This is a genomic window from Pseudomonas sp. TH39(2020), from assembly GCF_016650715.1.
Taxonomy (GTDB): Bacteria; Pseudomonadota; Gammaproteobacteria; order Pseudomonadales; family Pseudomonadaceae; genus Aquipseudomonas; species Aquipseudomonas mandelii_C.
Window position 1 is genome coordinate 745,980 of sequence record NZ_JAEKFF010000008.1, and the last position, 115,343, is coordinate 861,322.

Here is a 115,343-nt window from a genome sequence, read left to right on the forward strand (position 1 = left end):
GGGCTTCGGCCTGTTAGAATCGCGTCCTTTTTAAAGACACTCATTGAATCCCTATGCGTGATCCAGCCCCTTCTGACACACAAAAGAAGCGCGTCATTGTCGGCATGTCCGGCGGCGTGGACTCTTCCGTTTCCGCTCTCCTGCTGATCGAGCAGGGTTATGAGGTGGAAGGCCTGTTCATGAAGAACTGGGAAGAAGACGATGGAACGGAATACTGCACCGCCATGGATGACCTGGCGGACGCTCAGGCCGTGTGCGACAAAATTGGCATCAAGCTGCACACCGCCAACTTCGCCGCCGAGTACTGGGACAACGTGTTCGAGCACTTCCTGGCCGAATACAAAGCCGGTCGCACGCCGAACCCGGACATCCTGTGTAACCGCGAGATCAAGTTCAAGGCGTTCCTCGACTACGCCATGATGCTCGGCGCCGACCTGATCGCCACCGGCCACTACGTGCGCCGTCGCGACATCGAGGGCCGCACCGAGCTGCTCAAGGGCCTGGACCCGAACAAGGACCAGAGTTACTTCCTGCACGCCGTCGGCGGTGAACAGATCGCCAAGACTCTGTTCCCGGTCGGCGAGCTGGAAAAACCCGAAGTGCGCGCGATTGCCGAGAAACACGAACTCGCCACCGCGAAGAAAAAGGATTCCACCGGAATCTGCTTTATCGGCGAACGCCGCTTCAGCGACTTCCTCAAACAATACCTGCCAGCCCAGCCCGGCGAGATCAAGACCACCGAAGGTGAAGTCATCGGCCGTCACCACGGCTTGATGTATCACACCATCGGCCAGCGTCAGGGCCTGGGCATTGGCGGCTTGAAAGACGCCAGCGACGAGCCGTGGTACGTGCTGATCAAAGACCTGGAGCACAACGAATTGATCGTTGGCCAGGGCAATGACCACCCGTACCTGTTCTCCCGCGCCCTGCTCGCCTCGGACATCTATTGGGTCAACCCGATCGACTTGACCGAGCCGCGCAAACTGACGGCCAAAGTCCGTTATCGCCAGAGCGATCAACCCTGCACGCTGGAAAAGACCGCCAACGGCTACCGCGCGACCTTCGATGACCCGCAACGCGCGGTCACCCCAGGCCAGTCCGTGGTGTTCTATGACGGCGAAATCTGCCTCGGTGGCGGCGTGATCGAAGTCGCGGAGCCGTGGACCAGCAAAGGCACTCCTCAAGGCGAGCAACAATGAGCCCGACTCAGGAGCAACTGACGGCACTGGGCGGCGTGTTTCTCGCCGCCGTGCTGGTCGACAAGATCGCCAAGACCGGCCAGACCGCCGAAGCCGGCCTGACGTGCATGCTCGGTAGCCTGCTGATTCGCGACCCCAAGGACACCCTGGAAGTCTACGGCGGCGACGACATCAATCTGCGTGAAGGTTACCGCGCATTGATCGGCGCCCTGGAACGCGACCCGAGCACCCTTCAGCGCGAACCACTGCGCTATGCGCTGGCAATGCTCGGCCTGGAGCGTCAGCTGGCCAAGCGCAACGACATGCTGGACGTGATCGGCAAGCGTTTGCCGCAGATTCAATCCCAGGTCGAGCACTTCGGCCCGGCTCACGAAAACGTCATTGCTGCCTGCGGTGCGCTGTACCAGGACACCCTGAGCACCTTGCGCCAACGGATTCAGGTCCATGGCGACATGCGCAACCTGCAGCAACCGAGCAACGCTTCGAAAATCCGCGCCCTGTTGCTGGCCGGGATTCGATCGGCGCGCCTGTGGCGGCAGTTGGGCGGTCATCGGTGGCAGCTGGTGATCAGCCGCCGCAAGTTGCTCAAAGAGCTTTACCCGCTGATGCGCAGCAGCTGAACCGCGCGCGCAAGACCTTTTGTAATTTGTAACGCGTAAGACGCTGGTCAGTTGGCAACGGACCGGCGGATTTTTTCATGTATGATACGCGCCCCATTTCGTTGCCCGACTGTCCGAGAACACCCCATGCAGCTTTCTTCGCTCACTGCGGTTTCCCCTGTTGACGGCCGCTACGCCGGCAAAACCCAGGCCCTGCGCCCAATTTTCAGCGAATACGGCCTGATCCGTGCTCGCGTTCTGGTTGAAGTGCGCTGGCTCCAGCGCCTGGCCGCTCACCCTGGCATCAGCGAAGTGCCGGCGTTCTCCGCCGAAGCCAACGCTGTGCTGAACACCCTGGCGGAAAATTTCGCTCTGGAGCACGCCGAGCGTGTCAAAGAGATCGAGCGCACCACCAACCACGACGTCAAAGCCATTGAGTACCTGCTCAAAGAGCAAGCGGCCAAGCTGCCGGAACTGGCTGCTGTCAGCGAATTCATCCACTTTGCCTGCACCAGCGAGGACATCAACAACCTGTCCCACGCCCTGATGCTGCGTGAAGGCCGTGATGACGTGATGCTGCCGCTGATGCGCCAGACTGCCGAAGCCATCCGCGAACTGGCCATCCGTTTCGCTGACGTGCCGATGCTGTCGCGCACCCACGGTCAACCGGCCTCGCCGACCACCCTGGGCAAAGAGCTGGCGAACGTGGTTTACCGTCTGGAGCGTCAAATCGCTCAAGTCGCTGCCGTTCCGCTGCTGGGCAAGATCAACGGCGCCGTTGGCAACTACAACGCTCACCTGTCAGCCTACCCTGAGATCGATTGGGAAGAGAACGCCCGCGCCTTCATCGAAGACGAGCTGGGCCTGGGCTTCAACCCGTACACCACGCAGATTGAACCGCACGACTACATCGCCGAGCTGTTCGACGCGATCGCGCGCTTCAACACCATCCTGATCGACTTCGACCGCGACATCTGGGGCTACATTTCCCTGGGTTATTTCAAACAGCGCACCATCGCGGGCGAAATCGGTTCGTCGACCATGCCGCACAAGGTCAACCCGATCGACTTCGAGAACTCCGAAGGCAACCTGGGCATCGCCAACGCACTGTTCCAGCACCTGGCGAGCAAGCTGCCGATCTCCCGCTGGCAGCGTGACCTGACCGACTCCACCGTTCTGCGCAACCTCGGTGTCGGCTTCGCCCACAGCGTGATCGCGTACGAAGCCAGCCTCAAAGGCATCAGCAAACTGGAGCTCAACGCACAGAAGATTGCTGCTGACCTGGACGCGTGCTGGGAAATATTGGCCGAGCCAATCCAAACCGTGATGCGTCGCTACAACATCGAAAACCCGTACGAAAAACTGAAAGAGTTGACCCGTGGCAAGGGCATCAGCCCTGAAGCACTGCAAACTTTCATCGACGGTCTGGACATGCCAGCCTCGGCCAAGGCCGAGCTGAAACTGCTCACCCCGGCGAACTACATTGGTAACGCTGTAGAGCAAGCCAAACGCATCTGATCGACCGCTTGACCCTTTTGAGACGCCCGGCAGCGCCGGGCGTTTTTATTCCCGTCTGAAAAGTGCATTTTTTCAATAGGTTACACATGAATCCTGATATTCCTCTTCAACTTCTGGGCGGCATCACGGCGCGCGAATTCCTGCGCGACTACTGGCAGAAAAAACCGCTGCTGATCCGCCAGGCGATCCCTGATTTCGAAAGCCCGATCGACCCAGACGAACTGGCCGGCCTGGCGCTGGAAGAAGAAGTTGAATCGCGCCTGGTAATCGAACACGGCGAGCGTCCTTGGGAAATGCGTCGCGGCCCGTTCGCCGAAGACGAATTCAGCAAGCTGCCGGAAACCGAGTGGACCCTGCTGGTGCAAGCGGTCGACCAGTTCGTGCCGGAAGTCGGCGAGTTGCTGGAGCAATTCCGCTTCCTGCCGAGCTGGCGCGTCGACGACGTGATGATCAGCTTCGCCGCCCCGGGTGGCAGCGTCGGTCCGCACTTCGATAACTACGATGTGTTCCTGCTGCAAGGTCACGGCAAGCGCAACTGGAAGATCGGCCAGATGTGCGACTCCGAGAGCAAGCTGCTGCCACACGCGGACCTGCGCATCCTCGCTGACTTCGAAGCCACCGATGAGTGGGTTCTGGAACCAGGCGACATGCTCTACCTGCCGCCGCGCCTGGCCCATTGCGGCGTTGCGGTTGATGACTGCATGACCTACTCGGTCGGCTTCCGCGCCCCAAGCGCCTCTGAAGTGCTGACTCACTTCACCGACTTCCTTAGCCAGTTCCTGACCGACGAAGAGCGCTACACCGATGCCGACGCCCTGCCGGCGGTCGATCCGCACCAGATTCAGCACGACGCCCTTGATCGCCTGAAGGCTTTGCTGGCCGAGCACATGAGCGACGAGCGCCTGCTGCTGACCTGGTTCGGCCAGTACATGACCGAGCCGCGCTACCCGGAACTGGTCGTCGGCCCCGAAGAAGTCGAAGAAGAAGACTTCCTCGCGAGCCTGGAACAGGGCGCCGTGCTGATTCGCAACCCGAGCGCGCGCATGGCCTGGTCCGAAGTCGATGACGACCTGCTGTTGTTCGCCAGCGGCCAGAGCCGTTACCTGCCGGGCAAACTGCGCGAGCTGCTGAAATTGATCTGCGCTGCCGACGCCCTGCACACCGATAACCTCGGTGACTGGCTGAACGACGAAGACGGCCTCGGCCTGCTGTGCGAGCTGGTCAAGCAAGGCAGCCTGGGGTTTGCTGATGAATAAAATCCACGTTCGTGTCGCAGACTGGCAGAAGGACATCGCCGAGATCCGGCGCATTCGTGAGACGGTGTTCATCGCCGAGCAATCCGTTCCGCCTGAGCTGGAATGGGATGCTGATGACGCAACGGCGGTGCATTTTCTGGCCTTCGAAGGCGACTTTCCGATTGGCACCGCTCGCTTGCTGCCCGACGGCCACGTCGGCCGGGTGTCGGTGCTGAAAGACTGGCGCGGTTTGAAAGTCGGCGATGCGCTGATGCAAGCGGTGATCGGTGAAGCCGAAAAGCGCGGACTGAAGCAGCAGATGCTGAGCGCACAGGTACAGGCCACGGCGTTCTATGAGCGCCTGGGCTTCAGCCTGGTCAGTGAAGAATTCCTGGAAGCAGGCATTCCGCATGTGGACATGGTGCGTCATTCGGCTTAATACCGAGTCGCACCCTTCGCGAGCAGGCTCGCTCCCACAAGGATTACGCTGAACCTGCTCGCGAAGAGGCCCCGAAGAACACCACAAAACGCCCCGCCATCCTCGGATGCCGGGGCGTTTTGCTGTCTACGATTCAACTTGCCCCACGCCGGGCCGACAAACTGGCAATATCAACACTTCAAGATGTCGGAGATAACGGATATGTCCCTACGCACCCTGCTCACCACGCTGCTGTTGACCTGCAGTTTTTCGGTCATGGCCGCCACCGAGATCGTGCCCTTGAACTACCACACCAGTGCCGACATGCTGCCGATGGCCCAGGATTTTATCGGCAAGGACGGCCAGGTCAGCGCCTACGGCAACCAGCTAATTGTCAATGCCGATCAGCGCAAGATCGACGAACTTAAAGCCCTTATCGTCCAACTCGACACCCAACCCAAGCGCCTGCTGATTACTGTCGACACCAACGAAAACAACTTCCAGGGCGATCAGGGTTACTCGGTAAATGGCGCCAAACCGAGCCAGACTCGCATCATCAATCGCAGCACCGACAGCCGTGACGGCGGGATTCAGCAGATCCAGGCCAGCGAAGGCGCACCGGCACTGATCCAGGTCGGCCAGAGCGTTCCGCTCACCAGCACTCAGACCGATTCCTACGGCGATCTGCGCAGCCAGACCGAATACCGCAACGTCACCCAGGGTTTCTACGTCACCGCCAGCGTCACCGGCGACATCGTTCACCTGGCGATCAGCACCAATCGTGACCGCATGAGCCAGGAACGTCCCGATGTAGTGAATGTGCAAAGTACCGACACAACTGTCACGGGACGACTGGGTGAATGGATCACCCTGGCCGGCGTGAACCGCCAGACTCAGGCCGACAAACAGGGCCAGACCCGCAGCTACTCGACTCAGGGCCGAGATGACATGACCCTGCGGGTGAAAGTCGATACTTTGGACTAAACCACCGAAAACTGACTGATTAGTCGTATTAGACCAAAGATGTAGTGCCATAAAAAAAGCACTACAAAACGTTTGACGATACAAAAAAGCAAAGGCATGATGGCCTCGCTCCCGCTAATCAGGGGCCCTGGCAAGGGCCTTCGAGGCGACGCTCGCAACTACCCCGCGAGCCGCTTCGTGTCTGTACCGCCCACAAGGTGTGTTTGACGAGGTTGCCGACTGGAACGAAGTTGTCCCGAGGGACGGAAGCGTAATTAGGTAACCCGGCTCCACACTGAAGTTCGCACCAAGGCCCACGACGCCCGAATGCGCTCGCCAGTTCGCCCTTACCTGCTCACTTCCCCTCGAGCCCATCGTTCATCCCGTCGCCATCCCCGCCGAATCCGACTTGACCACCTAAGCTTCTGGTCAGCGAGCAGCCTTTTACGCCCCCCTTTGAAAGGCGTACCTGGCACGCAGGAATTGTCCACCCAGAACCACTTTCGATTAAAGACGCGACGAGGTTTATCCCCATGGCACTGACACGCGAACAGCAAATTGCAGCCCTCGAAAAAGATTGGGCTGAAAACCCACGCTGGAAAGGCGTGACACGCGCTTACTCCGCTGCTGACGTCGTCCGCCTGCGTGGCTCGGTTCAACCTGAGCACACCTTTGCAAAATTGGGCGCCGAGAAGCTTTGGAACCTGGTGACCCAGGGCGCCAAGCCGTCCTTCCGTCCTGAGAAAGATTTCGTCAACTGCATGGGCGCCCTGACCGGCGGCCAGGCTGTACAACAAGTTAAAGCCGGTATCCAGGCGATCTACCTGTCGGGCTGGCAAGTCGCTGCGGACAACAACTCCGCCGAATCGATGTACCCGGACCAGTCGCTGTACCCGGTGGATTCGGTTCCAACCGTGGTCAAGCGCATCAACAACTCGTTCCGTCGTGCTGACCAGATCCAGTGGAAAGCCGGTAAAGGCCCGGGCGACGAAGGCTACATCGACTACTTCGCTCCAATCGTAGCGGACGCTGAAGCCGGTTTCGGCGGCGTACTGAACGCTTACGAGCTGATGAAGAGCATGATCGAAGCAGGCGCCGCCGGCGTTCACTTCGAAGACCAACTGGCTTCCGTGAAAAAATGCGGCCACATGGGCGGCAAGGTACTGGTTCCTACCCAGGAAGCTGTACAGAAGCTGACCGCTGCTCGTCTGGCGGCTGACGTTGCCGGTACTCCAACCATCATCCTGGCTCGTACCGACGCTAACGCGGCTGACCTGCTGACCTCCGACTGCGACCCGTACGACCAGCCGTTCGTGACTGGCGAACGTACCCAGGAAGGTTTCTACAAAGTGCGCGCCGGTCTCGACCAGGCCATCGCTCGCGGCCTGGCTTACGCTCCGTACGCCGACCTGATCTGGTGCGAAACCGCCAAGCCGGATCTGGACGAGGCTCGTCGCTTCGCCGAAGCGATCAAAAAGGAATACCCGGACCAACTGCTGTCGTACAACTGCTCGCCTTCCTTCAACTGGAAGAAAAACCTGGACGACGCGACCATCGCCAAGTTCCAGCGCGAACTGTCTGCCATGGGTTACAAGCACCAGTTCATCACCCTGGCCGGCATTCACAACATGTGGCACAGCATGTTCAACCTGGCGCACGACTACGCCCGCAACGACATGACTGCCTACGTGAAGCTGCAAGAGCAAGAGTTCGCTGACGCCGCCAAGGGTTACACCTTCGTGGCTCACCAGCAGGAAGTGGGCACCGGCTACTTCGATGACATGACCACTGTGATTCAAGGTGGCTCGTCTTCGGTAACCGCGCTGACCGGTTCGACTGAAGAAGAACAGTTCCACTGATCCGATTCGCCTGAGCAAACGGCCGTTGCGGACCGAATAGAAAGCTAACCGCAACGCCGCACATCTGATGCCCCGACTGGTTCGGGGCGTTTTTTTGCCCGCGATTCCTTGAGCGCCACACACCCTGTAGCAGCTGCCGAAGGCTGCGTTCGAGGACGAAGTCCTCGCTAATCCCGCGAACACAATCCACCTGAAAGACATCACCGCATGATTCACGACTGCTGCGTCCGAACGCGGCCCGAACCGAACGCAGCCTCCGGCAGCTGCTACAGGGATCGCGCGCATGCCAGGTTTTGCGCGGAAAATCATTGATCCAGAGCAGTTTCTTGATCAGGAAAAAAGGGTAAAACGACCCCGCTCGCTACTTGTTGTTACGCACATATAAGACAACTTCCCGACTCTCACGCCGCTAAACAGTTTAAAAACCACCACAAACAATATTGATTATCATTTAGCCACAACTATGTTCGTTACATTCTCTACAAAACATAATTGATGAAATACCGGCTAATGCCCGAACCGCATGGGCTGCGGGGCTTTGGAGGTGCGCTATGTCCTTATTCCTGTAAATAATTTCGCTATAGGAATTTTACTTGCACGGTGTTGTGCCATAAAATCAGCGGGATTGATTGCTGCGACATATCGTCACTGCTTTGTTTCTTTTCAAGCTCAGAGACCTTTGCTCTCTGTTAAGGATTACCAGCATGCCCGAAGCGACAGGACTCATGGCCCACAACTGGGGCTTTGCCATTTTCCTTCTGGGCGTCGTCGGCCTTTGTGCCTTCATGCTCGGCGTCTCCAGCCTCCTCGGGTCAAAAGCCTGGGGCCGCAGCAAAAACGAACCGTTCGAGTCCGGCATGCTACCTACAGGTGGCGCCCGCTTACGGCTCTCAGCCAAATTCTATCTGGTCGCGATGCTCTTCGTGATCTTCGATATCGAAGCCCTCTTTCTCTTTGCCTGGTCTGTGTCCGTCCGCGAAAGCGGCTGGACCGGATTCGTCGAAGCTCTCGTTTTCATAGCAATTCTGTTGGCAGGTCTTGTCTACCTGTTCCGAGTGGGCGCCCTTGACTGGGCTCCGGAAGCTCGTCGCAAGCGGCAGGCGAAGCTGAAACAATGAGGCTTTGGCAATGCAATACAATCTCACCAGGATCGACCCCGATGCTCCTAACGAGCAGTATCCGATTGGCGAGCGGGAAACCGTTTCCGATCCGTTAGAAGATCAAGTCCACAAAAACATCTTCATGGGCAAGCTCGAAGACGTGCTTAACGGCACGATCAACTGGGGGCGCAAGAACTCCCTGTGGCCGTATAACTTCGGTCTTTCGTGCTGCTACGTGGAAATGACCACCGCCTTCACGGCGCCCCACGACATCGCGCGCTTTGGCGCCGAGGTTATCCGGGCATCGCCGCGCCAGGCGGATTTCATGGTTATCGCTGGTACCTGCTTCATCAAGATGGCGCCGATCATTCAGCGTCTATATGAGCAAATGCTCGAACCTAAATGGGTTATCTCCATGGGTTCGTGCGCCAACTCCGGTGGCATGTACGACATCTACTCCGTCGTTCAAGGGGTGGACAAGTTCCTGCCCGTGGACGTCTACGTGCCTGGCTGCCCGCCCCGTCCTGAAGCTTTTCTGCAAGGCTTGATGCTCTTGCAGGAGTCGATTGGACAGGAGCGTCGTCCGCTTTCCTGGGTCGTCGGCGATCAAGGCGTGTACCGCGCCGAGATGCCTTCGCAAAAGGAACAGCGCCGCGAACAGCGAATCGCAGTCACCAACCTGCGCAGCCCCGACGAAGTCTGATCCAGACCTGCTTCTTTTATAGAACGAGAAACTGGCTTCATTCTTTACGTTGACCGAAAGCGATAAATAACCATGACTACAGGCAGTGCTCTGTACATCCCGCCTTATAAGGCAGACGACCAGGATGTGGTCGTCGAACTGAACAACCGTTTTGGCCCCGAGGCGTTCACCGCCCAGCCTACCCGCACCGGCATGCCGGTGCTTTGGGTTGCCCGTGCCAAACTCGTCGAAGTCCTGACCTTCCTGCGTAACCTGCCCAAGCCGTACGTCATGCTCTATGACCTGCACGGCGTGGACGAGCGTCTGCGCACCAAGCGTCAAGGGCTGCCAAGCGGCGCCGACTTCACCGTGTTCTATCACTTGATGTCGATCGAACGTAATAGTGACGTAATGATCAAGGTCGCCTTGTCCGAGAGCGACCTCAGCGTGCCGACCGTGACCGGCATCTGGCCGAACGCCAACTGGTACGAGCGTGAAGTGTGGGACATGTACGGCATCAACTTTGCCGGTCACCCGCACCTGACCCGCATCATGATGCCGCCGACCTGGGAAGGTCACCCGCTGCGCAAGGACTTCCCGGCCCGTGCCACCGAGTTCGATCCGTTCAGCCTGACCCTGGCCAAGCAACAGCTTGAGGAAGAGGCCGCGCGCTTCAAGCCTGAAGACTGGGGCATGAAGCGTTCCGGGGCGAACGAGGACTACATGTTCCTCAACCTCGGTCCTAACCACCCTTCCGCGCACGGTGCGTTCCGCATCATTCTGCAGCTGGACGGTGAAGAGATCGTCGACTGCGTACCGGACGTCGGTTACCACCACCGTGGTGCCGAGAAGATGGCCGAGCGTCAGTCCTGGCACAGTTTCATTCCGTACACCGACCGTATCGACTACCTCGGCGGCGTGATGAACAACCTGCCGTACGTGCTCTCGGTCGAGAAGCTGGCCGGCATCAAAGTCCCTGAGAAGGTTGACGTCATCCGCATCATGATGGCCGAGTTCTTCCGGATCACCAGCCACCTGCTGTTCCTGGGGACTTACATCCAGGACGTCGGCGCCATGACCCCGGTGTTCTTTACGTTCACCGACCGTCAGAAGGCGTACACGGTGATCGAAGCCATTACCGGCTTCCGTCTGCACCCGGCCTGGTACCGCATCGGTGGCGTCGCTCACGACCTGCCGCGCGGCTGGGAAAAACTGGTGAAAGACTTCATCGAGTGGATGCCAAAGCGTCTGGACGAATACCAGAAAGCCGCACTGGACAACAGCATCCTGCGTGGCCGGACCATCGGCGTCGCCGCCTACAACACCAAAGAAGCCCTGGAATGGGGCGTCACTGGTTCCGGCCTGCGTTCGACCGGTTGCGATTTCGACCTGCGTAAAGCTCGCCCGTACTCCGGTTACGAGAACTTCGAATTCGAAGTGCCGCTGGCGGCCAATGGCGATGCCTACGACCGTTGCATCGTGCGTGTCGAAGAAATGCGCCAGAGCCTGAAGATCATCGAGCAGTGCATGCGCAACATGCCGGAAGGCCCGTACAAGGCGGATCACCCGCTGACCACGCCGCCGCCGAAAGAGCGCACCCTGCAGCACATCGAGACCCTGATCACGCACTTCCTGCAAGTTTCGTGGGGCCCGGTCATGCCGGCCAACGAATCCTTCCAGATGATCGAAGCGACCAAGGGCATCAACAGTTATTACCTGACGAGCGATGGCGGCACCATGAGCTACCGCACCCGGATTCGCACCCCAAGCTTCCCGCATCTGCAGCAGATCCCTTCGGTGATCAAAGGCAGCATGGTCGCGGACTTGATCGCGTACCTGGGTAGTATCGATTTCGTTATGGCCGACGTGGACCGCTAAGCATGAACAGCACGCTTATCCAGACAGACCGTTTCGCCCTGAGCGAAACCGAGCGCTCGGCCATCGAGCACGAGCTGCATCACTACGAAGACCCGCGCGCGGCGTCGATCGAAGCCCTGAAGATCGTCCAGAAGGAACGTGGCTGGGTACCTGATGGCGCGCTCTACGCCATCGGCGAAATTCTCGGCATCCCGGCCAGCGACGTTGAAGGCGTGGCGACGTTCTATAGCCAGATCTTCCGTCAGCCAGTAGGCCGTCACATCATTCGCGTCTGCGACAGCATGGTCTGCTACATCGGCGGCCATGAATCCGTGGTCAGCGAAATCCAGAGCAATCTGGGCATCGGCCTGGGTCAGACCACCGCCGACGGTCGTTTCACCCTGCTGCCGGTCTGCTGCCTCGGCAACTGCGACAAGGCGCCGGCGTTGATGATCGACGACGACACATTCGGTGATGTGCAGCCTGCCGGCGTTGCCAAATTGCTCGAGGGCTACGTATGACCCTGACTTCCTTCGGTCCAGCCAACCGCATCAAGCGGTCGGCCGAGACTCATCCGCTGACCTGGCGCCTGCGTGACGACGGCGAGGCTGTGTGGCTCGACGAGTACCAGGCCAAGAACGGTTACGCTGCCGCGCGCAAGGCCTTCGCCGACATGGCTCAGGACGACATCGTCCAGACCGTGAAAGACTCCGGCCTTAAAGGTCGCGGCGGTGCAGGCTTCCCCACAGGTGTTAAGTGGGGCCTGATGCCCAAAGACGAATCCATCAACATCCGCTACCTGCTGTGCAACGCGGACGAGATGGAGCCGAACACCTGGAAAGACCGCATGCTGATGGAGCAACTGCCCCATCTGCTGATCGAAGGCATGCTGATCAGTGCTCGCGCGCTGAAAACCTACCGTGGCTACATCTTCCTGCGTGGCGAATACACCACCGCCGCCAAGCACCTGAACCGTGCCGTGGAAGAAGCCAAGGCAGCGGGTCTTTTGGGTAAAAACATCCTGGGCAGCGGCTTCGATTTCGAGCTGTTCGTCCACACCGGCGCCGGGCGTTACATCTGCGGTGAAGAAACCGCACTGATCAACTCCCTCGAAGGCCGCCGCGCCAACCCGCGCTCCAAGCCACCCTTCCCTGCCGCCGTTGGCGTGTGGGGCAAGCCGACTTGCGTGAACAACGTTGAAACCCTGTGCAACGTGCCGGCGATCATTGCCGACGGCGTGGACTGGTACAAATCGTTGGCCCGTGAAGGCAGTGAAGACATGGGCACCAAGCTCATGGGCTTCTCCGGCAAGGTCAAGAACCCGGGCCTGTGGGAATTGCCATTCGGTGTCACCGGTCGTGAGCTGTTCGAAGACTACGCCGGCGGCATGCGCGACGGCTTCAAGCTCAAGTGCTGGCAGCCAGGCGGCGCCGGTACCGGTTTCCTGTTGCCGGAACACCTGGACGCACAAATGTACGCCGGCGGCATCGCCAAAGTGGGCACCCGTATGGGTACCGGCCTGGCCATGGCGGTGGATGACAGCGTCAACATGGTGTCCCTGCTGCGCAACATGGAAGAGTTCTTCTCCCGCGAGTCGTGCGGTTTCTGCACCCCTTGCCGTGACGGTTTGCCGTGGAGCGTCAAGCTCCTGCGCGCCATCGAGGACGGTGAAGGGCAAGCCGGCGATATCGAGACCCTGCTGGGTCTGGTCGGCTTCCTCGGCCCGGGCAAGACCTTCTGTGCTCACGCACCGGGCGCCGTGGAGCCGTTGGGCAGCGCAATCAAATACTTCCGCCATGAGTTCGAAGCCGGCATCGCGCCTACCAGCGCCGTCGTCCCGCCTCTGGCAAGGCCGATCGTAGTCGGCGCGTAAACGCTTAAAAAAGCGAAGGGTCCGTGCCCTTCGCTTTGTCGTGTGATGACGCCGTAAACGGCTGTGTTGATTCACGCGAATAACAAGATTCCATTAGCCACGCCCGCTGACACCGGGCCAACGAAGAACTTTGAACCATGGCCACTATCCACGTAGACGGCAAAGAGCTCGAAGTCGATGGGGCAGACAACCTGTTACAGGCATGTCTGTCGCTAGGCCTCGATATCCCTTATTTCTGCTGGCACCCAGCCCTAGGCAGCGTTGGCGCTTGCCGCCAGTGTGCGGTCAAGCAGTACACCGACGAAAACGACAAGCGTGGTCGGATCGTCATGTCCTGCATGACCCCCGCCACCGACGGCAGCTGGATCTCCATCGACGACGAAGAAGCGAAAGTGTTTCGCGCCAGCGTCGTCGAATGGCTGATGACCAACCACCCTCACGACTGTCCGGTCTGTGAAGAAGGCGGTCACTGCCACCTGCAAGACATGACGGTGATGACCGGCCACAACGAGCGCCGTTATCGCTTCACCAAGCGTACCCACCAGAACCAGGATCTCGGCCCGTTCATCGGTCACGAAATGAACCGCTGCATCGCCTGCTACCGCTGCGTGCGCTTCTATAAGGACTACGCCGGCGGCACCGATCTCGGTGTGTTCGGCGCCCACGACAACGTGTACTTCGGTCGCGTTGAAGACGGCACCCTGGAAAGCGAGTTCTCCGGCAACCTCACCGAGGTTTGCCCGACCGGTGTGTTCACCGACAAGACTCACTCCGAGCGCTACAACCGCAAGTGGGACATGCAGTTCTCTCCGAGCATCTGCCATGGCTGCTCCAGCGGTTGCAACATCTCCCCGGGCGAGCGCTACGGTGAACTGCGTCGTATCGAAAACCGTTTCAACGGTTCGGTAAACCAGTACTTCCTGTGCGACCGTGGCCGTTTCGGCTATGGCTACGTCAACCGCGAAGACCGCCCGCGTCAGCCGAAGCTGGCCAACGGCGCCAAGCTGACCCTCGACGAAGCACTGGATAAAGCCGCTGACCTGCTGCGCGGTCGCAACATCGTCGGTATCGGTTCGCCGCGTGCCAGCCTCGAAAGCAACTACGCGTTGCGCGAACTGGTCGGCGCCGAGCACTTCTACTCCGGTATCGAAGCCGCTGAGCTGGAACGCATTCGTCTGGTCATGCAGGTACTCAAAGACAGCCCGCTGCCGATCCCGAACATGCGCGACATCGAAGACCACGACGCGATCTTCGTCCTCGGCGAAGACCTGACCCAGACTGCTGCGCGTATGGCCCTGTCCCTGCGTCAATCGGTCAAGGGCAAAGCCGAAGACATGGCCGACGCCATGCGCGTTCAGCCTTGGCTCGACGCTGCGGTGAAGAACATCGGTCAGCACGAAATGAACCCGCTGTTCATCGCCAGCCTGGCTGAAACCAAGCTCGATGACATCGCTGAAGAATGCGTTCACGCTGCGCCAGACGACCTGGCCCGCATCGGTTTCGCCGTGGCTCACGCCCTCGACGCCAGCGCACCTGCCGTTGAAGGCCTGGACGCGGAAGCTCTTGAGCTGGCCAAGCGTATTGCCGACGCCCTGCTCGCCGCCAAGCGTCCGCTGATCATTGCCGGCACCTCGCTGGGTTCCAAGGCGCTGATCGAAGCCGCGGCAAACATCGCCAAAGCCCTGAAGCTGCGCGAGAAGAACGGTTCCATCAGCCTGATCGTGCCAGAGGCCAACAGCCTCGGCCTGGCCATGCTCGGTGGCGACTCGGTCGATGCCGCGCTGCAAGCCGTGATCGATGGCAAGGCCGACGCCATTGTCGTGCTGGAAAACGATCTGTACACCCGCACCGACAAAGCCAAGGTCGATGCTGCCCTGAACGCCGCGAAAGTGGTGATCGTGGCGGACCATCAGAAAACCGCCACCAGCGATCGCGCGCACCTGGTTCTGCCAGCCGCCAGCTTCGCGGAAGGCGACGGTACGCTGGTCAGCCAGGAAGGTCGCGCCCAGCGCTTCTTCCAGGTCTTCGACCCGACTTATCTGGATGCGAGCATCATGGTTCACGAAGGCTGGCGCTGGCTGCATGCTCTGCGTTCGACCCTGCTGAACCAGCCGATCGACTGGACCCAACTGGACCACGTCACCGCTGCCTGTGCCGCAAGCACTCCGCAACTGGCCGGCATCGTCAGCGCTGCACCGTCCGCCGCATTCCGCATCAAAGGCCTGAAACTGGCTCGCGAACCGCTGCGTTACTCCGGTCGTACCGCCATGCGCGCCGACATCAGCGTGCACGAACCGCGTACTTCCCAGGACAACGACACCGCGTTCTCGTTCTCCATGGAAGGTTACTCGGGCTCGGTCGAACCGCGTCAGCAAGTGCCATTCGCCTGGTCTCCGGGCTGGAACTCGCCGCAAGCCTGGAACAAGTTCCAGGACGAAGTCGGTGGTCACATCCGTGCTGGCGACCCGGGCACCCGCCTGATCGAAAGCACCGGTGATTCGCTGAACTGGTTCGCTGCTGTTCCACGTGCGTTCAACCCGGCTCCGGGCACCTGGCAGGTTGTGCCGTTCTTCCACCTGTTCGGCAGCGAAGAGAACTCTTCCAAAGCCGCACCGGTTCAGGAGCGCATCCCGGCCGCTTACGTGTCGCTGGCCAAATCCGAAGCCGACCGTCTGGGGGTCAATGACGGTGCCCTGCTGAGCTTGAGCGTGGCCGGCCAGACCCTGCGTCTGCCGCTGCGCATCAACGAAGAGCTGGGTGCCGGTCTGGTCGCATTGCCGGCCGGTATCGCCGGCATTCCGCCAGCGATCTTTGGCAAATCAGTTGACGGTCTGCAGGAGGCAGCTCAATGACCTGGTTCACGCCTGAAGTGATTGACGTGATCATCGCGGTCCTCAAGGCCATCGTGATTCTGCTCGCCGTTGTGGTGTGCGGCGCGCTGCTGAGCTGGGTCGAGCGTCGTCTGCTCGCCCTCTGGCAGGACCGTTACGGTCCGAACCGCGTCGGTCCGTTCGGCGCGTTCCAGATTGCGGCCGACATGATCAAGATGTTCTTCAAGGAAGACTGGACCCCGCCGTTCGCCGACAAGGTGATCTTCACCTTGGCGCCGGTCGTGGCCATGAGCGCCTTGCTGATTGCCTTCGCGATCATCCCGATCACCCCGACCTGGGGTGTGGCGGACATCAACATCGGCATCCTGTTCTTCTTCGCCATGGCCGGTCTGTCGGTCTACGCGGTGCTGTTCGCCGGCTGGTCGAGTAACAACAAGTTCGCCCTGTTGGGCAGCTTGCGGGCCTCGGCACAAACCGTGTCGTACGAAGTGTTCATGGGCCTGTCGCTGATGGGCATCGTGATCCAGGTTGGCTCGTTCAACATGCGCGACATCGTTGAATACCAGGCGCAGAACCTGTGGTTCGTCATTCCGCAGATCTTCGGTTTCCTGACCTTCTTCATTGCTGGCGTCGCCGTGACTCACCGTCACCCGTTCGACCAGCCGGAAGCGGAGCAGGAACTGGCCGACGGTTACCACATTGAATACGCCGGCATGAAATGGGGCATGTTCTTCGTCGGCGAGTACATCGGCATCGTGTTGATTTCGGCGCTGCTTGTGACCTTGTTCTTCGGAGGCTGGCACGGTCCGTTCGGGATTCTGCCGCAGATCCCGTTCATCTGGTTCGCACTGAAAACCGCGTTCTTCATCATGTTCTTCATCCTGCTGCGCGCTTCGATTCCGCGCCCACGGTATGACCAAGTGATGGATTTCAGCTGGAAGTTCTGCCTGCCGCTGACCCTCGTCAACATGCTGGTGACCGCTGCGATCGTGTTGCTCAACACGCCCGCCGTCGCGGCTCAGTGAGGATAGAGAATCATGAAGTACATATTTGACATCGTGCATGGCTTCTTCACCCAGCTTCGCAGCCTGGTGATGATCTTCGGCCACGCCTTCCGCAAGCGCGACACGCTGCAATACCCGGAAGAGGCGGTGTACCTGCCGCCGCGCTTCCGTGGCCGTATCGTGCTGACCCGCGACCCCGACGGCGAAGAGCGTTGTGTAGCCTGCAACCTGTGCGCCGTGGCGTGCCCGGTCGGTTGCATCTCGCTGCAGAAAGCTGAAACCGATGACGGTCGCTGGTACCCGGAGTTTTTCCGTATCAACTTCTCGCGCTGCATTTTCTGCGGCCTCTGCGAGGAAGCCTGCCCGACCACCGCAATCCAGCTGACACCGGATTTCGAGATGGCCGAGTTCAAACGTCAGGACCTGGTGTACGAGAAAGAAGATCTGCTGATCTCCGGCCCCGGCAAAAACCCTGATTACAACTTCTATCGTGTTGCAGGTATGGCGATTGCCGGTAAGCCCAAAGGCGCCGCGCAGAATGAAGCCGAACCGATCAACGTGAAGAGCTTGCTGCCTTAAGGAAGAAAGATGGAATTCGCTTTCTATTTCGCATCGGGTATCGCGGTTGTGTCCACGCTTCGCGTGATCACCAACACCAACCCTGTGCACGCCCTGCTCTACCTGATCATTTCGCTGATTGCCGTGGCGATGACGTTCTTCGCCCTCGGCGCACCGTTCGCCGGTGTGCTGGAAGTGATCGCCTACGCTGGCGCCATCATGGTGCTGTTCGTGTTCGTGGTGATGATGCTGAACCTGGGCCCGGCCTCGGTTCAGCAAGAGCGCGTCTGGCTCAAGCCCGGCATCTGGCTCGGCCCGGTCGCGCTCGGCACCCTGCTGCTGGTTGAACTGCTGTACGTACTGTTCAGCCATGACAGCGGTCAGGCCATCGGCCACACCACCGTAGACGCCAAGGCCGTGGGCATCAGCCTGTTCGGTCCTTACCTGCTGGTGGTCGAACTCGCCTCGATGTTGCTGCTCGCCGCAGCTGTCACGGCGTTCCACTTGGGCCGCAACGAAGCCAAGGAGCAATGACGATGCCTGCTATCCCTATGGAGCATGGTCTGGCGGTCGCCGGCATCCTGTTCTGCCTCGGTCTGGTCGGCCTGATGGTCCGCCGCAACATTCTCTTCGTGCTGATGAGCCTGGAGGTCATGATGAATGCCTCCGCACTGGCCTTCATCGTTGCCGGTAGCCGCTGGGCGCAGCCGGATGGACAGATCATGTTCATCCTGGTGATCAGCCTGGCAGCCGCCGAGGCCAGTATTGGCCTGGCGATTCTGTTGCAGCTGTATCGCCGCTTCCACACTCTCGATATCGACGCTGCCAGCGAGATGCGCGGATGAATCTTCTCTATCTGACTTTCGTATTCCCTCTCATAGGTTTCCTGCTGCTGGCGTTCTCACGCGGCCGTTTTTCGGAAAACCTGTCGGCGCTGATTGGCGTCGGTTCCATTGGCCTGTCGGCCATCGTCACGGCTTATGTGATCTGGCAGTTCAAGGTTGCGCCACCTGAAGGCGGTCACTACACCATGGTGTTGTGGCAGTGGATGGCGGTGGAAGGCTTTACGCCTAACTTCGCGCTGTACCTGGATGGTCTGTCCGTGACCATGCTCGGTGTGGTGGTCGGCGTCGGCTTCCTGATCCACCTGTTCGCGTCCTGGTACATGCGCGGTGAAGCCGGTTACTCGCGCTTCTTCGCCTACACCAACCTGTTTATCGCCAGCATGCTGTTCCTGGTCCTGGGCGATAACCTGTTGTTCCTGTACTTCGGTTGGGAAGGCGTGGGCCTGTGCTCGTACCTGTTGATCGGTTTCTACTACAGCAACCGCAACAACGGTAACGCGGCACTCAAAGCCTTCATCGTCACCCGGATCGGCGACGTGTTCATGGCCATCGGCCTGTTCATCCTGTTCGCGCAACTGGGCACGCTGAACATCCAGGAACTGCTGGTGTTGGCACCGCAGAAATTCCAGGCCGGCGACTTCTGGATGGTCATGGCGACCCTGATGCTGCTGGGCGGCGCTGTCGGTAAATCCGCGCAACTGCCGCTGCAAACCTGGCTGGCGGACGCGATGGCCGGTCCTACTCCGGTTTCGGCACTGATCCACGCCGCAACCATGGTGACCGCCGGTGTCTACCTGATTGCCCGTACTCACGGCCTGTTTACCCTGGCGCCGGATATCCTGCACCTGGTTGGCGTTGTTGGCGGTGTGACCCTGGTACTCGCCGGTTTTGCCGCACTGGTTCAGACCGACATCAAACGTATCCTCGCCTACTCGACCATGAGCCAGATCGGCTACATGTTCCTGGCCCTGGGCGTTGGCGCATGGGATGGCGCGATCTTCCACCTGATGACCCACGCCTTCTTCAAAGCGCTGCTGTTCCTTGCGTCCGGTGCGGTGATCGTTGCCTGCCACCACGAGCAGAACATCTTCAAGATGGGCGGCCTGTGGAAGAAACTGCCACTGGCCTACGCCAGCTTCATCGTCGGCGGCGCGGCGCTGTCTGCCCTGCCACTGGTCACCGCAGGCTTCTACTCCAAGGACGAAATCCTCTGGGAAGCGTTCGCCAGCGGCAACCACGGTCTGCTTTACGCAGGTCTGGTCGGTGCGTTCATGACGTCGCTGTACACCTTCCGCCTGATCTTCATCACGTTCCACGGTGAAGCGAAGACCGAAGCGCACGCCGCTCACGGCATCGCTCACTGGCTGCCACTGTCGGTGCTGATCGTATTGTCTACCGCCATTGGCGCGATGATCGTTCCGCCACTGCACGGCGTGCTGCCAGAAAGCGTCGGCCATGCCGGCGGCGAAGCCAAGCACAGTCTGGAAATCGCCTCGGGTGCCATCGCCCTGGCCGGTATCCTGCTGGCCGCGCTGCTGTTCCTCGGCAAGCGTCGTTTCGTCACTGCAATCGCCAACAGCGGCATTGGCCGCTTCCTTTCGGCCTGGTGGTTCGCTGCCTGGGGCTTCGACTGGATCTACGACAAACTGTTCGTCAAGCCATACCTTGCGATCAGCCACGCACTGCGCAGAGACCCGCTCGACCAGACCATCGGTCTGATCCCGCGTATGGCCAAAGGCGGTCACACCGCCCTGAGCCGTACCGAAACCGGTCAACTGCGTTGGTACGCGGCCTCGATGGCAGCCGGCTCCGTGCTGGTCATCGGCGCCATCGTGCTGGTAGCGGTCTGATATGAACCTTGCGAACTTGCGAAAGGAATTGAGCCCGTCATGATTCTGCCTTGGCTAATCCTGATCCCCTTCATCGGCGGCCTGCTGTGCTGGATGGGTGAGCGCTTCGGCGCTACCCTCCCCCGCTGGATTGCGCTGTTGACCATGACCCTGGAACTCGCGCTCGGCCTCTGGCTGTGGGCCCACGGTAATTATTCATTTGCCCCGGCACCTGGCGCCGATCCGACCTGGGTGCTTGAGTTCAAGCACATCTGGATCGAGCGCTTCGGCATCAGCGTGCACCTGGCCCTCGACGGCCTGTCGCTGCTGATGATCCTGCTGACCGGTCTGCTGGGTATCCTCTCGGTACTTTGCTCGTGGAAAGAGATCCAGCGTCACGTTGGTTTCTTCCACTTGAACCTGATGTGGATCCTGGGCGGTGTCGTCGGCGTGTTCCTCGCCCTCGACCTGTTCATGTTCTTCTTCTTCTGGGAAATGATGCTGGTGCCGATGTACTTCCTCATCGCGCTCTGGGGTCACAGTTCTTCGGACGGCAAGAAAACCCGGATCTACGCGGCGACCAAGTTCTTCATCTTCACTCAGGCTTCCGGCCTGATCATGTTGGTGGCGATCCTGGGTCTGGTACTGGTCAACTTCAACGACACTGGCGTGATTACCTTCAACTACGCCGATCTGTTGAAAACCAAGATGTCGCTGACCACCGAGTACATTTTGATGCTCGGTTTCTTCATCGCCTTCGCGGTGAAGCTGCCAGTGGTGCCATTCCACTCCTGGCTGCCTGATGCTCACGCCCAGGCGCCGACAGCAGGCTCGGTCGACCTGGCCGGTATCTTGTTGAAGACGGCGGCTTACGGTCTGCTGCGTTTCGCCCTGCCGCTGTTCCCGAATGCCTCGGCCGAGTTCGCGCCGATCGCCATGACCCTGGGTCTGATCGGGATCTTCTACGGTGCGTTCCTGGCCTTCGCCCAAACCGACATCAAGCGTCTGATCGCCTACTCCTCCGTTTCCCACATGGGCTTCGTGTTGATCGGCATCTACTCCGGCAGCCAACTGGCACTGCAAGGCGCGGTCATGCAGATGCTGGCACACGGTCTGTCGGCCGCGGCACTCTTTATCCTCAGTGGCCAACTGTATGAACGCACTCACACCCGTGATATGCGTGAGATGGGAGGCTTGTGGTCGAAGATCGCTTACCTGCCGGCCATCAGCCTGTTCTTTGCAGCCGCGTCGCTGGGCTTGCCGGCTACCGGTAACTTTGTGGGTGAGTTCCTGATCCTGATCGGCACGTTCCCGAGCGCTCCATTGATCACTATCCTCGCGACGTCCGGCCTGGTGTTCGGTTCGGTCTACTCGCTGATCATGATCCACCGTGCCTACTTCGGCCCGTCCAAATCGGACGCGGTGCTGCATGGCATGGATGGTCGCGAACTGATCATGGTGGTCGGGCTTGCGGCGCTGCTGATTTTCATCGGCGTGTACCCGCAACCGTTCCTCGATACCTCTGCTGCGACGATGCATGGCGTGCAGCAATGGCTCGGCACCGCCTTCACTCAACTCGCTTCGGCCCGGTAAGAGCGCTATGGAATTCACGACTCAACACTTTATTGCGCTTGCGCCGTTGTTGATCACCAGCGCCACGATCATCGTGGTGATGCTGGCGATCGCCTGGCGCCGCAACCACTCGCAGACCTTCCTGATTTCCGTGGCGGGTCTGAACCTGGCGTTGCTGTCGATCCTGCCAGCCCTGAAAGTCGCGCCTCTGGCCGTGACTCCACTGCTGCAAATCGACACCTTCGCCTGCTTGTACATGGCGCTGATCCTGGTCGCCACCCTCGCTTGTGTCACCCTCGCCCACGCCTACCTCGGCGATGGCGGTTCGGGTTACCCGGGCAACCGTGAAGAACTTTACCTGCTGATCCTGATGGCCGCCGCTGGTGGCCTGGTGCTGGTCAGCGCGCAGCACCTGGCCGGGTTGTTCATCGGTCTGGAACTGCTCTCGGTACCGGTCTACGGTCTGGTGGCGTATGCCTTCTTCAACAAGCGTTCGCTGGAAGCCGGTATCAAGTACATGGTGCTGTCGGCCGCCGGTTCCGCGTTCCTGTTGTTCGGCATGGCCCTGCTCTACGCCGACTCCGGCAGCCTGAGCTTCGTTGGCATCGGCCAGGCCCTCGCGGCCACCGGCCTGCCAAGCTCGCTGGCGCAACTGGGCCTGGGCATGATGCTGATCGGTCTGGCGTTCAAGCTGTCGCTGGTACCGTTCCACCTCTGGACTCCGGACGTTTACGAAGGTGCTCCGGCTCCGGTGGCGGCGTTCCTGGCCACCGCTTCGAAAGTCGCTGTGTTCGCAGTGATGGTGCGTCTGTTCCAGATCTCGCCAGCGGCGAGCAGCGGTGTACTGAGCGACGTGCTGACCATCATCGCCATCGCGTCGATCCTGTTCGGTAACCTGCTGGCACTGACCCAAAGCAACCTCAAGCGTCTGCTGGGTTACTCGTCCATCGCTCACTTCGGTTACCTGCTGATCGCCCTGGTGGCGAGCAAGGGTCTGGCCGTGGAAGCCATCGGCGTGTACCTGGTCACCTACGTGATCACCAGCCTCGGCGCGTTCGGCGTGATCACGCTGATGTCCTCGCCGTACAACGGCCGTGACGCGGATGCCCTGTACGAATACCGCGGCCTGTTCTGGCGCCGTCCGTACCTGACCGCCGTACTGACCGTGATGATGCTGTCCCTCGCCGGTATCCCGCTGACCGCGGGCTTCATCGGCAAGTTCTACATCATCGCCACCGGTGTCGAGTCGCACCAATGGTGGCTGGTCGGTTCCCTGGTACTGGGCAGCGCCATCGGCGTCTTCTACTACCTGCGCGTCATGGTCACCCTGTACCTGATCGAACCGAACCTGCGTCGTCACGATGCGCAACTGCACTGGGAACAACGTGCAGGCGGCGTGATGCTGCTGGCGATCGCTGCACTGGCGTTCTTCCTCGGGCTGTACCCGCAGCCGTTGCTGGTGCTGGTTCAGCAGGCGGGATTGGCGGGTTGATCGCTTAAGCGACACTCGGTAGTAAACAAAAACGGCACCTTCGGGTGCCGTTTTTGTTTTGGGGGGATTGAAGATCTCCTATCAGATCCAAGAACCATGAAGCGGATCGGCGCCATGAAGGGCAAACTCGTATTTCCCAATGACATCGATACCTCTCTGTCAGACAGCCAGCTAGATACCTACGAAAGGTAGAAGCCACATCTGCGCACATGGATCTATCAGACCCACCCTGACCAATGTGGGAGCGAGCCTGCTCGCGATGGCGTCGGCATGTTCAACATCGTCATTGCCTGACATTCCGCTATCGCGAGCAGGCTCACTCCTACAGGTTGTGTGCCGTTCGCTAATTCTGTGGCCACCCCGGATCACTGTGGGAGCGTGGCTTGCCCGCGAAGGCGTCAGGTCAGTCGACATCATCATTGCCTGACACTCCGTATTCGCGAGCAAGCTCGTTCCCACAGATTTCAGAGGTGCACCCGCATGGCTTGGCGTTCCACCCGCATAACGAAATTGTAATTCCCGCATCACCTTGGCGTTATCCGCAGCTTGCAACGATGTCACCCGGCGACCATGCCGGCGGGCCTTCTCCGCCGAATAATAAAACCCACGCCGAAGCACGTTCCCGTTCTGCCGAACCCAAGGAGTGTTTGATGGTTAACAATACAAAAATGTCGATGGCCGCTTTAGCGGTGGTGGTCGGCTCCGGGCCGTCCATGGTGATGGCGGATGATAAAGCCGAAGGGTTTATCGAGGGCAGCAGCCTGACGGTGCTCAATCGTAACTTCTACTTCAACCGTGATCACCGCAACGGCCAGTCCAGCCCCACCGGCAATGGTTATTCCGAAGCCTGGGCCCATGCGGTGATCAGCAAGTTCGAATCCGGGTTTACCCAAGGCACTGTCGGCGTCGGTGTCGATGCGTTTGCGATGATCGGTTTGAAGCTCGACACCGGTGACGGGCGCAACGGTGGCCGTAGTTCGTTTGATGTGCTGCCAGTCAACAGTGATGGCGAGGCGCGGGATGAGTACACCAAGGTGGGTGGCGCCGCCAAAGTGCGAGCTTTCGATACGGTGGTCAAGGTCGGTGACGTGTTCCCGGCCAACCCGGTGGTGGCGGCAGGTGACTCGCGATTGCTGCCGGAGAGCTTTCGCGGTGTGACGGCGGTCAACACCAGCATCGAGGGGCTGTCGGTTCAGGGCGGTCGGTTGCATGCGATGAGCCAACCCGTGTCCAGCGACATGCGCGAGAACTTCGCCACGTTTTATGCCGGCCCGGTCAATTCGCCATGGATCGCTTACGGCGGCGGCGACTATGCGCTGAACAAGAACCTCAGTTTCAGCCTGTACTCCAGCCGCCTCAAGGATGCCTGGAATCAGTACTACGCCGGCACTGCCTGGACCTACCCGCTATCGGATGACCTGTCGCTGTTTGGCGGCCTGAACTATTACAAGGCTGTCGACGAAGGCAAACAACTGCTCAGCAAGTTCGACAACAACATCTGGAGCGCCCGGGTCGGGGTGAAACTCGGCGCGCACTCCGTTGCTCTTTCACACCAGCGCAACAACGGCAATGACGACTTTGATTACCTGCGTCAATCCGACTCGATCTTCCTCGACAACTCCATCCAGTACAGCGACTTCAACTCGCCCAAGGAACGTTCATGGATGGTGCGCTACGACCTCGACATGACCACTTACGGCGTGCCAGGGCTATCGTTCATGACTCGTTACGCCCGAGGCACCGACGCCGATTACTCCAACGCCAACGCCGTGTACATGCGCCGCGATGCTGACGGCAATCCGCTGACCGACCAGAAGCGCTGGGAGCGTGATGTCGAAGTCAAATACGTGGTGCAGAGCGGTTCGATGAAAGACCTGTCGCTGCGTTTGCGCCAGGCCACGACTCGCGCCACGGCGTTTGAATCGGATCTGGATGAAGTGCGAGTGATTGTCGAGTACCCGCTGGCGATTCTCTGATTGAGCGGTTGATACACATTCACCTTTAGAAGCTCCTTGCTCCTTTGGTAAGAGGTGAATCTTTGGCGTCCTTCGGGGCGCCTTTTTTATGTGCGCCTGAATAAAACCTGCAGGTGCTGCCGAAGGTTCGGCAGCACCTGCAGGGAATCCGGTCCTGGCCATCCGGGCGGTGTCAGCCGCCGCGATTGCGGCAATCCCCCGCCACGGTGTATTTGATGGTGTTGAGTTGGCCCTTGGAGTCTTCGTAGGTCATGGCGGTGGGGACTACGGCGCAGGCAGCTGGCGGGCGCACAACGCTCACCACTTTCACCACGTCCAGCTTCATTCCGTATTCGTAGTCCTGGACCAACGGCGCCGATTTGCCCTGGCGGGCCGCGTACTGCTCCATGGCTTTGGTATTGGCACTCAGCGCCCGCTCGAACGTCCGGTCACCACCGCCCTCGGCAAACACATTCAGGGACATCGTCAGCACGCTGGCGAACGTCATTAACTTAAGCACTTTCATATCCATTTCCTTCCAATCCTGGCTCATAAAAAAACCCGGCATCGAGACTCGATGACGGGCTTGTTCAAGTGCGATGCGCTTACAAGTCTTTGGTGTTGCCGTCTTTCTTTTCATTGACGACGACTGGGTCGCGAGCTTGTTCCTTGGCGACGAACAGTTCTACGGAGCGGTCATTGGCGGTCATCATTTTTTCGAAGGTCCGATCGCCGCCGCCTTCGGCCAAGGCCAGAGAAGACATCGCCAACGCTGCTGTAAAGGCACTGATTTGTACGAATTTCATGTTTGATTCCTCGTTTAAGTAGCTGACGGGATCAAGGTAACAATCCGAACCTTTCGTAACGGTGGCGCACAAATTACATATCCGTTATGTGCCAAATAAACTGTGGGAGCGAGCCTGCTCGCGAAAGCGGTGGGTCAGTCAACATCAGTGTCGGCTGACAGATTTGCTATCGCTAACAGGCTAGCTCCCACAGGAAGATCACCTATTCTGCTGGGGCTGTGTCTTCGTCTCGGCGATGGGCGAGCTGATACAGCGCCGGCAAGATCAGCAGCGTCAGGATGGTCGAGGACAGGATCCCGCCAATCACCACCGTCGCCAACGGTCGCTGCACTTCCGCGCCAGTACCGGTCGCCAGCGCCATCGGAATGAAGCCCAGGGACGCCACCAGCGCCGTCATCAACACCGGGCGCAGACGTGTCAGCGCGCCTACGTTGATCGCCTCAGACAGCGAACGCCCCTCCTCCCGCAGGTTGCGGATGAACGCGATCATCACCAGCCCGTTGAGCACCGCGACCCCCGACAACGCGATGAAGCCCACGCCTGCCGAGATCGACAGCGGAATGTCCCGCAACCACAGCGCCATGACCCCGCCGGTCAACGCAAACGGGATCCCGGTGAATACCAGCAAGCCGTCCTTGAGATTGTTGAACATCATGAACAGCAACCCGAACACCAACAGCAACGCCACCGGCACCACGATCTGCAGGCGCTTGGCCGCCGATTGCAGTTGCTCGAACTGCCCGCCCCAACTAGTCCAATAACCCGCAGGCACCTGCACCTCTCGCTCGATCACCTCGCCCGCCTCTTCGACGAACGAACCGAGATCGCGCCCGCGCACGTTGGCGCTGACGATCACCAGGCGCTTGCCGTTTTCGCGGCTGACCTGATTCGGCCCCAGCACCAGATCAAGGCTGGCGACTTCTTTCAAGGCAATAAAACCAATCTGATCAGCCGCGCCATTGAGCGGTGCCGGCACCGGAATCAACAGCGCCGACAGACCTTCGATGTCCTTGCGCATGGCATCGGACAACCGCACCACCATGTCGAAACGCCGGTCGCCTTCATACAATGTGCCGGCCTTACGCCCACCCACCGCGACGGCAATGGTGTCCTGCACATCGCCGACGTTGAGCCCGTAACGCGCCGCCTTGTCGCGATCGATGTTGATGGTCAGCACCGGCAGGCCGGTGGTTTGTTCGACTTTGACCTCAGAGGCGCCTTTGACCTTCTGCATGGCGGCGGCAATCTTCGCCGCGGTGGCGTTGAGCACGGCCATGTCATCGCCGAACACCTTGACCGCGACGTCGCTGCGCACGCCGGAGATCAGTTCGTTGAAGCGCAACTGAATCGGCTGCGACAGTTCATAGTTGCTGCCCGGCAACGTCGCCGCGGCCTGTTGCAGTTCCGCCATCAGGGTTTCGCGGGACTTGCCCGGGTCCGGCCATTGCTCTTTTGGCTTGAGCATCACGTAGCTGTCGGAGATGTTCGGCGGCATCGGGTCAGAGGCGATTTCGGCGGTGCCGGTGCGGGCGAACACGCGCTCGACTTCCGGCACTTTGCCGAGGATCAGGGTTTCCAGACGCTGCTGCATGTCCACCGATTGCGTGAGGCTGGTGCCCGGCACGCGCAAGGCTTGCAGGGCAAAATCGCCCTCGCTGAGGCTAGGCACGAACTCGCTGCCCATGCGGCCGGTCAGCACGCCGCTGAGCACAATCACGCCCAACGCCGCGCCCACCGCCACTGCCCGATGGCTCATCACCCACGCCAGCGCCGGCGCATACACCCGGCGCGCACCGCGCATCACCAGGCCCTCTTCTTCCTTGACCTTGCCGGTGACAAACAGCGCAATCGCGGCCGGAACAAAGGTCACCGACAGCAGCATCGCGCCGAGCAACGCGATAACCACAGTGAACGCCATCGGGTGGAACATTTTCCCTTCTACACCGCTCAAGGCGAAGATCGGCAGGTACACGACCATGATGATCAACTGGCCGAAAATCAGCGGCCGCCGAGCTTCTTTGGCCGCCGCAAACACTTCATGGAAACGCTCGGAGCGGTTCAGCAAACGCCCATGATGCTGCTGCGCGTGGGCCAGCCGTCGCAGGGTGTTTTCGACGATCACCACCGCGCCGTCGACGATGATGCCGAAGTCGAGTGCGCCCAGGCTCATCAGGTTGGCGCTGACCTTGTTGCTGTACATGCCGGTGAAGGTGAACAGCATCGACAGCGGAATCACCATCGCGGTAATCAAGGCCGCGCGGATGTTGCCGAGGAACAGGAACAGAATCGCGATCACCAGAATCGCGCCTTCGACCAGATTCTTTTTCACCGTGGCAATGGCTTTGTCCACCAGGTGCGTGCGGTCGTACACCGGCACCGCGATCACGCCTTCGGGCAGCGAACGGTTGATCTGTTCCAGCTTGCTGGCGACGGCCTGGGACACGGTGCGGCTGTTTTCGCCGATCAGCATGAACACGGTGCCGAGCACCACTTCACGGCCGTTTTCCGTGGCGGCGCCGCTGCGCATTTCGCGGCCGATGTCCACGGTGGCGACGTTCTTCACCCGGATCGGCGTGCCATCGACGTTGGCCATGACGATGTTGGCGATGTCCTCGGTGCTCGCCACTTGCCCCGGCGCACGAATCAGCAACTGCTCGCCGCTGCGCTCGATGTACCCCGCACCGACGTTGGCGTTGTTGCGCTCCAGCGCTGTGATCAGGTCAGTGAGGGTCAACTTGTAGGCTGCCAGCCGTTTCGGATCGGGGGCGATCTGGTATTCCTTGGCAAAGCCGCCGATGGTGTTGATCTCGGCCACACCAGGGACGTTGCGCAGTTGCGGCTTGATGATCCAGTCCTGAATCACCCGCAAATCCGTCGGCGTGTAGGCGCTACCGTCGTCCTTGAGCGCGCCGTCCCTGGCTTCCACGGTCCACAGGAAAATCTCGCCGAGGCCGGTGGAAATCGGCCCCATCACCGCTTCGGTGCCCTCGGGCAATTGCTCCTTGGCGATCTGTAACCGCTCGTTGACCAATTGCCGGGCGAAGAACAGGTCGGTGCCGTCCTTGAAAATCACCGTGACCTGCGACAGCCCCGAACGCGACAGCGAACGAGTCTGCTCCAGCGCCGGCAGACCGGCCATGGCGGTTTCAATCGGAAAGGTAATGCGCTGTTCGGTTTCCAGCGGCGAGAACCCGGCGGCGCCGGTGTTGATTTGCACCTGGACGTTGGTGATGTCGGGCACGGCGTCGATCGGCAGTTTTTGATAACTGGCGATCCCGAGGCCGGCCATGAGCAGAACGGCGAGCAGCACGATGATGCGCTGCTCGATGGCAAACTGGATCAGGCGTTCGAACATGAGAACCTTCTCGTCGAGGGTGCGAATCGATGGGCATTTTTAGTGGGAATCTTCAACGAGCTTCTTCAATGAGAGTGCTCGGCCGAGGCCTTGCCCAGTTCCGATTTGAGAACGAAGCTGCCGGCCGCAGCGACTTGCGCACCGGCCTCCAGCCCCTGCGTGACTTCCACCTGCCCCGCTGCACGACTGCCCAGTTCCACGGCCCGCGCCTCGAAGCCGTCGTCAGTGCGCACGAACACCGTGGGTTTGTCCTCGACGGTCTGGATCGCAGCTTCCGGCACCGCCACGTTGGCCTGACGGCTGTCGGTGGCGACCAGTGCGGTGACGAACAACCCAGGACGCCACGAACCTTGAGGGTTTTCCAAGGTGACGCGAACGGTGGCGGTGCGGGTCTGTTCGCCGAGCAAACTGCCGACGTAAGCCACCGTGCCGGCGACTTCCGCATTGAGTTCCGGGGCGCTGACGGTGACCGCTTTGCCCACTTGCACCTTGTTCAGATCCTTGGGCGAAACGCCGAAGGTCACCCACACTCGCGACAAGTCCGAGAGCGTGAACGCCGCCGTGGTTCCGTCGACCACCTCCCCTGGCGTCAGGTGCTTTTCCACCACCATGCCGTCGAACGGCGCTCGCAGTTCATAGCGATTGCCGCCGGTGGCAACCACGCTGCCACTGAGCACGCTGATCTTTTGCCGGGCGTTGTTCACGGCGATTTCGGCTTCTTCCAGCGCTTGGCGCGCCTGCAACACATCCTGCTCGGCGGAAATCTTGTCCTGCCACAACTGCTTCTCGCGCTCGTAGGTGGTGCGCGCCAAGGCCAAGCGCCGTTGCGCCGCAGCCTGTTCGCTGCGCTGATCGGAGATCTGCTGACTGGCGATCACCGCCAGCAGCTGGCCCTTCTTTACCCTCTGCCCGAGATTGACCGACACCGACTCGACCACCCCTGGCACCCGCGGTACGACGTGGGCGGTGCGGTCTTCGTCGAAGCGCACTTCGCCGGGGAACGACAAACCGAGGCTGATGCTTTGCGCCCGCGCTTCGGCCAGTTGAATGCCCGCCGCCGCGATCTGCTCGGCACTCAACGTCAGATGCCCCTCTTCGCCTTCGGCATGTTCGCCGTCGGCTGCTGCGCCTTCTTCGGCGTGGTCCGCATGCTCCGCCGCTTCATCGGCGTGGGCATCGATGGAGCCGTTGCCCGCCCACATCGAGCCAATACCAATGCCCAGCGCCAACGTCGCCACCGCGACAACGATCAGTTTTTTATCCATGGAAACTCCTCTGCGCCCTGTCATCGCGCAGTGATCTGAAAGGTGAAATTCAAGGGCTGACGGCGAATGCGCCGAGGTCGCCGAAAATGCGTTCGATGCGCACCCGCGCGTCCGTCGCCTCGGCAACAGCCTGGATGTATTGGGTGCGGGCGCTGATCAGGGTGCGCTGGGCGTCGAGCACGTCGAGGAAACCGAACTTGCCCATTTCGAAGCCGCGCGTGGCGCTGTCCACCGCACGTTGTGCGGCGGGCAGGATGGTCTGGTTGAACGCCTGGACTTCACCGTTGGCGGTCTGCCATTGCTTAAGGGTGGTCTGGATTTCGGTGCGCAAGCGCAGCTCGGTGGCGTTGCGCAGATCCCGCGCCTGATCGGTACGGCGCGCTGCCGCCAGCACGTTGCCCTGATTGCGGTTGAACAGCGGAATCGGCATCGACAGCCCGACCACGTTGACCCGCTCGCGCTCCAGTTCGCTGTACTGACTGCCGATGCTTACGGTCAGGTCGGGAATCCGTTGCGCCTTCTCCAGCCCCAACGACGCCTCGCGCTGATCGATCTGTAACGTGGCCAGCCGCAGCTCGGCGGTCTCGTTCAGGCGCTCCAGCAAGCGGGTCGGCGGCGGCATGGCGGGCATGCTTTGCGTGGCCGTCTGCACAGTGGTCGAAGTCGGTAACGGCGCGCCCATGACCTGCGCCAGTTGCTGATAGGCGTTGGCCCGATCGCGCTCCGCGCGGCTCAGTTCCAGTCGCACTTCGGAGCGTTGCACTTGCGCCCGTGTGCCTTCGACCGGCGACGACTTGCCCGCTTCGATCCGCCCCAGCGCCACGCGCAAACCGTGCTCGGCCAGTTGCAGCGACTGGCGAGACAACTGCAAGCGTTGCTGCGCAGTCTGGGCGCTGGTGAACGCCTGAATCACATCGGCGCGCAAGGCATTGCGCTTGCGCTCCAGTTCGATCCCGGCGGCGTCCTGGGCGCGGCTGGCGACATCGATCCGCGCACCGCGCTTGCCGCCCAGTTCAATCGGCTGGCTGAGCATCACTGTGGTGGTGCGCGAATCGCGGCGGGTGTCCTCGGCTTCCCAAGACACTTCGGGGTTGGGGATCAGACCGGCCTGCTGGCGGTCACCTTCGGCGATGCCGATTTCCCATTGCGCCGCTGCCAGATCCGGGTTGCCGGCGAATGCGGTTTGCAGGGCCTGATCGAGGGTCAGGGTCGATGCATTCGCAAGAGGCACGCCGGCCAGCAACAAACCGCCGCTGACCATGACCACCCACGCAGTTTTTTTCAGGCGTGACCGCGCCGTCAGTTCTCTTAAACCGGGCAATGGAGTACTTCCTTTAATCAAGAATCTTCGATGCCGCCACGGTAGGGTTTTGAACTTATCTACAAGGTGACTGAAACATTACAAATCCGTTATCCACGGTTACGCCAAGTTGTTTTGCTCTAACATGCAAAGTGCAAACAGCTAACTAGCAACACATAGAAACAAATGATGTGCCGTCATCCGCCGAACAGTACTTGCTTCAATTCAGCTCTCATGAGGCAGATGGATTTTTGTTCCCGCCCGCTGCGACAGGCTGTCGCAGACTGCGGTTTTAAAGCCTCAACACCGAGTTCTCGGTTGACTCTGTAGTCACTACAGCCTTTACCTTGCACGCCTGCAAACGGAGAAAACGCTGTAGGGAAATAGTGAGTCGTTATTCAAACCCGTCCGGAAGCCCTTACAAAAACAACAACTTTCCCGGCCACCTTAATTAAATATCCATTCAATGAAAGTGGTGATTGATCATGCGAATCCTTGTCGTCGAGGACGAGCTTAAAGCTGCCGAATACTTACATCAGGGACTGACGGAAAGTGGTTATATCGTCGACCACGCCGCCAATGGCGCCGATGGATTGCATCTGGCGCAAGAACAGGTTTATGACCTGATCATTCTGGATGTGAATCTGCCGGAACTGGACGGCTGGGGCGTGCTGGAACAACTGCGGCGCACCCACTCCACGCGGGTGATGATGCTCACCGCGCGCGGTCGCCTGGCCGACAAGATTCGTGGCCTCGATCTGGGCGCCGACGATTATCTGCTCAAGCCGTTCGAGTTTCCGGAATTGCTGGCACGGGTGCGCACTTTGATGCGTCGCAGCGAGAACATCCCGGTGCCGCAGGTACTGAAAGTCGCCGACCTGGAACTCGACCCTGGCCGTCATCGTGCGTTTCGTGGCGAACAGCGCATCGACCTGACCACCAAGGAGTTCGCCCTGCTGCATCTGTTGATGCGCCAGTCCGGCGAAGTGCTGACCCGTACCCAGATCATTTCGCTGGTGTGGGACATGAACTTCGACTGCGACACCAACGTGGTCGAAGTGTCGATCAGGCGTTTGCGGGCGAAGATCGATGACCCGTTCGACAACAAGTTGATCCACACCCTGCGCGGTGTCGGCTACGTGCTGGAGTCGCGGGAATGAAGCCGGCCAGCCTGTCGATGCGGCTGGGGCTGACGGTCAGTATTCTCGGCGCGCTGCTGGTGGTGTTCCTGGCGATCCTGGCGTATTTCGCCCTGACCCACGAGCTGAACGCGTTATCCAGGGACAGTCTGGAAAAGAAGATGGAGCAGGTTGAACACAGCCTGTCGCTGTACACCGACACCGGCGAAATCAGGACGAAACCGCACATCCTGCTTGATCAGGTCATGGGCCATGACAACCTCACGCTAACGATTTACGACCGCAGCAACCTGCGCACGCAACTGCTCAAATCCGGCACCGGCATGGCCGATCCGCGACTTGAATTGAAGGCGGTGCGGGCCGTCAGCGACGAGTTGGCCTACACCACCAGCACTGACGCCAAGGGGGCGAAATTCCTCACGGTGTCCAGGCTGATCCGCCTCAAGGACGGCACCCGCGTCCCGGTGCTGTTGTCGATGGACAACGCCCACGATGAAGCCTTGCTCAGCGCCTACCTGCGCTCGACCCTGATTGCCTTGCCGTTGCTGCTGATCTTTATCGGACTGAGTGCCTGGGGCGCGGTCCAGCGCGGTCTGGCGCCGATGCGCGAATTTCGCAAAGTGGCGGCGATGGTCTCGACCCAGGATCTGGATCATCGGCTGTCGGTGGTAAACATGCCCCAGGAGTTGAGCGAGCTGGCGCAAGGCATCAACTTCATGCTGCATCGGCTGGATGCCGGGGTGCAGCAGCTGTCGCAGTTCTCTGATGATTTGGCGCACGAGCTGCGTACGCCGATCAACAATTTGATGGGCAAGGCACAGGTGACGTTGTCCCGCGAACGCAGCGTGGATGAGTACAAGGATGTGCTGGTTTGCTGCACTGAAGAGCTGGAGCGCGTGGCACGGATTGTCTCGGACATGCTGTTTCTGGCACAGGTCAGTCACCCGTCGGCGCTCGCGCCGTTCGAGTCGGTTGCCCTGGAAGAAGAAGCCTGGAAAATCGCCGAGATGTTTTCCCTGTCGGCGCAGGACAAGCAGATCCATCTGAACGTGGTCGGCAGTGCGCGGGTAATAGGTGACCGGTTGATGATTCAACGGGCGATCTCGAATTTACTGTCCAACGCGCTGCGCCACTGCCCGGTCGGGAAAACCGTGACGCTGCTGATTGAGCGCGGCGCGACCCAGGTTTCGTTGCTGGTCAGCAACCCTGGCGCGGGGATTGAGGCACAGCATCTGCCGCACCTGTTTGATCGGTTCTACCGGGTCGACAGCAGCCGCTCGCGTTCACAGGGCAGCACCGGGCTGGGGTTGGCGATTGTGCGGTCGATCATGAGCCTGCATCAGGGGGTGGCCGAGGTGAAGAGCTTGCCGGGTGCGATGACGGTGTTTCGGTTGGGATTTCCCGCGGTTGAAGGGGTGGCGCGCTGAGGTTTCAGTCTCAAGACCTCCAATGTCCGGTCGGCCCCTTCGCGGGCAAGCCCGGCTCCCACAGTGATCGGGGGTGGCCACAGAATGTGTAGACACCACTGGAACCTGTGGGAGCGGGCTTGCTCGCGAAGGCGCCAGGTCAGTCGATACCTTGTTGCCTGACACACTGCAATCGCGAGCAGGCTCACTCTCACAGGAGTTGTGCCAGTCACCCATGCTGCGAACTCCGCCGATCATTGTGGGAGTGAGCCTGCTCGCGATGGCCATGGATCAGGCGCCAAAGAAAACGGCACCTCTCGGTGCCGTTCGCCTTCCGCGGTTCAGCCTTTACTTACGCGCATCCGCCCAGGACTTCAGCAGTTCGTTGTAGCTCACGGTCTCGCCCTTCGGCTTCTCGTTCGCCAGTTTCGGCTTCGGTGCACCCGGCTGATCGAACCAGTACTGCGCATCGCGCTCGGGGTTCATTTTCGGTGCGCAAGTGGCCTGGGCCTTCGAGCGTTCCAGACGGGTCATGATCGCGTCCTGATCTTTGGCCAGGCCATCAAGCGCCTGTTGCGGGGTTTTATCGCCACTGGCGGCTTCGGCGATGTGGCTCCACCACAGTTGTGCCAGACGCGGATAGTCCGGCACGTTGGTCCCGGTCGGGGTCCATTGCACGCGGGCCGGGCTGCGGTAGAACTCCACCAGACCACCGAGTTTCGGTGCCAGGTCGGTCATGGCTTGCGAGTTGATGTCCGACTCGCGGATCGGTGTCAGACCGACGATGGTTTTCTTCAGCGATACCGTTTTCGAAGTCACGAACTGCGCATAGAGCCAGGCCGCCAGTTTTTGTTTCTCAGGCGTGGACTTCATGAACGTCCAGGAACCCACGTCCTGATACCCAAGCTTCATGCCCTCTTCCCAATATGGCCCTCGCGGCGAAGGCGCCATGCGCCATTTCGGCGTGCCATCGGCATTCACCACTGGCAGACCCGGCTTGGTCATGTCGGCGGTGAACGCGGTGTACCAGAAGATCTGCTGGGCGATGTTGCCCTGGGACGGTACCGGACCGGATTCGGAGAAGGTCATGCCTGCCGCTTCCGGTGGCGCGTACTTCTTCAGCCAGTCGACGTATTTGGTGGTGGCAAACACCGCTGCCGGGCCGTTGGTATCGCCGCCGCGAGTCACGCTGGAACCGACCGGGTGGCAGTCTTCGACACGAATGCCCCACTCGTCCACCGGCAAACCGTTGGGCAAGCCCTTGTCGCCGCCACCGGCCATTGAGAACCAGGCATCGGTGAAGCGCCAGCCCAGGGACGGATCTTTCTTGCCATAGTCCATGTGCCCGAAGACCCGCTTGCCGTCGATTTCCTTGACGTCTTCGCTGAAGAATTTGGCGATGTCTTCATAGGCCGACCAGTTCACTGGCACGCCCAATTCGTAGCCGTATTTTTCCTTGAACTTGGCTTTCAGGTCCGCGCGTTCGAACCAGTCGGCACGGAACCAGTACAGGTTGGCGAACTGCTGGTCAGGCAGCTGATAGATCTTGCCGTCCGGAGCCGTGGTGAAGGAAATGCCGATGAAGTCCTTGATGTCCAGGGTTGGAGAGGTATACGCCTTGCCTTCGTTGGCCATCAGGTCGGTGATCGATTCGGTCTTGCCGTAGCGAAAGTGCGTACCAATCAGGTCCGAGTCGTTGACCCAGCCGTCATAGATGCTCTTGTCCGACTGCATCACGGTCTGCAGCTTTTCCACCACGTCGCCTTCTTGCAGCAGGTCATGGGTCACCTTGATCCCGGTGATCTCGGTAAAGGCCTTGGCCAGCACCTTGGACTCGTATTCGTGAGTGGTCAGGGTTTCGGAGACGACTTTGATGTCCATCCCGCGAAACGGCTCGGCCGCCTTGATGAACCACTTCAATTCCGCGAGCTGCTGGTCGGCCGTCAGGGTGGACGGTTTGAACTCGGCGCCAATCCATTTCTTCGCAGCGTCTTCATAGGCATCGGCCCAGGCTGCAGCGCTCAGCCCGCTGAGTGCCAGCATGGCTGCCAATGAAACGCTATGTCGCAGCTTATTGTTTTTGTCGAACATAGAGACCTCCTTTTAGGGTTTCGGAGCAACTTTGCCGAGCGATTCGACTAGCCCCAACGCATCACAGCCAACAGCCACACCAGGGACAACGCGAACGCCACCCAGATGCTCCAGTCGGTGACGCCGATTACCAGCAAATGCAGGTAGGCGCTGCCGAGAAGACCGATAAACAACCGATCGCCACGGGTGGTGGCAATCGGCAACAAACCACGCCGAAGAATGCTCGGCGAACGCAGTTCCCAGGTCGTCATGCCCACCAGGATCAAGGCAATGACGCTGAAGAATGCCGCCGTAGGGCCGGTCCAACTCATCCATTCCATCATCAGCTCCTCAGACCCGGCCCAAGGCAAAGCCCTTGGCCACGTGGTTGCGAACAAACCAGATCACCAGCATGCCCGGCAGGATAGTCAACACCCCCGCCGCCGCCAGCACGCCCCAGTCGATACCGGACGCGGAGACCGTGCGCGTCATCACCGCCGCAATCGGTTTGGCGTTGACCGACGTCAGCGTTCGCGCCAGCAGCAGCTCGACCCAGGAAAACATAAAGCAGAAAAATGCCGTCACACCGATCCCGGAGCCAATCAGCGGAACGAAAATCTTCACGAAGAACTTGGGAAAACTGTAGCCGTCGATGTAGGCGGTTTCGTCGATCTCCTTCGGCACGCCGGACATGAAGCCCTCAAGAATCCACACCGCCAGCGGCACGTTAAACAGACAGTGGGCCAGGGCCACCGCGATGTGGGTGTCGAACAAACCGATCGAGGAATACAACTGAAAGAACGGCAGCAGAAACACCGCCGGCGGTGCCATGCGGTTGGTCAGGAGCCAGAAGAACAAGTGCTTGTCACCGAGGAACCGATAACGCGAGAACGCATACGCGGCCGGCAATGCCACGCTCAGCGAAATCACCGTGTTCAGGCTCACGTAGTACAGCGAGTTCAGATAACCGGTGTACCAACTCGGGTCGGTGAAAATCACCTTGTAGTTGGCGAAGGTGAAATCCTGCGGAAACAGCGTCAGGCCGCTGAGGATTTCGGTATTGCTCTTGAAGGACATGTTCAGCAGCCAGTAGATCGGCACCAGCAGGAACAGGATGTAGATCAGCAGTGGAATCAGCTTTCTCTTGCTCATGGCGGGCCTCAGCGGTTGGCGTCAGAGTGAGTCATGGCGGTGTAGAACAGCCAGGACACCAACAGAATGATCAGGAAGTACACCAGCGAGAAAGCCGCCGCCGGGCCGAGGTCGAATTGCCCTACGGCCATCTGGGTCAGGGTCTGACTCAAGAAAGTCGTGGCATTCCCCGGACCGCCACCGGTCAGCACAAACGGCTCGGTGTAGATCATGAAACTGTCCATGAACCGCAGCATCACCGCGATCAGCAATACGCTCTTGAGCTTGGGCAGCTGGATGTGTCGGAAAACCGCCCAGGCCGATGCCCGATCAATCCGCGCCGCCTGGTAATACACGTCCGGAATCGCCCGCAGCCCCGAGAAACACAACAGCGCCACCAACGACGTCCAGTGCCAGACGTCCATCACCAGCACCGTGACCCAGGCGTCCATGGTGTTGGCCGCATAGTTGTAGTTCAGACCCATGGCCTTGAGGCTGGCGCCGAGCAGACCAATGTCCGCCCGACCGAAGATCTGCCAGATCGTCCCCACCACGTTCCACGGAATCAGCAACGGAATCGCCAGGATGATCAGCACCAGCGACGACCAGCGACCCTTGGTCGGCATGGTCAGGGCGATGGCGATGCCCAGCGGGATTTCGATCAGCAGCACACAGCCGGAGTAAATGAACTGGCGCAGCAATGAGTCATGCAGGCGCGGATCGAGCAGCACTTGCCTGTACCAGTCGGCGCCGACAAAGTAGCGGCTGGACTGGTCGAAAATGTCCTGCACCGAGTAGTTGACCACGGTCATCATCGGGACCACCGCACTGAACGCCACCAGCAAAAACACCGGCAACACCAGCCACCAGGCCTTGTTGTTCTGCACCTTGTTCATGGCTACGTCTCCAAGAGATATTCGTCGGCATACACCATCAACCATTGAGCCGGGAAGCTGATGTAGGCGGTTCCCTCAGGCACTGGCTTGTCTTCGGCCAGGCGCACTTTCAAAGGGGCGCCGTCGAGGTTCAGGGTCATGATCTTGTAGGTGCCGAGGTCTTCGACATGTACGACCTGTGCCTGCATCGCCTCATCAAACGGCTCGTCCCACACATGCACGAACTCCGGACGGATGCCGACCTTCAAGGTTTTCCACTCGGACTCGGCGATGCGTTTCTGCTGAGCATCGGAAAGCGGCAAATGAGTCGAGGCGAAACCGACACCGCCGGGCTGCGGCTGTACCTCGATCAGATTCATCCCCGGACTGCCGATGAAATAGCCGACAAAGGTGTGGCTCGGTCGCTCGAACAGTTCTCGCGGCGTGCCGAATTGCACAATCTGCCCGCCATACATCACCGCGATCTTGTCGGCGAAGGTCGAGGCTTCGAGCTGATCGTGGGTGACGTAGACCATGGTGATGTTGAACTGCTCGTGGATCTGCTTGAGCTTGCGCCTCAGCTTCCACTTCAGGTGCGGGTCGATCACGGTCAGCGGTTCATCGAACAGGATCGCCGACACGTCATCGCGCACCAGCCCACGGCCCATGGAAACTTTCTGCTTTTCATCGGCGGTGAGGTTGCGCGCCTTCTTGCTCAGCAGCGCCTGGAGGTCGAGGACTTCGGCGATTTCCTGCACCTTGCTGTGAATTTTCGCCTCGGCCATGCCCTGATTGCGCAGCGGGAAGGCCAGGTTGTCGAACACCGTCATGGTGTCGTAGACCACCGGAAACTGGAAAACCTGGGCGATATTGCGCTTCTCGGGGGTCAGGTCGTTGACCACTTTGCTGTCGAACAGCACCTGACCCTGAGACGGACTGAGCAATCCGGAAATGATGTTGAGCAAGGTCGACTTGCCGCAGCCCGAAGGCCCGAGCAGCGCGTAAGCACCGCCCTGCTCCCAGACGTGGTCCATCTCGCGAATCGCATAATCCTCGGGGCCGGTCGGCGTGCGGGTGTAACTGTGGGCAAGGTGCTGCAAACGGATTTCGGCCATCAGGCAACCCTCGCGATACGGCGACCGGGCGCCTGGACCAGCCGTCCGTGCATATCGAACACAAACAGTTTATGGGTCGGGATATAGATGCGAATCGGCGCATCGACGTCGTATTCGTGAACGCCGGGCAAGTGCAGCACCAACAGGAAATGTTCGTTGCGCACGTGCAGGAAGGTTTCCGACCCGCTGATCTCAGCCACCTCGACGGTGACTGCCAGTTCCAGGTCATCATCGTTGCTCGGCACCAGCGAAATATGGCTGGGCCGTACGCCAAAGCGGAATTCGCCCTCGCCCACCGGCCGCAGATCGACGTTCAGCGGGAAGTGCACGAAATTGGCGAAGCTGACTTCGTTGCCGGCGATACGCCCCGGCATCAGGTTGATCGGCGGCTCGGAGAACAGCTCTGCCGCCAGCACGGTTTGCGGCTGGTGATAAACCTCGGAAGACTTGCCGCTCTGGATCACCCGGCCTTCGTGAAGAATGGTGGTGGTGCCGCCCAGCGCCAGGGCTTCGTTGGGCTCGGTGGTGGCGTAGATGGCGATGGTGTGGCGAGCCTTGAACAGTTCGCGCATTTCCTGACGCAGTTCTTCGCGCAGTTTGTAGTCGAGATTCACCAGCGGCTCGTCGAACAGAATCAGCTCGGCATCCTTGACCAGCGCCCGGGCCATCGCCGTGCGCTGTTGCTGACCGCCGGAGAGTTCGAGGGGGTGGCGCTGGAGGAATTTCTCGATGCGCAACATCTTCGCGGTTTCCAGCACTTTGCTCTGGATCAGCTCATTGGACACACCGCCCTGGCGCAAGGGCGAGGCGATGTTCTCGAACACCGTCATGGTCGGGTAGTTGATGAACTGCTGATAGACCATCGACACATTGCGCAAACGCACCGGGCGCTGGGTGACGTCGACGCCGTTCATCAGGATCCGACCGCTGTCGGGCTTGTCCAGACCGGCCATGAGGCGCATGAGACTGGTTTTGCCGGACAGCGTACGCCCGAGCAAAACGTTGAAAGATCCGGGTTCGAAATTAAGGCACGCATCGTCGATCCAGGTCTGGCCCTCGACGGTACGGCTGACGTGCTCCAGGGTTAATGACATGGCTCGGCCTTTTTATTATTGGAGTCAAGCGACCGGAGCTACAGAGCGACATTCGTGCCAGAAACTGCAAACCGTTGATCCGGCTTGAGAATCCTGCAAATGGAAGAAAAACCGCGTTCGTTGCTGAACAGAAATGAACAACCGTGGCTGAACAATTGAACAATTCGGCGGTTGACAATGAACAATAGTGAACAACACTCTACGGATGCTTTTGCTGCGGAAAATTCTGAATTGCGCACGCCCTTGTAGCTGCTGCCGAAGGCTGCGTTCGGCGACGCAGTCGTCGTGAAATCAGGCGTCGCGGTGTATCAGGATTACCGCGTCTACAGGTTTTACGACGACTGCGTCGCCGAACGCAGGCTTCGCCAGCTGCTACAGGTTCGCGTTACTCATAACAAAAATAATAATGCTCAGAGATCGACTGCCATGGCCGCACCCGCCTTGCCGCTCTCCCACGACGCCATCATCCAGGACTCCTGGTCCCGTTGCCGCGCGTTCGGCCTTAATCATCAGAGCGCACCGGCGTTCGATCAGTTGCCGGCCGAGGGCATTGCGCAATTGCTGGAGAGCCAGCACTCACTGGTGCAAACCACTCACCAGGAAGTCTTGCCGTATTACGAGAACATCCTCAGCAACTCCAACTGCCTGATCATGCTCGCCGACAATCAGGGCCAGGTGCTGACGTCCTGGGGCACCCAGCGTTTTATCGAGCCGAACCTGACCCGCGGTTTCAACGCCGGTGCCAGCTGGATGGAACGCTGCAGCGGCACCAATGCGATCGGCACCGCCCTGGCCTGCGAACAGGCGGTGCACATCGAGCACGATGAACATTTCCTCAAGGCCAACCGCTTCATGACCGGTTCCGCCGCACCGATTTTCGATGCCGAACGCAAGGTCATCGCGGTGCTGGATGTGTCCAGCGACAGCTACCTGCCGCCGTCCCACACCCTCGGCATGGTCAAGATGATGAGTCAGACCGTGGAAAACCGGCTGATCCTCAACCTGTTCCATGGACAGCATTTCCAGCTGACCTTCAATACCGGGCTGAACAACCTCGACAGTCAATGGGCCGGGCTGCTGATTTTCGACGAGACCGGGCAGGTGCTGTCCGCCAATCGCCGGGCCGACAACCTGCTGGGCATCAGTCTGTCGCGGGTCAGCGTGGAAAGTTTGTTCAAGGTTTCATTGCTGGAGTTGCTAAATCAACCCGATGGTTTGCCGTTTGCCCTGCAAGCCTCCGGGCGCAACCGTTTCCAGTGCCTGTTGAAGCGGCCGAAACAGGCGTCGATTCGTGCGCGACTGTTTTCTGAAACCAAGGGTGCTGAGCCGAGTGCTGCGACAACGCCAGCCGCAATCAGCCTGAACACCCTGCACTTCGGCGACAGCCGCGTGGAAAAAGCCGTGCGTCAGGCCGAGCGGTTGCTGGAAAAAGACATTCCGTTGTTGATCCACGGCGAAACCGGGGTCGGCAAGGAAGTCTTCGTCAAAGCCCTGCACCAGGCCAGCTCCCGGAGCAAACAACCGTTCATCGCCGTCAACTGCGCGGCGATCCCCGCCGAACTGGTGGAATCCGAGCTGTTTGGCTACGAGAAAGGCGCGTTTACCGGCGCCAACCAGAAAGGCAGCATCGGGCTGATCCGCAAGGCCGACAAAGGCACCCTGTTCCTTGATGAAATCGGCGACATGCCGCTGCCAACCCAGGCCCGTTTGTTGCGGGTGTTGCAGGAACGCTGCGTGCAACCGGTGGGCAGCAGCGAGTTGTTCCCGGTGGACATCCGCATTATTTCGGCGACCAACCGCTCGTTGCGCGAACAGGTTCAGCTGGGGCGGTTTCGTGAGGATTTGTATTACCGGATTGGTGGTTTGACCCTGGAACTGCCGCCGTTAAGAGAACGCAGTGATAAAGAGGCCTTGTTCAAACGTCTGTGGGAACAGCACCGGGAGCCCTCGCAATGGGCCGGGCTGAGCCGTGAGGTGATGGAGTTGTTCGGACGTCATCCGTGGCCGGGGAATTTAAGACAGGTCAGCAGCGTGATGCAGGTGGCGCTGGCCATGGCCGAGGAACAACCGGTGCGGCCGGAGCATTTGCCGGATGACTTTTTTGTTGATTTGGAGATGGAGCCGGTGGATTTGCCAGTGCCGTTGGCGGTGGATTTGAATGATGCCGAGGATTTGAATCGGCAGTTGCAGGCGGCGGGAGGCAATATCTCGCATCTGGCTCGGCGGTTGGGAGTTAGCAGGAATACCCTTTATAAACGGTTGCGACAACTTGGAGATTAAGTCAGCCGGGCTACCCTCACCCCAGCCCTCTCCCAGGGGGAGAGGGAGCCGATCGAGGTGTCTGGCGTCATACATCGACCTGAAAAACCGAGGCGACTATGGATTCGCTGCAAGACTTTCAGGTCGCAAGATATGCCGAACATCCCCCGATCAGTCCCCTCTCCTGGGGGAGAGGGTTAGGGTGAGGGGGAATCTCAGGATGCCGCTGCACTCGCGGACAAACCATAAACAAAAACCCGCACAAGGCGGGTTTTGTTTGTAGCGAACGCAGCAATCAGTCAGCCAAACGCCAGGTCGTTCCACCCTTCCCGTCTTCCAGCACCACGCCCATGGCGGTGAGCTGGTCGCGGATGCGGTCGGATTCGGCCCAGTCTTTATTAGCACGAGCCGTCAAACGAGCCTGGATCAGTGCATCGACTTCAGCCGCATCAACCCGCCCTTCGGCGCCGGCCTGCAGGAAGTCATCCGCCTCAAGCTGCAACACACCCAGCACGCTGGCCAATTCTTTCAAACGAGCCGCCAGGCCCGCCGCCGCATCAAGATCGCTCTCACGCAGACGGTTGATCTCGCGAACCATCTCGAACAGCACCGCGCAGGCTTCCGGCGTGCCGAAGTCGTCGTTCATCACCTGGGTGAAGCGCTCGACGAAGGCTTCGCCGCCAGCAGGCGCCACGTTCGGCAGGCCTTTCAACGCATGGTAGAAACGCTCGAGTGCGCCCTTGGCGTCCTTGAGGTTGTCTTCCGAGTAGTTGATCGCGCTGCGGTAGTGGCTCGACACCAGCAGGTAACGCACGACTTCCGGGTGGTACTTTTCCAGCACGTCGCGAATGGTGAAGAAGTTGTTCAAGGACTTGGACATCTTCTCGCCATTGATGCGAATCATGCCGCAATGCATCCACGCGTTGGCGTAGGTCTTGCCGGTGGCCGCTTCACTCTGGGCGATTTCGTTTTCGTGGTGCGGGAACTCGAGGTCGCTGCCGCCGCCATGAATGTCGAAGGTCTCGCCCAGGCAGCAGGTCGACATCACCGAGCACTCGATGTGCCAGCCCGGACGACCGTCGCCCCAAGGCGAAGGCCAGCTCGGCTCGCCTGGCTTGGCGCCTTTCCACAGCACGAAGTCCAGCGGGTCCTGCTTGGACTCATCGACTTCGATCCGCGCACCGATGCGCAGGTCTTCGATTTTCTTGCGCGACAGCTTGCCGTAGCCCATGAACTTGGCGACGCGGTAATACACGTCGCCATTGCCCGGGGCGTAGGCGTAACCCTTGTCGATCAGGGTCTGGATCATGGTCTGCATGCCAGCGATATGATCGGTGGCCCGTGGTTCCATGTCCGGCTTGAGGATATTGAGGCGCGCCTCATCCTCATGCATCGCGGTGATCATGCGCTCGGTCAACACGTCGAACGGCTCGCCGTTCTCCTTGGCCCGATTGATGATCTTGTCTTCAATATCAGTGATGTTGCGCACATACGTCAGGTTATAACCGCTGAAGCGCAACCAGCGGGTCACCAGGTCGAACGCGACCATGCTGCGGCCGTGGCCAATGTGGCAGTAGTCGTACACGGTCATCCCGCAGACGTACATGCGCACATTGTTGCCATCCAGCGGCTTGAAGGCTTCTTTGCTCTTGGTGAGCGTGTTGTAGATCGTAAGCACTTTAGGTTCCTTGAATCACTGGCCCCACGAATCACGCAAGGTCACGGTACGGTTGAATACCGGAGCACCTGGTTTCGAGTCCTTGATATCCGCGACGAAGTAACCTTCGCGCTCGAACTGGAAACGGTCTTCCGGCTGTGCATTGCCAAGCGAAGGCTCAGCACGACAACCGGTGAGGACTTGCAGCGAGTCAGGGTTGATGTTGTCCAGGAAACTGGCGCTGTCTTCGGCCTTCTCAGGGTTGGCCGAGCGGAACAGGCGATCGTACAGGCGCACTTCGCACTCGACGCTGGCGGCGGCCGGCACCCAGTGAACCACGCCTTTGACCTTGCGGCCTTCAGGGTTCTTGCCCAGGGTTTCCGGGTCGTAGGAGCAACGCAGTTCGACGATGTTGCCATCGGCGTCCTTGATCGCTTCGTCGGCACGAATCACGTAGCTGCCGCGCAGACGCACTTCGCCGGCCGGTTCCAGGCGTTTGTAGCCTTTTGGCGGCTCTTCCATGAAGTCTTCACGGTCGATGTAGATCTCACGGGCGAACGGCAAAACGCGCACGCCCATGTCTTCTTTCGGGTGGCACGCCAGTTCGAGGTTCTCGACCTGGCCTTCCGGGTAGTTGGTGATCACGACTTTCAGCGGACGCAGCACGCACATGGCACGCGGGGCGCTGTGGTCGAGGTCGTCACGGATGCTGAATTCGAGCATGCCGAAGTCGACCACGCCGTCGGAACGGTTGGTGCCGATCATTTCGCAGAAGTTGCGGATCGATTTCGGCGTGTAGCCACGGCGGCGGAAGCCGGACAGCGTGGACATGCGCGGATCGTCCCAGCCATGAACGTGCTTTTCATCGACCAGTTGCTTGAGCTTGCGCTTGCTGGTGATCGTGTAGTTCAGGTTCAGACGGCTGAATTCGTACTGACGCGGTTGCGCCGGCACGGGCAGGTTCTCGAGGAACCACTCGTACAGCGGACGATGGCTTTCGAACTCCAGGGTGCAGATCGAGTGGGTGATGCCTTCGATGGCGTCCGACTGACCGTGGGTGAAGTCATAGTTCGGGTAGATGCACCACTTGTCGCCAGTCTGGTGGTGATGCGCGTGGCGGATGCGATACATGATCGGGTCGCGCAGGTTCATGTTCGGCGAGGCCATGTCGATCTTGGCCCGCAGCACGCGTGCGCCGTCCTTGAATTCACCGGCCTTCATGCGGGCGAACCAGTCCAGGTTCTCTTCCACGGAGCGATCGCGGAACGGGCTGTTCTTGCCCGGCTCGGTCAGGCTGCCGCGGTATTCCTTGGCCTGTTCAGGGCTCAGGTCATCAACGTAGGCCTTGCCGGCCTTGATCAGCTCAACGGCCCAATCGTGCAACTGGTCGAAATACTGCGAGGCGTAGCGCACTTCACCGGACCATTCGAAGCCCAGCCATTTGACGTCGCTTTCGATCGCGTCGATGTATTCCTGGTCTTCCTTGGCCGGGTTGGTGTCGTCGAAACGCAGGTGCGTGACGCCGCCAAATTCCTGGGCCAGGCCGAAGTTCACACAAATCGACTTGGCGTGACCGATGTGCAGGTAGCCGTTGGGCTCAGGCGGGAAACGGGTGACGATCTGCGTGTGCTTACCCGAGTCCAGGTCCGCCTGGATGATCGGGCGCAGGAAATTGACCGGCACGGCAGGGCCGGTCTTGGAATTCGAGGTAGGGTCGACAGTGGGCTTGCTCATAGGATCCTTGAACGTACAAGTGCGCGGCCAGTTGGCCAAATCAAAGCGGCTGTTAAAACAAAGGGGCTTATCATAGCCGATGCCGTCAAGTCGCTGACAGCGCAGGGCAAAAAACGGCTGCATTTAATCGGATGCAAATGAAAAACAGCCTCGAAATTCGCGCTTGGCACGCTAAACTGCGCATCTTGGCCAAAATTGGCCGGACCGGTTGAGGGCTTCAACGCCCCGAAACCCACGAATTATTAGAAAGAGTACCGATCATGACCCAAGTCAAACTGACCACCAACCATGGCGACATCGTCCTGGAACTGAACGCAGAGAAAGCCCCGATCACCGTGGCCAACTTCATCGAGTACGTCAAAGCCGGTCACTACGAAAACACTGTTTTCCACCGCGTCATCGGTAACTTCATGATCCAGGGCGGCGGTTTCGAGCCAGGCATGAAAGAAAAGAAAGACAAGCGTCCAAGCATCCAGAACGAAGCCGACAACGGTCTGCCGAACGAGAAGTACACCGTTGCCATGGCCCGCACCATGGAGCCGCATTCGGCTTCCGCCCAGTTCTTCATCAACGTGGCTGACAACAGCTTCCTGAACCACAGCGCCAAGACCACTCAAGGCTGGGGCTACGCGGTATTCGCCAAAGTCGTTGCAGGCACCGACGTGGTCGACAAGATCAAAGGTGTTTCCACCACCATGAAGTCCGGCCACCAGGACGTACCAGCAGAAGACGTGATCATCGAGAAAGCCGAGATCATCGAAGCGTGATATTGCTGATTTCAGACTTGCATCTGGAAGAGGAGCGCCCGGACATTACCCGGGCGTTTCTGGATTTGCTTGCCGGACGCGCCCGCTCGGCGAGTGCGTTGTACATCCTGGGCGACTTTTTCGAGGCGTGGATTGGCGACGATGCCATGACGCCGTTCCAGCGTTCCATCTGCCAGGCCCTGCGCGAACTCAGCGACAGCGGCACGGCCATTTTTCTGATGCACGGCAATCGCGACTTCATGCTCGGCCAGGCCTTCTGCAAACAGGCCGGCTGCACGTTGTTGAAAGACCCGAGCGTCGTGCCGTTTTACGGCGAGCCGGTGCTATTGATGCACGGCGACAGCCTCTGCACCCGCGACGAGGCTTATATGAAGCTGCGTCGCTATCTGCGTAATCCGATCACCCTGTTCATCCTGCGGCACCTGCCTTTGCGGACTCGCCATAAACTGGCGCGCAAGCTGCGCAGTGAAAGCCGTGCGCAGACGCGGATGAAGGCCAACGACATTGTGGATGTCACGCCGGAAGAAGTGCCGCGGATCATGCAGGCCTATGGCGTGAAGACCTTGATCCATGGGCATACCCATCGCCCGGCCATTCACAAATTGCAGATTGGCGAGCAGGCGGCCAAACGGATTGTGCTGGGGGATTGGGATCGTCAGGGGTGGGCGTTGCAGGTGGATGAGCAAGGGTTTGCGTTGGCGCCGTTTGATTTCGCCCCGCCGCCACAACTGGCAGCACCCGCGAACTGACTACCGAACACAAGATCCATTGTGGGAGCGAGCCTGCTCGCGAAAGCGGCTTAACATTCGACGAAGATGTTGAATGTCAGATTGCTATCGCGAGCAGGCTCGCTCCCACATTGACCGCGTTTTGCCTCAATGACCTGACGCCGCCGGCCCCGCCTTCGCCGCAAACGGCGGTTTCGCCAGCCACACCAGCACAATCAAGCCCATGAACGCCCACCCCAGCAACGTGAAGTAATCCACGGTGGAGAGCATGTACGCCTGACTGGTCAGCACATGATCCAGCTGCGCATACGCCGGATTCCCCGCCCCGCCCAGACTGTTCAACGCATCCCGGGTCGCCGGTTCATAGGTCGTAATGCTTTCACTCAAATACGCATGATGCTGATCCGCCCGGCGAATCCAGATCCACGTCGTCAACGACGCCGCGAAACTGCCGCCCAACGTCCGCAGGAACGTCGCCAGGCCCGCGCCGTCGGCGATCTGGCTCGGTGGCAGGTCCGACATCAGAATGCTCAAGGTCGGCATGAAGAACAGCGCCACACCAATCCCCATGAACAGCTGCACCAGGGCGATGTGCTGGAAGTCCACTTCGTTGGTAAACCCGGCCCGCATGAAGCAGCTCAGGCCAATCGCCAGGAACGCCAGGCCGGCCAGCAGCCGCAGGTCGAATTTGTGCGCGTACTTGCCGACAAACGGCGACATCAGTACGGGCAGAATCCCGATCGGCGCCACCGCCAGCCCCGCCCAGGTCGCCGTGTAACCCATCTGGGTTTGCAGCCATTGCGGCAGAATCAGGTTGATCCCGAAGAACCCGGCGTAACCCAACACCAGCACGATGGTGCCGATCCGGAAGTTGCGATACGCGAACAGCCGCAGATTGACCACCGGGTGCTTGTCGGTCATTTCCCAAATCACGAACACCGCCAGCGCAATCACCGAAATGGCCGCGCCGATGAGGATGAAGTTCGACTCGAACCAGTCCAGGTCGTTGCCCTTGTCGAGGATCACCTGCAACGCGCCGACGCCAATGATCAGGGTGATCAAACCGACGTAATCCATCGGCTGATAGCTGGTTTCCACCGGCCGTGCCTTAAGCTGCGAGCGCACCACCATCACCGCGAAAACACCGATCGGCACGTTGATAAAGAAGATCCACGGCCAGCTATAGCTGTCGGTAATCCAGCCGCCGAGGATGGGACCTGCAATCGGCGCCACCACCGTGACCATCGCCAGCAATGCCAGGGCCATGCCGCGCCTGGCCGGCGGATAGACGGCAATCAGCAGCGTTTGAGTCATCGGGTACAGGGGACCTGCCACCAGACCTTGAAGCACCCGAAAGCCAATCAGCTCCGGCATCGAGGTCGAGATACCGCACAGAAATGAAGCCAGCACGAACAGGACAGTCGCCCAGAGAAACAGCTTCACCTCGCCGAAACGCCGGCTGAGCCAACCGGTCAGCGGCAGCGCGATGGCGTTGCTCACGGCGAACGAGGTAATCACCCAAGTGCCCTGCTCCGAACTCACGCCGAGGTTGCCGGAAATCGTCGGCAGCGCCACGTTGGCGATGGTGGTGTCGAGTACCTGCATGAAGGTTGCCAGCGACAGACCAATGGTGCTGAGCACCAGGCTGGGCGGCGTGAAAGACGCGTTATTGCTCATCGCGAATCCTTTGAAACATGGCTGGCGCGGCGCCTGTTACAGACGCAGCTGACCTTGTGGGAGCGAGCCTGCTCGCGAAAGCGCTGGTTCAGTCAACAGAGATGTTGAATAGAAAACCGCATTCGCGAGCAGGCTCGCTCCCACAGGGTCGGTGTGATGACCAATCAGCGTTGAACGGTTTTGCTGACCGCAGCGCTGTTGTCGTGGATCAATTGAGCGATCATCGTGTCGGCCTCGGCCAACTGACGGTCATAGACGTTGGTGCTGAACGAGGCCTTTTGCGGTGGCTGTTGCGCCAGCACCGGGCCGCTCTGGTCGCGCAGGTTCACATCGACCTGAGTCGACAGGCCTACCCGCAACGGGTGCTTGGCCAGTTCTTCGGCGTTGATGTGAATCCGCACCGGCACCCGCTGGACGATCTTGATCCAGTTACCGGTGGCGTTCTGCGCCGGCAGCAGGGCAAACGCACTGCCGGTGCCGGCACCGAGGCTGTCGATGGTGCCGCTGTACTTCACGCTGCTGCCGTAGAGATCGGCTTCGATGTCGACCGGCTGACCGATGCGCATGTCACGCAGCTGGGTTTCCTTGAAGTTGGCGTCGATCCACAGCTGATCCAACGGAATGACCGCCATCAATGCGGTGCCCGGCTGGACCCGTTGGCCCAGTTGTACCGAGCGTTTGGCGACGTAACCGGTCACCGGCGCGATCAAGGTGCTGCGGGAGTTGTTCAAGTAAGCCTGACGCAATTGCGCGGCAGCGGACATCACGTCCGGGTGCGACGACACCACGGTGTCATCCACCAAAGCACTGGTGGTTTTCAGTTGCTGTTTGGCGTTGGCCAAGGCGTTTTGCGCCGAGGTCAGGTCCTCGCGAGCGTGGGACAGTTCTTCCTGGGAAATCGCGCCGCCAGCGGCGAGGTTTTTCCGGCGATTGAAGTTGTCCTGAGCCTTTTGCACTTCAGCCTGTTGGGCGTTGACCTGGGCTTTCATGCCGTCGACGTTGCTGTACAAACCGCGAACCTGACGCACGGTGCGGGCCAGATTGGCCTGGGCACTTTGCAGACCGACTTCGGCGTCGTTCGGGTCGAAGTTGATCAACACCTGGCCTTCGTGAACCAGGTCGCCATCGTCGGCGCCAATGCTGACCACGGTACCGGTGACCAACGGAGTGATTTCCACCACGTTGCCGTTCACATAGGCATCGTCGGTGCTTTCATTCCAGCGCCCGTAGAATTCGTGATAACCCCAGACGCCGATACCGGCGAGGATCACCACGATCGCGAGCACCACCAGCATGACTTTGCGTTTACGCGGGTTGCTGGTGTCTTGTGCGTTGTCAGGGGTTGGTGTTGTTTCGGCAGTAGCCATGACAAGTACCTTGAATTAGTTGTGCTGCGTGTCTGGGGTTGCGTTGGCTGCGGTCAGGGTCTCGCCCTGGAAGCCGCCGCCCAGCGCCTGCATCAATTGGATCGACAGGTCGATCTGCTCGGCATTCAGGCTGGCCAGCTGACGCTGGGCCTGGAGCAACTGCTGCTCGATGCTGAGCACGTCCAGGTAATTGCCGATGCCGGAACCGTAACGCTGGACCACGGTGTTGTAAGAATCCCGGGCAATGTCGGTGGCGTGCTGCTGAGCGCCGATCTGCCGACCGATATCTCGCAACTGGTTGATGGTGTCGCTGACATCCCCCAGGGCTTTCACCAGGCTTTTGTTGTACTGCGCCACCGCGAGGTCGTAATCGGCGTCACGGGAATCGAGGTTGGCACGCAGTCGGCCGCCGTCGAAAATCGGCACAGAGATCGTCGGCGCAATGTTGAAGAAGCGACTGGCGGAACCGAACATTGCGTCACCCAATAACGATTCGGCACCGGCCGCGGCGCTAAGGTTCAGATTGGGATAGAACTGGGTTTTGCCGGCGGCGATGTTCTTGCTCGCCGCTTCGACCCGCCAGCGGGCGGCCACCAGGTCTGGACGACGACCCAGTAACTCGGCCGGCAACACCGATGGCAGAGCCACTGCGCTGGCCTGAAGGATTTTCGGCCGGGCGATTTCATTGCCGCGATCCGGGCCTTTGCCGAGCAGCACAGCCAAAGCGATTTTCGCGCTTTGCAGGCGTTTTTCGGCGTCGATCAGGCTGGCTTCGGAGGTGGCTTCCAGGCTTTCGGTTTGCTGGAACTGGTACTGGCTGTCGATCCCCGAACTCAGGCGACGCTGGCTCAGGTCGAGCATTTGTTTGGTGCGCTTGAGGTCTTCACTGGCCAGGTCGTAGACGATATGCGCCTGTCCCAGATCGCTGTAGGCGCGAGCCACGTCGGCGGACAACGTCAGCTGAGCGGCTTGTTGATCGACTTCGGCAGCGCGAGCCTGACCCAGTGCAGCTTCCCAGGCGTCACGCTGACCGCCCCAAAGGTCGAAGTTGTAATTGAAACTGGCGCTGATGTTGCGCACGGTGGAGTAGGTTCCACCCTGCCCGCTCGGGTCCTGATCCCGGGCCAGACGCGAACGGCTGACGCCGGCACTGGCATCGAGGGTGGGCATGCGGGCGGCATCCGCTGCATAAGCGGCGGCGCTGGCCTGGTGGGCGCGGGCGTCGGCGATTTGCATGTCGGGGCTGTCGTGCAGGGCTTCGCGGATCAAGCCGTCGAGCTGTGGGTCGCCGAGGCTTTTCCACCAGTCGCTTTTCGGCCAGGCCGCAGGAGACAGGGTCACACCGCTGAGGGATTGCCCGGCCTTGAGGGTTTTCGCATCGAGGCTTTTTCCCTCGGTGTTCAAGCCACTGTAGCTGGCGCAACCCGCGAGGGTCATGGCTGCCAGCACCAGGCTCAGGCCGGCACGCAGGGTTTTACTGCTCATTTGTCACCTACCCGCAGCAGGGTGATCGAGTCACCGGCTGCCACCAAAATTTTCTTCAGGATCTGTTCCAGGGTTATCAATTCCTCTGGGGTGATCGCGCCAGCCAGTTCATTCATGGCGTCGGCGCCGATCTCCGGCAGGCGATCAGTCAGCTGCTGGCCTTGTGCGGTCAGCACCAGCTGAACCTGACGGCGATCCGCTTCGGAGCGTTGGCGAGCGAGGAAGCCTTTCTGTTCCAGACGATCGAGCATGCGGGTCATCGATCCACTATCCAGCGACAGGTGACGGCACAGCTCCGCCGGGGTATCGACGCCGAACTGGGCCATGATGATCAGCACTTTGAACTGCGCGGCAGTGATGCCGTGGGGTTCCATGTGCGTGTCGATGATCCGGTCCTTGAGCAGCGCCGCGCGCCCGAGCAGGAGGCCGAGATGGCAAGTGTGGAATGCGTCTGGGGTGAAATGTTTCATCTGACCACCAATTAGCTGCCTAGGCAGAGAATGTATGTCGAGATATTACTGCCTAGGCAGCGAATGTCAACGTAATAGTTAGGATGCTTTCTATTTAGTTGATAAATGGCGCGGGAAAGTTGCTTCGGATCGATGACCGAGTCGCGGCCTTCGCGAGCAGGCTCGCTCCCACAGGTTCGGTGTGATCTCTGTGGGAGCGAGCCTGCTCGCGAAGGGAGCGACTCGGTTTTAGAGGGGGGCGGGAGTTTAGAAATCCCGCTTGTAGAAGATGTCCAGCGAACTGGCCACGCCGCCAGCGGCTTCGAGGTAGACCTTTTTGCTCAGTTTGTAACGCAAGGCGATGGTGTTGGCCGGCTCGAACACGCCAACGCCATAACGCAGGCTGAGCTTCTCGGAGAGATTGCCGCTGGCCACTACGCTGGTTGCGTTGCCGCTGCCTTGGGTGTCGAGCTGGAAGTCCTGAATGCCCAGGTCCTTGGCCAAGCCACTGGTCACACCGGAACTACCCATCAAGCCCAACCCGAGGGCGGCTTGGGCAAGCATGTTGTTGTCCTCACCATTGCTGCTCAGCGGACGCCCCAGCACCAGGTAGGACAAGGCCTGCTCCTGACTCATCGCCGGCTCGGAGAAGATCTGTGTGGTCGGCTGCTCGGCGCTGCCGCTCAGGCGAATACCGGCGATCACGTCGTCGGTCTGGCGAATCGCTTCGATGTCCAGATACGGCTGGTCGATCGGGCCGGCAAACAGCAAACGTGCCCGGCGCACCGTCAATCGCTGACCGTAGGCACGGTATCGCCCATCGTTGAGCCAGAGCTCGCCTCGGGTGTCCATGTTGTCGCCGATGTGCACATGACCTTGCAAATTGGCTGTCAGGCCAAACCCGGCGAAGCTGAGTTTGTCCTGACCGACCACCACATCGATGTCCATCGCCATGGCCATCGGTGGTTTGCCCTCTTCGGTCTGCTGGCCGACGATCACCGTGTCATCAGACACCTTGACCGTCGACGGCGGCAAATCACGTACGGTGATCTCGCCTTTTGGCACCAGCACCTTGCCGACGATCGCCAGTTTGTCGTCCTTCACCGAAATCTTCAGGTCCGGCGCCACTTCCAGCTTGGCGTAGGGCTCGACGGTGACGGGTAATTGCGTACCTTTGAGCGCCAGATCCACCACCAATACCTGACCCCAGGCGATGTTGCCGCTCAAGGTGCCCTGCCCGGTCTTGCCACTTTTCCAGCCGCCGTTCAATTGCACGGTTTCGTCAGCAATCACGGCTTGAAGTTGCAGCGCTTCGAGGTCCATCGGCAGTTCAGGCCCGGAAATCTCGCCGTCGCTGAGCAACAGATTACCGTTGACCTGCGGCGCCAGCAGCGTACCTGCGAGCGTGCCGCTGCCATTCAAGCGTCCGGTCAGTTTCTCGACCATCGGCACAAACGGCCGCGCTACCGACAGGTCCAGCCCATTCAAACGGAATGAGCCAGTCAGTGGCTTGTCCTTTGGTAAAGGATTGATCTGCGCCTGGAGCATAAGCTCACCGAGCTTGCCGCCGACGAAATTGAGGTCAGTGTCGATGCGCTTGGGCGTGAGTTTGCTGTTCAGTTTCAGGGTCTGGTACGGGAAGTCCAGCCACTGGTCCTTTTCCTTTATGCGCAACGTGCCGCCGCTGGCATCGACGCTGATCTGGCCGTTCGGGCCGCTGGCCGGCAGGTCCAGTTGCAGGTCAGCATTGAGTCGTCCCTTCCAGGCGAAATCCTTGGGCAACCACTGCGCCAGGCTGTCGATCGGGAACTGTTTGAGGTGATAACGCAGCTTCGGCTCAGGCATCAGGCGCTGATCCTCACCGCACAGGCTGGCCGGGCCGGACGTCCAGCAATGGGCGCCGAAGTTGATTTTGCCGTCCGCCAGCCGCTCCAGCTTCGCCGGACCTTGCAGCTTCCAGTCTTGACCGCCGGCCTGGATATCGCCGCTGGCCAGGCGCCCACGCCAATTACCTTTGTCCAGATTGCCGTCGAGGCCGAGCGCGAGTTTCAGCTTCGGCCCTTGCAGGTCGAGGGTGAGTTTCTGGTTTTTGATATCGCCCTGGCCGCTGGCAGTCAGTGTCCCCAGTGACGTCTCACCGGCTTGAATGCCACTGCCCTTGAGGTCGATTTTCGCGCGCTGCGCGCTGTCGAGGGTCGCGTCCAGGTTCAGGCTTTGCAGGCGATTGTCTTCGAAGGCCAGTTGCGTGCCTTGCAGCCCGAGTTTGCCTTGCGGGGCCTTGAGTGTCCCGGCGACATCGACGCGACCATTGAGCTGACCGCGCAGTTGCGGCCACAGCTGAGCCAGGCGCGGCAGCTTGATATCAATCTGGCCGGCAAGTTTCTGTTGCAGGCTGCCTTTGCCGTTGATGCTGTTGTCGCCGAGGCGAATTTGCAACGCGCTGAGATTCCATTGCTCGCCACCGCCATCGGCTTTGGCCTGGATCACTGCCGGTTGGCCGCGCAGTTTGCCTTTCAAGTCGAGATCAGCGGTCAGGCTGAGTTTTTCATTCTTCATCTCGCCCTTGCTGCGCAACGGTCCGGCCAGGGTTCCCGGCAACTCCGCGACCCAGTACGCCGGATTGATCGCCGACAGGTCCAGCGCGGTGTCCCAGGCAATGCCGTCGGCGAATTGCAGGTTCAGGTGCCCTTCGGCCTTGCCCTGTCCGGCTTCGAGTTGAATTTGTTGCAGGTAGATTTTCGTCAGGTCGCCGCTGAACGGGCTGGTCAGGCTGAACGCCCCGGCCGGGCCGTCGAGTGCGGCTTTGAAGCTGCCGAGGTACTTGCCGTCGGTGTAAGAGACTTCACCGTTGAAGCTGCGCAATGCCACTTCTGGCTCGTCGATCAGCGGATAGAGGCGATGCCACGGGAAATCCAGCCAGTCGATTTTTGCGTCGGCGTTCAGGCCTTTGCTCCAATCGAGATTGCCGGTGAGTTTTAGGCTTTGCTTGTCGTTGGCCGTGAGGTCCAACCCGGCGATCTGAGCGCCGTTGGCGTCGACCTTGCCTTGCAGCAGCAATGCGACCGGGCCAAGTTCTGCGGGCAACGTGGCTTTGCCGAGCAACTGGTAACCGTTTTTCAGGTCGCCGTCGCCGGTGAGTTCCAGTTGGTTGAGTTGCAGGGTGTCCGGCAGGTCGGCGCCAGGCTTGAAGCCGTCGGCGGTGATCCGCACCTTGGCCGGCAGGTTTTCCACCAGCGGTTGCAATTCGCCGGTCAACTGCCCGTTGAGGTAACCGCTGCTGTCGGCTTTCAGGTTCAGGGTTTTGAGAAGATCGCCGTCGACCTTCAAGGCCAGCGCCCAAGGCTCGGTGCCCGGCGCGGGCAAGGTCAGTTTGCCTTCGGCTTTCAGCGGCCAATTGCCGGTGGGTTGCAATAGGCCGGACAGGTTCAGGCTGAGCTCATCACGTTGCAATTGCACCGAGTCGATCTGCAAACCTTTGGCCGTCCAATGCGCCGCCAGTTGCAGGCCCTTGAGCTCTTCGCTGCCGTTGAACAGCAGGCTGCCGACCTGGACATCGCCCAGCTCGATGGCCAAGGGCAACTTCAGATCCGGGAGACTGATCGGCCCGCTGCTTTCTTCTTGCGTACCTGGCGGAAATTGCAGGCGGACCTGATCGGCTTTCAATTGCTCGATGCACAGAGTCAGGCGCGTCAGGCACAACGGCGACCAGGCGAAAATCACCTTGTTCAGCTCAACCCGGCGGCTGTCCTGCTGCCACAGCACATGGTTGGCACTCCACTGTCCGCCCAAACGGCCCTGGAAGTTCTCGACGGTCAAACCGGGCACAAACCCCAGCGCCCAGCGACTGCCGGTTGCCGTGCCCAACACTGTGGCCACGGTCAGGACGACCAGCATCAGCAGCGCCAGCATCACCGCCAGCGTTATTTTCAAACCACGCTTCACAGCTCAGGCCCCATGGAAAAGTGCAGTCGAATGCCGCCGTCGTCGTCCATCGCATGGGCCAGGTCGAGGCGTATCGGCCCTACCGGAGAAACCCAGCGCACACCGATGCCGACGCCGGTCTTGAGGTTTGGCAGTTCGAGTGTATTAAAGGAGTTGCCTTGGTCGATGAAGGTCGCGACCCGCCATTTTTCGGCGATGGAGTATTGATACTCGACGCTGCCGGCAACCATGTAGCGGCCACCGATGCGGTCGCCCTCGGAGTTTTCCGGGGACAGGCTTTGATAGTCGTAACCGCGCACGCTCTGATCGCCTCCGGCGAAGAAGCGCAACGACGGCGGTACCGATTTGTAGCCGTTGGTGGCGCTGCCGCCGACCTGCACCCGACCGAGGAAGCGGTGTTTGTCGAAGACCGTGGTCAAGCCTTTCACCAGCGCGGTGCCATAAACCAGATTGGTGTCGGAGCCCAAGCCTTCCTTGGCCACTTTGGTCTCGAATTCCAGGCGATAGCCGTTGTGCGGGTCGATGCGGTTATCACTTTTAAGGTAGGAATAGCTGACGCCAGGCATCAGCAACGTGCTGAGCCCCGAGTCGTCGCCGAGCCTGTATTCCTCGCGCTGCCATTTGAGCGACACCACCCGCTGCCAACCGCTGGGCAGCTTGCTGTGCCACTCGGGGCCGAGGGTCAGCAGTTTGCTCAGGGAGTCCTTGTCGGCGATTTCTTCATTCTGATAGCCACCGGCGAACCGCAGTTTGTCGGTCAGCGGTGGGTCCAAGGGAATGTCGTAGAACACACCGACGTTCTGCCGGGGCGCCGAAACTTCGGTCTCCCAGCCATAGCTATGCCCCTGAGGGTTGACCCAGTGCCGGGTCCAGTTGGCCTTGACCCGTGGGCCGACGTCGGTGGAAAAACCCAGCCCCAGACCCATGGTCCGTGGTTTGCGGGTTTCGAGTTTGACGTCCACCGGGATCACGTCGTTCTTGGACGCCGTCGGCGCCGCATCCACCCGCACGCTTTCGAAATAGCCGCTCGATTGCATGGCCTGATTGAGTTCGGCGATCAGCTCGGAGTCGTAAGGCGCACCTTCCTTGAAGGGCACCATGCGCCGTAGCAGGTCTTCGTCGAATGGCGTATCACCTTCGAAACTGACCTTGCCCAGCGAATAACGCGGGCCGCTGTTGTAGATGAGCTCGATGTCGGCAACGCCAGCTCGCGGGTCGACCAACAATTTCTGGCTGCTGAAGTAACCGCTGAAAAAACCGTAGCGCGAGGCCTGATTCTGAATCAGGCGCTTGGCGTCTTCGTAACGGCCATGGTTGAGCACTGCGCCGGTTTTCAGCCCAGCGCCTTTGGGTACACGAAAGGATTTGAGGTCGGCAGCCGGGCCGTCAATGCGAATCGTGACATTGCGCAAATGCACCGGCTCGCCGGGATCGATGTTCATTACCAGGCGCGGTGTCTTGCCGCCCTTCACATCCGTGTCGATCTGCGGCTGGTAATAACCCAAGGCCTGGGCGGCCTTGCGTGCCTGCTCTTCGGCGCCACGACTGAAGCGCAGCAAGGCTTCTTCGTCACGATCGCCGAGGCTGCCGATATAGCCCTCTATATTGGCTTTCAGTTCATCGTTGGACGGTTTGATCCGCACATCCAATTCACTTTGCGCCAGCGCCGCGCAGCTGGTAATCAGCATCAGCACGCCACTGGTAATTCTTCCTGGAAACTTCATAGGCGCGGATGCTATCACGAGCTTGGGAGCGTGATAGAGCCTGGCGTGCGGTGAAAGTTCTACCTTTATGCCGTTGCTGTTTGTAACACCTGCGGATTGGCGTGGAAAAACACGTGCTCGCGAATCGGTCCTACGGCGACCTCACCGATTTCCTCATAGCCCTGGCGCTTATAGAACTCCAGATAACGAGGATTCCCGGTATCGAGGATCACGCCCTCGGAGTGCTCATCTACCGCACACCAGTTGTGCACCGCTTGCAGCAATTGTTCGCCGAAGTGTTTGCCTTGGAATTGCGGATGAACCCCCAGTAATGGGAGCAGGTGAACCGAGTCGGACGGCACGCAAGCCATCACCGCATCGTGATACTCGAGATAGCGTCGGGTGCAGCGAAACCCGGTGCTGAGCACCATGCGCAAACGCCAGGCCCAACTCTCTGTGATGCCCAGGCGACGTTGCGGCGGCGCGATCAACGCGATGCCGATCAACCGGTCGTTGACCAGCAGGCCGATGGCCGGCAAGTCCTGAAGAAAGTGTTGTTTGACCAGCTCGCGCACGGTGGCGCGGACCCGCTGTTCATAACCGGGACGCTCCGCTTCGAACAGGTAGCCGAACGTCGGCTCATGCCGGTAAGCCTGGTACAGCAATGAACGTGCTTCGCGGGAATAGCCGCTGTCGAGCATGTGAATATCGGCGATGGCGGTCGAGGTTTCGGGCATAACGATATTTCTCCCCGGGGCGCTGTTCAAATGACGGCGCTCTTCTGGTTACGAGCCTATAGCGCTGGCACAGTTCCTTTCTGATCCGAATCAGTGTTGCTGCATAAGCCGTCATCGCGAGCAGGCTCGCTCCCACAAGGTATAGACCAGACTCGTCCCCTGTGGGAGCGAGCCTGCTCGCGATGAGGCCATTACTACCAATACAAAGCTGATGGACAATCGAGAATCCCCTCACCCCACGCTGGCCCCGATCCTACATGTCAGCTAGCATCGCCCTTTTGCCAGGACTGCCGACCATGAAGATCGTCTCCTTCAACATCAACGGGCTGCGCGCTCGCCCCCATCAGCTGGCGGCGCTGATCGAAAAGCATCAGCCAGATGTGATCGGACTGCAGGAAACCAAGGTTCACGACGACCAATTCCCGCTGGCCGAGGTTCAGGCACTGGGCTATCACGTGTATTTCCATGGTCAAAAAGGTCATTACGGCGTGGCCCTGCTCTCGCGTCAGGAACCTATCGCGCTGCACAAAGGTTTCGCCACCGATGAAGAAGACGCTCAGCGCCGCTTCATCTGGGGCACGTTCGCCGACGCCAATGGCGTGCCGGTGACCATCATGAACGGCTATTTCCCACAGGGCGAAAGCCGCGATCACCCGACCAAGTTCCCGGCCAAGGAACGCTTTTACAGCGATCTGCAGCAATTGCTGGAAAGCCAGTTCAGCAACGATCAGCCGGTGGTGGTGATGGGCGACGTGAACATTTCCCCCGAAGACTGCGACATCGGTATCGGCCCGGACAACATGAAACGCTGGCTGAAAACCGGCAAATGCAGCTTCTTGCCGGAAGAACGCGAGTGGATGGCCCGCTTGAAGAACTGGGGCCTGGTGGACAGCTTCCGTCACTTGAACCCGGAGGTGGCCGACCGTTTCAGCTGGTTCGACTACCGTAGCCGTGGTTTTGAGGATGAGCCCAAGCGTGGGCTGCGGATTGACTTGATCATGGCGTCCCACGGGTTGTTGCCACGGGTGAAGGATGCCGGAGTGGATTACGACCTGCGCGGAATGGAAAAACCGTCGGATCACGCGCCGATCTGGCTTGAACTGAGCTGATCCCTACCTGTCGACCTGAATCGATTGTGGGAGCGAGCCTGCTCGCGAAAGCGGTTTGACATTCAACATCTGCGTTGAATGTTACGCCCTCTTCGCGAGCAGGCTCGCTCCCACATTGAGTAACTGTCATCTTTCAGAAACCTTACTGACTTATTCTCCCGGCACTTCCTTTGGCTTATAAGGTGCCGGCATGACGCTGCGCGTGTTGTTCCTGTTGATGCTGTGCGCCTGGCTGCCGCAAACCGCGTCGGCTGGCGATTTGCCGACGCCCGAGGCTGGCCCGGTGCTGCGCATCCAGGGCTCCAACACCATTGGCGCGGCATTGGGACCGGCGCTGGTTGAGGGGTTGATGCGCGAACAGGGCCTGCTCAAGATTCACAGCGAGGCCCCGGACAAAGCCAACGAACTGCGCGTCATCGGCGAAACCGTTGAGGGCCGCCGGGTCGCGGTGGACGTCGCGGCCCACGGTTCCAGCACCGGTTTCACCGCCCTGAAAACCGCCGCCGCCGACCTCGCCGCCTCCTCGCGCCCGATCAAGGACAGCGAACGGGCAGACCTCGCCCGCCTGGGCGACTTTAAAAGCCCCGGTGCCGAGCAAGTCATCGCCATCGATGGCCTGGCGATCATTGTTCATCCGCAAAATCCGTTGGGCGAACTGAACACCGAACAACTGGCGCGAATTTTCAGCGGCGAGGCAAAAACCTGGGAAGAACTCGGCGGCACCGGTGGGACGATTCATCTCTATGCGCGGGACGACCAATCGGGCACCTATGACACGTTCAAGGAATTGGTCCTCAGCCGTCGTGGGAAAACGCTGAGCAGCGCTGCGAAACGGTTCGAATCCAGCGAGCAATTGTCCGACGCGGTCAGCCTCGACCCGCAAGGTATCGGCTTCATCGGCCTGCCTTACGTGCGTCAGGCCAAAGCCGTGGCGATTGCCGATGGCCAATCCCAAGCCATGTTGCCGCTCAACAGCCTGATTGCTACGGAAGATTATCCGTTGTCGCGCCGGCTGTTCTTTTACCTGCTGCCCAATGGGAAAAATCCCTGGGCCGACGCATTGGTGGCGTTCGCCCAAAGCAGCAAGGGCCAGGCGATTGTTGCGGCCAATGGTTTTATCGCCCAGACCGTCCAGGCCATGACGGTCACGCCGAATGCATTGATGCCGGAGGGTTATCAGGCGCTCAGCCGTCACGCCCAGCGACTGACCGTGAATTTCCGTTTCGAAGAAGGCAGTGCGACGCTGGACAACAAGGCCCGGCAGGACCTGTCGCGGGTGTTCGACTATATACAGCAGCACGAGAAGACCAATCGGCAGGTGACGCTGGTGGGGTTTGGCGACGCCAAAAGTGATCCGGCCCGGGCCGACCTGCTGTCGAAACTGCGCGCCATGGCGGTACGGCGGGAACTGGTGAAAAGCGGTGTGGTGTTTCGCGAGATTCGTGGTTTTGGCGCAGAGATGCCAGTAGCGGCCAATAGCGCGGATGAGGGGCGAATCAAGAATCGGCGGGTTGAGGTGTGGGTGTATTGAAGGCGTGTGTGCGTGTGTAGCAGCTGCCGAGCCTGCGAGGCTGCGTTCGGCGCGGGCCGCGTTCGGACGAAGCCGTCGCAAACCCTGCGCATGCGATCTACCTGAAAGACCACATCGCCCGATTTCACGACTGCTGCGCAGCCGAACGCAGCCTCGCAAGCTCGACAGCTGCTACACGGCGGAGATCAGCCGAGCAGTTTCTGCAACTGCGCCGTGGTGTCCACCGCGCCCATGGTCTTGGCGGCATCCAGCGCCGAGACGCCATTGGCGTCCTTGGCTTTCGGGTCGGCACCCTTGCTGATCAGGTAGTCGACGATTTCCACGCGATTGAACATCGCCGCCATCATCAGCGCAGTGCGACCATCGAACGACGAACCTTCCACTTGCGCGCCGCCTTCAACCAGTGCCTTGACCACCGCCAGGTCACCTTTGAACGCCGCACCGGCAATCGGGCTCTGGCCGTTGTCGTTGCGGATTTCCGGGTCGGCCTTGTGTTCGAGCAGGACTTTTACCGTCTCCACATGGCCGTGGTAAGCGGCCAGCATCAGCAAGGTGTCGCCCTTGTGGTTACGCAGGTTCGGCGGCAGGCCCTTGGTCAACAGCGCAGCCATCATGGCCGCATCGCCCTCGCGCGCTTTGTTGAATACCTGTTCGGCAAATTCAGCGGCTTCTTCGGGGGACATCTGGCGGCTTTGGTCTGACATTGGGGACTCCACGTTCTGTTATTCGCAAAGCCGACAGTTTCCCGAGCAGCCCCGAGGCTGTCACTTCTTTTTTCTCATGGAAGGCCATAGCCACATTCAATAGCGCTGCATTCAATAACGAAAAGCGCCGTCGTGAATATCCGCCAGCAACTGCGGAGTGACCTGCACGTAAGTCTGGGTCCCTGGCAGCCAGGCATAGATCGGATCATCGCCGGTTTTGCCGGGGTCGAAGGCTTCGTCCTTAAGCCGGGTCTTCTGATATTTGAAGGTGCCCGTGGTCTCCATTTTCACCTTCACCCGCAGGAACAACGGCACCGCATAGGCGGGCATTTGCTTACGGGCGAAGGCCAGCAGTTCACTGAAATCCAGGGTCGCCAGGGACTCCGCTGGCGTAATCGCCGCCATCCCGGCACGGCCGTTGGTGTTGCGGACCTCCACGCCGTAGGCCACGGCTTCGGAAATATTCGGGTGTTGCAAAAGGATGTTCTCGACCTCGGTGGTCGAGACGTTTTCGCCCTTCCAGCGGTAGGTATCACCCAACCGGTCAACAAACTGCGCGTGACCAAAACCGATGTTGCGCAGCAGGTCACCGGTATTGAAGTAACGGTCGCCCTTCTCGAACACGTCGTGCAGCACAACCTTTTCGGTCTTCTGCGGATCGGTGTAGCCGTCCAGCGGCGCCTTGTCGTCGATCTTCGCCAGCAACAGCCCCTGCTCGCCTTTGGCGACTTTGCGCATGAAGCCCCTGGCATCCCGAATCGGCGCGCCGCTGTCGTGGTCGTACGCCGCCAACTCCCATGACATCAGGGAAAAACCGACGGTGTTATCAAAGTTGAGGATGTTGGTGAAGCCGATGTTGCCGTCGCTGGCGGCGTACAGCTCACAGATATGGTTCACCCCGAAGCGCGTCTTGAACTCGCCCCACGCGCCGGGACGCAGGCCATTGCCGATCATCTTCGTCACGCGGTGCTTGCTGTCCTCGGCGCTGGGCGGTTGATCCACCAGGTAGCGGCACAATTCACCGACGTAACCAAGGGTGGTCGCGCGGTACTTGCGCACATCGTTCCAGAATTGACTGGCGCTGAACTTGCGGCGAATGGCAAAGCCCGAGGCGCCACTGATCGCCGAGCCCCAGCACACGCACAGCCCGGTGGCGTGATAGAGCGGCAAGGTGCAATAGACGACATCCTCCGGGCGCATATCCAAAGCGATCAGCCCGAAACTTGCAGAGCTGCGCATCCAGCGGCCGTGCTTGAACACCCCGGCCTTGGGCAAGCCGGTAGTGCCCGAGGTGTAGATGTAGAAACAAGGGTCGTCGAAAAAAACCTGCTGACTGCTGGCGGGGTTGGCGCTGGAGCTGTCGGCACTGGCGGTCATCAGGTTGATGAACCCGTCGGGCGTAATGCCCGGATGGCTGAAGGTGTCTCGATCAGCGACGAACCAGGTGCGCGCCGCCTCGATCGACACCCGTTGGCGAACCGCCGAAAACGCCGGCACCAGCTCTTCTCCGACAATGATCGCCGCGGGTGCCACCAGGTTCAGGCTGTGAGCCAGGGTATCGCGGGTCTGCGAAGTATTGAGCAAGGCACTGATCGCGCCGGCCTTGGCCACCGCCAGAATCGTCACCAGCAGTTCCGGGCGATTCTCGATAAAGACCGCCACCCCATCGCCCTTGCGGATGCCTTGGGCAATCAAATGATGGGCAATGCGATTGGCCCATTGGTTGACCTGAGCATACGTCAGCGCCACCTCGCCCTGCAGCAATGCCGGGCCGTCGGGATTGCGCAACGTCGCTTGCTCGAAGCTCCAGCCCAGGCCACACGGTTGGGTCGGGTCCTTGACGTTGGCGGCTTTCATGCCTTTCACCACGCGAGGAATGGCTTTGGCAATGGAAGGCAGCTTGCGGAGCATCATGCCCCAGGTAATCGTGTCGTGCGGAGTGCGGCTCATGGTTGCTCCCGGTCGATCTTTTTATTGTTCGGGCGGCGTTGATTGAGGCCGAAAATACGTCAGCGGTTCTTGAGCTGTACACGCGGTTTTTGAAATGATTTGTATCCACGGCTGCGGCATTCGACATCGCGAGCTTGCGCCGGGCAATTGGTTCCATCGAATCGATGTCGACCACGCAAAATGCAGGATGCACGATGGCCATTCATGCAGATTGCACGAAAGCGCAAAAACACCAGAAAACTAACTAACTGATATATAAGGATTTTTAAAAAATCAGGTGCTGGCACAATCACTGCAACTACCTCTGCATGCTTGCCATTCAAGAGCTAACGGAGCCGATAGACATGAACCTGATCCAAGAAAAATTTACGTCCCTGTTCTCCAACTTCGAAGTGACCACCCAGCCACGTCCGGACGGCGGCATTCTGCTGACCTTGAGCAGCACCGACGGCAAAGTCTTCAAACGCTCGATTTCGTACCAGCAATTGCATGCGGGTGATCAGCTGTCCTGGGTGATCAGTGCGATTCGCCGTGACATCGCCGAACAGGCCAGTGAACTGCCGCAGATTTCCATGCTGCAAAGCCAGCAGCGGTTTGCCCTGCCGACGTATCATTCGGTTTAAACCGTTCAAACGCTGTAAACAAACAGGCCGTGAAAGCTTTCGCTTCACGGCCTGAGTTGTTTCTGACGGTACGCCGATCCATGTGGGAGCGAGCAGGCTCGCTCCCACAGGTTATGTGCCTTGGTCTTAAAAAGTAGAAGGATCGATCCGCTCAAAGCTGTCGACGGTCACATGCCCCGCCAGCTCCCCGCCCTCTCGGGCCAGCCCGCACGTCGCCATTCCCGCCGTGTGCGCCGCGTCCAGTTCCTCGACGATGTCGGACAGAAACAGAATCTGCGAAGCGTCCAGGCCAATGGCCTGGGTAATGCGCTCGTAGGACTTCGCTTCACGCTTGGGCCCCGAGGTGGTGTCGAAATAGCCGCCGAACAGCGGCGACAAATCACCGGCCTGCGAACAACCGAAGATCAGTTTTTGCGCCTGAATCGACCCCGAAGAATAAACAAACAGGTTGAAGCCATCCTGATGCCAGCGTTTGAGCGCTTCAACGGCGTCCGGGTAAACGTGGCCTTTCAACTCTCCGGCCTGATAACCCTGTTCCCAGACCATGCCTTGCAACGCTTTCAGCGGCGTGGCTTTGCGGTCTTCGGCGATCCAGTTCAAAAGAATGTCGATCACCCGCTCGACGTCGGCGTTCGGCTCGTTGGTATCCCGGCGAACGGCGGCCAGTTGCTCGGCAACATCCGCACGCGCGGCGTTCTGGCGAACAAAATCCGGCAAGTGTTTGGCAGCGTAGGGAAACAGCACGTCGAACACAAAACTCACCGCGCTGGTGGTGCCTTCGATGTCGGTGAGAATCGCCTTGATCGGCATCGCCTCAGTCCTCAAGACGCGGGAAGCGACTGGCGATGTCTTCGCCGGTGAAATTGGCCACCCAGCCTTCAGGGTTGTTGAACAGACGGATCGCGACGAAATGCGGATGCTCGCCCATGTCAAACCAGTGCGGGGTGCCGGCCGGTACCGAGATCAGGTCGTTTTTCTCACAAAGCACGGCGTAGACGTAATCGTCGATGTGCAGGGTGAACAAGCCACGACCGGCGACGAAAAATCGTACTTCGTCTTCGCCATGCCGGTGTTCGTCGAGAAACTTGGCGCGCAATTCGGCTTTTTGCGGGTGATCGCTGTTCAGGCTGATGACGTCGACGGTGATGTAACCGCGTTCGGTCATCAGCTGGTCGATTTGCTCCTGATACGCGGCGATCACTTCTTCCTGACTGGCGCCGGGCTGGATTTTCGCCGTGGCTTGCCAACGGTCGAAGCGCACGCCCTGCTCGGCCAGGGTCGAGGCGATGTCTTCGAAGTGCGTCAGCACCTTGTTAGGCAAGTCGGGGCTTGAGACGTGGTAAACGGACAGGCTGCTCATCAGGGCAACTCCTTAACGGTTCATGCTTTATGGTTCGAGAGCGAGCGCGTCTTCAACTCGCACTCGAACAAAAATTCAAAGGCCTCGATCTGCCGCAGTGCATCGCTCATGCGCGCACCCCAGGTGTAGAGACCATGGCCGCGGATCAGGTAGCCGACGCAATCGGGATGGGCGTCCAGCCAAGGCTGCACCTTGGCGGCCAGGCGCGCAATGTCTTGGTCGTTGTCGAAAATTGGCACGCGCACCCGGGATTCGTGGGTCGATACGCCGCTAAAGGCTTTTTGCAGTTCGTAATCTTCGAATTCAATGAAGTCTTGCGGCGTCAGGCGCGACAGCACCGTGGCGTTCACCGAATGCGTGTGCAGTACCGCGCCGATCTCCGGGCGCCAGCTGTAGAGCTGGGTGTGCAGCAGGGTTTCGGCGGACGGTTTTTTGCCCGGTTCCAGGCTGTTGCCGGACAGATCGGTGGCCAGCACATCGTCGGGGCCGAGTTGGCCTTTGTGCTTGCCGGACACCGTCAGCAACGCTTCAGTCGGCGACAGGCGCGTCGAGTAGTTGCTGCTGGTGGCCGGCGACCAGCCGCGGCCATACAGAAAACGCCCGGCATCGATAATTTCCTGGGCGAGGTGCTCACGGGTGAGGCTCATGGCCTGTCCTCTTGCATACGTGTGGCAATGATAACGGCTGCCGCGAAGGCTGCGAGGCTGGCAATACTAAAGGTCAATGCAGGGCCGAGAGCATTCCAGCTATAGCCGGAATACAACGCGCCCAGTGCGCCGCCGGTGCCGGCCAGTGCGGCGTATAACGCCTGGCCCTGCCCTTGTTGGCGCGCGCCGAAGCTACGTTGCACGAACTGGATGGCAGCCGCGTGAAAGCTGCCGAACGTCGCCGCGTGCAGCACCTGGGCAAACAACAGCACCCAAAGGAACTCAGCGAACGAACCGAGCAGCAACCAACGCAACGCCGCCAGCAGAAAACTCGCCAGCAACACCCGTCGCACGGAGAATCGCGCGAGGATTTTGCTCATGGCCAGAAACATCAAGACTTCGGCGACCACGCCGACCGCCCAGAGCACGCCGATCAGCCCACGGCTGTACCCGAGTCGCTCCAGGTGCAAGGTCAAAAAGGTGTAGTAAGGACCGTGGCTCATCTGCATCAGCGCCACGCAACCGTAAAACGCCAACACCCCGGGACTGCGCAACTGCTTGAGAAAACCGTCTCCCGCCAACCGTTCGCTTTGAATCGGTTGAGCGTTGGGCACCCATAGGCTGCTGACCACGATTCCGGCCAGGATCAGCACTAGCGCCACCGGGTAGATGTCGAGGCTGAGCCATTCGAACAATCGGCCAAGGGCGACCACGGTGATGATGAAACCGATGGAACCCCACAGGCGGATCTGACTGTAACGGTTAGTCTGGCCCTGCAAGTGCGCCAGCGTGATGACTTCGAATTGCGGCAACACCGCGTGCCAGAAAAACGCGTGCAAGGCCATGACCATCGCCAGCCAGGCGTAGGTCTTGCTGACGAAAATCAGCGAAAACGTCAGCAGCGTGCAGACCGCACCGAAGCGCACGATGGCCAGGCGTCGGCCGGTGTAATCACCGAGCCAGCCCCAGATGTTCGGCGCCACGCAGCGCATCAGCATCGGGATCGCCACCAGCTCGCCGATGCGCGCGCTGGAAAAGCCCAAGTGATCGAAGTACAGCGCCAGAAACGGCGCTGTCGAACCGAGCAAGGCGAAATAGAACAGATAGAAACTGGAGAGCCGCCAGTACGGGAGCGCCGCCATAGTCGTCAGACCGCAGCGGCGTTGAGGTCAGCCATTAAAGCTGACCCAGCACCGGCGTGCTCACGCGCACGTCCAGGTTCTGCCCACGGTGACGCAACAGGTGATCCATCAGCACGATGGCCATCATCGCTTCCGCGATCGGTGTGGCGCGGATGCCGACGCACGGGTCATGGCGCCCCTTGGTGACGACTTCCACCGGGTTGCCATGGATGTCGATGGAACGACCCGGCGTGGTGATGCTCGAGGTTGGCTTGAGCGCCAGGTGCGCGACGATCGGCTGACCCGACGAAATGCCACCTAAAATGCCGCCCGCGTTGTTGCTGAGGAAACCTTGCGGGGTCATTTCATCGCGGTGCTCGGTGCCACGTTGGGCAACGCTGGCGAAACCGGCGCCGATTTCCACGCCTTTGACCGCATTGATGCTCATCAGCGCGTGAGCGAGTTCGGCATCGAGACGGTCGAAGATCGGCTCGCCGAGGCCCGGCATTACGCCTTCAGCGACTACGGTGATCTTCGCGCCAACCGAATCCTGGTCGCGGCGCAACTGGTCCATATAGGCTTCCAGTTCCGGGACCTTGTCCGGATCAGGGCTGAAGAAAGCGTTCTCTTCCACCGAATCCCAGGTCTTGAACGGGATTTCGATCGGGCCGAGCTGGCTCATATAGCCACGAATGACGATGCCCTGAGTGGCCAGGTATTTTTTCGCAATCGCACCGGCTGCCACGCGCATGGCCGTTTCACGGGCCGAGCTGCGGCCGCCGCCACGGTAATCGCGCTCGCCATATTTGTGGTGATAGGTGTAGTCGGCGTGGGCCGGGCGGAACAGGTCCTTGATCGCTGAGTAATCCTTGGACTTCTGGTCAGTGTTACGGATCAACAGGCCGATGGAGCAACCGGTGGTGCGTCCTTCGAACACGCCGGAGAGGATTTCGACTTCGTCGGCTTCCTGGCGCTGGGTGGTGTGGCGGCTGGTGCCGGGTTTGCGGCGATCCAGGTCACGCTGCAGATCCTCCAGAGAGATCTCCAGGCCCGGCGGGCAGCCGTCGACAATGGCGACCAACGCCGGACCATGGCTTTCGCCCGCGGTGGTGACAGTGAACAGCTTGCCGTAGGTATTGCCGGACATGCAGGACGCTCCGTGAATTCGAACCAAATACGTAATGCGCGCCAGTATACGCAGGCTACCCAACTAGTTCATCCTCGAACCTTATGGGTGCCTGCGAGTCCAACCGGCATCTTGTTCATGATGGCGTGATGATGCTGCGAGTTATAGCCTTGAGCCTTACCCTGTTTACCGGCTTTGTACAGGCCACTGTCCTGCAACGCCCGATCACCTTGGACACCGGCACCGGCGAGCTTTTCGGCTCGTTATTGCTGCCCAAGTCCGACACACCGGTACCGGTTGTCCTGATCATTTCCGGCTCCGGTCCTACAGATCGTGACGGAAACAACCCCGACGGCGGACGCAACGACAGCCTCAAGCGTCTCGCTTGGGTACTGGCCAAACACAACATCGCCAGCGTGCGTTATGACAAACGCGGCGTGGCGGCGAGCCTTGCGGCGACCCCCGACGAACGCAATCTGTCGGTGGAAGCCTACGTGGCCGACGCCGAGGCCTGGGGCCAGAAGCTCAAAACCGACCCGCGCTTTGGCCAGTTGATCCTGCTGGGCCACAGCGAAGGCGCATTGATCGCCAGCCTCGCGGCGCCGAGCCTGGACGCCGCCGCGGTCATCTCCATGTCCGGCAGCGCCCGGCCAATCGATCAGGTGCTGCGCCAACAATTGAGCAATCGCCTGCCGCCAGCATTGATGCTGCGCAGCAATGAACTGCTCGACAGCCTCAAGGCCGGCCACACCGACGACAACGTGCCGCCGCAGTTGCAGGTGATTTTCCGCCCGAGCGTGCAGCCGTATCTGATTTCGCTTTTCCGCCAGGACCCGGCGGCGGCGTTCGCCAAGTTGAAGATGCCGGCTCTTATCATCCAGGGCAGCAACGACATCCAGGTCGGCGTCGGTGATGCCAAGCTGTTGAAGGCCGCCAAACCGGACGCCGAGCTGGCGCTGATCGAAGGCATGAACCACGTGATGCGCATCGTGCCCAACGATGTAAAACGGCAATTGGCCTCTTACAAAGATCCGCAATTGCCACTGGCGGCCGAACTCGGCACGCGAATCCTCGGGTTTATTGACGGACTTCGCACCAGTTAAGCGGTGTTAGGGGCGTGAAAACTGGTTGAGAACGCCCCCTAACCCTCCAGTCCTGAAAAAAACGGCCGATAAGCCTTTGTCGCCAGCGCCATGACTGGCGGCAAGCAGAGCTTGGACAGGATCTCGCCGTTATGACTGATACCCAGACTTCACCCGACACCACTGCTGAAAAAGACGCACCACCAGCGGTCGAGCTGCCGTGGGCGGACGTCCACGCCGAGCACCACAAGATGCTCCGTCTGGCACCATTGCAGACCGACCGCAACACCGGTGGACGGCCGCTACGCTTTGTTGAATTCGGTTACGCCGAGCGCAACAACAAGGAACACAGCCTGATGCGCATGAGCATTGCGCTACCCGGCCAGCGCGTGCGCAAGGAACAGAATCATCTGGACGTGTGGGTCGATCACGCCACCAAGCGCGTGCATTTCGGGCCTGACAGCGGTTTGCAGATCGAACCGATGAACCGTGGCATCGGTCGCTTCATGGCCGCTCATGGCATTACCTGGGCGAAAAAGAGATGGCCCGGCTACACCGTCGACGGCACAGACCTGAACAACAAGGATGCGCTGAACGAAGACACTCGTCTGCGCCGCGATCACTTTTTGCGGATGCATGGTTTTGATGTGATCTACGCCGACGCCCAGCATTTGAAGGGCAGCGTCAAAGAAGTGCAGGTCGGTGACCTGTTGGGTGACTGGAGTACGGAAAAACTGCAGGTCGTGGAAATTCTTGAGGCGGCGCAGATGCTCCAGCAAGCCGAGCAAAATCTGGCCGAGCAGGAAGTCAAACTCAAGAAACACGAAGAAAAAGTCAGCAAGTACAAGCGCGAAGACACCGGACTGCGCTTTACCATTACCTGCCTGGTGGCGTTTGCGGTGTTTCAGGCGGGGTTGTTGATCTGGATTGCCACACACCGCTAACTGATCGTTCCCACGCTCTGCGTGGGAATGCCTCAATGGACGCTCTGCGTCCGCTTTTGGGACGCGGAGCGTCCCGGGCTGCATTCCCACGCGGAGCGTGGGAACGATCATTACGGGTTAAACGCGGGAAGCGAACAGCGCCTGATGATCGCGGCACTGTTCCACCGTCAGCATGAACACACCATGTCCACCGCGCTCGAAATCAAGCCAGGCGAAGTCGACTTCCGGGTACAGCGCCGAGACGTGAACCTGGCTGTTGCCCACTTCGACAATCAGCAAACCCTTCTCGGTCAGGTGATCCGCCGCTTCGGCGAGCATGCGACGCACCAGGTTCAAACCATCATCACCGCAGGCCAGGCCCAGCTCCGGTTCGTGCTGGTATTCGTCCGGCATGTCGGCGAAATCTTCCGCATCGACGTAAGGCGGGTTCGACACGATCAGGTCAAAACGCTGACCCGGCAAACCATCAAACCCATCGCCCTGCACCGTGTACACCCGCTCATCGACGCCGTGGCGCTCGATGTTCTGGTTGGCCACTTCCAGTGCTTCGAACGACAGGTCGGCCAGCACCACTTCAGCGTTCTGGAATTCATAGGCACAGGCGATACCGATGCAGCCGGAGCCGGTACACAGGTCGAGAATCCGCGCAGGTTCGGCGCCCAGCCACGGCTCGAAACGCTTTTCGATCAGTTCGCCAATCGGCGAGCGCGGGATCAATACGCGCTCATCGACAATGAACGACATGCCGCAGAACCACGCTTCACCCAACAGGTAGGCGGTAGGAATGCGTTCTTCAATACGACGCTTGAGCATGCGTTGCAGCTTGACCAGCTCGTCTTCTTCAAGATTGCAGTCGAGGTAACTGTCGGCGATTTCCCACGGCAGGTGCAAGGCACCCAACACCAACTGACGCGCTTCGTCCCAGGCGTTGTCGGTTCCATGGCCGAAAAACAGATCCTCCCCATGGAAGCGGCTGACGGCCCAACGGATATGGTCGCGCAGGGTACGAAGTCGGGAAGTGATCACGGGGGGCAAACTCCAAAAAAAACGACTGGCGATTCTAACAGCCAAAACGCGTCTCGACGACGCGAGAAAACTACCGGGGCAAATGTAGGACTATTCTATTTTTTCAGTTGGCTATTGAACAAAATTGGCCTATTGACAAGGCTGCGAGCCAGCAAAGACGGCGCCTACGATGGTAGCGATTCACAGAAGCGCTCAGCCAGAGGACAATGTCGCAAAAGCCCCACCCGAAGGAGCCCCAGAATGTCCGTTCCAAAAACGATGTTTCAACTCAGCGGCCGCGGTTATGCAGCTGCCGTTCTGAGCCATGCGACCCTTGTCATCATCGATGCCCAGAAAGAATACCTCAGCGGCCCGTTGGCCTTGAGCGGCATGGATGCTGCCGTCGCGAACATCAAGCAACTGGTGGCCGCTGCCCGTGCAGCCGGCCGGCCGATCGTCCATGTCCGCCACCTCGGTACCGTCGGTGGGCTGTTCGATCCACAAGGTGAGCGCGGTGAGTTCATCCCTGGCCTGGAACCACAGGGCGACGAAACCATCATCGGTAAATTGCTGCCGAGTGCTTTCCACGGCACCGAACTGCTGGAACGCCTGCAGAATCTCGGTTCGCTGGACCTGATCGTATGCGGTTTCATGAGCCACTCCAGCGTCAGCACCACGGTGCGCGCCGCGAAGAACCTGGGCTTTCGTTGCACGCTGGTGGAAGACGCCTGCGCGACTCGCGACCTGCCTTACAAGGGCGGCGTATTGAGCGCAGATCACGTACAGCAGACCGAAATGGCGATCATGGCGGACAACTTTGCCACCCTCGCGCTGACTAACGGCCTGATCTGATCGACGCTCGATGAGCGGTCCATGCCGCCGCTCATCCACAAAAGCCAATCATTTGCTGTAATTGTCTTAGCCTCAGGAACATCCCGGTCAACTCCCGGTCGAAGGGCCGATACCCATTGAGGAAGGTCGGAATGAAGTTATCCGATGGTTTTGACGCTCGCCGCTTGCGGCCCAAAGGCCAACGCAACTGGCGTTTTCGAATCGGCGCGGCATTTGCTGCCTTGCTGTCGATGAGCGGTGTGTTGCTGGCGATGGCAGGCATAGCCAGCCTGCTTGGCCACGCACCCGCCCTGGGCGAGTTGAATACCAACCGGGTCGGTTCGGCGGTGATTCTGGCGATCGGCCTGTTCGTGCTGTACCTCGGCGTGTGGCTGTGGCGTCGCTGCCGTCGCCGCTCGCGGCAGTCGCAAGAGTTGAACATCTCCCCGCATTTGATGAAAAAGCACGACTGAGCCGAGCGTTGCGCGTTTTCTCGCGCCTCATTCGCCTCGAGTTGGGTAAACTGGCCGCCCTTCGCGGAGGCTGACATGCAAGACGACGATTTTTCCCTGTTCAAAAGCGCGATCCAAGGCGTCAAGCCGATCAAACACGATCGCGCCGAAACCGGCAAACCCAAAGCTGACCGCGCGCAAATCGCCAAGTTGCGTCAGGCCGCCACTGTGCGCACCGATGCCACCACCGTTGACGGGCTGTCCGATCAGTTCGTCATCGATGTTGGCCCGGAAGACGAGCTGATGTGGGCGCGTGACGGTGTTCAGGAAAGCCAGATGCGCAAGCTCAAGATCGGACAGATCCCGTTCGAAGGCAGCCTCGACCTCCATGGCATGAGCGTGGAAAAGGCTCGGGAAACCCTCTGGGCGTTTCTGGCCGAAGCGACCAAATTCGAAATCCGCTGCGTGCGCGTCACCCACGGCAAGGCTGTGCGTCTGGACGGCAAGCGGCCGATGATCAAAAGCCACGTCAACACCTGGCTGCGCCAACATTCACAAGTGCTCGGCTTCACCTCGTGCCAAGCGAAACACGGCGGCGCCGGAGCAGTTTATGTGATGCTCAAACGGACCATGATGGAAGGTCGCGACGAGTAAAGCGGTTGCGCCACGCTTGCAGCATCGTGTCCGCCACCGCACTGGTTTGGCTACTGGCCGACCACTCAGTATAGGTATGCCGACTTGCAATGATATGGGAGCTCCCGTAATACTTCGCAGATGGAATTCAAAGAAAGACTCAAAGCAGCCCGCCAACACGCCAAGCTCAATCAGACCGAGCTTGCCGAACGCGCAGGCCTGACACAAACCTCAATCTCCGACCTCGAGCGCGGGAAATCGAAGGCAACAGCCTTTGCTGCCCAGATCGCTACAGTGTGTGGCGTTTCACCGATGTGGCTGGCCGAAGGTGTCGGTGACATGCTTAAAGGTGTGTCCGATGCTGTTCCGTTGAATCGCCCCCCTCCAAACGTTTCGATGTCAGACATCCAGCCCTGGGACGACAGCACGCCCCTGGATGACGACGAGGTTTATGTCCCCTTCCTGCGTGAAGTTGAGCTGGCGGCCGGTTCAGGCCGTTTCGTGATCGCAGAAAACGACAGCGCCAGGCTGCGTTTCTTCAAGAAAGACCTGCGTCACAACAACGTGCAGTTCAACAACGCCAGGTGCGTGGTGGTGAGCGGAAACAGCATGCTCCCGGTACTGCGCGACGGCGCTACCGTTGGCATGAACGTCGGAAAGAACTCGCTGGGCGACATCGTCGACGGCGACATGTACGCGATCAACCACAACGGCCAGCTCCGCGTGAAACAGGTCTACCGACTGCCCAGCGGGATCCGCCTACGCAGTTTCAACCGCGACGAGCACCCGGACGAGGACTACACCTTCGCCGAGATCCAGGAGCAGCAGCTTGCGATCCTGGGTCATGTCTTTTGGTGGGCGATGTATTCACGGTGAACTCAAGAGAAGCCCGCCAAGCGCGGGCTTTTTTTGTACCTGGAATATAGGCCGCGGAATAAAATATGGGAATACCTATTGACACAAAATATGGGAACTCCCATATTTGTATTCAACCCAACTGGAAATCGATCGGGAGCTGCCAAGCATCACTTCTGCCCATTCACCGAGTGGGCAGTGGGATGTAGGCCTGCATCAAACGCAAGGCTCACCAGAGCAAAAAGCGACATCAATGGACTGAGGTAAAAACCATGACTGTAGACATCAGCAACTTCACCATCGCTACCCCGCTTCCAATCTCCGACACCAACCCGATTGCGCTTGAGCTCATCGGCTGGCGCGCACTGATCGAATGCCCCGACGTCATCTCAATGCTTGAGGATGGTTCGCTGCAGATGACGGCGCCGACACTTGGCGCCTCGAGCAAGAGCACGCTACGAACCCGCTGCGAGTGGAAGGAGCCAGGTTACTGGCTGTTCTCCAGCGCAGCGGACCACTGGAACCGGCAAGAAATGCGAGTGACCAAAGTCAACTCGCTGCAGAAAGTCGTGATCGGTCAGATTCATGTGCAGGGCTCAGAACGACCTCCGGTAAAGGTGTTCTGGAACAAAGGGAAAATCACCATGGGGTTCCGGTCAAGCTACCTCCAGGACGATCCGGTCAACTCGACGATTTTGGAGAACGTGCCGCTCGGAGCACTTTTCAAAATCAACATTCACGCCAATTCGAGCGGCGCCGTCTCTGTATCGGCTAGTTGTAACGGCGTCAAATCCACTTCCGCGATCATGCGCCTCGACAACACTTGGGACACGAAAACACTCGCCTTTCACGGCGGCGTGTACAACCAGATCGATTACTCCGACACCACCGACCCGCTAGACGGTTCTGTCTGCATCATCAGCGATCTGTCGATCACTCACGCCTGATACGACCTGCTCGGCCTGATGAGCAATACAGGCTTCAAGGAAGCATCACTGCTGCACCTTGGCGACAGGGTGTAGCGGGATGCGGATAAAACCCGGCAGGCCAGCCTGACCGACAAACACTTCCAGGCCGCACTGACCGAATTGGGGCTTCGCGCCCGCCGGCAATACAACTGCCGGCACACATACGCTACCATGTGCCTCATGTCGGGGATGAACCCTGCGTTTATTGCCACTCAGCTCGGTCATAGCGTTCAGATGTTGCTATCGACCTACGCCCGATGGATCAACTCCAGCACCGACTGGTGTGAGCTCGGGACGCTTGAAAAGAGTTTGATTGGTACACAATTGGTACAGACAGAAACAGTACCCCTCTGAAACCCTTATGGAATCAGCCTCTGTGACACTGGAACAGAACTACACCGCGATTCTCGGCCAATTGGGCGAGGACGTCTCCCGCGAGGGCCTGCTCGACACGCCAAAACGTGCCGCCAAAGCCATGCAGTACCTCTGCCGCGGTTATGAACAGACACTGGAAGAGGTCACCAACGGTGCCTTGTTCAGCTCCGACAACAGCGAAATGGTGCTGGTGAAGGACATCGAGCTCTACTCGTTGTGCGAACACCACCTGCTGCCGTTTATCGGCAAGGCTCACGTCGCCTACATCCCGAGCGGCAAGGTATTGGGCCTGTCGAAAGTTGCGCGGATCGTCGATATGTACGCCCGCCGCCTGCAGATCCAGGAAAACCTCAGCCGCCAGATCGCCGATGCGGTCCAGCAAGTCACCGGCGCCCTGGGCGTTGCAGTGGTGATCGAGGCCAAACACATGTGCATGATGATGCGCGGTGTGGAGAAACAGAATTCGTCGATGATCACCTCGGTGATGCTGGGTGAGTTCCGCGAAAACGCCGCCACCCGCAGCGAGTTTCTCAGCCTGATCAAGTAATTCGCAGCACGAAGAAAGCCGGCATTCATCGCCGGTTTGCATGTGACTGGTTCTCACCAGAATCACATAAAAAACAAGGGCTTGCAGCGATGCAGGCCCTTGTCGTTTCTGGTCGGAGTTACACCGGGACTACACTGCCGCTGGTCGGAATCTGTCGGGTGCAGGTTACGCCGTGCTGAGCGTCCCGAGTTGCCGGTGGACAGACTAGTGGCAAATGGGTAGCGTCTGTCGCAACCACATCTAAGCTAGACAGGACTTTCAGGACGACAAGGAGTGTTATAGGACCCGCCATAGCGACTAATAGTAGTTATGAGCCATTCATAAAAATGGAGTAGTAATGTTTTTCGGAAAAGAAGAAAACGCTAAGGTTTTGGCTGGATTCCTATTTAAAGCCGGAGCCGCTCATGTTGACGACGAAGCAAGAGCCATGCGGCTATCTCTATCAAGAGAGATAATTGGATACATCTACAAACAACCTGAAAGATGGGACGATCGGTGCAGCTTTAATATTAAGCATATAGGCGGTCAATTTATTCAATGGCTAGGGGATTTTGATCCACGAAAGCCAGCAGACATTGATAATATTTACTCAATGGCCTATAGATTTCTTTGCGAGTTTGACTTTCTGGTAGGTCCCGGAAAAGAGCTTAGCATGGAGTTGCGATCAATTAGGAATAAGATTGAGCATGATAATGTTGAAATGGAAGATAATGTTAGGTCTCAAATTATCTACGCCTCATACATAATGCCCGCCAATATAGCTAAAGATTTTATTAATGACGCAAATATTGGCGTCTTCAAAGATTTTGAACTGAGAAAAGCTGAAGCAGAAAAACTTAAAAATCAATGGGACGAAGAAATCGAACAAAAAAAGACCATAACAGATGCGCTGAAAGACAAACTGGACGAATATAAAATTGGCTTTAATTTTGTGGGGCTATATAAAGGCTTCTCTGATCTAGCCGAGAAAAAATTCAAAGAATCACTCGGGTTATTCTGGTCATTGATAGGTATGGGGTTTCTCATCCTCTCACCCCTGATTGCTGAAATTGTATTCGCCGCAAGCGAGATCTATGGCGGAAAGTCCTTCACTGCCAATCATCTAATCATTCTAATACCATTGATTTCCATCGAGTTAATTTTGGTTTATTTTTTTAGGATCATTCTGGTTAACCATAGATCCGTAAAAGCACAAGTCATGCAGCTTGAATTAAGGCAGACGCTTTGCCAATTTATTCAGAGCTACGCTGCATACTCTTCGGAAATCAAAAAACAAGACGCAGGGGCATTGGAGAAATTTGAAAACCTAATATTTAGTGGAATTCTTTCTGACCCTGAAAAGCTGCCCAGCACTTTTGATGGCCTTGAGCAAATAGGGAATTTAATCAAGAGTGTGAAAAACTCATAACAAACGGTTCCGGGCCGATCACCAAGGGAACGATGCAGGCCCTTGGCGTTTTTGGCCGGGGTTACTCCTAATACAGTCCAGCTTGTAATTCTGGCATAGCTTAGTATCTTCGAAGGAAGAGCCTCTCGCAGACAAAAGGAAAGCATGTGGTCAGCATAACGGAGCAGTACCCCCCACTGGATCTCGATGAAATAGTGGGAATAGTGAATGAGTTCGACGGTTACACTGTTGAAAAAAAAATTGAAGCAATCTCAAAAATTGTTAGCAAACATCCTTTTTTAAACTTCCCTACAAAGAACGACAGTAGAGATTTTTATCGAGCCAGAGTTTCCAAAAATGGTTCCTTTCCATTCAACTATACAGGGTTTCTGTGGAACCATTCCGCTCCTGCTCAGCGAGCCAGGTTAAATGTAGACGGGGATCCTGTTCTATACGTAGCCAATCAAGCTAACGCGGCTTTCAGTGAAATCGGCGCAGTTGATGACTTGGTTATCATGAGCATCCTAAAAATTCAGAATGGAAAAAGCGTAACTTTTCTTCCTCTAGGTACATTTGCCAACATTATGAGATCTAATGCAGCACATCTAGATTACCCAGAGGCACAGGTGGCTGAAACTAGAAAGAAGATACTTGCGTGCCCTGTACGGAAAATGCAGTCATTACTTATCGCTGACGAATTTCTTTATAATTGCATAATGGAAGAGAATGTTGATTACACTATCTCTTCGACTACAGCGAATCTGATATTCAACAAATACCCCTTTGTTGATGCAATAACATATCCAAGCAAGAAGCTTCGGTCCGCCACCAATTACGCCATAAAAACCACTACCTTCTGGGATAAGTGGGAAATTGGTTCAGCTTGTAGCCTTAACGTAAAGCATTTAGCTCTCGGCCATTTTTTGCATAGCAACGTTAGGTGCGTAGAAAACATTGATGACAGTGGATTTATGAGTTGGGAGCGTTCATACCCACTTCATCAAACTAGCCTCAAACCTCTCAACTGGAAAAAACCGTTGTCAATCTAATACTGGGCCGGTCGCCGATGGCTCAACAGTCTTGCGCTACACTGCGTTCCTGCACCATCACTCAAGGACGATATCCATGTCTTCAGAGGCCCACATCGCCACGGCGGATGCCCTGACACTGCTGCTCCATAACCAGCACGCGCTAGGTGCGGCGATAGAAGAGATCACAAGTTGGCTCGCATCGAATGGCGCAGGGCGTGTCGCCGATAACGCAATGACTGCCATGGAAACGCTGGACGCAAATGCACAAGCCATCACCGATGCAATTATGCGGCTACGCCAGTCCTAGATTGCTGGCCAGCTTCGGCGGGGCTTACAGCAATTCGTTGCGACGGCTCATTCTTCTGCACAGCTCCGCCGCTGTCGGTTTGGCGCTTACCTGGCGCTGGACCGGACCATGGCCGCCTTGCTCTGCTGACGAACCGGCATAGCTTTCAATGCTGCCGGTTTTGCTTGAGCGCACCAAGGCGGCGTCACGGCGCTGATCCGGTGTCATGTCCAACTCCTGCAACCACCGGGTGCGATCAGGATCGTCCACCGGGGTTTCGTGGGCTGGCTCGGGCGGTAGCATGTCCGGCGCATCGACAGGAGGCGTCCACTGGTTCGGGTTAATGTATTCCTCTGGCACGCGCTCGGCCACGGGTGCTGCGAGTTCCTGTTGGGCTTGGATCCCGAGGTTCAAAGCAAACGCCACTCGACGGCTGGCTTCGAACAGATCGAGGTTGTTGAAATTTATCTGCTGATTAAAAGTACCGCCTTCGTCATCTTTTGCCGGACTAGGAAAAAGTCTACTGAGCCCTTGTCGTAAAAATTCTGCTGGATTGTCCTCGGCGAATTTAAGCAGCCATCGCACACCGCCCAATTTTTTATAGACGGCCATTAAATCCCCGGCCATTTGACTAGTCACAAGTTGGCGTTCGCCCTTATCCAACGAACGGCCTTTAATACGGCCACCGGTTTTTAATTGGCCCGGTGGTCTGCCACGCGCTGTCATTGCACCAACCTCATCAGGGCCGGGGTGGTGCTGATCGTCACTGCGCCGTCAGGACCGCGTTCGGTGTACGTTTTGACCGACACACCGTCAGCGTCTTGGGTGGCGCACCACTCCAGCAGCGCGCCCGCGAGCGCCAGCGCTTCGCCATGGCTGGTGGTGCTGGTAAGGGTCACAGTCGCCATGGGTTACCTCGGTGTGCCGGGTAAAGCGGTGTCAACCACCGAAGTTACCGCACGGACGATCCGGCCGTTTTCGTCGCGCTGCATGACGGCGGTTTCGAAGGTCGGGCCGTCACCCTGCAAGGGCTTTGTGGTCATTTTTGCGATTCGGCCGAAGGCGTCGCGCTGGGACACCACAGACTCAAACGGTGGTGGGGTCTTGTGCCTTGGCGTCGGTGGGATCTGCTTGAAGTCGGTGTAGGGCGCCGGGGCGTTGAACAGGTCACGGACACGTGGCGGGGGTTTGCGTTCCACCGCTTCGCCTACCCGGCGCTCGACTTCGTCGGCGATCAAGCTTTCGATTGCGACACCCAAGCCGTGACCTTCGGGCGCCGGGGCTTCGGGGTTTTGGCGATTGAACTTTCGTTCAAGCAGTTGCAGTTTCGGGCTCATTTCAGTGATCTCGCTTGGCCAATGAGATGTTGAAGCTTCAACACTTCACCGCCGTGAAGTCCGGCCCCGGCTGCCTTAGCTAAGAGGTCGTCGAGTTTAGCCAGTAACCGGTCATTGCCGCCTTTCAAGGCGAGTTTGTCGCGGACTTCCTTTCCCTCAAGTAAAATTGGGCTGCTCCCAGTAATCGTGTCCATTTTAGTTCTCCTTAAATAATAGAGAATGGCGTCAGTGATAAAATCAAAGAGCGAAGGCCGCCTTGGTTAGTTGCGACTCCGGCCGTAGTGCAAGACACCAGCTGAATCTTACTGAGTCCCACCAATTGACTCGGATCAAAGACCAGAACCTGTGAAGCCGAAGTCTGAAAAGTAAGGAAATCGCCGTTACTATTTTTTACGTCGTACATCACAGCAGTGCTGCCTTCAAGGCTGGCTGACTTGATACCTAGCACAGCAGTAGTCCAGCTGGACGACACTTGCACCGCACTAAGGACGTGGCCGGTTAAATTGATAAGGTCGGATACCGAGGCACCGTTCTGGATCTCGACCACCGCTGTCGCCCGTGGGTTGGGTCTTGCCCGGTCAACTTGTCGCATTGCCATTTCATTTCACCTCTTTACGTAGTTTCTTGCGTTCTTTCTTTTCGAAGCTAATTCTGTCTTTTTCCAGTTGTCGTAAAACTTTCTTGGAGCGTTTCACTCTATTTCACCGAATCCAAGAGTGTCCTATACCGCGCTTGTAATTGAGGGTCTTTGAAGTAGGCACGCCGTCCAATCGGCGTCGCCAGCAAGGCCTCGATTTCTTTTATCTCTGCCGAGATAGCCGCGCCTGAAGTTGGCAAAGTGCCCGAACCAATGCTGGCGTTATAAAGAAACTCGATAGTCTCTGCACAATTGAGGATGTGAACCCAGTTGACACCGTTGACCGTCGTAAACTGGTCGAAGTGTTGACGTTCTCTCGGGGTGAGCTTCTCCAAGTGTGCTTGGGCCAAAGCCACCATATTCTGCGCCGTGTACTGGCCGTGCTTGGCGGCAAGAGTAGCCAACGAATTAATTTGGGCCTGTTCATTAATCTTAAGGACCCGGGAAAAGTCACTGTCGCTCAATTGACTGAGCATTGCCTCGGAGGAAGTAGAAGGCGCCGTCCTTGGCAATGTCTCCTGACCCACAGGAGCTTGGTTTAACTTGGCTGTCGCTTTTGCCAGCCATTGGATTGCCGCTGTGACAAAAGACTGCTTGGCACGCGGGGAGCCTGAGAGTTCGTATATAGCATTCCCGAATAAATGGCCGAGCCAGTCATCTTGTCCGTGCAAATTAAAATTATGACGGGGCGTTACTTGGCAAGGTGCTTTTGTGGCGTTCTCCTGCATGAACCTGATTGCGGCCTGCACCATATGAGCAGGATATGCAAGGGTACTCATGTCATTCATGAACGCTGCGCCCAACTGGCCCAGCACCACGTCAACCTGTTGTTTAGTTGTCCCAGGAGGTAACTGGGAACCGAACAGGGTCGGACCTTGTGGCTGGCGTTGGTATTCGTTAATTTCCCTGTCCGTTAAAGGTTGTGCCCAACTATCCGGTTGGATAGGCGCCAGCACCGGCATGCCAGCGTCATACGGGGCAATTTCATTATTGCTGAGGGTGTCGAGTTCGTTAGCCATTATTTTTTAACCCCCGGTCCCCACACGGTTAAGAAGTCGCCATTTTTAGTAACTTCGATCCCCAGCTTATTAATGGCGTTCGTTACACCATGCAGACGTGACTTGACTTCGGTGGCACATTCGCCGGTAAAGGGGAGTTCAGCAGTCTCAATAATCTTTTCGATCAGGACGTGTTCTTCGGCCATATAAAAACCGAAGCGTTCAGCATTAGTGATTTGATACATGGCCGCGATGACTTTTTGGGACAGGGACATGGTATGAGCCTTTATCTGTTGGGTAATGTAGGCGGCATTAGGCAACGTTTGCACCGCGTTGAGTAACGCCGTTAAAAGAGTCATTTAAATTAAACTCGCTTTCTGCGGAGCTGCGTCAGCTCTCGCGACCTGATTACGCATGGTCAACCACGGACGCATGCAAACCACATGGCATCTTGAGTTGTGAACCGGCTCGCCGCGAATATCTTTTTCGACGATAAGATCCAGATGCGCCAACCGGCCCATATCTTGTAGGCACCATCGGCACTGACAGTTGCTCGTCGGGAAATGCTCAAGCCGGTACTTCATCCCCGCAATAGTCGGCGGCGTGGCAAGCGATACCAGTGACCAGCGACCATTCGTGTTGCGCCATAAACCAACGCCGTAGCGTTGCTGGAGTTCGTTGTGGGTATCTTCCCTGCGCAAATAATGTGTAAGCGTTTCGTGGTCGGGCGGGTTATCGAGTGCAGCAGCCACATATTTAGCGAGTGTCGGGAGTTCGCCAATGTAACTGATGAATTGGATCGCGACTTGCTGTATCGCGGCGTTGTATAGGTCGTTCATGGCGTTTACCCGCGAAGACTGGCGTGTTGCAAAAGTTCTTGCAGGCATTCTTCCTGACTCGGGCTGTTAGTGATGATCGTGACCCCATCTGAACATCTAACCGCTGCCCACATATCCTGGCCTAAGTGTACGAGTTTATGATTCGATGGAAGTCTCTCACCAACGGCGCAGACCATTGCCTCAAGTTTCACAAAAGCAATTTGCTGTACTTCACAGTAGCCTCGACCCGCTTGCAGGACCAAGTATCTCGCGTAATAAGTCCGGTCAACCGGGCACATTATGAGTTCATCGCCGGGAATGAACTGGTGGCTGACGGTGGCGTAGAAACTGGACTCGCTGAGGCGCTCAACGGGTACTCCGGGCGGTACAAAGATCTTGAACTCGTTACCAACGGACTCCCTCAGTCGCACGTCCTTCGGCGTCAGGCTGGTGACTGGCTTGAACTGAAACTGTTCGGTAGATACATCGCTTCGGGACATGTGATGGACTCCAGTTGGTTATGTCTGGAGTTATGTATAACGCTTCGTGGATTCGTTGTACGGCCCGAAAGTTAAATACACTGCTGTTTAAATATTACAATGACAGGGTTTTTAAGTAGTCGTCGATAGTGCGCCAGCTTGGGACGTACTCACCATGGATCTGCTTCTGCGCCCACTCGGCACGGCTGCGCCGGGACTTCCACAGAAGCAAGGGGAGTTGAAGCTGATGGTCATGCACCAAGTCTTCCATCGCGGCTTCCAGACGCATTGTGTGATATTCACGGGCATGCGCCATGCGGGCAATCTTGGCTGCCTTCTTGGCCTTGTCTGGATCTGGTGCAGGTTGTTGAGCAGCCCGGTAGCGTTGAAGTTCGTCGAGATCCCGGAACAACTGCTGCTGCCACCGGGATGGGACAGACCATTCCAAACCACTTTGGTACTCGAAAGATGATCCATGCGTGGTGTTCACAGTCGTAAGCCCTCAACGAAGTGTTGCCGATACCCGTTATGCACCCGGTGCCCGCGTGGTTGCCATGGTTCGTCGCGATACCTGTAGTGCAGGTCGAGAATTGTGATTATTCGTGCTGTTTTCATCACCAATACCTCTCAAAAATTACCCCAAGCTTGACCGCACCGTGTGGCTACAGCCGTTCCAGCACCGTGCCCACTAGAATCAGGCCTCCTCGGCCTTTGCGCGCCTCCTGCGGCCTCACAGTTCACCTATCATTTCCAAGGCTCTCGACAGACCATTTTTCCCGCCGAAAAATGCGGTTTTTGACCCCTTCCGTGACCCTGCTGTAGCCCAATCCAGCATAACCGCTCTATTCCGAGGCTTTAACAGTTGAAAAAACCGGACCGCATGTCCGTTATTGGGCTTTTCCGGGGCCTGTTGAGGCCACATAAATAGCTTGCTAATTAACTTAGAATTCAATGTGCCGCGTCTAATGGCGCTGGCCGTTTTTCTAATTGTCCTTTGGACAATCCGGTTTTATTAAGAGGGAATCCCGTTCCTGCTTAACAAGACGAATAAACAATTTGAGATAACTCTCTTTTTTTAATTTTATGGCCGAAATAGCTGCGACGACTTCGGGAGGTATCCACAAGTCTGCATGTATCCAACCGGCGAGCCGCCGCCGCTGGCGTATCCCCGCATGCGCTTGGCATCCTTGCCACGGGCTTTGGGCTTCTCCGCTGCTGTCACGTAGTCGCCTGTATCGAGCATGCGCTCGGCGTCGGCGGGGCTCAGCACCGTCAGCACTTGGCTCTGTCGTACCAACCTGTAAGCTTTCATCACCGTTTCCTCGTTACACCGTTGGAGCCGTAGACATACCTGTAGTCAGGTGCCTGTCTACGGCTCCAGCCCATGCGGGGCGGGCGTTTTGGGGAGGGTGTAGACGTGTAGACACCACCCCCTACACCCACACCCTCCAGACCTTCTGTGGATAAAAAAGAGAGAGGGGGTATATATATATTTATTTTGTCTACATACCTCTCTAACGCGTACGGGCTGTGGGTTGCAGCCGTAGACAACCCCCTGTCTACACCCCGTCTACACGTCTACACCTCGTCCTCGGGTTTCTGCCTGTGGTAGCGCGTCCCACCGGCCTTCCATTCGTCCACCACAATCTGCCCCTCCCCCTCCAATGCCCTGAGTACCACGGGGCGCTCCTTTGGGTTGTCTTTCCACAGACGACACCCCTGCGCAACGACGCGATCAGGCACATAGCCCTTTGTCGCATAGGGCTCGGTCACAATCGTTTTTTCAAAGAACGCCATGAACGCGGCCTGCATCCGGCTATGGATATTCGCCCCGCCACCACCTTCGTCCGCAAAATGCTGGGCAAATTTTGATACCGTCCAATGCACAAGCCGCTTGGCCCAATCAAACCCTTCCCGTGTCACTTTCATCGAATCGGCCATGGCGTACAGCAGGGTGACTTGCAGGATTTTTTCTGTATACCGTCCCCATATTCCTGGCAAATTCTGCGACCGCCTCGCACCATATTCACTCTCGCGTATGCAGTCGTTTTCAAACTCTGGGTAAACTTCCAGCACATACGGCTGCACCCCCGAGGGTGGTGATCCATCGGGGTCGAAGAATTCGACAAACTTCTTCGCCTGTATCGCCGCCGCCCAATTCACCACTTCGTCAGGTAGTGGGGTGATCGGCTTGTACCGCTTCATCGGCGGCAAAACATCCACCACGAAGGGCAGATACCGATTAAGTGAACCATCCTCGGCAGTAGCCCCGGTGAGGTCTCCAATGGCGCGGAGGACACCCGTCCCAATCGCTGAAAAGAATGGGTGAGACAACGGGTTCATTTCCTTGCATCTTTTGTCGCGACCGGAATAGCGGATCGGGTCCACATAAGGCTTCACCGCCGCATCGTGCAGATCCAGCAGCAAAGTCCCCATGTTGTATTGCGAAGTACCGATTTTCGCGGCCGTAATATCTAAAATAAGCCTGACCATTTCTTCGTTGACCCAAATTACTTGCGGGACTTCGGAGAGCCGCCACAATATGGCTTCGGGTGAACCGAAACGGTTGCTGAAATGCGGCACGGCGGAAAATATCTTTTTATCTTCGAGCTGCTTCAACGCCTCGGCCGCCAGGTTAATTGCCGCGCCCTTGCCGGATTCAGTCGGTGCAAACAGCAGCATCCACAAATTGACGCGAAGGTCACGCGGCAACCTGACATTGCGGCCAATGACGGATTGAAAGAACAGCAGCGCGCTAAATAACGCAAAGGTTGGGTGCACCCGAAATGCATTATTCATTTGCCAATGGATAAACGCCTTCATGGGCTTGGGCGCATGGGTCATGATCCATGCAAGTTCATAGTCAATCGAGGGTGGGTCTTGCAAGTTGCCCGAAGTGTCGGCCATAATATGTTTACTCCTAATGGTGCCCCCAAGCGCTGCTAGGTCTTGTGCTGTAATTGAAATCCTCTCGATAATGCCTTCGTCGAGAGGATTTTTTTATTTAGTGCCCGGCTTTAAATCTTGCGGCGCGCTCTTTTGTCGGCACACCTAAACAATCCAGCCCGACACAGCAGATTTGAAGTTGTTCAAGATTTACACCGCCTCCACGCGCTGGCTTTCGATGTACGCGTCCAGATCTTTTTTCAGGTAATAAACCCGGCTGCCCATCTTCACGTAGGCGGGAGCTGGAGAATGTTTAAGAGTGCGCCAGATTTGCAGCGTCCCCGGTTTCAAACCAAGATACAAGGCGGCGTCCGCAGTGACATATTTCTCGTTCATTTAAGTGCCCCGTTACTGCTGATGATTAACGACAATTTCAGACTATTCCCGGTAATGACTGGCAACAATACAGGCATAAAGCCATTATTGTATTACAGTGATACAGGTATGTTGTATGAAGAACGGCAACCCGTTGAAAGTCCTGCTTTTACCGTTTGTCGGACACTAACAAAAAGGCCCCGGAGGGCCTTTTTGTTTTAATTTAGTTTAATTTTCTTATTGGAATTACATTGTCGGCGGCGATGGCTTCTATATAGTCGGCCACCGCCTGCCAGCCGTCGCGCAGTGTTTCTTTCAGCTTTCTAATGTAATTCGTGTCGGTCACATCGTCTTTACGCTTGTGGTTCATCAGCCGTTTTAAGGTGCTGGACGACACCAGTTCGTCAGCGATGGACGCGAACAGACTGCGCAGCATTTTTGACGTAAACGGAATGCCGGTTGCTGCCGACAATTCATGCGCCAGTTGGTTGACCTGCGCGGGGGTGATGGGAAACAGGCGGTCGGTGGATGCCTTACCTTCGGCATTCCGTTGAGCGATTTCCTGCGCACAGGCCGAAAGCAGTAGGACATGATCCGTGCGGTTTTTGGTGTCGTGTAGGCGAATCTCATCGCCGACCAAATCGCCGACCAACACCTTTAATGGCTCGCCCGGCCGGCAGCCAGTCAGCGCTAGAAAAGCTATATAGTCAGCCACCGGTGACGGCGGCAACGCCTTCAACGCCCGCCACCATTCGCCTAGATGTGTCAGCAGATGCTCGACCGGCTCGGTTTCACTGACACCGGCTTTCTCTAGATAGATGCGATCCGCTTCGCGGGTTTCGACGCTGAAGGGGTCTTGTGGAATTTTGACCGCGTAGAAGCGCAAGATCGCCGCCAGCGTTTGCATCGCATAAAAGGCCTGCCGCCCGCTATGCCGCTTGAGGTTTTCAGCATGCAGCGTCTTTATGTCGTCGGCGCTAATGGCGTAGATCGACTTGTTGGCCAGACGCGCCAAGGTGCCGCCTTTCGTGCGTTTACCAGCCGCCGTTAACCGGGGTGGCTTGAGCATGGATAAATAGTCGGCTTTTGTCCGCTCCTTGAGCGGCAGTTTGTCAGTGCGTCTCCTTTTATCAGTGACGTACTGGTTGATGGCTTCGGCCAATGTCAGGGATTTGGCCTTGTCCTCTCGCTTGGCCGCATTCGGGCTCTGGCCTTCGGCGATCTGGTGAATGATTTCCTTCGCCCGCTTCCGCGCTTGGTCGATGCCCATGATCGGGTAAGGGTGCTCGCCGACTTTGACACGCTCAGGCTTTCCATTCACCCGTTGGAAAATATAGAAGGTCTTCGTGCCGTTAGCGGTGACGCGTAACTGGAGACCGTTGACCTTAGTGTCGTGATAGGTGACCCGCGTTCCAGGCTCGGGCAATGGCAGGGCATCCAGCGCCGCGATAGTGAAGGTGATTTTCTGAGTGGGTGCCCGCTTGCTGCTCATGGGGTTGACCTCCGGGGTTACGCCGGGTTTATGCAATGGGTGTAACCCGGTGTATTTAAATGTAACCCTATAAAGTGCTGAAGGCCCCTAAGTCATTAGTACATAAAGGTTTATGAAACTACGTAAAAGCGGATAAAACATTCTTTTAACGGCATTCATCGCCGGTTTTTTTTCGCCCGCGAAAATCAGGTAAGCTGCGCGCCTTCGTTTGCCCCTGTGAGGCTTATACCGTGTTCGTAAAAGCGCTTCGTGTCGGCCTTGGCCAACTGATCATCTTCATCGACTTCATCACCCGCCCCGGCAAAAAGCAGCGCCCTGCCGAGGTTCAGGCTCAGGTCAACACGGCCGCCAGGGACCTGACCCTGTATCAGTTCCACGCCTGCCCGTTCTGCGTGAAAACCCGCCGCACCCTGCGCCGCTTGAACGTGCCGGTGGCGTTGCGCGACGCGAAAAACAACGAACAGGATCGCCAGGCCCTGCTGGAACACGGCGGCAAGATCAAGGTTCCGTGCCTGCGCATCGAAGAGAATGGCCAGACGACCTGGATGTATGAGTCCAAGGTGATCATCGACTATCTGGACAAGCGGTTTGCCGCAGCCTGAAGGATTTGCAGTGTTCTGAGTGACGCCTTCGCGAGCAGGCTCGCTCCCACATTAGAATGTGGTCAACTGTGGGAGCGAGCCTGCTCGCGAAGAGGCCGGCACAATCACTGCAAATTTCAGACAAAAATAAACCGGCCCACTGGCCGGTTTATTCATTTCTACCCTCCCCTCAAGCCGCTTCCGCCGCCTGGGCCTGACGCAGCACCGCTGCCAACCTTTTGAGCCCTTCGTCCAGCCGTGCCGGGTCGATGTGGCTGAAGTTCAGGCGCAAATGCCCCGGATTGCTGTCCGGTTCAGGGAAGAACGGTTCGCCCGGCATGAACGCCACATCCGCAGCCAGTGCAGCCTTGAGCAACGTACGCGTATCCAGCGGCTGCTTGAGTGTCAGCCAGAAAAACAACCCGCCCTGCGGCACGTTCCAGTTCGCCAAATCTGAAAAATGCGTTTCCAGGGCTGACTGGAACGCGTCTCGACGAACCCGGTAGAAGTCCCGCAGCTCGCTCAAGTGATACTGGAATTTCTCAGTGCCGATCCACTGCAACGCTTGCCACTGGCCTACGCGATTGGTGTGCAAGTCGGCCGATTGCTTGAGTTTCAGCAAGTGCGGAAAGAGATCCGGACTGGCGATCAGATAACCGACTCGCAGTCCGGGCAACAGGGTTTTCGACACGGTGCCGGTGTAGATCCAGCTGGCCTTTTTCAAGCGACTGACAATTGGCGTGGCGCTACCACCGTCGAAGGTCAGCTCGCGGTAAGGCTCGTCTTCGATCAAGGTCACGCCGAACTCATCGAGCAAGGCTGCCACGGCATCGCGCTTGGCTTCGCTGTAGCGCACGGCCGAAGGATTCTGAAAAGTCGGAATCAGGTAGATGAACGCCGGACAGTGTTTTTCCAGACGAGTACGCAGTTGCGCCAGGTTCGGGCCATCAGCCTCCAGAGGGACAGTGATGCAGTCGGCGCCGAACAGCTGAAAAATCTGCAAGGCCGCCAGATAAGTAGGCGCTTCGAGCAAAATTTCGGTGCCTTTGTCGATGTACAGCTTGGCCGCCAGATCGAGGGTTTGCTGTGAACCACTGACCACCAACACCTGACTCGCCTCGCAGGGTACGCCCAGCGCCCGCGCCTCTGCTGCCAGCGCTTCACGCAGCGCCGGCTCACCTTCGCTCATGCCGTATTGGCCCATGGACAGCGGCATGTCGGCCCACTCGACTTTTGGCAGCATGGCTTCGGCGGGCAAGCCGCCGGCGAATGACATCACTTCCGGGCGCTGGGCGGCGGCGAGGATTTCACGGATCAAAGAACTTTTAAGGCGCGAGATACGTTCGGAAAATGCCATGGGGTCACCGGTAGCGAGGCCTGAGGAAAATGAGTCAAACTGGTTGACCGAAATTACGACAGACCGAACGGATACGTCAATATGCTTGACCTTAAAAACCCCGCAACTCAGCAACAAGCGATGGAAGCGTTTTTCTTCGGTTACCAGGCGTTCACCGCGAAAGCCGACGAAATGCTCGAGCGTCGTGGCTTGAGCCGGGTGCATCAACGCATTGTGTTTTTCATTGCGCGCTACCCGAACTTGAGCGTCAAGGAGTTACTGGCGTTGCTCGGGGTGACGAAGCAGGCGCTGAACATTCCGCTGCGCCAGTTGGTGGAGATGCATTTGGTGAACAGTGTCGCGTCCGAAACCGACAAGCGTAAGCGATTGCTGGAGCTGACCGACGATGGCGCGCGGTTTGAGCAGTCGTTGCGGCGTGAGCAGGTGAAGTTGCTGGAGCGGGTGTTTGCCGAGGCTGGGGAGACGGCGGTGAATGGGTGGCTGGCGGTGAATCTGGCGCTGGGTAAAGCCCAGGTCTTTCCAAGCTGATCGTCTATAGCCGATATATCCCGATCAACAAACTTTTCGTCTACAAAATCAAAAACATTATTTGCTTTATTTGTATACAAAAGCATAATCCACTTCGTGCGAGTTCCTGACCAAGCGGTCAACAAATTCGCAAGTGCCTCAAAGGGTCGCTGCCACCCTCATGGGTCCGGCCCTGGAAATAACAATAAAACTCTTGAGGAGTACTCGCTGTGGAAAGCCGCAAATCCGAAGCCCCGACGCTGGAACTCTCGCCGCCGTTACGCAATGGCTGGCTGGAGCGCATCTTCAAACTCAGCTTGCATGGCACCACGGTGAAGACCGAGTTGATTGCCGGTCTGACAACCTTCATCACCATGGCCTACATCATCTTCGTCAACCCCAACATCATGGCCGACGCCGGGATCGATCACGGTGCCGCGTTCGTCGCCACCTGCATCGCCGCCGCGCTCGGCTGCCTGTTGATGGGGCTTTACGCCAACTGGCCGGTCGGCCTGGCGCCGGGCATGGGCCTCAACGCCTTCTTTACCTACACCGTGGTCGGCACCATGGGTTACAACTGGGAAACCGCCCTTGGCGCGGTGTTTGTTTCCGGTGTGTTGTTCATGTTTCTGACTTTTTCCCGGATCCGCGAATGGCTGCTCAATAGCATCCCGGTGAGTTTGCGCTTTGCCATGGGCGCCGGTGTGGGCCTGTTTTTGGGGCTGATCGGCTTGAAAACCGCGGGCATCGTGGTCGACAGCCCGGCCACCCTGATCAAGCTCGGCTCCCTGCGCGAGCCTGGTCCGCTGCTGGCCGCCATCTGTTTCCTGATGATCGCCGTACTTAGCTACCACAAAGTGTTTGGCGCGATTCTCATCAGCATCATCACCGTCACCCTGGCAGGCTGGGGCCTGGGCCTGGTGCACTACGAGGGCCTCATGTCCGCCCCGCCGAGCCTGGCACCGACCTGGATGGCCATGAACATCGCGGGCGTATTCAACGTCAGCATGATCAGCGTGGTGCTGGCCTTCCTCTTCGTGCACATGTTCGACACCGCCGGCACCCTGATGGGCGTCGCCCAGCGCGCCGGCCTGGTGAACGCGGACGGCAAGATCGAAAACCTCTCCCGCGCCCTGAAAGCCGACAGTGCTTCCAGCGTATTCGGTGCGATGGTCGGTGTTCCGCCGGTCACCAGCTATGTGGAAAGTGCCGCGGGTGTAGCCGCTGGTGGTCGGACTGGTCTTACCGCAGTGACCGTAGGTGTGCTATTTATTGCCGCAATGTTTTTCGCACCGCTGGCGGGCATGATCCCCGCTTACGCAACCGCCGGCGCGCTGATTTATGTGGCGATGCTGATGATGGGCGGCATGGCGCACATCGAATGGGACGAAGCGACCGACAGCATTCCGGCGATCGTTACCGCGATCATGATGCCCCTGACCTTCTCGGTCGCCGACGGCATCGCGCTGGGCTTTATCACTTACGTGGTGCTGAAGGCCTTCACCGGTAAGCACAAGGAAATTTCCGTCAGTCTTTGGGTGCTCTGCGCAATCTTCATCGCCAAGTTCGTTTTCTTGTAAGCCGTTTACGATTCAAAAACAGTGTTTCAAAACAGCCTCACCCCGTCGGGTGGGGCTTTTGCACAAATGGAGGAACGTGATGAGTCTGGAAACCTGGCTGCTGTTCAGCGGCGCTGCGCTGGTGGTCATCCTGATCCCGGGGCCACTGTCTTTGCTGATGATCAGCAACAGTCTGAATTACGGTTTGCGCCGTTCTTACCCGGCGTTTCTGGGGGGCGTGATTGCCTCGATCTGCTTGCTCAGTGCGTCGGCGCTGGGTTTGGGCGCCTTGCTGCTGGCATCGGAACAACTGTTCAGTGCCTTGAAGATCGTCGGTGCGCTGTACTTGTTCTACCTGGCCTGGCAGAGCTGGCAGCAATCGCGCCGGCCCTCACACGGCGCTGAAGTGCCCCAGGCTGCGCCAGTGCCACGCTTTCGCGCACTGTTCGGGCGCGCGTTTATGTTGGGCGCCAGCAACCCGAAAGACATTCTGTTCTTCGCCGCTTTCCTCCCGCAGTTCCTCAGCGCAGAGCAACCATTCCTGCCGCAGCTGCTGGTGATGATTGCGACCTGGACCGTGCTGGATTTGCTGTGCAAGTTGGCTTATGGGCTGGGTGCCCATGGTGCGGCGCGATATTTGCGCAGTGGCAAGGGGCAGAGCTGGTTTAACCGGGTGAGTGCGGGGTTGTTCAGTGGTGCCGGTGCAGCATCGCTGTTGAGCCGGTAAAAGCCAACGCTTCGCGAGCAGGCTCGCTCCCACATTGGAATGCGCACTCCTGTGGGAGCGAGCCTGCTCGCGAAGGCGTCGGCACATGCCCCCCATTTCTGAAGGCAAAAAAAAGCCCGCAGTGTGAGCGGGCGAAAGACCAAAGAAGCTATATGCGCAGGATTCTGGGGGGAAAGTCCTAGCTTCCTCTGTAGGTCGAATAGCTATACGGCGAAATCAGCAACGGCACATGGTAGTGATCCTGTTCCGCAGAGATGCCAAAACGCAGCACCACCACATCCAGGAACGCGGGTTCTGGCAGCTGAACGCCACGGGCGCGGTAGTAATCGCCCGCATGAAACTGAACCTGATAGACCCCGGAACGGTAATCATCGCCTTGCAGCAGCGGTGCATCGACCCGGCCGTCGCTATTAGTGACTGCTGTAGCCACCAATTCCAGCTGCGAACCTTCAACGCGGTACAACTCGACCTTGATCGAGCTGCCCGGGCAACCGTGTGCAGCGTCCAAAACGTGTGTAGTCAAACGTCCCATTGATTCTGCGCGCCTGCCTGCGTGGAGCAGTCAGACCTCGCGCCTCCCGAAGTCAGTTGAAAAGGAGACCGCACCGATTCGGAGCACGAAAAGCTGCGGCGAGCGACTGATTAAGACACTTTTCAAAAAAATTGTACACAATAAAAACAACATATTTACCGCTAGATCCGTCATTCATGGATTCCCGCCGAATCTGACGCCGAGCCATAGGGCCAGAGGACCTTCCATCTATTAGCTGACCAATCAGGCAGGTTTCTTGCAATAACATGTGAAGATGACAGTCAGTGAAAAATGCAAAAAAACAGGCTTACAAAGTGGATATAAAGTTGTATACAATCAGCCCATCGCTGTGACGCCAGCCTGTCATCACACTGCAGGCCGCCTCACAAACCTGACCTTGAACAAGTCGAACGAATAAGAAGGAAGACTGCAGTGAGCGCTGACTACCCACGCGACCTGATCGGTTACGGCAGTAACCCTCCTCACCCACACTGGCCGGGCAATGCCCGCATCGCCTTGTCCTTCGTGCTCAATTACGAAGAAGGTGGCGAGCGCAATATCCTGCACGGCGATAAAGAATCCGAAGCCTTCCTCTCGGAAATGGTCTCGGCGCAGCCGTTGCAAGGCGCGCGCAACATGAGCATGGAATCCCTTTACGAGTATGGCAGCCGTGCCGGCGTCTGGCGGATTCTGAAACTGTTCAAGGAATTCGACATTCCGCTGACCATCTTCGCCGTGGCCATGGCCGCCCAGCGTCACCCGGACGTGATCCGCGCGATGGTCGATGCCGGCCACGAGATCTGCAGCCACGGCTATCGCTGGATCGACTACCAGTACATGGACGAAGCTCAGGAACGCGAGCACATGCTCGAAGCGATCCGCGTCCTCACCGAAATCACCGGCGAGCGCCCACTGGGTTGGTACACCGGCCGCACCGGTCCGAACACCCGTCGACTGGTGATGGAAGAAGGCGGTTTCCTATACGACTGCGACACCTACGACGACGACCTGCCCTACTGGGAACCGAACAACCCGACCGGCAAGCCGCACCTGGTGATTCCGTACACGCTGGACACCAACGACATGCGCTTCACCCAGGTTCAGGGCTTCAACAAGGGCGACGATTTCTTTGAATACCTAAAAGACGCGTTCGACGTGCTTTACGCTGAAGGCGCCGAAGCACCGAAGATGTTGTCGATCGGCCTGCACTGCCGTCTGATCGGCCGTCCGGCGCGTCTGGCCTCGCTCAAACGCTTTATCGAATACGCTAAAAGTCATGAACAGGTGTGGTTCAGCCGTCGCGTCGACATCGCTCGCCACTGGCACGAAACCCACCCGTATCAAGGGGCCGTGAAATGAGCCACTTCCAAACCCTGAAGCCGTCGACCCTGAGCCGCGACGCGTTTGTCGCCGCCTTCGCGGACATCTACGAACATTCGCCATGGGTGGCCGAAAAGGCCTTCGACCTGGGCCAGGACGCTTCGATCGACGAGATCGAAACCCTGCATCAGCGCATGAGCGACATCCTGTTGAGCGCCGATCACGCCAGTCAATTGGCATTGATCAACGCTCACCCGGACCTGGCCGGCAAAGCTGCCGTCCAGGGCCAGCTTACCGCGGCCAGTACTGAAGAACAGTCTGGCGCGGGTATTCACCAATGCACGGCCGAAGAGTTCCAGCGCTTCACCGAGCTGAACGACGCCTACAAAGCCAAGTTCAAGTTTCCCTTCATCATGGCGGTAAAAGGCAGCAACCGGCATCAGATCCTCGCGGCGTTCGAAACGCGCATTCACAACCCGCAAGACACCGAGTTCAAATGCGCGCTGGCGGAGATCAACAAGATCGCCCTGTTCCGATTACTGACCCTATAGCGACCTTGGCCCGAGCAAGTTTCCGAACGCAGAACGAGCCCAGGGCCCTGAGAGCATCCCAAGCCAACTCATTAAAGGCAGACAAGAAGAATGAAAGCTTACGCCGTACCTTTCGAGAAGTTCGTCAACCTGGCCGACGCCCGCCTGGGCACCAAAATCATCTCGGTCACCGATGACTGGTTCGCTGATGCCAACCGCCTGTTCCAGCCGACCCCGGCTGTGTGGAAGGAGGGCGTGTTCGATGACAACGGCAAGTGGATGGACGGCTGGGAGTCGCGCCGCAAGCGCTTCGAAGGCTACGACAGCGCAGTGATCCGTCTGGGCGTTCCGGGCTCGATCAAGGGCGTGGACATCGACACTTCATTCTTCACCGGCAACTTCCCGCCGTCGGCCTCCCTGGAAGCTTGCTTCCTGGCCTCGGGCGAGCCGGACGAAAACACCCAGTGGACTGAAGTGCTGTCCGCCGTCGAGCTGCAAGGCAACAGCCACCACTACCACGAAATCAGCAATGACAAGGCGTTCAGCCACCTGCGCTTCAACATCTACCCGGATGGTGGCGTGGCCCGTCTGCGTGTCTACGGTATTCCGTTCCGCGACTGGTCCGCTGTGGGCGACAACGAGCAAGTTGATCTGGCAGCAGCCCTGAACGGTGGCCGCGCCCTCGCCTGCTCCGACGAACATTTCGGTCGCATGAGCAACATCCTCAACCCGGGCCGTGGCATCAACATGGGCGATGGCTGGGAAACCGCGCGCCGTCGCACGCCAGGCAATGACTGGGTCATTGTCGCGCTGGGTCATGCCGGCGAAATCGAGAAAGTCATCGTCGACACCCTGCACTTCAAGGGCAACTACCCGGACACCTGCTCGATGCAGGGCGCATTCGTTAAGGGCGGCACCGACAGCCAGATCGAAACCCAATCGCTGTTCTGGCGCGAATTGCTGCCGGCGCAGAAACTGGAAATGCACGCCGAACACACCTTCGCCGAGCAGATCAAGGCGCTGGGCCCGATTACCCACATCCGTTTGAACGTGTTCCCGGATGGTGGTGTGAGTCGCCTGCGCGTTTTGGGCAAGGTCGCTAAATAAGCGGTGAGGCCATTCGCGAGCAGGCTCGCTCCCACAGGGGTACGCGGTCGAATGTGGGAGCGAGCCTGCTCGCGAAGACGATAGAACAAACAACACAGAACTCGGAAAAGAAGACCAGCATGCGCACATTAACGATTGAACCGCTGACCAAAGAAGCCTTCGCCCCTTTCGGTGACGTGATCGAAACCGACGGCAGCGATCACTTCATGATCAACAACGGTTCGACCATGCGCTTTCACAAACTGGCGACGGTGCAAACCGCCACGCCAGAGGACAACGCGATCATCAGCATCTTCCGCGCCGAAGCGCAGGACATGCCGCTGTCCGTCAGCATGCTGGAGCGTCACCCGCTGGGCAGCCAGGCTTTCATTCCGCTGCTCGGCAACCCCTTTCTGATCGTGGTCGCGCCACTTGGCGATGAACCTGTATCAGGCTTGGTCCGCGCCTTCGTCACCAACGGCAGGCAGGGCATTAATTACCATCGCGGCGTTTGGCACCATCCGGTGCTGACGATCGAAAAGCGGGATGACTTCCTGGTGGTTGATCGCAGTGGCACAGGCAATAACTGCGATGAGCATTTTTTCAAAGAGGATGAGCGTTTGATCCTTGCCCCCCACCAATAAGAGAAGGTCTGATCACTCGACAACAGAGTGACAGGCGAGAGGTAAAGACTGTGGAAGCACATCTGTTGGAATGGCTGAACCTGAGCGTGCGCTGGGTTCACATGATTACTGGCGTGGCCTGGATCGGTGCGTCGTTCTATTTCGTCTGGCTGGAAAACAACCTCAATCGGGTTAACCCGAAAAGTGGTCTGGCGGGCGATCTGTGGGCGATCCACGGCGGCGGTATCTACCACCTGGAAAAATACAAACTGGCCCCACCGACCATGCCGGACAACCTGCACTGGTTCAAATGGGAAGCCTATTTCACCTGGATGTCGGGGATCGCGCTGCTGTGCGTGGTGTTCTACTCCAACCCGACGTTGTACCTGCTGGCACCGGGCAGCAGCCTGACCGGCCCTGAAGGGGTCGCACTGGGCATCGCCTCGTTGTTCGTCGGCTGGTTCGTCTACTCCTTCCTCTGCGACTCGGCCCTGGGCAAACGCCCTGCCCTGCTCGGCTTCATCCTGTTCGTGCTGATCATTGGCGCTGCTTACGGCTTCAGCAAAGTGTTCAGCGGTCGTGGTGCGTACCTGCACGTCGGCGCGATCATCGGCACCATCATGGTCGGCAACGTGTTCCGCATCATCATGCCGGCCCAGCGCGCACTGGTTGCCGCGATTGCCGAGAACCGCACGCCGGATCCGGCGCTGCCGGCCAAAGGCTTGCTGCGTTCGCGTCACAACAACTACTTCACCTTGCCGGTGCTGTTCATCATGATCAGCAACCACTTCCCGAGCACCTACGGCAGCCAATACAACTGGCTGATCCTGGCCGGGATCGCGGTGTTGGCGGTGTTGGTGCGTCACTACTTCAACACCCGTCATGACAGCCACAAATTTGCCTGGACCCTGCCCGTTGCGGCAGTGGGCATGATCTGCCTGGCTTACGTGACTGGCCCGGCGCAGATGCCCAGCGCGCCTGAAGTAGCCAAGGCGCCTGGCACCATCGAGTACCAGCCGCTGCCGGAAACTGCCCTCGGTGGTGGTGCCAAACCTGAAGCGGCGAAACCTGCTGCGCCTGCCGCTGCACCGGCCCAAGCGTCGAATCAAGGTCCGGCGTTCGACAAGGTGCATAGCGTGATTCAGGAGCGGTGCGCGGTTTGCCACTCGGCCAAACCGACCAGCCCGCTGTTCAGTGCTGCACCGGCCGGTGTGATGTTCGATACCCCCGAGCAGATCCGTCAGAACGCTGCACGCATCCAGGCTCAAGCCGTCACCAGCCAGATCATGCCACTGGGCAACATCACCCAGATGACCCAGCAGGAACGTGACCTGATCGGTGCCTGGATTGTTCAGGGAGCTCCAACCAATTAACCGTTGAAAAGCATCGCGAGCAGGCTCGCTCCCACAGGATTTGTATCGCCTGTGTGGGAGCGGGCTTGCCCGCGAAAGCGTCAGGTCAGTCAGTAATGGCCTCTTCGCGAGCAAGCCCGTTCCCACAGGTTTGCCTGATGCACAAAATCACAAGAATAAAAAAGATCCGAGGTGTTGCATGTCCGAGCTATCCAAAGCCCGCATCCCCGACGCACCCGCCATTCAGCGCTTACCCCTCTTGCAACTGATCCTGGTCGGTCTGCAACACGTTTTGCTGATGTACGGCGGAGCCATCGCGGTACCGCTGATCATCGGACAGGCCGCTGGCCTGAGTCGTGAAGAAATCGCCTTCCTGATCAATGCCGACCTGCTGGTGGCCGGGATCGCAACCATCGTGCAGTCGCTGGGCATCGGTCCCATGGGCATCCGTATGCCGGTGATGATGGGCGCCAGTTTCGCCGCTGTCGGCAGCATGGTCGCCATGGCCGGCATGCCAGGCATCGGCCTGCAAGGGATCTTCGGCGCGACCATCGCCGCCGGGTTCTTCGGCATGATCATCGCGCCATTCATGTCCAAAGTCGTACGCTTCTTCCCGCCTCTGGTGACCGGCACGGTCATCACCTCGATCGGTTTGTCGCTGTTCCCCGTGGCCGTGAACTGGGCCGGCGGCGGTGCAGGTGCCGCGCAATTCGGCTCGCCGATTTACCTGGCCATCGCCGCGCTGGTGCTGGCAACCATCCTGCTGGTCCACCGCTTCATGCGAGGTTTCTGGGTCAACATTTCCGTGTTGATCGGTATGTGCCTGGGTTACGTGCTCTGCGGCCTGATCGGTATGGTCGACCTGAGCGGCATGGCCCAGGCGCCTTGGTTGCAATTCGTGACCCCGCTGCATTTCGGCATGCCGAAGTTCGAACTCGCACCGATCCTTTCCATGTGCCTGGTGGTGGTGATCATCTTCGTCGAGTCCACCGGGATGTTCCTGGCGCTGGGCAAAATCACCGGTCAGGACGTCTGCCCACGGATGCTGCGTCGCGGTTTGTTGTGTGATGCCGGCGCCTCGTTCTTCGCCGGTTTCTTCAACACTTTCACCCACTCCTCTTTCGCGCAGAACATCGGCCTGGTGCAGATGACCGGCGTACGTTGCCGCTCAGTGACCATCGTCGCCGGCGGTTTGCTGGTGGTGTTGAGTTTGTTGCCGAAAGCGGCGTTTCTGGTGGCATCGATTCCACCCGCCGTACTGGGCGGCGCAGCGATTGCGATGTTCGGGATGGTCGCCGCCACCGGCATCAAGATTCTTCAGGAAGCCGACATCGGTGACCGCCGCAACCAGTTACTGGTGGCGGTGAGCATCGGCATGGGGTTGATTCCGGTGGTCCGTCCGGAATTCTTCGCCCACCTTCCGATGTGGATGAGCCCGATCACCCACAGCGGCATTGCGATGGCGACGCTGAGTGCGCTGTCGCTGAACCTGCTGTTCAACATCCTCGGCGGCGCCGAACGCGCGGCCATCAACGACTGCCACGCGCACCCGCATTAACAGACCAAAACCACAAACCTGTGGGAGCGAGCCTGCTCGCGAAAGCGGTTTACCAGTCAACATTCATGTTGAATGTGCCGACCTCTTCGCGAGCAAGCCCGCTCCCACAGGGGGAACACCTGCGCCTCAAACAATAAAAACAAGAGGGAGCAACAGATGATTCGCACACAGACAAACATGCTGTTAGGCGGTGGTCTACTGGCCGCCAGTCAGGCCATGGCCGGCGATTTACTGCTGTGGCAGACCAACAGCCTGAGCTATCTGTATGGCAAGGATTTCGCGGTCAACCCGTCGATCCAGCAGACGATAACCTTTGAGCACGCCGACCGCTGGAAGTACGGCGACAACTTCCTGTTCGTCGACAGCACTTACTACAACGGTGAGCAAGACCGGAACAAAGGCGTTCACGCCTATTACGGCGAGTTCAGTCCGCGCCTGTCTTTCGGAAAAATCCTCGACCGCCGTTTCGAATTCGGCCCGATCAAAGACGTGTTGCTGGCCATGACCTACGAGAATGGCGAAGACGACACCGAGGCCTATCTGATCGGCCCCGGTTTCGACCTCGCGGTACCGGGCTTCAATTTTTTCACCTTGAACTTCTACTATCGCCAGACCGAAGGCTCGCGTCCCGGCGACGATGTCTGGCAGATCACGCCGGCCTGGTCCTACACCCTGCCATTGGGCAACTCGAACCTGTTGATCGACGGCTACATCGACTGGGTCGTGGATAACGACCAGAACTCACAGGGCACCTACCACGCCAACCTGCACTTGAACCCGCAGATCAAATATGACCTGGGGAAGGCCTTGGGCTGGCGGGAGAAACAGGTGTACGTCGGCGTCGAATACAGCTACTGGAAAGACAAATACGGCATCGAAAACAACGCCAACCTCGACACTAATGAGAACACCACCAGCCTGCTGGTGAAGGTGCATTTCTAGATGATCCGCAACCGTGCTCCAAACCTGTCGTCGGTGCGCTGTTGCGGGGCACTTGAGACCTGGCCAAGGAGTCAGTATTCTCCGCGGCCGCCCGAATCTGGTCTAAAAAAAAGCCCGGATTTAATTCCTGACCAGAAAGCCAACTTATCCCGGCGCTGGACGGTACCAAGGCACTCCAAAACCTCTCTCAATCGACTGCTCTTGAGCCGCCGAACGGGAGTTTTTTGGCTTTTCAAAAGCCTTGGCTCAGCTCTTGCTAACAGCACTGAAGCTGACCGACTGGATGATTTTTTACAGCTACAGAAAAAGGCGCCACACCAGAGCGCCGACCTTAGAAAAATAACGTGGAACCACCTACTTTTTGGGAGCAACCGAATGAAACGTACGTGCACTAGCCTGATGCTGGCGGGATCGTTGCTGGCTGGGGGCCAGGCCATGGCCGGCGATTTGCTGCAATGGCAGAACAACAGCCTGACCTACCTGTATGGCAAGGATTTCCAGGTCAACCCGCGCATTCAGCAGACGGTGACTTTCGAACACGTCGATGGCTGGAAATACGGCGACAACTTCATGTTCGTCGACAAGATCTTCTACAACGGCAAAGACGATAGCTACGCTGGCTCGAACACCTACTACGGCGAGATCAGCCCACGTTTGTCGTTCGGCAAGATCTTCGACCAAAAGCTCGAATTCGGCCCGATCAAAGACGTACTGCTGGCCATGACTTACGAGTTCGGTGAAAACGATACCGAGTCCTACCTGATCGGCCCCGGTTTCGACCTGGCGATCCCGGGCTTCGACTACTTCCAGCTGAACTTCTACAACCGTCATACCGAAGGCGACCGCCCAGGCGACAATATCTGGCAGGTCACTCCGGTCTGGTCCTACACCATCCCGGTGGGCGATTCGAACATCCTGATCGACGGTTTCATGGACTGGGTGGTCGACAACGACGTCAACAAAAAAGGCGAGTACCACGCCAACCTGCACTTCAATCCACAGGTCAAATACGACTTGGGCAAGGCGCTGAACCTTGGCGAAAAGCAGTTGTACGTCGGCGTCGAGTATGACTACTGGAAAAACAAGTACGGTATTGAAGACAGTCAGGGCTTCAAAACCGATCAGAGCGTAACCAGTTTCCTGGTCAAGGTTCACTTCTGATCCGGCGGCGTCTGTAAGGACGCCATCGCGGGCAAGCCCGGCTCCCACAGGGATTCATGGTGTGTTCACAATCTGTGGCACAACACAAAACCTGTGGGAGCCGGGCTTGCCCGCGATGGCCGCACCGCCGATATCAAGCCGGAACCACAGGCTCCGCCAACCCGAGAAACCGGCACAACTCCCCCGCTTGGCCAACGCATCCCGCCGCCCCAAATCAATCAATTCGCTGCAATACCCCGCCTCGAACAGCAGATAACTCAGCACCCCCGCCCCGCTCGTCTTGGTCGCCCCCGGCCCGCGCAGAAACAGACGCAGCGCCGCCGGCAACTCCTGCCGATGCCGCGCCGCAATTTCGTCGATCGGCTGACTGGGCGAAATCACCAGCACGTCCACCGGCGCCACTCCCAGTGCGCGCGTCGGCGTGCCATCAGGCATCAAGTGGCTGAACTGGTTTAGACGCTGCAACAGCTCGATGTCACTTTCCAGGCTGTCAATGAACGTGCTGTTGAGCAGGTGTCCGCCGATCTGTGCCAGGCTCGGCTGCTGGCCGGTGTAGGCGCGTTGCAGCGGTTGTTCCGGGTCGATGCCGCGGGGGTTGCCGCTGACGCCCACTACCAGCACTCGGCTGGCGCCCAGGTGCAGCGCCGGACTGATCGGTGCCGACTGACGTACCGCGCCGTCGCCGAAATACTCTTCACCGATTTTGACTGGCGCAAACAACAGCGGGATGGCGGAACTGGCCAGCAAGTGATCGACGGTCAATTGCGTGGGGACGCCGATTCGCCGATGGCGCAACCAGGCATTGATGGTGCCGCCGCCCTGATAAAAGGTCACCGCCTGACCGGACTCGTAGCCGAACGCGGTCACCGCGACCGCCTGCAACTGCTTCTGTGCAATGGCCTCGGCAATCCCGCTCATCTGCAGTTTGTCATCGAGCAATCCGCGCAGCGGCGAACTGTTGAGCAAAGCCACCGGCACCTGAGCACCAATCCCGAGCAAACTGTGGCTGACAAAACGGCTGGCCTGGTGGATCACGCCCGGCCAGTCGCTGCGCAACACCAGATGACTGCGAAAGCCCTGCCAGAAGGCTGTCAGACGTTGAATCGCACCACGAAAATCCATCGCCCCACTGGCGAGGCTGACCGCGTTGATTGCGCCGGCCGAGGTGCCGACGATCACCGGAAACGGATTGCTCGCACCGACCGGTAACAGCTCGGCAATCGCCGCCAGCACACCCACTTGATAGGCCGCCCGGGCCCCGCCGCCGGAAAGAATCAACCCTGTAACCGGTTCAGCAGGACTCATCGCAACACTCCATGGTGCTTATAAGGGCGGTGGTTCAACCGCGTTTTGCGTACAGCTTCGGCTCGCCCGGCGGACGACTCTTGAAGCGACGATGAGCCCAAAGGTATTGCTGCGGACATTCGCGCAAGACACCTTCGATCCATTGGTTGATCCGCAGGCAGTCGGCTTCTTCGGTTTCGCCGGGAAAACCTTCGAGCGGCGCATGAATCACCAGTCGATAACCGCTGCCATCCGCCAGACGTTCCTGAGTGAACGGCACCACCAGCGCCTTGCCCAACCGCGCAAACTTGCTGGTGGCAGTAACGGTAGCGGCCTGAATCCCGAACAGCGGCACGAAGATACTTTGCTTGGCGCCATAGTCCTGATCCGGCGCGTACCAGATTGCCCGACCTGCGCGCAGCAATTTGAGCATGCCGCGCACGTCGTCGCGCTCCACCGCCAGCGAATCGACGTTGTGCCGCTCGCGCCCCATGCGCTGGACGTAGTCGAACAACGGATTTTTGTGTTCGCGGTACATGCCATCAATGGTGTGCTGCTGGCCAAGCAACGCCGCGCCGATTTCCAGCGTGGTGAAATGAACGGCCATCAGGATCACGCCTTTGCCGTCACGCTGGGCTTTTTTCAGATGCTCCAACCCTTCGACATGGGCCAGCTTTGCCAGACGCTCCCGCGACCACCACCAGCTCATGGCCATTTCGAAAAACGCGATGCCCGTTGAGGCGAAGTTTTCCTTGAGCAGGCGCTTGCGTTCGGCAGCGGTTTTTTCAGGGAAACACAGTTCGAGATTGCGCTTGGCAATGCGCCGTCTGTCGCCCGCTACTCGATACATCAATTTACCCAGGGCACGACCGATCGACAGCAGCGCCGGATACGGCAACTGGACAATCAGCCACAACAGCCCCAAGCCACACCACAGCGGCCAGAAACGCGGAGAAAGAAATGCTGTTCGAAAACGCGGGCGATCCATTAAAGGTTCCGGAAAGACAATGGCCGCGCATTCTACATCGTTCGACCCGGCTTGCGGCTCGCGGGCGTTCTCGTTATAAGTCTCGGCACTTTTAGTGACAAGTCGTTGTATGCCGACCATGAGCCAAACCGAACCGCTAGACCAAGATCCCGTGTTCCAGCTGAAGGGCAGCATGCTCGCCATTACGGTGCTGGAACTGGCCCGTAACGACCTCGAGAACCTCGATCGTCAACTGGCCGCCAAGGTCGCCCAGGCGCCTAACTTCTTTAGTAACGCGCCACTGGTGCTGGCACTGGACAAACTCCCGGCCAGTGAAGGCGCAGTTGATCTGCCTGGCCTGATGCGCGTCTGCCGCCAGCATGGCCTGCGCACCCTGGCAATCCGTGCCAGCCGCATTGAAGACATCGCCGCGGCCATCGCGGTCGACCTGCCGGTGCTGCCACCGTCCGGCGCCCGTGAGCGTCCGCTGGACCCGCTCGAAGGCCAAGTCAAGAAAAAGCCGGAAAAACCGCCGGAGCCGACGATCAAGCCAACGAAGATCATCACGTCGCCCGTCCGCGGCGGGCAGCAGATTTATGCCCAGGGCTGCGATCTGGTGGTGATCTCGTCGGTCAGCCCGGGGGCGGAACTTCTCGCCGATGGGAACATCCATGTATACGGCCCGATGCGCGGTCGAGTGTTGGCCGGCGTCAAAGGCGACACGAAAGCCAGGATTTTCTGTCAGCAAATGAGCGCTGAACTGGTCTCCATCGCAGGCCACTACAAGGTTTCGGAGGATCTGCGTCGCGACCCTTTGTGGGGCGCGGGCGTACAGGTCAGCCTGTCGGGCGATGTGTTGAACATCATTCGGCTTTAACGGATACTGCCGCATTTTCCAAACATCTCTAAAACGTAGCGAAAACGGCTCAAACGAAGTAGGAAAAAGGTCATAAGCAGTGTTTACCCGAGGTAAGCGCCGTTCTGCACCGAATTCCAGCCAAGGCTGTCCGACTGCAGTAGTTTTTCTAGAGATGTTTTTCAGGGGCTAAATGTCCTTTTTCCTTAGGGGTGAAACACCTTGGCCAAGATTCTCGTGGTTACATCCGGCAAGGGTGGTGTGGGTAAGACCACCACCAGTGCTGCTATCGGTACCGGCCTCGCACTGCGTGGTCACAAAACAGTTATCGTCGACTTCGACGTCGGTTTGCGTAACCTCGACCTGATCATGGGTTGCGAGCGCCGCGTGGTGTATGACTTCGTCAACGTGGTAAACGGCGAAGCCAACCTGCAACAAGCCCTGATCAAAGACAAACGCCTGGAAAACCTTTACGTACTGGCCGCCAGTCAGACCCGCGACAAAGACGCGCTGACTGTGGAAGGCGTGGAAAAAGTGTTGATGGCGCTGAAAGAAGACTTCGAATACGTGGTCTGCGACTCTCCGGCCGGCATCGAAAAAGGCGCCCACCTGGCCATGTACTTCGCAGACGAAGCGATTATCGTGACCAACCCGGAAGTGTCCTCGGTTCGTGACTCGGACCGCATGCTGGGCCTGCTGGCCAGCAAGTCCCGCCGCGCGGAAAAGGGCGAAGAGCCGATCAAGGAACACCTGCTGCTGACCCGCTACAACCCGCAACGAGTCAGTGACGGCGAGATGCTCGGCGTCGAAGACGTCAAAGAGATTCTGGCGGTTGCCCTGCTGGGTGTCATTCCGGAATCCCAAGCAGTACTCAAAGCTTCCAACTCGGGCGTGCCAGTCATTCTCGACGACCAGAGCGATGCCGGTCAGGCATACAGCGATGCGGTCGATCGTCTGCTGGGCAAAACCGTGGAGCATCGTTTTCTCGATGTAACGAAGAAGGGATTCTTCGAGCGCCTGTTTGGAGGTAGATAATGAATCTTTTTGACTTCTTTCGTGCCAGCAAAAAGGTCAGCACCGCGTCGGTAGCGAAAGAGCGTCTGCAGATCATCGTGGCGCACGAACGCGGCCAGCGCAGTACACCGGACTACCTGCCAGCCTTGCAGAAGGAATTGGTCGAGGTCATCCGCAAGTACGTCAATATCGGGTCCGATGACGTGCACGTCGCTCTGGAAAACCAGGGCAGTTGCTCGATTCTGGAACTCAATATCACCCTGCCTGACCGCTAGTCGATCAGACAGGAGCCACGGCGGCTCAGGCCCCTTCTGTTAATGGAAGGGGCCTGAGCCGCCGTTGGCGTTTGTTACGAGGCTGTTTTAATGCCGCTGTCCAACATCCGCATCATCCATCAGGACGCCGCCGTACTGGTGGTGAACAAACCGACCCTGCTGCTCTCTGTCCCTGGCCGGGCTGATGACAACAAGGATTGCCTGATTACCCGCCTGCAAGAAAACGGCTACCCGGAAGCGCGAATCGTCCATCGTCTGGACTGGGAAACCTCCGGCATTATTCTGTTGGCCCGTGATCCGGACACTCATCGCGAGCTGTCTCGGCAATTTCACGACCGCGAAACCGAAAAGGCCTACACCGCCCTGTGCTGGGGACAACCGGAACTGGACAGTGGCAGCATCGATCTGCCCTTGCGCTACGACCCGCCGACCAAGCCACGCCATGTGGTGGACCATGAATTCGGCAAGAATGCCCTGACCTTCTGGCGGGTATTGGAGCGTTGCGGCGACTGGTGTCGTGTCGAATTGACGCCGATCACCGGCCGCTCCCATCAGTTGCGCGTGCACATGCTTTCCATCGGCCATCCGCTACTGGGTGACGGGCTGTATGCCCACGAGCAAGCACTGGCCGCCTGGCCACGACTTTGTTTGCACGCGAGCATGCTTAGCTTCACTCACCCGCAAAGCGGCGAACGCTTGCGCTTCGAGTGTCCTGCTCCTTTTTAAGCAAACGCCGAACCAAAAAAACCCTTCCATTGAAGGGTTTTTTATTTCTTGTTACAAAACGACGTAAAAATGGCGTGAAAATATTGTCATGAGTTTGTAATGAAACGTAAAATAAAGGCACTTTGATATCAGGCAGGAAGCCTCGTGCTCAGCAACAAGACATACCAAGACGACTACCCGTTCACCTTCTGCCTATTCAATACGACGCTGCACCTTAGCGAGCAGCCTTCAACCGAAGCACAACAGGCGCTTGAACAGCTCATATACAAACGACGCGCCCACAAGCTCACCCGTGCGAGTGCGCCGCTGGCCTCCGGCGATACGCCGCTGTTCGCCAAGGTCCAGCCGCTGGATACCTTGAAGGCAAAAATGCGCGTGACCTTTGGCAAACCGCAGCGCAATGGCCGATTCGACTGGCCGCTGGAAGAATTGATCAATACGCTCGAAGCGCAGCGCCGTGGCGTACAAATGCCGCCGCTGCAAGGGTTCGGTTACACCAAGGACCGACTGGGGCTGACCCAGGAATATTTCATTATCACGCGCCTGCTCGACGATCATATCGACGGCGTGCAATGGCTTAAACGCAACCCGGACAGTGTCGAAACATTCATTCTCGACGCCTTCGAATTGCTGAGCTCCCTGTCCCGGAAGAGCATCACGCACATGGATTTCTGGGCTGGAAACATTATGATCCCGGAAACGCCGCGGACCCCGCTCAAAGCCATCGACTTTGAAAACTGCTTTGCCGGCCAGACAAACCATCAAAGCGAAACCCTCGGTTTTCAACTGGGCTTCTTCTATCGCCGGGACATCTACAAGCTCATCACCGAAGCCACCTATGACCGACTGGTGGACGAGTACATTCGACAGATCCCGGGTATCTCGAAGGAAAAATTCAACGAGGTATACCTCGCGAGCAAACATGAATATGTGGGCCGCAAGCAACGTCGCGAAGTGTTCCTCAATGGCAAGTTGATCACCGGTTGACTCATCCTCTTCGCCAATCGGCAGTCGGCGTACGTCGAATGGCATTGACTCTGCAATGCCGTGGGCCAATACGTTAAACTTGCGCCATTGCTGTCTGGAGCTACTTATGCGCGAAGAGTTGAACCAAGGCCTGATCGATTTCCTCAAGGCCTCCCCTACCCCATTCCATGCCACCGCCAGCCTTGTTCAGCGCCTGGAAGCGGCGGGCTATCAACGCCTTGACGAGCGCGAGCCATGGACCACCGAAGCCAACGGTCGTTACTACGTCACCCGTAACGACTCGTCGATCGTCGCGTTCAAGATGGGCCGTCATTCGCCCCTGCACGGCGGCATTCGCCTGGTTGGCGCGCACACCGACAGCCCGTGCCTACGGGTCAAACCCCAGCCGGAACTGCAACGTCAGGGCTTCTGGCAACTGGGCGTCGAAGTCTATGGCGGCGCACTGCTGGCACCATGGTTCGACCGTGACCTGTCCCTGGCCGGCCGCGTGACCTTCCGCCGTGACGGCAAGGTCGAGAGCCAGTTGGTCGACTTCAAGGCGCCGATCGCCATCATCCCGAACCTGGCCATTCACCTGAACCGTGAAGCCAACATGGGCTGGGCGATCAACGCCCAGACCGAACTGCCGCCGATCCTTGCGCAATTTGCCGGTGACGAGCGTGTGGACTTCCGTGCCGTGCTCACCGATCAACTCGCCCGCGAACATGGTTTGAACGCCGACGTGGTGCTCGACTATGAGCTGAGCTTCTACGACACCCAAAGCGCTGCGGTCATCGGCCTGCATGGCGACTTCATTGCCGGGGCGCGCCTGGACAACCTGCTGTCGTGTTATGCCGGCCTGCAAGCCTTGCTGACCACCGAAACCGACGAAACCTGCGTGCTTGTCTGCAACGACCACGAAGAAGTCGGTTCCTGCTCGGCCTGCGGCGCCGATGGCCCGATGCTGGAACAGACGCTGCGTCGCCTGCTGCCTGAAGGCGATGAGTTCGTGCGCACCATTCAGAAATCCCTGCTGGTCTCGGCTGACAACGCCCACGGCGTGCACCCCAACTACGCCGACAAGCACGATGCCAATCACGGCCCGAAACTCAACGCCGGCCCGGTGATCAAGGTCAACAGCAACCAGCGCTACGCCACCAACAGCGAAACCGCCGGGTTCTTCCGTCACCTGTGCATGGCAGAAGAAGTGCCGGTACAGAGCTTCGTGGTGCGCAGCGACATGGGTTGCGGCTCGACCATCGGCCCGATCACCGCCAGTCACCTGGGCGTGCGCACCGTGGACATCGGCCTGCCAACCTTCGCCATGCACTCGATCCGTGAACTGTGCGGCAGCCATGATCTGGCGCACCTGGTCAAAGTGCTGAGCGCGTTTTACGCCTGTCGCGAACTGCCGTAATCCTGGAGGAGCTGGTAGGAGCTGTCGAGAGAAACGAGGCTGCGATCTTTTGACTTTGCTATTTAAATACAAGATCAAAAGATCGCAGTCTCGTTTCACTCGACAGCTCCTACACTTTAACTACCCCTTTCGACAAGGCAGTCGCTCATGATCTCGTTGTCTTCGTTTCATGCCATGCTGATCCCGATTCTTGCCGGGATGATCATGCTGGCAATCGGTTTCAATTTTCGCGACAAGAACGCCGGCGTGTTCGCGATGTGGATCGGCATGTTGATGATCCTCGCCACCGTGGTTTTCAAGATCCTCGCCAAACTCAACGAATAAATCCTCGCCCCTGGCTCGCATTGATTTTGACGGGCTCGTACACTCGGTCGATCTGCTCATCCCGAGGTTGACCGCCTAGTGTTCGCTCGTCTTTTTGCCCTGCCGTGTTTGCTCCTTGCCTGCCTCATGACGCTGCTGCCGATGGCACCCGCCCAGGCGGTCGGCCTGCCCAGCCTGCTCAACAGCTCGGCAAAACAGCCAGAGGCGCAAGAGCCCTTGGGGCAATCCCTGGACGAAGTGATCAAGTCGCTGGAGAACGATCAGCAACGCACCAAATTGCTGGCGGATTTGAAGAAGCTGCGCGATGTCACCAAAAAGGCCCAGCCAGTCGCCGAAGAAGGCGTCCTGGGACTGATCGGTGGCACCCTCGCCAGTTTCGAAAAACAGTTTTCCGGCGCGGACAGCCCTCTCACTCGCTGGTCCGAAGAGTTCAAACTGGCTGAGGATGAACTGATAGCGCTGGTGCTGCCGGCCAATGAATGGCTGCCGATCATCTTTGCCTTTGCCATGATCCTGATGCTCTGGAGCTTGTTGGCCGCCGCGCTAATCTGGGTCAGCCATCGGGTGCGGATGCGCTTTGGCCTGACCGAAGAACTGCCGCAGCACCCCAAGGCCCTGGACATGTTGCGCTTCGCCCTGCGCAAACTCGGGCCGTGGCTGATTGCTTTGGTCATGACGGTCTACATGAGTTACGCCCTGCCCTCGTCATTGGGCAAAAGCCTGGCGATGGTGTTGGCTTATGCGCTGGTGGTCGGCACCTGTTTTTCGGCAATCTGCGTGATCGCCTTTTCGGTGCTCGACGGCCCACACCGCCACCGCGCCCTATACATCCTGCGGCATCAAGCCTTTCGACCGCTGTGGCTGATCGGCAGTTTCGCCGCCTTCGGTGAAGCCCTGAGCGATCCGCGACTGGTCGAAAGCCTTGGCAGTCATCTGGCCCACACCGCCGCGACGGTCGCCAACGTACTGGCGGCATTGTTCACGGGGCTGTTCATCCTGCGGTTCCGTCGCCCCATCGCCCACTTGATCCGCAACCAACCGCTGTCCCGGCGCCTGACCCGCCGCGCCCTCAGCGACACGATCGAGATCCTCGGGACCTTCTGGTACATGCCGGCGCTGGTGCTGGTGGGTATTTCGCTGTTCGCCACGTTCGTCTCGGCCGGCGATACCAGCACCGCACTGCGTCAGTCGCTGATCTGCACCGTGCTGCTGGTGTTGTGCATGGTCATCAACGGCTTGGTGCGCCGCCATTCACTCAAACCTCAGCGCAGCGTGAAGCGTCATGCACTGTATTCGGATCGCCTGAAAAGCTTCTTCTACACACTCGCCCACTTGGTGGTGTGGCTGGCGTTCATCGAGCTCGGCCTGCGGGTCTGGGGCATGTCGCTGATCCGATTCACCGAAGGCGAAGGCCATGAAGTCAGCGTCAAACTGTTCAGCCTCGGCGGCACGCTGATTTTTGCCTGGCTGATCTGGATTCTCAGCGACACCGCCGTGCATCACGCCCTCACACGCTCGCGCAAAGGCCTGGCAAATGCCCGCGCGCAGACAATGATGCCGCTGATCCGCAACGTGTTGTTCGTGGCGATTTTCATCATTGCGCTGATCGTCGCCCTGGCGAACATGGGCATGAACGTCACACCCTTGCTGGCCGGTGCCGGCGTGATCGGCCTGGCCATCGGTTTCGGTGCACAGTCGCTGGTGGCGGACCTGATCACCGGGCTGTTCATCATCATCGAAGACTCGCTGGCCATCGACGACTACGTGGACGTTGGCGGCCACCTGGGCACCGTCGAAGGGCTGACCATTCGTACCGTGCGCCTGCGGGACATCGACGGCATCGTCCACACCATTCCGTTCAGCGAAATCAAAAGCATCAAGAACTACTCCCGGGAGTTCGGCTACGCGATTTTCCGGGTGGCGATACCTTCCAACATGGACATCGATAACGCGATCAAACTGATGCGCGACGTCGGCCAGAAGATGCGCAACGACCCACTGCAACGGCGCAACATCTGGTCGCCACTGGAGATTCAGGGTGTCGAGAGTTTCGAGTCAGGCAACGCGATTCTTCGTGCCCGGTTCAAGACCGCACCGATCAAGCAATGGGAAGTGTCCCGAGCGTTCAACCTGTCACTCAAGCGGCACCTGGACGAAGCCGGGCTCGATCTGGCGACGCCACGCATGAGCGTGCAAGTGATCACGGCGGGTGGCGGTCAAGCGCAGGAATAGCACTTAACTGCGTCGTTCAAGTCATAGGCACTGAAGCCAAAAAACAATAGCCATGGAGAGTACCGATGCAGCTGACCCGCATTGCACAAACGTGTTTGCTGACCTTGTTCGGCGCACTGGCCGGCCACGCCAGCGCCGACACACTGGAAGGCGCCCGCACGCACATCGCCGAACAGGCCAAAGCCCTGGAACCCGAGCTGCTGGAAACCCGCCGCGATATCCACGCCCATCCGGAACTGGGCAACACCGAAAAACGCACGTCGGAACTGGTCGCCAAACAACTCCGCGCCATGGGCCTGGAAGTGAAAACCGACGTAGCCCGCACTGGCGTCGTCGCCATCCTCAAAGGCGCTCTGCCCGGACCGACCGTAGCATTGCGTGCCGACATGGATGCACTGCCAGTCAAGGAAGTCTCGGACCTGCCTTTCGCCTCGAAAGCCAAAGGCACCTACCTCGGTAAAGAAGTCGACGTGATGCACGCCTGCGGCCACGACGCTCATACCGCAATCCTGCTTAGCACGGCGAAAATTCTTACTGGCATGCGCGACACCTTGCCCGGCACGGTGGTGTTCTATTTCCAACCGGCAGAAGAAGGTCCAAGCGATTTTATCCCCGACGGCAAAAACACCTGGGGGGCAAAAATGATGATTGAAGAAGGCGTGATGAAATCGCCGAAACCGGACGCGGTCTTCGGCCTGCACGTCTGGGCCGGCATCCCCGCCGGCCGGATCGCCTATCGCCCCGGCCCGACCCTGGCCAGCTCCGATGACCTGCGCATTAAAATTCTCGGCAAGCAGACCCACGCCGGGCGCCCGTGGGACGGCATCGACCCGATCACCGTCGGCGCGCAAACCATCGTCGGCCTGCAAACAGTGGTCAGCCGCCGGACAGACATCTCGTCTTATCCATCAGTGGTCAGCATTGGCACGATCAACGGAGGCACCCGTTACAACATCATTCCCGAGTCCGTGGACATGAGCGGCACCATCCGTTCCTACGACTACGCCATCCGCCAGAAGCTGCACGCAGATGTACGCCAGACCGTCGAGAAAATCGCCGAAAGCGGCGGTGCCAAAGCTGAAGTGACGATCATCGAAAAGTATGACCCGACGATCAACAACCCGGCGCTGACCGAGAAAATGCTGCCGACCTTGCGCTGGGCGGCCAAGGACGACGTGGTGCAAGGGCCGTTGGTGGGCGGGGCGGAAGATTTTTCCTTCTACGCCAAAGAGGCGCCAGGGCTGTTTGTATTTTTGGGAGTCACGCCCAAAGATCAGGACATGAGCAAGGCTGCGCCGAATCATAATCCGGGGTTCTTCGTGGATGAGGCGGCGCTGGTGGTGGGCGTGCGGACGTTGGCGTCTTTGGCCACGGACTATCTCTACGCTAACGCCAAACCCTGAGTCAGAAACCTCGCCCCATAAAATGCAGACAAAAAAAATCCCCGAACCAGTCGGGGATTTTTTATGTTCGATCAATCAGCCCGAGAGCGGATCAATCTTCGCGATAGCGACGCAGCTTCAACTGCTTACCGGCAACGCGAGTGTCCTTCAGCTTGGTCAGCAGACGCTCCAGACCATCTTCCGGCAGCTCAACGAGGCTGAAGCTGTCACGCACCTGGATGCGACCGATTGCTTCGCGAGCCAGACCACCCTCATTGAGGATAGCGCCCAGCAGGTTCTTGGCAGCGATACCATCACGCGCACCCAGCGCGGTACGGCAACGAGCACGACCTTCGGCCAATGGAACCGGAGCACGACGCTCACGATCACCACGGTCCGGACGATCACCGGTACGCTCTGGACGATCGCCACGCGGTGCGTTGTTCGGCACCAGTGGACGTTCTTTCTCGATGGCAGCCAGGGTCAACGCTTGAGCATTGGTAGCCTTGCGCAGCAGAGCAGCGGCCAGGGCACGCGGGGTGCAACCGATATCGGCAGTCAGGCGATCCAGCAGATCACCATGGGTCGATTCGGCATCAGCCACCAGCGGCGACAGGCTGTTGGTCAGTTTCTTGATGCGGGCATCGAGAACAGCCTGAGCGTCCGGCAGGCGAACTTCGGCCACTTTCTGACCGGTTACACGCTCGATCACTTGCAGCATGCGGCGCTCACGTGGAGTCACCAGCAGCAGTGCACGACCTTCGCGACCGGCACGGCCAGTACGGCCGATACGGTGAACGTAGGACTCTGGATCGTACGGCATGTCAACGTTGAATACGTGAGTGATGCGCGGAACGTCCAGACCACGAGCAGCAACGTCGGTCGCCACAACGATGTCCAGACGGCCATCCTTGAGGGATTCGATCACGCGCTCACGTTGGTTCTGAGCAATGTCACCGTTCAGCGCAGCGGCTTTGTAGCCTTTGGCTTCCAGGGCACTGGCCAGGTCCAGGGTCGCTTGCTTGG

The 115,343-nt window shown here is 58.7% G+C and carries 107 protein-coding genes and 2 pseudogenes (1 of these 109 only partly in view); 62 read left to right on the plus strand and 47 right to left on the minus strand.

Translation table 11 applies throughout. From position 1 onward, the window contains the following. Nucleotides 1-53: 53 nt before the first annotated feature. The 21 genes from mnmA to JFU47_RS31845 all read left to right on the plus strand — a co-directional run bounded on the left by mnmA (nucleotide 54) and on the right by JFU47_RS31845 (nucleotide 25,410). Nucleotides 54-1,199, plus strand: a complete 1,146-nt coding sequence (gene mnmA / locus JFU47_RS31745; protein WP_201188308.1) for a tRNA 2-thiouridine(34) synthase MnmA — start codon at nucleotides 54-56, stop codon at nucleotides 1,197-1,199. Next, nucleotides 1,196-1,819, plus strand: coding sequence for a high frequency lysogenization protein HflD (gene hflD, locus JFU47_RS31750; RefSeq protein ID WP_033057057.1), 624 nt, complete (start codon nucleotides 1,196-1,198; stop codon nucleotides 1,817-1,819). Before mnmA ends, hflD begins: the two co-directional genes overlap by 4 nt. A gap of 126 nt (nucleotides 1,820-1,945) precedes the next feature. Further along, entirely contained in the window at nucleotides 1,946-3,316 is a 1,371-nt protein-coding gene (gene purB / locus JFU47_RS31755) for an adenylosuccinate lyase (protein WP_201188310.1), read from the plus strand. An 86-nt stretch (nucleotides 3,317-3,402) separates the two neighbouring features. Beyond that, nucleotides 3,403-4,572, plus strand: coding sequence for a ribosomal protein uL16 3-hydroxylase (locus JFU47_RS31760; RefSeq protein ID WP_201188312.1), 1,170 nt, complete (start codon nucleotides 3,403-3,405; stop codon nucleotides 4,570-4,572). After that, a complete protein-coding gene (locus JFU47_RS31765; RefSeq protein WP_123366301.1) occupies nucleotides 4,565-4,990 on the plus strand; it encodes a GNAT family N-acetyltransferase in 426 nt (141 codons plus the stop codon). The genes JFU47_RS31760 and JFU47_RS31765 overlap by 8 nt, the downstream gene beginning before the upstream one ends. A 201-nt stretch (nucleotides 4,991-5,191) precedes the next feature. Continuing rightward, nucleotides 5,192-5,953: a secretin N-terminal domain-containing protein gene (locus JFU47_RS31770; protein ID WP_140680039.1), complete on the plus strand. Its 762-nt coding sequence runs from the start codon at nucleotides 5,192-5,194 to the stop codon at nucleotides 5,951-5,953. Between the two features lie 512 nt (nucleotides 5,954-6,465). Next, the gene (gene aceA / locus JFU47_RS31775; protein WP_008032724.1) at nucleotides 6,466-7,791 is read left to right on the plus strand and encodes an isocitrate lyase; all 1,326 of its coding nucleotides are present in this window, start codon (nucleotides 6,466-6,468) and stop codon (nucleotides 7,789-7,791) included. A gap of 704 nt (nucleotides 7,792-8,495) precedes the next feature. Continuing rightward, entirely contained in the window at nucleotides 8,496-8,909 is a 414-nt protein-coding gene (locus JFU47_RS31780; protein WP_003223812.1) for an NADH-quinone oxidoreductase subunit A, read from the plus strand. A 10-nt stretch (nucleotides 8,910-8,919) separates the two neighbouring features. Beyond that, a complete protein-coding gene (locus JFU47_RS31785; RefSeq protein WP_008146035.1) occupies nucleotides 8,920-9,594 on the plus strand; it encodes a NuoB/complex I 20 kDa subunit family protein in 675 nt (224 codons plus the stop codon). Nucleotides 9,595-9,666: 72 nt separating this feature from the next. Beyond that, the gene (gene nuoC / locus JFU47_RS31790; RefSeq protein ID WP_008146037.1) at nucleotides 9,667-11,451 is read left to right on the plus strand and encodes an NADH-quinone oxidoreductase subunit C/D; all 1,785 of its coding nucleotides are present in this window, start codon (nucleotides 9,667-9,669) and stop codon (nucleotides 11,449-11,451) included. A 2-nt stretch (nucleotides 11,452-11,453) separates the two neighbouring features. Next, complete coding sequence (gene nuoE / locus JFU47_RS31795; RefSeq protein WP_008146039.1) at nucleotides 11,454-11,951, plus strand: NADH-quinone oxidoreductase subunit NuoE; 498 nt, start codon at nucleotides 11,454-11,456, stop codon at nucleotides 11,949-11,951. After that, entirely contained in the window at nucleotides 11,948-13,303 is a 1,356-nt protein-coding gene (nuoF, locus tag JFU47_RS31800; protein WP_201188314.1) for an NADH-quinone oxidoreductase subunit NuoF, read from the plus strand. Before nuoE ends, nuoF begins: the two co-directional genes overlap by 4 nt. A 137-nt stretch (nucleotides 13,304-13,440) precedes the next feature. Further along, entirely contained in the window at nucleotides 13,441-16,155 is a 2,715-nt protein-coding gene (gene nuoG, locus JFU47_RS31805; RefSeq protein ID WP_140680041.1) for an NADH-quinone oxidoreductase subunit NuoG, read from the plus strand. Beyond that, entirely contained in the window at nucleotides 16,152-17,159 is a 1,008-nt protein-coding gene (gene nuoH, locus JFU47_RS31810; RefSeq protein ID WP_008146046.1) for an NADH-quinone oxidoreductase subunit NuoH, read from the plus strand. Before nuoG ends, nuoH begins: the two co-directional genes overlap by 4 nt. 12 nt (nucleotides 17,160-17,171) lie before the next feature. Beyond that, nucleotides 17,172-17,717, plus strand: coding sequence for an NADH-quinone oxidoreductase subunit NuoI (gene nuoI, locus JFU47_RS31815; RefSeq protein WP_019648466.1), 546 nt, complete (start codon nucleotides 17,172-17,174; stop codon nucleotides 17,715-17,717). Between the two features lie 9 nt (nucleotides 17,718-17,726). After that, nucleotides 17,727-18,230, plus strand: a complete 504-nt coding sequence (gene nuoJ, locus JFU47_RS31820) for an NADH-quinone oxidoreductase subunit J (RefSeq protein WP_008146049.1) — start codon at nucleotides 17,727-17,729, stop codon at nucleotides 18,228-18,230. A gap of 2 nt (nucleotides 18,231-18,232) precedes the next feature. Then, nucleotides 18,233-18,541: an NADH-quinone oxidoreductase subunit NuoK gene (gene nuoK / locus JFU47_RS31825; protein ID WP_007946416.1), complete on the plus strand. Its 309-nt coding sequence runs from the start codon at nucleotides 18,233-18,235 to the stop codon at nucleotides 18,539-18,541. Beyond that, complete coding sequence (gene nuoL / locus JFU47_RS31830; protein WP_201188316.1) at nucleotides 18,538-20,391, plus strand: NADH-quinone oxidoreductase subunit L; 1,854 nt, start codon at nucleotides 18,538-18,540, stop codon at nucleotides 20,389-20,391. The genes nuoK and nuoL overlap by 4 nt, the downstream gene beginning before the upstream one ends. 39 nt (nucleotides 20,392-20,430) lie before the next feature. Next, entirely contained in the window at nucleotides 20,431-21,963 is a 1,533-nt protein-coding gene (gene nuoM / locus JFU47_RS31835) for an NADH-quinone oxidoreductase subunit M (RefSeq protein ID WP_201188318.1), read from the plus strand. 7 nt (nucleotides 21,964-21,970) lie between these two features. Further along, on the plus strand, nucleotides 21,971-23,434 hold the full coding sequence (gene nuoN / locus JFU47_RS31840; RefSeq protein ID WP_033057078.1) for an NADH-quinone oxidoreductase subunit NuoN: 1,464 nt from the start codon (nucleotides 21,971-21,973) through the stop codon (nucleotides 23,432-23,434). Between the two features lie 650 nt (nucleotides 23,435-24,084). Continuing rightward, nucleotides 24,085-25,410, plus strand: a complete 1,326-nt coding sequence (locus JFU47_RS31845) for an OprD family porin (RefSeq protein ID WP_201188320.1) — start codon at nucleotides 24,085-24,087, stop codon at nucleotides 25,408-25,410. 172 nt (nucleotides 25,411-25,582) lie between these two features. Here the strand turns inward: JFU47_RS31845 and JFU47_RS31850 are convergent, their stop codons facing one another. The 5 genes from JFU47_RS31850 to JFU47_RS31870 form a co-directional block, all read right to left on the minus strand. Beyond that, the gene (locus JFU47_RS31850; RefSeq protein ID WP_201188322.1) at nucleotides 25,583-25,915 is read right to left on the minus strand and encodes a DUF2790 domain-containing protein; all 333 of its coding nucleotides are present in this window, start codon (nucleotides 25,913-25,915) and stop codon (nucleotides 25,583-25,585) included. Between the two features lie 79 nt (nucleotides 25,916-25,994). Then, nucleotides 25,995-26,195 (minus strand): co-regulatory protein PtrA N-terminal domain-containing protein, encoded by a 201-nt coding sequence (locus tag JFU47_RS31855; RefSeq protein ID WP_201188324.1) that lies wholly within the window; start codon nucleotides 26,193-26,195, stop codon nucleotides 25,995-25,997. A gap of 202 nt (nucleotides 26,196-26,397) precedes the next feature. Continuing rightward, the gene (locus JFU47_RS31860; protein ID WP_201188326.1) at nucleotides 26,398-29,550 is read right to left on the minus strand and encodes a CusA/CzcA family heavy metal efflux RND transporter; all 3,153 of its coding nucleotides are present in this window, start codon (nucleotides 29,548-29,550) and stop codon (nucleotides 26,398-26,400) included. A gap of 65 nt (nucleotides 29,551-29,615) precedes the next feature. Continuing rightward, a complete protein-coding gene (locus JFU47_RS31865; protein ID WP_201188328.1) occupies nucleotides 29,616-30,815 on the minus strand; it encodes an efflux RND transporter periplasmic adaptor subunit in 1,200 nt (399 codons plus the stop codon). A gap of 49 nt (nucleotides 30,816-30,864) precedes the next feature. Further along, nucleotides 30,865-32,136 (minus strand): TolC family protein, encoded by a 1,272-nt coding sequence (locus JFU47_RS31870; protein ID WP_201188330.1) that lies wholly within the window; start codon nucleotides 32,134-32,136, stop codon nucleotides 30,865-30,867. Nucleotides 32,137-32,600: 464 nt separating this feature from the next. On the opposite strand from JFU47_RS31870, the gene JFU47_RS31875 reads away from it, so the two are divergent. Both JFU47_RS31875 and JFU47_RS31880 read left to right on the plus strand, forming a co-directional pair. Beyond that, nucleotides 32,601-33,275, plus strand: a complete 675-nt coding sequence (locus tag JFU47_RS31875; protein WP_201188332.1) for a heavy metal response regulator transcription factor — start codon at nucleotides 32,601-32,603, stop codon at nucleotides 33,273-33,275. Further along, a complete protein-coding gene (locus tag JFU47_RS31880) occupies nucleotides 33,272-34,681 on the plus strand; it encodes a heavy metal sensor histidine kinase (RefSeq protein WP_201188334.1) in 1,410 nt (469 codons plus the stop codon). The genes JFU47_RS31875 and JFU47_RS31880 overlap by 4 nt, the downstream gene beginning before the upstream one ends. 327 nt (nucleotides 34,682-35,008) lie before the next feature. Here JFU47_RS31880 and JFU47_RS31885 read toward each other — a convergent pair whose 3' ends face one another. Genes JFU47_RS31885 through JFU47_RS31910 form a run of 6 tightly spaced genes read right to left on the minus strand, consistent with a single transcriptional unit; the run spans nucleotide 35,009 to nucleotide 40,945 of the window. Beyond that, complete coding sequence (locus JFU47_RS31885) at nucleotides 35,009-36,751, minus strand: ABC transporter substrate-binding protein (RefSeq protein ID WP_201188336.1); 1,743 nt, start codon at nucleotides 36,749-36,751, stop codon at nucleotides 35,009-35,011. Nucleotides 36,752-36,798: 47 nt separating this feature from the next. Continuing rightward, a complete protein-coding gene (locus tag JFU47_RS31890) occupies nucleotides 36,799-37,071 on the minus strand; it encodes a DUF2160 domain-containing protein (RefSeq protein WP_008146061.1) in 273 nt (90 codons plus the stop codon). A gap of 10 nt (nucleotides 37,072-37,081) precedes the next feature. Continuing rightward, nucleotides 37,082-37,882: a carbohydrate ABC transporter permease gene (locus JFU47_RS31895; protein WP_046047472.1), complete on the minus strand. Its 801-nt coding sequence runs from the start codon at nucleotides 37,880-37,882 to the stop codon at nucleotides 37,082-37,084. An 8-nt stretch (nucleotides 37,883-37,890) separates the two neighbouring features. Further along, nucleotides 37,891-38,757: a carbohydrate ABC transporter permease gene (locus tag JFU47_RS31900; protein WP_123366279.1), complete on the minus strand. Its 867-nt coding sequence runs from the start codon at nucleotides 38,755-38,757 to the stop codon at nucleotides 37,891-37,893. A 2-nt stretch (nucleotides 38,758-38,759) separates the two neighbouring features. Next, nucleotides 38,760-39,851 carry an ABC transporter ATP-binding protein gene (locus tag JFU47_RS31905; protein ID WP_123366278.1) on the minus strand — a complete coding sequence of 364 codons (1,092 nt, stop codon included), beginning with the start codon at nucleotides 39,849-39,851 and terminating at the stop codon, nucleotides 38,760-38,762. Then, on the minus strand, nucleotides 39,851-40,945 hold the full coding sequence (locus JFU47_RS31910; protein WP_201188338.1) for an ABC transporter ATP-binding protein: 1,095 nt from the start codon (nucleotides 40,943-40,945) through the stop codon (nucleotides 39,851-39,853). The genes JFU47_RS31905 and JFU47_RS31910 overlap by 1 nt, the downstream gene beginning before the upstream one ends. A 426-nt stretch (nucleotides 40,946-41,371) precedes the next feature. Between JFU47_RS31910 and JFU47_RS31915 the strand changes: the two genes are divergently transcribed. Then, nucleotides 41,372-43,225 carry a sigma-54-dependent Fis family transcriptional regulator gene (locus JFU47_RS31915; protein WP_201188340.1) on the plus strand — a complete coding sequence of 618 codons (1,854 nt, stop codon included), beginning with the start codon at nucleotides 41,372-41,374 and terminating at the stop codon, nucleotides 43,223-43,225. Between the two features lie 274 nt (nucleotides 43,226-43,499). Here the strand turns inward: JFU47_RS31915 and cysS are convergent, their stop codons facing one another. Both cysS and JFU47_RS31925 read right to left on the minus strand, forming a co-directional pair. After that, complete coding sequence (cysS, locus tag JFU47_RS31920; RefSeq protein ID WP_201188342.1) at nucleotides 43,500-44,882, minus strand: cysteine--tRNA ligase; 1,383 nt, start codon at nucleotides 44,880-44,882, stop codon at nucleotides 43,500-43,502. A gap of 15 nt (nucleotides 44,883-44,897) precedes the next feature. Continuing rightward, nucleotides 44,898-46,595 (minus strand): glutamine--tRNA ligase/YqeY domain fusion protein, encoded by a 1,698-nt coding sequence (locus JFU47_RS31925; protein WP_201188344.1) that lies wholly within the window; start codon nucleotides 46,593-46,595, stop codon nucleotides 44,898-44,900. A gap of 260 nt (nucleotides 46,596-46,855) precedes the next feature. On the opposite strand from JFU47_RS31925, the gene JFU47_RS31930 reads away from it, so the two are divergent. Next, nucleotides 46,856-47,362 carry a peptidylprolyl isomerase gene (locus tag JFU47_RS31930; RefSeq protein WP_201188346.1) on the plus strand — a complete coding sequence of 169 codons (507 nt, stop codon included), beginning with the start codon at nucleotides 46,856-46,858 and terminating at the stop codon, nucleotides 47,360-47,362. Beyond that, nucleotides 47,359-48,111, plus strand: a complete 753-nt coding sequence (gene lpxH, locus JFU47_RS31935; RefSeq protein WP_201188348.1) for a UDP-2,3-diacylglucosamine diphosphatase — start codon at nucleotides 47,359-47,361, stop codon at nucleotides 48,109-48,111. The genes JFU47_RS31930 and lpxH overlap by 4 nt, the downstream gene beginning before the upstream one ends. 126 nt (nucleotides 48,112-48,237) lie before the next feature. Here the strand turns inward: lpxH and JFU47_RS31940 are convergent, their stop codons facing one another. From JFU47_RS31940 to JFU47_RS31970, 7 genes are all read right to left on the minus strand, one after another. Beyond that, complete coding sequence (locus JFU47_RS31940; protein ID WP_140680063.1) at nucleotides 48,238-49,767, minus strand: DHA2 family efflux MFS transporter permease subunit; 1,530 nt, start codon at nucleotides 49,765-49,767, stop codon at nucleotides 48,238-48,240. A gap of 164 nt (nucleotides 49,768-49,931) precedes the next feature. Next, nucleotides 49,932-51,134, minus strand: a complete 1,203-nt coding sequence (locus JFU47_RS31945) for an HlyD family secretion protein (RefSeq protein WP_201188350.1) — start codon at nucleotides 51,132-51,134, stop codon at nucleotides 49,932-49,934. A gap of 15 nt (nucleotides 51,135-51,149) precedes the next feature. Continuing rightward, on the minus strand, nucleotides 51,150-52,619 hold the full coding sequence (locus JFU47_RS31950; RefSeq protein ID WP_201188352.1) for an efflux transporter outer membrane subunit: 1,470 nt from the start codon (nucleotides 52,617-52,619) through the stop codon (nucleotides 51,150-51,152). After that, nucleotides 52,616-53,089: a MarR family winged helix-turn-helix transcriptional regulator gene (locus tag JFU47_RS31955; RefSeq protein WP_140680069.1), complete on the minus strand. Its 474-nt coding sequence runs from the start codon at nucleotides 53,087-53,089 to the stop codon at nucleotides 52,616-52,618. The genes JFU47_RS31950 and JFU47_RS31955 overlap by 4 nt, the downstream gene beginning before the upstream one ends. Nucleotides 53,090-53,335: 246 nt before the next feature. Further along, nucleotides 53,336-57,010, minus strand: a complete 3,675-nt coding sequence (locus JFU47_RS31960; protein ID WP_201188354.1) for a translocation/assembly module TamB domain-containing protein — start codon at nucleotides 57,008-57,010, stop codon at nucleotides 53,336-53,338. Continuing rightward, complete coding sequence (locus tag JFU47_RS31965; RefSeq protein WP_201188356.1) at nucleotides 57,007-58,734, minus strand: autotransporter assembly complex protein TamA; 1,728 nt, start codon at nucleotides 58,732-58,734, stop codon at nucleotides 57,007-57,009. The genes JFU47_RS31960 and JFU47_RS31965 overlap by 4 nt, the downstream gene beginning before the upstream one ends. A 65-nt stretch (nucleotides 58,735-58,799) precedes the next feature. Then, complete coding sequence (locus JFU47_RS31970) at nucleotides 58,800-59,450, minus strand: GNAT family N-acetyltransferase (RefSeq protein ID WP_123366265.1); 651 nt, start codon at nucleotides 59,448-59,450, stop codon at nucleotides 58,800-58,802. 296 nt (nucleotides 59,451-59,746) lie between these two features. On the opposite strand from JFU47_RS31970, the gene xthA reads away from it, so the two are divergent. Together xthA and JFU47_RS31980 are read left to right on the plus strand one after the other, a co-directional pair. After that, complete coding sequence (gene xthA, locus JFU47_RS31975) at nucleotides 59,747-60,559, plus strand: exodeoxyribonuclease III (RefSeq protein ID WP_140680074.1); 813 nt, start codon at nucleotides 59,747-59,749, stop codon at nucleotides 60,557-60,559. A gap of 190 nt (nucleotides 60,560-60,749) precedes the next feature. After that, nucleotides 60,750-62,090, plus strand: a complete 1,341-nt coding sequence (locus tag JFU47_RS31980; RefSeq protein ID WP_201188358.1) for a substrate-binding domain-containing protein — start codon at nucleotides 60,750-60,752, stop codon at nucleotides 62,088-62,090. 185 nt (nucleotides 62,091-62,275) lie between these two features. On the opposite strand, the gene JFU47_RS31985 is transcribed toward JFU47_RS31980, so the two are convergent. Then, a complete protein-coding gene (locus JFU47_RS31985) occupies nucleotides 62,276-62,794 on the minus strand; it encodes an ankyrin repeat domain-containing protein (RefSeq protein ID WP_056740408.1) in 519 nt (172 codons plus the stop codon). A 111-nt stretch (nucleotides 62,795-62,905) separates the two neighbouring features. Then, a complete protein-coding gene (locus JFU47_RS31990) occupies nucleotides 62,906-64,744 on the minus strand; it encodes a long-chain-acyl-CoA synthetase (protein ID WP_201188360.1) in 1,839 nt (612 codons plus the stop codon). Between the two features lie 344 nt (nucleotides 64,745-65,088). Between JFU47_RS31990 and JFU47_RS31995 the strand changes: the two genes are divergently transcribed. After that, entirely contained in the window at nucleotides 65,089-65,367 is a 279-nt protein-coding gene (locus JFU47_RS31995; protein WP_123366261.1) for a DUF3509 domain-containing protein, read from the plus strand. Nucleotides 65,368-65,493: 126 nt separating this feature from the next. Here JFU47_RS31995 and mtnC read toward each other — a convergent pair whose 3' ends face one another. The 5 genes from mtnC to aroC are packed head-to-tail and all read right to left on the minus strand — an operon-like array spanning nucleotide 65,494 to nucleotide 69,642. Beyond that, nucleotides 65,494-66,177: an acireductone synthase gene (gene mtnC, locus JFU47_RS32000; RefSeq protein WP_201188362.1), complete on the minus strand. Its 684-nt coding sequence runs from the start codon at nucleotides 66,175-66,177 to the stop codon at nucleotides 65,494-65,496. 4 nt (nucleotides 66,178-66,181) lie between these two features. After that, nucleotides 66,182-66,727, minus strand: coding sequence for a 1,2-dihydroxy-3-keto-5-methylthiopentene dioxygenase (locus tag JFU47_RS32005; protein ID WP_201188364.1), 546 nt, complete (start codon nucleotides 66,725-66,727; stop codon nucleotides 66,182-66,184). A 20-nt stretch (nucleotides 66,728-66,747) separates the two neighbouring features. Beyond that, nucleotides 66,748-67,374: a methylthioribulose 1-phosphate dehydratase gene (locus tag JFU47_RS32010; protein ID WP_140894238.1), complete on the minus strand. Its 627-nt coding sequence runs from the start codon at nucleotides 67,372-67,374 to the stop codon at nucleotides 66,748-66,750. Then, nucleotides 67,371-68,516: an MFS transporter gene (locus tag JFU47_RS32015; RefSeq protein ID WP_201188365.1), complete on the minus strand. Its 1,146-nt coding sequence runs from the start codon at nucleotides 68,514-68,516 to the stop codon at nucleotides 67,371-67,373. The genes JFU47_RS32010 and JFU47_RS32015 overlap by 4 nt, the downstream gene beginning before the upstream one ends. A 34-nt stretch (nucleotides 68,517-68,550) precedes the next feature. Further along, a complete protein-coding gene (gene aroC / locus JFU47_RS32020; protein ID WP_008146116.1) occupies nucleotides 68,551-69,642 on the minus strand; it encodes a chorismate synthase in 1,092 nt (363 codons plus the stop codon). 83 nt (nucleotides 69,643-69,725) lie between these two features. On the opposite strand from aroC, the gene JFU47_RS32025 reads away from it, so the two are divergent. After that, on the plus strand, nucleotides 69,726-70,724 hold the full coding sequence (locus JFU47_RS32025; protein WP_201188367.1) for an alpha/beta hydrolase: 999 nt from the start codon (nucleotides 69,726-69,728) through the stop codon (nucleotides 70,722-70,724). A 131-nt stretch (nucleotides 70,725-70,855) separates the two neighbouring features. Next, nucleotides 70,856-71,647 (plus strand): hypothetical protein, encoded by a 792-nt coding sequence (locus tag JFU47_RS32030; RefSeq protein ID WP_201188369.1) that lies wholly within the window; start codon nucleotides 70,856-70,858, stop codon nucleotides 71,645-71,647. Nucleotides 71,648-71,764: 117 nt separating this feature from the next. Here JFU47_RS32030 and prmB read toward each other — a convergent pair whose 3' ends face one another. Next, nucleotides 71,765-72,673 carry a 50S ribosomal protein L3 N(5)-glutamine methyltransferase gene (prmB, locus tag JFU47_RS32035; protein ID WP_201188372.1) on the minus strand — a complete coding sequence of 303 codons (909 nt, stop codon included), beginning with the start codon at nucleotides 72,671-72,673 and terminating at the stop codon, nucleotides 71,765-71,767. Nucleotides 72,674-72,913: 240 nt separating this feature from the next. Between prmB and JFU47_RS32040 the strand changes: the two genes are divergently transcribed. From JFU47_RS32040 to JFU47_RS32080, 10 genes and pseudogenes are all read left to right on the plus strand, one after another. Then, entirely contained in the window at nucleotides 72,914-73,504 is a 591-nt protein-coding gene (locus JFU47_RS32040; protein ID WP_201188374.1) for a cysteine hydrolase family protein, read from the plus strand. Between the two features lie 131 nt (nucleotides 73,505-73,635). Next, entirely contained in the window at nucleotides 73,636-73,956 is a 321-nt protein-coding gene (locus JFU47_RS32045) for a hypothetical protein (RefSeq protein ID WP_056740391.1), read from the plus strand. Nucleotides 73,957-74,031: 75 nt separating this feature from the next. After that, nucleotides 74,032-74,589: a Smr/MutS family protein gene (locus tag JFU47_RS32050; RefSeq protein ID WP_008146127.1), complete on the plus strand. Its 558-nt coding sequence runs from the start codon at nucleotides 74,032-74,034 to the stop codon at nucleotides 74,587-74,589. 120 nt (nucleotides 74,590-74,709) lie between these two features. After that, nucleotides 74,710-75,444, plus strand: a complete 735-nt coding sequence (locus JFU47_RS32055; RefSeq protein ID WP_140680091.1) for an XRE family transcriptional regulator — start codon at nucleotides 74,710-74,712, stop codon at nucleotides 75,442-75,444. A gap of 251 nt (nucleotides 75,445-75,695) precedes the next feature. Continuing rightward, on the plus strand, nucleotides 75,696-76,370 hold the full coding sequence (locus JFU47_RS32060) for a polysaccharide lyase family 7 protein (RefSeq protein WP_140680092.1): 675 nt from the start codon (nucleotides 75,696-75,698) through the stop codon (nucleotides 76,368-76,370). A gap of 93 nt (nucleotides 76,371-76,463) precedes the next feature. Next, nucleotides 76,464-76,745: pseudogene (locus tag JFU47_RS33225) on the plus strand (site-specific integrase); the annotation flags it as partial. 22 nt (nucleotides 76,746-76,767) lie between these two features. Continuing rightward, on the plus strand, nucleotides 76,768-77,313 hold the full coding sequence (folE, locus tag JFU47_RS32065) for a GTP cyclohydrolase I FolE (protein WP_010456659.1): 546 nt from the start codon (nucleotides 76,768-76,770) through the stop codon (nucleotides 77,311-77,313). A 337-nt stretch (nucleotides 77,314-77,650) separates the two neighbouring features. Continuing rightward, complete coding sequence (locus JFU47_RS32070; protein WP_201188376.1) at nucleotides 77,651-78,721, plus strand: hypothetical protein; 1,071 nt, start codon at nucleotides 77,651-77,653, stop codon at nucleotides 78,719-78,721. A 146-nt stretch (nucleotides 78,722-78,867) separates the two neighbouring features. Then, nucleotides 78,868-79,749, plus strand: coding sequence for a hypothetical protein (locus JFU47_RS32075; protein ID WP_201188378.1), 882 nt, complete (start codon nucleotides 78,868-78,870; stop codon nucleotides 79,747-79,749). 76 nt (nucleotides 79,750-79,825) lie between these two features. Then, nucleotides 79,826-80,038, plus strand: coding sequence for a hypothetical protein (locus tag JFU47_RS32080; protein ID WP_207203151.1), 213 nt, complete (start codon nucleotides 79,826-79,828; stop codon nucleotides 80,036-80,038). 24 nt (nucleotides 80,039-80,062) lie between these two features. Here the strand turns inward: JFU47_RS32080 and JFU47_RS32085 are convergent, their stop codons facing one another. The 14 genes from JFU47_RS32085 to JFU47_RS32150 form a co-directional block, all read right to left on the minus strand. Further along, on the minus strand, nucleotides 80,063-80,743 hold the full coding sequence (locus JFU47_RS32085; protein ID WP_201188380.1) for a hypothetical protein: 681 nt from the start codon (nucleotides 80,741-80,743) through the stop codon (nucleotides 80,063-80,065). Continuing rightward, the gene (locus JFU47_RS32090; RefSeq protein ID WP_201188382.1) at nucleotides 80,740-80,925 is read right to left on the minus strand and encodes a hypothetical protein; all 186 of its coding nucleotides are present in this window, start codon (nucleotides 80,923-80,925) and stop codon (nucleotides 80,740-80,742) included. Before JFU47_RS32090 ends, JFU47_RS32085 begins: the two co-directional genes overlap by 4 nt. Before the next feature lie 3 nt (nucleotides 80,926-80,928). After that, nucleotides 80,929-81,354: a hypothetical protein gene (locus tag JFU47_RS32095; RefSeq protein ID WP_201188384.1), complete on the minus strand. Its 426-nt coding sequence runs from the start codon at nucleotides 81,352-81,354 to the stop codon at nucleotides 80,929-80,931. Beyond that, nucleotides 81,351-81,548 (minus strand): hypothetical protein, encoded by a 198-nt coding sequence (locus tag JFU47_RS32100; RefSeq protein WP_201188386.1) that lies wholly within the window; start codon nucleotides 81,546-81,548, stop codon nucleotides 81,351-81,353. Before JFU47_RS32100 ends, JFU47_RS32095 begins: the two co-directional genes overlap by 4 nt. Before the next feature lie 11 nt (nucleotides 81,549-81,559). Next, nucleotides 81,560-81,952, minus strand: coding sequence for a hypothetical protein (locus tag JFU47_RS32105; protein ID WP_201188388.1), 393 nt, complete (start codon nucleotides 81,950-81,952; stop codon nucleotides 81,560-81,562). A gap of 98 nt (nucleotides 81,953-82,050) precedes the next feature. Further along, on the minus strand, nucleotides 82,051-83,010 hold the full coding sequence (locus JFU47_RS32110; protein WP_201188390.1) for a hypothetical protein: 960 nt from the start codon (nucleotides 83,008-83,010) through the stop codon (nucleotides 82,051-82,053). Further along, nucleotides 83,010-83,348 carry a hypothetical protein gene (locus JFU47_RS32115; protein ID WP_201188392.1) on the minus strand — a complete coding sequence of 113 codons (339 nt, stop codon included), beginning with the start codon at nucleotides 83,346-83,348 and terminating at the stop codon, nucleotides 83,010-83,012. The genes JFU47_RS32110 and JFU47_RS32115 overlap by 1 nt, the downstream gene beginning before the upstream one ends. Beyond that, nucleotides 83,349-83,828, minus strand: coding sequence for a hypothetical protein (locus tag JFU47_RS32120; protein WP_201188394.1), 480 nt, complete (start codon nucleotides 83,826-83,828; stop codon nucleotides 83,349-83,351). Nucleotides 83,829-83,833: 5 nt separating this feature from the next. Beyond that, nucleotides 83,834-84,307 carry a hypothetical protein gene (locus tag JFU47_RS32125; RefSeq protein WP_201188396.1) on the minus strand — a complete coding sequence of 158 codons (474 nt, stop codon included), beginning with the start codon at nucleotides 84,305-84,307 and terminating at the stop codon, nucleotides 83,834-83,836. A gap of 94 nt (nucleotides 84,308-84,401) precedes the next feature. Next, nucleotides 84,402-84,776 carry a hypothetical protein gene (locus JFU47_RS32130; RefSeq protein ID WP_201188398.1) on the minus strand — a complete coding sequence of 125 codons (375 nt, stop codon included), beginning with the start codon at nucleotides 84,774-84,776 and terminating at the stop codon, nucleotides 84,402-84,404. Nucleotides 84,777-85,367: 591 nt separating this feature from the next. Further along, nucleotides 85,368-85,598: a hypothetical protein gene (locus JFU47_RS32135; RefSeq protein ID WP_201188400.1), complete on the minus strand. Its 231-nt coding sequence runs from the start codon at nucleotides 85,596-85,598 to the stop codon at nucleotides 85,368-85,370. A gap of 266 nt (nucleotides 85,599-85,864) precedes the next feature. After that, nucleotides 85,865-87,193, minus strand: coding sequence for a hypothetical protein (locus JFU47_RS32140; RefSeq protein ID WP_201188402.1), 1,329 nt, complete (start codon nucleotides 87,191-87,193; stop codon nucleotides 85,865-85,867). Between the two features lie 189 nt (nucleotides 87,194-87,382). Next, nucleotides 87,383-87,568 carry a helix-turn-helix domain-containing protein gene (locus JFU47_RS32145; protein ID WP_201188404.1) on the minus strand — a complete coding sequence of 62 codons (186 nt, stop codon included), beginning with the start codon at nucleotides 87,566-87,568 and terminating at the stop codon, nucleotides 87,383-87,385. A 202-nt stretch (nucleotides 87,569-87,770) separates the two neighbouring features. Beyond that, nucleotides 87,771-89,039, minus strand: a complete 1,269-nt coding sequence (locus JFU47_RS32150) for a tyrosine-type recombinase/integrase (RefSeq protein ID WP_201188406.1) — start codon at nucleotides 89,037-89,039, stop codon at nucleotides 87,771-87,773. A 230-nt stretch (nucleotides 89,040-89,269) separates the two neighbouring features. On the opposite strand from JFU47_RS32150, the gene JFU47_RS32155 reads away from it, so the two are divergent. Continuing rightward, nucleotides 89,270-89,641, plus strand: a complete 372-nt coding sequence (locus JFU47_RS32155) for a glutathione S-transferase N-terminal domain-containing protein (RefSeq protein WP_123366250.1) — start codon at nucleotides 89,270-89,272, stop codon at nucleotides 89,639-89,641. Between the two features lie 169 nt (nucleotides 89,642-89,810). On the opposite strand, the gene JFU47_RS32160 is transcribed toward JFU47_RS32155, so the two are convergent. Then, entirely contained in the window at nucleotides 89,811-90,977 is a 1,167-nt protein-coding gene (locus tag JFU47_RS32160; protein WP_201188408.1) for an aminotransferase-like domain-containing protein, read from the minus strand. Nucleotides 90,978-91,058: 81 nt separating this feature from the next. Between JFU47_RS32160 and JFU47_RS32165 the strand changes: the two genes are divergently transcribed. The 3 genes from JFU47_RS32165 (at nucleotide 91,059) to JFU47_RS32175 (ending at nucleotide 93,770) form a co-directional block, all read left to right on the plus strand. Further along, nucleotides 91,059-91,505, plus strand: a complete 447-nt coding sequence (locus JFU47_RS32165) for a MarR family winged helix-turn-helix transcriptional regulator (RefSeq protein WP_149629409.1) — start codon at nucleotides 91,059-91,061, stop codon at nucleotides 91,503-91,505. 209 nt (nucleotides 91,506-91,714) lie between these two features. Further along, nucleotides 91,715-93,064: an NCS2 family permease gene (locus JFU47_RS32170; protein ID WP_140680094.1), complete on the plus strand. Its 1,350-nt coding sequence runs from the start codon at nucleotides 91,715-91,717 to the stop codon at nucleotides 93,062-93,064. A 79-nt stretch (nucleotides 93,065-93,143) separates the two neighbouring features. Continuing rightward, nucleotides 93,144-93,770, plus strand: coding sequence for a LysE family translocator (locus JFU47_RS32175; protein ID WP_140894243.1), 627 nt, complete (start codon nucleotides 93,144-93,146; stop codon nucleotides 93,768-93,770). A gap of 178 nt (nucleotides 93,771-93,948) precedes the next feature. On the opposite strand, the gene uraH is transcribed toward JFU47_RS32175, so the two are convergent. After that, on the minus strand, nucleotides 93,949-94,302 hold the full coding sequence (gene uraH / locus JFU47_RS32180) for a hydroxyisourate hydrolase (protein ID WP_111449004.1): 354 nt from the start codon (nucleotides 94,300-94,302) through the stop codon (nucleotides 93,949-93,951). A 432-nt stretch (nucleotides 94,303-94,734) separates the two neighbouring features. Here uraH and puuE point away from each other — a divergent pair, with 432 nt between their 5' ends. The 8 genes from puuE to JFU47_RS32220 all read left to right on the plus strand — a co-directional run bounded on the left by puuE (nucleotide 94,735) and on the right by JFU47_RS32220 (nucleotide 102,874). Then, nucleotides 94,735-95,661 (plus strand): allantoinase PuuE, encoded by a 927-nt coding sequence (puuE, locus tag JFU47_RS32185; protein WP_201188410.1) that lies wholly within the window; start codon nucleotides 94,735-94,737, stop codon nucleotides 95,659-95,661. Further along, nucleotides 95,658-96,173, plus strand: coding sequence for a 2-oxo-4-hydroxy-4-carboxy-5-ureidoimidazoline decarboxylase (uraD, locus tag JFU47_RS32190; protein WP_201188412.1), 516 nt, complete (start codon nucleotides 95,658-95,660; stop codon nucleotides 96,171-96,173). The genes puuE and uraD overlap by 4 nt, the downstream gene beginning before the upstream one ends. A gap of 90 nt (nucleotides 96,174-96,263) precedes the next feature. Further along, nucleotides 96,264-97,259, plus strand: a complete 996-nt coding sequence (gene alc / locus JFU47_RS32195; RefSeq protein WP_201188414.1) for an allantoicase — start codon at nucleotides 96,264-96,266, stop codon at nucleotides 97,257-97,259. A gap of 119 nt (nucleotides 97,260-97,378) precedes the next feature. Beyond that, nucleotides 97,379-97,882, plus strand: coding sequence for an ureidoglycolate lyase (locus JFU47_RS32200; RefSeq protein ID WP_201188416.1), 504 nt, complete (start codon nucleotides 97,379-97,381; stop codon nucleotides 97,880-97,882). Nucleotides 97,883-97,932: 50 nt separating this feature from the next. Then, a complete protein-coding gene (locus tag JFU47_RS32205; protein ID WP_201188417.1) occupies nucleotides 97,933-99,234 on the plus strand; it encodes a urate hydroxylase PuuD in 1,302 nt (433 codons plus the stop codon). Between the two features lie 178 nt (nucleotides 99,235-99,412). Next, entirely contained in the window at nucleotides 99,413-100,771 is a 1,359-nt protein-coding gene (locus JFU47_RS32210; RefSeq protein ID WP_123366485.1) for a nucleobase:cation symporter-2 family protein, read from the plus strand. Between the two features lie 156 nt (nucleotides 100,772-100,927). Continuing rightward, entirely contained in the window at nucleotides 100,928-101,713 is a 786-nt protein-coding gene (locus JFU47_RS32215) for an outer membrane protein OmpK (RefSeq protein ID WP_201188419.1), read from the plus strand. A 375-nt stretch (nucleotides 101,714-102,088) separates the two neighbouring features. Then, nucleotides 102,089-102,874: an outer membrane protein OmpK gene (locus JFU47_RS32220; protein ID WP_140680101.1), complete on the plus strand. Its 786-nt coding sequence runs from the start codon at nucleotides 102,089-102,091 to the stop codon at nucleotides 102,872-102,874. 133 nt (nucleotides 102,875-103,007) lie between these two features. On the opposite strand, the pseudogene JFU47_RS32225 reads toward JFU47_RS32220, so the two are convergent. After that, nucleotides 103,008-104,179, minus strand: a pseudogene (locus tag JFU47_RS32225) (patatin-like phospholipase family protein). A 34-nt stretch (nucleotides 104,180-104,213) separates the two neighbouring features. Beyond that, the gene (locus tag JFU47_RS32230) at nucleotides 104,214-105,146 is read right to left on the minus strand and encodes a lipid A biosynthesis lauroyl acyltransferase (RefSeq protein ID WP_201188421.1); all 933 of its coding nucleotides are present in this window, start codon (nucleotides 105,144-105,146) and stop codon (nucleotides 104,214-104,216) included. A 118-nt stretch (nucleotides 105,147-105,264) separates the two neighbouring features. Here JFU47_RS32230 and minC point away from each other — a divergent pair, with 118 nt between their 5' ends. The 9 genes from minC (at nucleotide 105,265) to JFU47_RS32275 (ending at nucleotide 114,338) form a co-directional block, all read left to right on the plus strand. Then, nucleotides 105,265-106,002 (plus strand): septum site-determining protein MinC, encoded by a 738-nt coding sequence (gene minC, locus JFU47_RS32235; protein ID WP_095129096.1) that lies wholly within the window; start codon nucleotides 105,265-105,267, stop codon nucleotides 106,000-106,002. A 201-nt stretch (nucleotides 106,003-106,203) separates the two neighbouring features. Further along, a complete protein-coding gene (gene minD / locus JFU47_RS32240; protein ID WP_033057165.1) occupies nucleotides 106,204-107,016 on the plus strand; it encodes a septum site-determining protein MinD in 813 nt (270 codons plus the stop codon). Beyond that, the gene (minE, locus tag JFU47_RS32245; protein WP_007898843.1) at nucleotides 107,016-107,270 is read left to right on the plus strand and encodes a cell division topological specificity factor MinE; all 255 of its coding nucleotides are present in this window, start codon (nucleotides 107,016-107,018) and stop codon (nucleotides 107,268-107,270) included. Before minD ends, minE begins: the two co-directional genes overlap by 1 nt. Before the next feature lie 90 nt (nucleotides 107,271-107,360). Further along, complete coding sequence (locus JFU47_RS32250; protein ID WP_123366230.1) at nucleotides 107,361-107,996, plus strand: RluA family pseudouridine synthase; 636 nt, start codon at nucleotides 107,361-107,363, stop codon at nucleotides 107,994-107,996. Nucleotides 107,997-108,140: 144 nt separating this feature from the next. Further along, complete coding sequence (locus tag JFU47_RS32255) at nucleotides 108,141-108,983, plus strand: hypothetical protein (RefSeq protein WP_201188423.1); 843 nt, start codon at nucleotides 108,141-108,143, stop codon at nucleotides 108,981-108,983. Nucleotides 108,984-109,089: 106 nt separating this feature from the next. Continuing rightward, a complete protein-coding gene (locus JFU47_RS32260; RefSeq protein WP_046047516.1) occupies nucleotides 109,090-110,379 on the plus strand; it encodes a M18 family aminopeptidase in 1,290 nt (429 codons plus the stop codon). 147 nt (nucleotides 110,380-110,526) lie between these two features. Beyond that, nucleotides 110,527-110,703: a hypothetical protein gene (locus JFU47_RS32265; protein WP_170206229.1), complete on the plus strand. Its 177-nt coding sequence runs from the start codon at nucleotides 110,527-110,529 to the stop codon at nucleotides 110,701-110,703. A gap of 78 nt (nucleotides 110,704-110,781) precedes the next feature. Further along, the gene (locus JFU47_RS32270; RefSeq protein ID WP_201188425.1) at nucleotides 110,782-112,935 is read left to right on the plus strand and encodes a mechanosensitive ion channel domain-containing protein; all 2,154 of its coding nucleotides are present in this window, start codon (nucleotides 110,782-110,784) and stop codon (nucleotides 112,933-112,935) included. Between the two features lie 65 nt (nucleotides 112,936-113,000). After that, the gene (locus tag JFU47_RS32275) at nucleotides 113,001-114,338 is read left to right on the plus strand and encodes an amidohydrolase (RefSeq protein ID WP_123366227.1); all 1,338 of its coding nucleotides are present in this window, start codon (nucleotides 113,001-113,003) and stop codon (nucleotides 114,336-114,338) included. Nucleotides 114,339-114,429: 91 nt separating this feature from the next. Here the strand turns inward: JFU47_RS32275 and JFU47_RS32280 are convergent, their stop codons facing one another. Beyond that, nucleotides 114,430-115,343, minus strand: the 3' portion of a protein-coding gene (locus tag JFU47_RS32280; protein WP_076027971.1) for a DEAD/DEAH box helicase. It continues 760 nt past the right edge of the window; the window shows 914 of its 1,674 coding nt (coding positions 761-1,674); its start codon lies off the right edge, out of view; the stop codon is at nucleotides 114,430-114,432.

Coding starts and splice junctions, on each gene's coding strand:
- mnmA (WP_201188308.1), top strand. CDS start 54: ATGCGTGATCCAGCCCCTTCTGACACACAAAAGAAGCGCGTCATTGTC.
- hflD (WP_033057057.1), top strand. CDS start 1,196: ATGAGCCCGACTCAGGAGCAACTGACGGCACTGGGCGGCGTGTTTCTC.
- purB (WP_201188310.1), top strand. CDS start 1,946: ATGCAGCTTTCTTCGCTCACTGCGGTTTCCCCTGTTGACGGCCGCTAC.
- JFU47_RS31760 (WP_201188312.1), top strand. CDS start 3,403: ATGAATCCTGATATTCCTCTTCAACTTCTGGGCGGCATCACGGCGCGC.
- JFU47_RS31765 (WP_123366301.1), top strand. CDS start 4,565: ATGAATAAAATCCACGTTCGTGTCGCAGACTGGCAGAAGGACATCGCC.
- JFU47_RS31770 (WP_140680039.1), top strand. CDS start 5,192: ATGTCCCTACGCACCCTGCTCACCACGCTGCTGTTGACCTGCAGTTTT.
- aceA (WP_008032724.1), top strand. CDS start 6,466: ATGGCACTGACACGCGAACAGCAAATTGCAGCCCTCGAAAAAGATTGG.
- JFU47_RS31780 (WP_003223812.1), top strand. CDS start 8,496: ATGCCCGAAGCGACAGGACTCATGGCCCACAACTGGGGCTTTGCCATT.
- JFU47_RS31785 (WP_008146035.1), top strand. CDS start 8,920: ATGCAATACAATCTCACCAGGATCGACCCCGATGCTCCTAACGAGCAG.
- nuoC (WP_008146037.1), top strand. CDS start 9,667: ATGACTACAGGCAGTGCTCTGTACATCCCGCCTTATAAGGCAGACGAC.
- nuoE (WP_008146039.1), top strand. CDS start 11,454: ATGAACAGCACGCTTATCCAGACAGACCGTTTCGCCCTGAGCGAAACC.
- nuoF (WP_201188314.1), top strand. CDS start 11,948: ATGACCCTGACTTCCTTCGGTCCAGCCAACCGCATCAAGCGGTCGGCC.
- nuoG (WP_140680041.1), top strand. CDS start 13,441: ATGGCCACTATCCACGTAGACGGCAAAGAGCTCGAAGTCGATGGGGCA.
- nuoH (WP_008146046.1), top strand. CDS start 16,152: ATGACCTGGTTCACGCCTGAAGTGATTGACGTGATCATCGCGGTCCTC.
- nuoI (WP_019648466.1), top strand. CDS start 17,172: ATGAAGTACATATTTGACATCGTGCATGGCTTCTTCACCCAGCTTCGC.
- nuoJ (WP_008146049.1), top strand. CDS start 17,727: ATGGAATTCGCTTTCTATTTCGCATCGGGTATCGCGGTTGTGTCCACG.
- nuoK (WP_007946416.1), top strand. CDS start 18,233: ATGCCTGCTATCCCTATGGAGCATGGTCTGGCGGTCGCCGGCATCCTG.
- nuoL (WP_201188316.1), top strand. CDS start 18,538: ATGAATCTTCTCTATCTGACTTTCGTATTCCCTCTCATAGGTTTCCTG.
- nuoM (WP_201188318.1), top strand. CDS start 20,431: ATGATTCTGCCTTGGCTAATCCTGATCCCCTTCATCGGCGGCCTGCTG.
- nuoN (WP_033057078.1), top strand. CDS start 21,971: ATGGAATTCACGACTCAACACTTTATTGCGCTTGCGCCGTTGTTGATC.
- JFU47_RS31845 (WP_201188320.1), top strand. CDS start 24,085: ATGGTTAACAATACAAAAATGTCGATGGCCGCTTTAGCGGTGGTGGTC.
- JFU47_RS31850 (WP_201188322.1), bottom strand. CDS start 25,915: ATGAAAGTGCTTAAGTTAATGACGTTCGCCAGCGTGCTGACGATGTCC.
- JFU47_RS31855 (WP_201188324.1), bottom strand. CDS start 26,195: ATGAAATTCGTACAAATCAGTGCCTTTACAGCAGCGTTGGCGATGTCT.
- JFU47_RS31860 (WP_201188326.1), bottom strand. CDS start 29,550: ATGTTCGAACGCCTGATCCAGTTTGCCATCGAGCAGCGCATCATCGTG.
- JFU47_RS31865 (WP_201188328.1), bottom strand. CDS start 30,815: ATGGATAAAAAACTGATCGTTGTCGCGGTGGCGACGTTGGCGCTGGGC.
- JFU47_RS31875 (WP_201188332.1), top strand. CDS start 32,601: ATGCGAATCCTTGTCGTCGAGGACGAGCTTAAAGCTGCCGAATACTTA.
- JFU47_RS31880 (WP_201188334.1), top strand. CDS start 33,272: ATGAAGCCGGCCAGCCTGTCGATGCGGCTGGGGCTGACGGTCAGTATT.
- JFU47_RS31885 (WP_201188336.1), bottom strand. CDS start 36,751: ATGTTCGACAAAAACAATAAGCTGCGACATAGCGTTTCATTGGCAGCC.
- JFU47_RS31890 (WP_008146061.1), bottom strand. CDS start 37,071: ATGGAATGGATGAGTTGGACCGGCCCTACGGCGGCATTCTTCAGCGTC.
- JFU47_RS31895 (WP_046047472.1), bottom strand. CDS start 37,882: ATGAGCAAGAGAAAGCTGATTCCACTGCTGATCTACATCCTGTTCCTG.
- JFU47_RS31900 (WP_123366279.1), bottom strand. CDS start 38,757: ATGAACAAGGTGCAGAACAACAAGGCCTGGTGGCTGGTGTTGCCGGTG.
- JFU47_RS31905 (WP_123366278.1), bottom strand. CDS start 39,851: ATGGCCGAAATCCGTTTGCAGCACCTTGCCCACAGTTACACCCGCACG.
- JFU47_RS31910 (WP_201188338.1), bottom strand. CDS start 40,945: ATGTCATTAACCCTGGAGCACGTCAGCCGTACCGTCGAGGGCCAGACC.
- JFU47_RS31915 (WP_201188340.1), top strand. CDS start 41,372: ATGGCCGCACCCGCCTTGCCGCTCTCCCACGACGCCATCATCCAGGAC.
- JFU47_RS31925 (WP_201188344.1), bottom strand. CDS start 46,595: ATGAGCAAGCCCACTGTCGACCCTACCTCGAATTCCAAGACCGGCCCT.
- JFU47_RS31930 (WP_201188346.1), top strand. CDS start 46,856: ATGACCCAAGTCAAACTGACCACCAACCATGGCGACATCGTCCTGGAA.
- JFU47_RS31940 (WP_140680063.1), bottom strand. CDS start 49,767: ATGAGCAATAACGCGTCTTTCACGCCGCCCAGCCTGGTGCTCAGCACC.
- JFU47_RS31945 (WP_201188350.1), bottom strand. CDS start 51,134: ATGGCTACTGCCGAAACAACACCAACCCCTGACAACGCACAAGACACC.
- JFU47_RS31950 (WP_201188352.1), bottom strand. CDS start 52,619: ATGAGCAGTAAAACCCTGCGTGCCGGCCTGAGCCTGGTGCTGGCAGCC.
- JFU47_RS31955 (WP_140680069.1), bottom strand. CDS start 53,089: ATGAAACATTTCACCCCAGACGCATTCCACACTTGCCATCTCGGCCTC.
- JFU47_RS31965 (WP_201188356.1), bottom strand. CDS start 58,734: ATGAAGTTTCCAGGAAGAATTACCAGTGGCGTGCTGATGCTGATTACC.
- JFU47_RS31970 (WP_123366265.1), bottom strand. CDS start 59,450: ATGCCCGAAACCTCGACCGCCATCGCCGATATTCACATGCTCGACAGC.
- xthA (WP_140680074.1), top strand. CDS start 59,747: ATGAAGATCGTCTCCTTCAACATCAACGGGCTGCGCGCTCGCCCCCAT.
- JFU47_RS31980 (WP_201188358.1), top strand. CDS start 60,750: ATGACGCTGCGCGTGTTGTTCCTGTTGATGCTGTGCGCCTGGCTGCCG.
- JFU47_RS31985 (WP_056740408.1), bottom strand. CDS start 62,794: ATGTCAGACCAAAGCCGCCAGATGTCCCCCGAAGAAGCCGCTGAATTT.
- JFU47_RS31990 (WP_201188360.1), bottom strand. CDS start 64,744: ATGAGCCGCACTCCGCACGACACGATTACCTGGGGCATGATGCTCCGC.
- JFU47_RS31995 (WP_123366261.1), top strand. CDS start 65,089: ATGAACCTGATCCAAGAAAAATTTACGTCCCTGTTCTCCAACTTCGAA.
- mtnC (WP_201188362.1), bottom strand. CDS start 66,177: ATGCCGATCAAGGCGATTCTCACCGACATCGAAGGCACCACCAGCGCG.
- JFU47_RS32005 (WP_201188364.1), bottom strand. CDS start 66,727: ATGAGCAGCCTGTCCGTTTACCACGTCTCAAGCCCCGACTTGCCTAAC.
- JFU47_RS32010 (WP_140894238.1), bottom strand. CDS start 67,374: ATGAGCCTCACCCGTGAGCACCTCGCCCAGGAAATTATCGATGCCGGG.
- JFU47_RS32015 (WP_201188365.1), bottom strand. CDS start 68,516: ATGGCGGCGCTCCCGTACTGGCGGCTCTCCAGTTTCTATCTGTTCTAT.
- aroC (WP_008146116.1), bottom strand. CDS start 69,642: ATGTCCGGCAATACCTACGGCAAGCTGTTCACTGTCACCACCGCGGGC.
- JFU47_RS32025 (WP_201188367.1), top strand. CDS start 69,726: ATGGGTGCCTGCGAGTCCAACCGGCATCTTGTTCATGATGGCGTGATG.
- JFU47_RS32030 (WP_201188369.1), top strand. CDS start 70,856: ATGACTGATACCCAGACTTCACCCGACACCACTGCTGAAAAAGACGCA.
- JFU47_RS32040 (WP_201188374.1), top strand. CDS start 72,914: ATGTCCGTTCCAAAAACGATGTTTCAACTCAGCGGCCGCGGTTATGCA.
- JFU47_RS32045 (WP_056740391.1), top strand. CDS start 73,636: ATGAAGTTATCCGATGGTTTTGACGCTCGCCGCTTGCGGCCCAAAGGC.
- JFU47_RS32050 (WP_008146127.1), top strand. CDS start 74,032: ATGCAAGACGACGATTTTTCCCTGTTCAAAAGCGCGATCCAAGGCGTC.
- JFU47_RS32055 (WP_140680091.1), top strand. CDS start 74,710: ATGGAATTCAAAGAAAGACTCAAAGCAGCCCGCCAACACGCCAAGCTC.
- JFU47_RS32060 (WP_140680092.1), top strand. CDS start 75,696: ATGACTGTAGACATCAGCAACTTCACCATCGCTACCCCGCTTCCAATC.
- JFU47_RS32070 (WP_201188376.1), top strand. CDS start 77,651: ATGTTTTTCGGAAAAGAAGAAAACGCTAAGGTTTTGGCTGGATTCCTA.
- JFU47_RS32080 (WP_207203151.1), top strand. CDS start 79,826: ATGTCTTCAGAGGCCCACATCGCCACGGCGGATGCCCTGACACTGCTG.
- JFU47_RS32085 (WP_201188380.1), bottom strand. CDS start 80,743: ATGACAGCGCGTGGCAGACCACCGGGCCAATTAAAAACCGGTGGCCGT.
- JFU47_RS32090 (WP_201188382.1), bottom strand. CDS start 80,925: ATGGCGACTGTGACCCTTACCAGCACCACCAGCCATGGCGAAGCGCTG.
- JFU47_RS32095 (WP_201188384.1), bottom strand. CDS start 81,354: ATGAGCCCGAAACTGCAACTGCTTGAACGAAAGTTCAATCGCCAAAAC.
- JFU47_RS32100 (WP_201188386.1), bottom strand. CDS start 81,548: ATGGACACGATTACTGGGAGCAGCCCAATTTTACTTGAGGGAAAGGAA.
- JFU47_RS32105 (WP_201188388.1), bottom strand. CDS start 81,952: ATGGCAATGCGACAAGTTGACCGGGCAAGACCCAACCCACGGGCGACA.
- JFU47_RS32110 (WP_201188390.1), bottom strand. CDS start 83,010: ATGGCTAACGAACTCGACACCCTCAGCAATAATGAAATTGCCCCGTAT.
- JFU47_RS32115 (WP_201188392.1), bottom strand. CDS start 83,348: ATGACTCTTTTAACGGCGTTACTCAACGCGGTGCAAACGTTGCCTAAT.
- JFU47_RS32120 (WP_201188394.1), bottom strand. CDS start 83,828: ATGAACGACCTATACAACGCCGCGATACAGCAAGTCGCGATCCAATTC.
- JFU47_RS32125 (WP_201188396.1), bottom strand. CDS start 84,307: ATGTCCCGAAGCGATGTATCTACCGAACAGTTTCAGTTCAAGCCAGTC.
- JFU47_RS32135 (WP_201188400.1), bottom strand. CDS start 85,598: ATGAAAGCTTACAGGTTGGTACGACAGAGCCAAGTGCTGACGGTGCTG.
- JFU47_RS32140 (WP_201188402.1), bottom strand. CDS start 87,193: ATGGCCGACACTTCGGGCAACTTGCAAGACCCACCCTCGATTGACTAT.
- JFU47_RS32145 (WP_201188404.1), bottom strand. CDS start 87,568: ATGAACGAGAAATATGTCACTGCGGACGCCGCCTTGTATCTTGGTTTG.
- JFU47_RS32150 (WP_201188406.1), bottom strand. CDS start 89,039: ATGAGCAGCAAGCGGGCACCCACTCAGAAAATCACCTTCACTATCGCG.
- JFU47_RS32160 (WP_201188408.1), bottom strand. CDS start 90,977: ATGGCATTTTCCGAACGTATCTCGCGCCTTAAAAGTTCTTTGATCCGT.
- JFU47_RS32165 (WP_149629409.1), top strand. CDS start 91,059: ATGCTTGACCTTAAAAACCCCGCAACTCAGCAACAAGCGATGGAAGCG.
- JFU47_RS32175 (WP_140894243.1), top strand. CDS start 93,144: ATGAGTCTGGAAACCTGGCTGCTGTTCAGCGGCGCTGCGCTGGTGGTC.
- uraH (WP_111449004.1), bottom strand. CDS start 94,302: ATGGGACGTTTGACTACACACGTTTTGGACGCTGCACACGGTTGCCCG.
- uraD (WP_201188412.1), top strand. CDS start 95,658: ATGAGCCACTTCCAAACCCTGAAGCCGTCGACCCTGAGCCGCGACGCG.
- alc (WP_201188414.1), top strand. CDS start 96,264: ATGAAAGCTTACGCCGTACCTTTCGAGAAGTTCGTCAACCTGGCCGAC.
- JFU47_RS32200 (WP_201188416.1), top strand. CDS start 97,379: ATGCGCACATTAACGATTGAACCGCTGACCAAAGAAGCCTTCGCCCCT.
- JFU47_RS32210 (WP_123366485.1), top strand. CDS start 99,413: ATGTCCGAGCTATCCAAAGCCCGCATCCCCGACGCACCCGCCATTCAG.
- JFU47_RS32215 (WP_201188419.1), top strand. CDS start 100,928: ATGATTCGCACACAGACAAACATGCTGTTAGGCGGTGGTCTACTGGCC.
- JFU47_RS32220 (WP_140680101.1), top strand. CDS start 102,089: ATGAAACGTACGTGCACTAGCCTGATGCTGGCGGGATCGTTGCTGGCT.
- JFU47_RS32230 (WP_201188421.1), bottom strand. CDS start 105,146: ATGGATCGCCCGCGTTTTCGAACAGCATTTCTTTCTCCGCGTTTCTGG.
- minC (WP_095129096.1), top strand. CDS start 105,265: ATGAGCCAAACCGAACCGCTAGACCAAGATCCCGTGTTCCAGCTGAAG.
- minE (WP_007898843.1), top strand. CDS start 107,016: ATGAATCTTTTTGACTTCTTTCGTGCCAGCAAAAAGGTCAGCACCGCG.
- JFU47_RS32250 (WP_123366230.1), top strand. CDS start 107,361: ATGCCGCTGTCCAACATCCGCATCATCCATCAGGACGCCGCCGTACTG.
- JFU47_RS32260 (WP_046047516.1), top strand. CDS start 109,090: ATGCGCGAAGAGTTGAACCAAGGCCTGATCGATTTCCTCAAGGCCTCC.
- JFU47_RS32265 (WP_170206229.1), top strand. CDS start 110,527: ATGATCTCGTTGTCTTCGTTTCATGCCATGCTGATCCCGATTCTTGCC.
- JFU47_RS32275 (WP_123366227.1), top strand. CDS start 113,001: ATGCAGCTGACCCGCATTGCACAAACGTGTTTGCTGACCTTGTTCGGC.